The 115,343-nt window shown below is 38.7% G+C and carries 97 protein-coding genes, 3 tRNA genes and 4 pseudogenes (3 of these 104 running past the window's edge); 50 read left to right on the top strand and 54 right to left on the bottom strand.

Annotated elements, in window-relative coordinates; all coding sequences use genetic code 11:
* The 6 genes from AM608_RS02870 to AM608_RS02845 form a co-directional block, all read left to right on the top strand.
* A protein-coding gene (locus AM608_RS02870) for an AGE family epimerase/isomerase (RefSeq protein ID WP_053580699.1) crosses the window boundary here: on the top strand, positions 1-957 show its 3' portion. It extends 213 nt beyond the left edge of the window; only the last 957 of its 1,170 coding nucleotides appear in the window; its start codon lies beyond the left edge, outside the window; its stop codon occupies positions 955-957.
* A 6-nt stretch (positions 958-963) separates the two neighbouring features.
* Entirely contained in the window at positions 964-2,229 is a 1,266-nt protein-coding gene (locus AM608_RS02865; RefSeq protein WP_053580698.1) for a cyclically-permuted mutarotase family protein, read from the top strand.
* Between the two features lie 134 nt (positions 2,230-2,363).
* Positions 2,364-3,596 (top strand): MFS transporter, encoded by a 1,233-nt coding sequence (locus tag AM608_RS02860; protein ID WP_015783040.1) that lies wholly within the window; start codon positions 2,364-2,366, stop codon positions 3,594-3,596.
* A gap of 145 nt (positions 3,597-3,741) precedes the next feature.
* On the top strand, positions 3,742-4,665 hold the full coding sequence (locus tag AM608_RS02855; protein ID WP_053580697.1) for a dihydrodipicolinate synthase family protein: 924 nt from the start codon (positions 3,742-3,744) through the stop codon (positions 4,663-4,665).
* A gap of 69 nt (positions 4,666-4,734) precedes the next feature.
* The gene (locus tag AM608_RS02850) at positions 4,735-8,007 is read left to right on the top strand and encodes a TonB-dependent receptor (RefSeq protein ID WP_053580696.1); all 3,273 of its coding nucleotides are present in this window, start codon (positions 4,735-4,737) and stop codon (positions 8,005-8,007) included.
* A 24-nt stretch (positions 8,008-8,031) separates the two neighbouring features.
* Positions 8,032-9,510: a RagB/SusD family nutrient uptake outer membrane protein gene (locus AM608_RS02845; RefSeq protein ID WP_053580695.1), complete on the top strand. Its 1,479-nt coding sequence runs from the start codon at positions 8,032-8,034 to the stop codon at positions 9,508-9,510.
* A gap of 182 nt (positions 9,511-9,692) precedes the next feature.
* Here the strand turns inward: AM608_RS02845 and AM608_RS02840 are convergent.
* The 6 genes and pseudogenes from AM608_RS02840 to AM608_RS11990 all read right to left on the bottom strand — a co-directional run bounded on the left by AM608_RS02840 (position 9,693) and on the right by AM608_RS11990 (position 15,933).
* Positions 9,693-11,397: pseudogene (locus AM608_RS02840) on the bottom strand (phospho-sugar mutase).
* 93 nt (positions 11,398-11,490) lie between these two features.
* The gene (locus AM608_RS02835; RefSeq protein ID WP_253273504.1) at positions 11,491-12,270 is read right to left on the bottom strand and encodes a carboxypeptidase-like regulatory domain-containing protein; all 780 of its coding nucleotides are present in this window, start codon (positions 12,268-12,270) and stop codon (positions 11,491-11,493) included.
* Positions 12,271-12,320: 50 nt separating this feature from the next.
* Positions 12,321-13,730 (bottom strand): CCA tRNA nucleotidyltransferase, encoded by a 1,410-nt coding sequence (locus AM608_RS02830; protein WP_053580693.1) that lies wholly within the window; start codon positions 13,728-13,730, stop codon positions 12,321-12,323.
* Positions 13,730-14,521, bottom strand: coding sequence for a 3-deoxy-8-phosphooctulonate synthase (gene kdsA / locus AM608_RS02825; protein ID WP_053580692.1), 792 nt, complete (start codon positions 14,519-14,521; stop codon positions 13,730-13,732). The genes AM608_RS02830 and kdsA overlap by 1 nt, the downstream gene beginning before the upstream one ends.
* 94 nt (positions 14,522-14,615) lie before the next feature.
* The gene (locus AM608_RS02820; protein WP_002672351.1) at positions 14,616-15,197 is read right to left on the bottom strand and encodes a MarC family protein; all 582 of its coding nucleotides are present in this window, start codon (positions 15,195-15,197) and stop codon (positions 14,616-14,618) included.
* 514 nt (positions 15,198-15,711) lie between these two features.
* A complete protein-coding gene (locus tag AM608_RS11990) occupies positions 15,712-15,933 on the bottom strand; it encodes a hypothetical protein (protein ID WP_157466232.1) in 222 nt (73 codons plus the stop codon).
* A 296-nt stretch (positions 15,934-16,229) separates the two neighbouring features.
* On the opposite strand from AM608_RS11990, the gene fumC reads away from it, so the two are divergent.
* Positions 16,230-17,627, top strand: a complete 1,398-nt coding sequence (gene fumC, locus AM608_RS02805; RefSeq protein ID WP_015783032.1) for a class II fumarate hydratase — start codon at positions 16,230-16,232, stop codon at positions 17,625-17,627.
* Positions 17,628-17,718: 91 nt separating this feature from the next.
* On the opposite strand, the gene AM608_RS02800 is transcribed toward fumC, so the two are convergent.
* From AM608_RS02800 to AM608_RS02790, 3 genes are all read right to left on the bottom strand, one after another.
* Complete coding sequence (locus AM608_RS02800) at positions 17,719-19,173, bottom strand: aminoacyl-histidine dipeptidase (RefSeq protein WP_053580690.1); 1,455 nt, start codon at positions 19,171-19,173, stop codon at positions 17,719-17,721.
* Between the two features lie 151 nt (positions 19,174-19,324).
* Positions 19,325-21,547, bottom strand: a complete 2,223-nt coding sequence (locus tag AM608_RS02795) for a patatin-like phospholipase family protein (RefSeq protein ID WP_053580689.1) — start codon at positions 21,545-21,547, stop codon at positions 19,325-19,327.
* Between the two features lie 88 nt (positions 21,548-21,635).
* Positions 21,636-22,277, bottom strand: a complete 642-nt coding sequence (locus AM608_RS02790; RefSeq protein ID WP_034556260.1) for an O-methyltransferase — start codon at positions 22,275-22,277, stop codon at positions 21,636-21,638.
* A gap of 464 nt (positions 22,278-22,741) precedes the next feature.
* On the opposite strand from AM608_RS02790, the gene pncA reads away from it, so the two are divergent.
* From pncA to speB, 7 genes are all read left to right on the top strand, one after another.
* Complete coding sequence (gene pncA, locus AM608_RS02785; RefSeq protein WP_053580688.1) at positions 22,742-23,281, top strand: bifunctional nicotinamidase/pyrazinamidase; 540 nt, start codon at positions 22,742-22,744, stop codon at positions 23,279-23,281.
* Between the two features lie 23 nt (positions 23,282-23,304).
* A complete protein-coding gene (locus AM608_RS02780) occupies positions 23,305-24,765 on the top strand; it encodes a M14 family zinc carboxypeptidase (RefSeq protein WP_053580687.1) in 1,461 nt (486 codons plus the stop codon).
* A gap of 18 nt (positions 24,766-24,783) precedes the next feature.
* Positions 24,784-25,608 (top strand): endonuclease/exonuclease/phosphatase family protein, encoded by an 825-nt coding sequence (locus AM608_RS02775; protein ID WP_053580686.1) that lies wholly within the window; start codon positions 24,784-24,786, stop codon positions 25,606-25,608.
* A gap of 15 nt (positions 25,609-25,623) precedes the next feature.
* Positions 25,624-26,814, top strand: coding sequence for a pyridoxal phosphate-dependent aminotransferase (locus tag AM608_RS02770; RefSeq protein ID WP_053580685.1), 1,191 nt, complete (start codon positions 25,624-25,626; stop codon positions 26,812-26,814).
* Between the two features lie 105 nt (positions 26,815-26,919).
* Positions 26,920-27,825, top strand: a complete 906-nt coding sequence (locus tag AM608_RS02765) for a YitT family protein (protein ID WP_002672327.1) — start codon at positions 26,920-26,922, stop codon at positions 27,823-27,825.
* Between the two features lie 56 nt (positions 27,826-27,881).
* On the top strand, positions 27,882-28,256 hold the full coding sequence (locus AM608_RS02760; RefSeq protein ID WP_002672326.1) for a DUF4293 domain-containing protein: 375 nt from the start codon (positions 27,882-27,884) through the stop codon (positions 28,254-28,256).
* Between the two features lie 101 nt (positions 28,257-28,357).
* The gene (gene speB / locus AM608_RS02755) at positions 28,358-29,263 is read left to right on the top strand and encodes an agmatinase (protein WP_053580684.1); all 906 of its coding nucleotides are present in this window, start codon (positions 28,358-28,360) and stop codon (positions 29,261-29,263) included.
* A gap of 57 nt (positions 29,264-29,320) precedes the next feature.
* Here the strand turns inward: speB and idi are convergent, their stop codons facing one another.
* The 3 genes from idi to lgt all read right to left on the bottom strand — a co-directional run bounded on the left by idi (position 29,321) and on the right by lgt (position 31,394).
* The gene (idi, locus tag AM608_RS02750) at positions 29,321-29,839 is read right to left on the bottom strand and encodes an isopentenyl-diphosphate Delta-isomerase (RefSeq protein WP_009419961.1); all 519 of its coding nucleotides are present in this window, start codon (positions 29,837-29,839) and stop codon (positions 29,321-29,323) included.
* A gap of 18 nt (positions 29,840-29,857) precedes the next feature.
* Positions 29,858-30,373, bottom strand: coding sequence for a DUF192 domain-containing protein (locus tag AM608_RS02745; RefSeq protein ID WP_016479480.1), 516 nt, complete (start codon positions 30,371-30,373; stop codon positions 29,858-29,860).
* A 61-nt stretch (positions 30,374-30,434) separates the two neighbouring features.
* Positions 30,435-31,394 (bottom strand): prolipoprotein diacylglyceryl transferase, encoded by a 960-nt coding sequence (gene lgt, locus AM608_RS02740; RefSeq protein WP_002672317.1) that lies wholly within the window; start codon positions 31,392-31,394, stop codon positions 30,435-30,437.
* 637 nt (positions 31,395-32,031) lie between these two features.
* Here lgt and AM608_RS02735 point away from each other — a divergent pair.
* The 5 genes from AM608_RS02735 to AM608_RS02715 all read left to right on the top strand — a co-directional run bounded on the left by AM608_RS02735 (position 32,032) and on the right by AM608_RS02715 (position 38,597).
* Positions 32,032-32,961, top strand: coding sequence for an ABC transporter ATP-binding protein (locus tag AM608_RS02735; RefSeq protein ID WP_048748018.1), 930 nt, complete (start codon positions 32,032-32,034; stop codon positions 32,959-32,961).
* Between the two features lie 193 nt (positions 32,962-33,154).
* Positions 33,155-34,429 (top strand): ABC transporter permease, encoded by a 1,275-nt coding sequence (locus AM608_RS02730; RefSeq protein WP_053580683.1) that lies wholly within the window; start codon positions 33,155-33,157, stop codon positions 34,427-34,429.
* Between the two features lies 1 nt (position 34,430).
* Entirely contained in the window at positions 34,431-36,536 is a 2,106-nt protein-coding gene (ppk1, locus tag AM608_RS02725; protein WP_053580682.1) for a polyphosphate kinase 1, read from the top strand.
* Positions 36,537-38,210 (top strand): 2-succinyl-5-enolpyruvyl-6-hydroxy-3-cyclohexene-1-carboxylic-acid synthase, encoded by a 1,674-nt coding sequence (gene menD, locus AM608_RS02720; protein ID WP_053580681.1) that lies wholly within the window; start codon positions 36,537-36,539, stop codon positions 38,208-38,210.
* Positions 38,211-38,249: 39 nt separating this feature from the next.
* Entirely contained in the window at positions 38,250-38,597 is a 348-nt protein-coding gene (locus AM608_RS02715) for a DUF2853 family protein (protein WP_009419954.1), read from the top strand.
* Between the two features lie 102 nt (positions 38,598-38,699).
* Here the strand turns inward: AM608_RS02715 and priA are convergent, their stop codons facing one another.
* The 8 genes and pseudogenes from priA to AM608_RS11985 form a co-directional block, all read right to left on the bottom strand.
* On the bottom strand, positions 38,700-41,153 hold the full coding sequence (gene priA, locus AM608_RS02710) for a primosomal protein N' (RefSeq protein ID WP_053580680.1): 2,454 nt from the start codon (positions 41,151-41,153) through the stop codon (positions 38,700-38,702).
* Entirely contained in the window at positions 41,153-42,064 is a 912-nt protein-coding gene (locus AM608_RS02705) for a YihY/virulence factor BrkB family protein (protein WP_009411102.1), read from the bottom strand. The genes priA and AM608_RS02705 overlap by 1 nt, the downstream gene beginning before the upstream one ends.
* 218 nt (positions 42,065-42,282) lie before the next feature.
* Positions 42,283-42,948: a uracil-DNA glycosylase gene (gene ung, locus AM608_RS02700; RefSeq protein WP_009417200.1), complete on the bottom strand. Its 666-nt coding sequence runs from the start codon at positions 42,946-42,948 to the stop codon at positions 42,283-42,285.
* Positions 42,949-42,951: 3 nt separating this feature from the next.
* Positions 42,952-43,714: pseudogene (locus AM608_RS02695) on the bottom strand (DUF6261 family protein).
* Between the two features lie 524 nt (positions 43,715-44,238).
* Positions 44,239-46,410 (bottom strand): DNA mismatch repair protein MutS, encoded by a 2,172-nt coding sequence (locus tag AM608_RS02690; RefSeq protein ID WP_053580679.1) that lies wholly within the window; start codon positions 46,408-46,410, stop codon positions 44,239-44,241.
* Positions 46,411-47,007: a lipoprotein signal peptidase gene (locus AM608_RS02685; RefSeq protein WP_053580678.1), complete on the bottom strand. Its 597-nt coding sequence runs from the start codon at positions 47,005-47,007 to the stop codon at positions 46,411-46,413.
* Between the two features lie 84 nt (positions 47,008-47,091).
* A complete protein-coding gene (locus AM608_RS02680) occupies positions 47,092-49,602 on the bottom strand; it encodes a hypothetical protein (RefSeq protein ID WP_053580677.1) in 2,511 nt (836 codons plus the stop codon).
* A gap of 36 nt (positions 49,603-49,638) precedes the next feature.
* Positions 49,639-49,887, bottom strand: coding sequence for a hypothetical protein (locus AM608_RS11985; protein WP_157466230.1), 249 nt, complete (start codon positions 49,885-49,887; stop codon positions 49,639-49,641).
* A gap of 204 nt (positions 49,888-50,091) precedes the next feature.
* On the opposite strand from AM608_RS11985, the gene AM608_RS02670 reads away from it, so the two are divergent.
* Positions 50,092-52,215: a Tex family protein gene (locus AM608_RS02670; protein WP_053580676.1), complete on the top strand. Its 2,124-nt coding sequence runs from the start codon at positions 50,092-50,094 to the stop codon at positions 52,213-52,215.
* 152 nt (positions 52,216-52,367) lie between these two features.
* Here AM608_RS02670 and gltX read toward each other — a convergent pair whose 3' ends face one another.
* From gltX to AM608_RS02655, 3 genes are read right to left on the bottom strand one after another with little or no spacing between them, the layout of a single operon-like run.
* The gene (gene gltX / locus AM608_RS02665) at positions 52,368-53,870 is read right to left on the bottom strand and encodes a glutamate--tRNA ligase (RefSeq protein WP_053580675.1); all 1,503 of its coding nucleotides are present in this window, start codon (positions 53,868-53,870) and stop codon (positions 52,368-52,370) included.
* A gap of 6 nt (positions 53,871-53,876) precedes the next feature.
* Positions 53,877-54,539 (bottom strand): hypothetical protein, encoded by a 663-nt coding sequence (locus AM608_RS02660; protein ID WP_009419941.1) that lies wholly within the window; start codon positions 54,537-54,539, stop codon positions 53,877-53,879.
* Positions 54,540-54,589: 50 nt separating this feature from the next.
* Positions 54,590-54,949 carry a YraN family protein gene (locus AM608_RS02655; protein ID WP_002672262.1) on the bottom strand — a complete coding sequence of 120 codons (360 nt, stop codon included), beginning with the start codon at positions 54,947-54,949 and terminating at the stop codon, positions 54,590-54,592.
* Positions 54,950-55,130: 181 nt separating this feature from the next.
* On the opposite strand from AM608_RS02655, the gene AM608_RS11980 reads away from it, so the two are divergent.
* Complete coding sequence (locus AM608_RS11980) at positions 55,131-55,523, top strand: hypothetical protein (RefSeq protein WP_157466228.1); 393 nt, start codon at positions 55,131-55,133, stop codon at positions 55,521-55,523.
* A gap of 122 nt (positions 55,524-55,645) precedes the next feature.
* Here AM608_RS11980 and gyrA read toward each other — a convergent pair whose 3' ends face one another.
* Positions 55,646-58,171 (bottom strand): DNA gyrase subunit A, encoded by a 2,526-nt coding sequence (gene gyrA / locus AM608_RS02645; protein WP_009411091.1) that lies wholly within the window; start codon positions 58,169-58,171, stop codon positions 55,646-55,648.
* Positions 58,172-58,526: 355 nt separating this feature from the next.
* Here gyrA and AM608_RS02640 point away from each other — a divergent pair, with 355 nt between their 5' ends.
* The 3 genes from AM608_RS02640 (at position 58,527) to nagB (ending at position 63,177) form a co-directional block, all read left to right on the top strand.
* Entirely contained in the window at positions 58,527-59,474 is a 948-nt protein-coding gene (locus AM608_RS02640) for a glycosyltransferase family 2 protein (RefSeq protein WP_053580674.1), read from the top strand.
* Between the two features lie 30 nt (positions 59,475-59,504).
* Entirely contained in the window at positions 59,505-60,983 is a 1,479-nt protein-coding gene (cysS, locus tag AM608_RS02635; protein WP_053580673.1) for a cysteine--tRNA ligase, read from the top strand.
* 250 nt (positions 60,984-61,233) lie between these two features.
* Positions 61,234-63,177 (top strand): glucosamine-6-phosphate deaminase, encoded by a 1,944-nt coding sequence (nagB, locus tag AM608_RS02630; protein ID WP_053580672.1) that lies wholly within the window; start codon positions 61,234-61,236, stop codon positions 63,175-63,177.
* 278 nt (positions 63,178-63,455) lie between these two features.
* Here nagB and gltS read toward each other — a convergent pair whose 3' ends face one another.
* Positions 63,456-64,694 carry a sodium/glutamate symporter gene (gene gltS, locus AM608_RS02625; protein WP_053580671.1) on the bottom strand — a complete coding sequence of 413 codons (1,239 nt, stop codon included), beginning with the start codon at positions 64,692-64,694 and terminating at the stop codon, positions 63,456-63,458.
* Between the two features lie 281 nt (positions 64,695-64,975).
* Here gltS and AM608_RS02620 point away from each other — a divergent pair, with 281 nt between their 5' ends.
* From AM608_RS02620 to AM608_RS02595, 6 genes are all read left to right on the top strand, one after another.
* Positions 64,976-65,938 (top strand): transketolase family protein, encoded by a 963-nt coding sequence (locus AM608_RS02620; RefSeq protein ID WP_053580670.1) that lies wholly within the window; start codon positions 64,976-64,978, stop codon positions 65,936-65,938.
* A gap of 56 nt (positions 65,939-65,994) precedes the next feature.
* A complete protein-coding gene (locus AM608_RS02615; RefSeq protein ID WP_053580669.1) occupies positions 65,995-66,849 on the top strand; it encodes a hypothetical protein in 855 nt (284 codons plus the stop codon).
* Between the two features lie 332 nt (positions 66,850-67,181).
* Positions 67,182-68,627: an SWIM zinc finger family protein gene (locus AM608_RS02610; RefSeq protein WP_053580668.1), complete on the top strand. Its 1,446-nt coding sequence runs from the start codon at positions 67,182-67,184 to the stop codon at positions 68,625-68,627.
* 10 nt (positions 68,628-68,637) lie between these two features.
* On the top strand, positions 68,638-70,464 hold the full coding sequence (locus AM608_RS02605) for a HEAT repeat domain-containing protein (RefSeq protein WP_053580667.1): 1,827 nt from the start codon (positions 68,638-68,640) through the stop codon (positions 70,462-70,464).
* Between the two features lie 50 nt (positions 70,465-70,514).
* The gene (locus tag AM608_RS12295; RefSeq protein WP_053580666.1) at positions 70,515-70,724 is read left to right on the top strand and encodes a hypothetical protein; all 210 of its coding nucleotides are present in this window, start codon (positions 70,515-70,517) and stop codon (positions 70,722-70,724) included.
* Between the two features lie 102 nt (positions 70,725-70,826).
* A complete protein-coding gene (locus tag AM608_RS02595) occupies positions 70,827-72,320 on the top strand; it encodes a sulfatase (protein ID WP_053580665.1) in 1,494 nt (497 codons plus the stop codon).
* Here AM608_RS02595 and AM608_RS02590 read toward each other — a convergent pair.
* The 8 genes and pseudogenes from AM608_RS02590 to AM608_RS11975 form a co-directional block, all read right to left on the bottom strand.
* Positions 72,317-73,945, bottom strand: coding sequence for an AMP-binding protein (locus AM608_RS02590; RefSeq protein ID WP_053580664.1), 1,629 nt, complete (start codon positions 73,943-73,945; stop codon positions 72,317-72,319). The genes AM608_RS02595 and AM608_RS02590 overlap by 4 nt on opposite strands.
* A gap of 26 nt (positions 73,946-73,971) precedes the next feature.
* Positions 73,972-74,646: a tRNA (guanosine(37)-N1)-methyltransferase TrmD gene (trmD, locus tag AM608_RS02585; protein ID WP_053580663.1), complete on the bottom strand. Its 675-nt coding sequence runs from the start codon at positions 74,644-74,646 to the stop codon at positions 73,972-73,974.
* A gap of 4 nt (positions 74,647-74,650) precedes the next feature.
* Positions 74,651-75,289, bottom strand: coding sequence for a hypothetical protein (locus tag AM608_RS02580; protein WP_002672221.1), 639 nt, complete (start codon positions 75,287-75,289; stop codon positions 74,651-74,653).
* Positions 75,290-75,319: 30 nt separating this feature from the next.
* Positions 75,320-75,922: a thioredoxin family protein gene (locus tag AM608_RS02575; protein WP_053580662.1), complete on the bottom strand. Its 603-nt coding sequence runs from the start codon at positions 75,920-75,922 to the stop codon at positions 75,320-75,322.
* A 63-nt stretch (positions 75,923-75,985) separates the two neighbouring features.
* The gene (clpX, locus tag AM608_RS02570; protein WP_002672217.1) at positions 75,986-77,218 is read right to left on the bottom strand and encodes an ATP-dependent Clp protease ATP-binding subunit ClpX; all 1,233 of its coding nucleotides are present in this window, start codon (positions 77,216-77,218) and stop codon (positions 75,986-75,988) included.
* Positions 77,218-77,876 (bottom strand): annotated as a pseudogene (clpP, locus tag AM608_RS02565) (ATP-dependent Clp endopeptidase proteolytic subunit ClpP). The gene clpX and the pseudogene clpP overlap by 1 nt, the downstream one beginning before the upstream one ends.
* Positions 77,877-78,108: 232 nt before the next feature.
* Positions 78,109-79,437 (bottom strand): trigger factor, encoded by a 1,329-nt coding sequence (tig, locus tag AM608_RS02560; RefSeq protein ID WP_009751461.1) that lies wholly within the window; start codon positions 79,435-79,437, stop codon positions 78,109-78,111.
* Between the two features lie 255 nt (positions 79,438-79,692).
* On the bottom strand, positions 79,693-79,854 hold the full coding sequence (locus tag AM608_RS11975; protein WP_157466226.1) for a hypothetical protein: 162 nt from the start codon (positions 79,852-79,854) through the stop codon (positions 79,693-79,695).
* A gap of 284 nt (positions 79,855-80,138) precedes the next feature.
* Here AM608_RS11975 and AM608_RS02555 point away from each other — a divergent pair, with 284 nt between their 5' ends.
* The 6 genes from AM608_RS02555 to AM608_RS02530 all read left to right on the top strand — a co-directional run bounded on the left by AM608_RS02555 (position 80,139) and on the right by AM608_RS02530 (position 83,464).
* Positions 80,139-80,984: an NADAR family protein gene (locus AM608_RS02555; protein ID WP_172672740.1), complete on the top strand. Its 846-nt coding sequence runs from the start codon at positions 80,139-80,141 to the stop codon at positions 80,982-80,984.
* Between the two features lie 103 nt (positions 80,985-81,087).
* Positions 81,088-81,702, top strand: a complete 615-nt coding sequence (gene udk / locus AM608_RS02550; protein WP_002672209.1) for a uridine kinase — start codon at positions 81,088-81,090, stop codon at positions 81,700-81,702.
* The gene (locus AM608_RS02545) at positions 81,702-82,010 is read left to right on the top strand and encodes a septum formation initiator family protein (RefSeq protein ID WP_002672207.1); all 309 of its coding nucleotides are present in this window, start codon (positions 81,702-81,704) and stop codon (positions 82,008-82,010) included. Before udk ends, AM608_RS02545 begins: the two co-directional genes overlap by 1 nt.
* A 31-nt stretch (positions 82,011-82,041) precedes the next feature.
* Positions 82,042-82,359, top strand: a complete 318-nt coding sequence (locus tag AM608_RS02540) for a DUF4298 domain-containing protein (protein WP_002672205.1) — start codon at positions 82,042-82,044, stop codon at positions 82,357-82,359.
* A gap of 50 nt (positions 82,360-82,409) precedes the next feature.
* Entirely contained in the window at positions 82,410-82,826 is a 417-nt protein-coding gene (locus AM608_RS02535) for a PaaI family thioesterase (protein WP_009750555.1), read from the top strand.
* Positions 82,827-82,843: 17 nt separating this feature from the next.
* The gene (locus tag AM608_RS02530; protein ID WP_015782995.1) at positions 82,844-83,464 is read left to right on the top strand and encodes an L-threonylcarbamoyladenylate synthase; all 621 of its coding nucleotides are present in this window, start codon (positions 82,844-82,846) and stop codon (positions 83,462-83,464) included.
* A gap of 30 nt (positions 83,465-83,494) precedes the next feature.
* Here AM608_RS02530 and AM608_RS02525 read toward each other — a convergent pair whose 3' ends face one another.
* Both AM608_RS02525 and AM608_RS02520 read right to left on the bottom strand, forming a co-directional pair.
* Positions 83,495-83,779 (bottom strand): transcriptional regulator, encoded by a 285-nt coding sequence (locus tag AM608_RS02525; RefSeq protein ID WP_009751459.1) that lies wholly within the window; start codon positions 83,777-83,779, stop codon positions 83,495-83,497.
* Positions 83,769-84,368, bottom strand: coding sequence for a hypothetical protein (locus AM608_RS02520; RefSeq protein ID WP_009751456.1), 600 nt, complete (start codon positions 84,366-84,368; stop codon positions 83,769-83,771). The genes AM608_RS02525 and AM608_RS02520 overlap by 11 nt, the downstream gene beginning before the upstream one ends.
* 272 nt (positions 84,369-84,640) lie before the next feature.
* Here AM608_RS02520 and ettA point away from each other — a divergent pair, with 272 nt between their 5' ends.
* The 3 genes from ettA to AM608_RS02505 all read left to right on the top strand — a co-directional run bounded on the left by ettA (position 84,641) and on the right by AM608_RS02505 (position 89,198).
* Entirely contained in the window at positions 84,641-86,332 is a 1,692-nt protein-coding gene (gene ettA / locus AM608_RS02515) for an energy-dependent translational throttle protein EttA (protein WP_053580660.1), read from the top strand.
* Between the two features lie 86 nt (positions 86,333-86,418).
* Entirely contained in the window at positions 86,419-86,997 is a 579-nt protein-coding gene (locus AM608_RS02510) for a flavin reductase family protein (protein ID WP_053580659.1), read from the top strand.
* 137 nt (positions 86,998-87,134) lie between these two features.
* The gene (locus AM608_RS02505; RefSeq protein WP_053580658.1) at positions 87,135-89,198 is read left to right on the top strand and encodes a M13 family metallopeptidase; all 2,064 of its coding nucleotides are present in this window, start codon (positions 87,135-87,137) and stop codon (positions 89,196-89,198) included.
* Here the strand turns inward: AM608_RS02505 and AM608_RS02500 are convergent.
* From AM608_RS02500 to prmA, 3 genes are read right to left on the bottom strand one after another with little or no spacing between them, the layout of a single operon-like run.
* The gene (locus tag AM608_RS02500; protein WP_053580657.1) at positions 89,162-90,661 is read right to left on the bottom strand and encodes an NAD(P)/FAD-dependent oxidoreductase; all 1,500 of its coding nucleotides are present in this window, start codon (positions 90,659-90,661) and stop codon (positions 89,162-89,164) included. The genes AM608_RS02505 and AM608_RS02500 overlap by 37 nt on opposite strands.
* A gap of 3 nt (positions 90,662-90,664) precedes the next feature.
* Entirely contained in the window at positions 90,665-91,351 is a 687-nt protein-coding gene (locus AM608_RS02495) for an SMUG2 DNA glycosylase family protein (RefSeq protein WP_053580656.1), read from the bottom strand.
* The gene (prmA, locus tag AM608_RS02490; RefSeq protein ID WP_053580655.1) at positions 91,351-92,187 is read right to left on the bottom strand and encodes a 50S ribosomal protein L11 methyltransferase; all 837 of its coding nucleotides are present in this window, start codon (positions 92,185-92,187) and stop codon (positions 91,351-91,353) included. The genes AM608_RS02495 and prmA overlap by 1 nt, the downstream gene beginning before the upstream one ends.
* Before the next feature lie 498 nt (positions 92,188-92,685).
* On the opposite strand from prmA, the gene AM608_RS02485 reads away from it, so the two are divergent.
* The 4 genes from AM608_RS02485 to AM608_RS02470 all read left to right on the top strand — a co-directional run bounded on the left by AM608_RS02485 (position 92,686) and on the right by AM608_RS02470 (position 95,849).
* Entirely contained in the window at positions 92,686-93,336 is a 651-nt protein-coding gene (locus tag AM608_RS02485; protein WP_053580654.1) for a phosphatidylserine decarboxylase family protein, read from the top strand.
* A gap of 8 nt (positions 93,337-93,344) precedes the next feature.
* Positions 93,345-94,481 (top strand): CapA family protein, encoded by a 1,137-nt coding sequence (locus AM608_RS02480; RefSeq protein ID WP_053580653.1) that lies wholly within the window; start codon positions 93,345-93,347, stop codon positions 94,479-94,481.
* A gap of 7 nt (positions 94,482-94,488) precedes the next feature.
* Positions 94,489-95,208, top strand: coding sequence for a YebC/PmpR family DNA-binding transcriptional regulator (locus AM608_RS02475; RefSeq protein WP_016479526.1), 720 nt, complete (start codon positions 94,489-94,491; stop codon positions 95,206-95,208).
* A gap of 92 nt (positions 95,209-95,300) precedes the next feature.
* A complete protein-coding gene (locus tag AM608_RS02470) occupies positions 95,301-95,849 on the top strand; it encodes an RsmD family RNA methyltransferase (protein WP_053580652.1) in 549 nt (182 codons plus the stop codon).
* Here the strand turns inward: AM608_RS02470 and AM608_RS02465 are convergent.
* A complete protein-coding gene (locus AM608_RS02465; RefSeq protein WP_053580651.1) occupies positions 95,846-96,535 on the bottom strand; it encodes a DNA alkylation repair protein in 690 nt (229 codons plus the stop codon). The genes AM608_RS02470 and AM608_RS02465 overlap by 4 nt on opposite strands.
* Before the next feature lie 19 nt (positions 96,536-96,554).
* Positions 96,555-97,043, bottom strand: a complete 489-nt coding sequence (locus AM608_RS02460) for a DUF2271 domain-containing protein (RefSeq protein ID WP_053580650.1) — start codon at positions 97,041-97,043, stop codon at positions 96,555-96,557.
* 149 nt (positions 97,044-97,192) lie between these two features.
* On the opposite strand from AM608_RS02460, the gene AM608_RS02455 reads away from it, so the two are divergent.
* The 7 genes from AM608_RS02455 (at position 97,193) to mgtE (ending at position 104,393) form a co-directional block, all read left to right on the top strand.
* Positions 97,193-98,230, top strand: a complete 1,038-nt coding sequence (locus AM608_RS02455; RefSeq protein WP_053580649.1) for a DUF445 domain-containing protein — start codon at positions 97,193-97,195, stop codon at positions 98,228-98,230.
* 85 nt (positions 98,231-98,315) lie between these two features.
* Complete coding sequence (tgt, locus tag AM608_RS02450; RefSeq protein WP_016479530.1) at positions 98,316-99,446, top strand: tRNA guanosine(34) transglycosylase Tgt; 1,131 nt, start codon at positions 98,316-98,318, stop codon at positions 99,444-99,446.
* A 96-nt stretch (positions 99,447-99,542) separates the two neighbouring features.
* Entirely contained in the window at positions 99,543-100,619 is a 1,077-nt protein-coding gene (locus AM608_RS02445) for an LptF/LptG family permease (RefSeq protein WP_053580648.1), read from the top strand.
* Between the two features lie 350 nt (positions 100,620-100,969).
* Positions 100,970-101,623, top strand: a complete 654-nt coding sequence (locus AM608_RS02440; RefSeq protein ID WP_053580647.1) for a hypothetical protein — start codon at positions 100,970-100,972, stop codon at positions 101,621-101,623.
* Between the two features lie 146 nt (positions 101,624-101,769).
* A complete protein-coding gene (locus AM608_RS02435) occupies positions 101,770-102,213 on the top strand; it encodes a hypothetical protein (protein WP_053581820.1) in 444 nt (147 codons plus the stop codon).
* Positions 102,214-102,236: 23 nt separating this feature from the next.
* On the top strand, positions 102,237-103,010 hold the full coding sequence (gene rsmA / locus AM608_RS02430) for a 16S rRNA (adenine(1518)-N(6)/adenine(1519)-N(6))-dimethyltransferase RsmA (RefSeq protein ID WP_053580646.1): 774 nt from the start codon (positions 102,237-102,239) through the stop codon (positions 103,008-103,010).
* A gap of 27 nt (positions 103,011-103,037) precedes the next feature.
* On the top strand, positions 103,038-104,393 hold the full coding sequence (gene mgtE, locus AM608_RS02425; protein WP_009417199.1) for a magnesium transporter: 1,356 nt from the start codon (positions 103,038-103,040) through the stop codon (positions 104,391-104,393).
* Positions 104,394-104,434: 41 nt separating this feature from the next.
* Here mgtE and AM608_RS02420 read toward each other — a convergent pair whose 3' ends face one another.
* Complete coding sequence (locus AM608_RS02420; RefSeq protein WP_053580645.1) at positions 104,435-105,649, bottom strand: folylpolyglutamate synthase/dihydrofolate synthase family protein; 1,215 nt, start codon at positions 105,647-105,649, stop codon at positions 104,435-104,437.
* Between the two features lie 110 nt (positions 105,650-105,759).
* A pseudogene (locus tag AM608_RS12760) lies at positions 105,760-106,586 on the bottom strand (energy transducer TonB).
* Positions 106,587-106,594: 8 nt separating this feature from the next.
* A complete protein-coding gene (locus tag AM608_RS02410) occupies positions 106,595-106,981 on the bottom strand; it encodes a biopolymer transporter ExbD (protein ID WP_002672086.1) in 387 nt (128 codons plus the stop codon).
* A 27-nt stretch (positions 106,982-107,008) separates the two neighbouring features.
* A complete protein-coding gene (locus AM608_RS02405; protein WP_002672085.1) occupies positions 107,009-107,713 on the bottom strand; it encodes a MotA/TolQ/ExbB proton channel family protein in 705 nt (234 codons plus the stop codon).
* Positions 107,714-107,882: 169 nt separating this feature from the next.
* Positions 107,883-107,957 (bottom strand) — tRNA-Val (locus AM608_RS02400).
* Positions 107,958-107,993: 36 nt separating this feature from the next.
* A tRNA-Val gene (locus tag AM608_RS02395) sits at positions 107,994-108,071 on the bottom strand.
* 40 nt (positions 108,072-108,111) lie between these two features.
* Positions 108,112-108,186: transfer RNA gene (locus tag AM608_RS02390), tRNA-Val, on the bottom strand.
* 110 nt (positions 108,187-108,296) lie between these two features.
* Positions 108,297-110,411 carry an ATP-dependent DNA helicase RecG gene (recG, locus tag AM608_RS02385; protein ID WP_053580644.1) on the bottom strand — a complete coding sequence of 705 codons (2,115 nt, stop codon included), beginning with the start codon at positions 110,409-110,411 and terminating at the stop codon, positions 108,297-108,299.
* 45 nt (positions 110,412-110,456) lie between these two features.
* On the bottom strand, positions 110,457-111,506 hold the full coding sequence (locus tag AM608_RS02380; protein WP_053580643.1) for a glutaminyl-peptide cyclotransferase: 1,050 nt from the start codon (positions 111,504-111,506) through the stop codon (positions 110,457-110,459).
* 1 nt (position 111,507) lies between these two features.
* Positions 111,508-113,184 (bottom strand): tRNA pseudouridine(55) synthase TruB, encoded by a 1,677-nt coding sequence (gene truB, locus AM608_RS02375; protein WP_053580642.1) that lies wholly within the window; start codon positions 113,182-113,184, stop codon positions 111,508-111,510.
* 5 nt (positions 113,185-113,189) lie between these two features.
* Positions 113,190-113,840 (bottom strand): epoxyqueuosine reductase QueH, encoded by a 651-nt coding sequence (locus tag AM608_RS02370; protein ID WP_053580641.1) that lies wholly within the window; start codon positions 113,838-113,840, stop codon positions 113,190-113,192.
* A gap of 55 nt (positions 113,841-113,895) precedes the next feature.
* Positions 113,896-114,342 carry a GNAT family N-acetyltransferase gene (locus AM608_RS02365; RefSeq protein WP_053580640.1) on the bottom strand — a complete coding sequence of 149 codons (447 nt, stop codon included), beginning with the start codon at positions 114,340-114,342 and terminating at the stop codon, positions 113,896-113,898.
* Positions 114,343-114,533: 191 nt separating this feature from the next.
* Positions 114,534-115,343 carry the 3' portion of an orotidine-5'-phosphate decarboxylase gene (gene pyrF / locus AM608_RS02360; RefSeq protein ID WP_053580639.1) on the bottom strand. It continues 9 nt past the right edge of the window, so the window shows 810 of its 819 coding nt (coding positions 10-819); its start codon lies off the right edge, out of view; its stop codon occupies positions 114,534-114,536.
* On the bottom strand, positions 115,342-115,343 hold a 2-nt sliver of the coding sequence (locus AM608_RS02355) for a hypothetical protein (RefSeq protein ID WP_002672069.1). The gene runs 238 nt beyond the window's last position; just 2 of its 240 coding nucleotides fall inside the window; its start codon lies beyond the right edge, outside the window; its stop codon straddles the right edge of the window (only 2 of its three bases are visible, at positions 115,342-115,343). Before AM608_RS02355 ends, pyrF begins: the two co-directional genes overlap by 11 nt.

Here is a 115,343-nt window from a genome sequence, read left to right as displayed (position 1 = left end):
CAGGAATGGTTGGACTGTGCTATACAAGGGGCAGAGTTCCTCAAGAAATACGGACACGACGGAAACCTAAACTGGTATTTTTCATTAGACCGACAAGGTAACCCTCTTGTGGAACCTTATAATATTTTCTCTTATACCTTTGCTACGATGGCTTTCGGTCAGTTGAGCATTGCCACAGGCAATCAAGAATATGCCGATATAGCCAAACGCACTTTTGATATTATCCTTTCCAAACAAGATAATCCTAAGGGAAAATGGAACAAAGCCTACCCAGGCACTCGTTCGCTTAAAAACTTTGCCTTGCCTATGATTCTCTGTAATTTGGCATTGGAGATAGAACCCTTATTGGACGAGGCTTTTATCGAGAAAACGATGGATACTTGTATTCACGAAGTAATGGACGTATTTTTACGCCCTGAACTGGGTGGCATCGTAGTAGAAAATGTAAATGCTGACGGTTCGCTATCTGATACTTTTGAAGGTCGTCAGCTTACCCCCGGTCACGCCATTGAGGCAATGTGGTTTATAATGGACTTAGGCAAACGTCTCAATCGTCCTGAGCTCATCGAAAAGGCGGTGCAAACTACTCTAAAAATGATTGACTACGGTTGGGATAAAGAGTATGGCGGTATCTACTACTTTATGGATAGAAAAGGCTGTCCGCCCCAACAATTAGAATGGGATCAGAAACTGTGGTGGGTACATATAGAAACGCTTATCTCGCTGATAAAAGGATATCAACTCACTGGTAATAAAGAGTGCTTGCAGTGGTTTGAGAAAGTGCATCATTACACTTGGGAACATTTTAAAGATTCTAAACATCGCGAATGGTGGGGGTACCTCAACCGCCAAGGCGAAGTGCTCTTAGACCTCAAAGGCGGTAAATGGAAGGGCTGTTTCCACGTACCACGTGGCTTATATCAAGTGTGGAAAACAATTGCAATGATTAATGGTTAATTGTTAATGGTTAATGATAAAAGACAAATAATGAACAGAAAAACTTTGACAAAGTCTAAGCTACTTTGCCAAAGTTTCCTGCCCGTGTGGCTCGCACCTTTGGCAAAGTCTGCACTATTCGTTTTATCTCTAATAATATTGACGGCTTGTACAGAAACCCAAAAAGAACAACCTATGAAAATTAATATTACAACACTTACCACCCAAGGCTTGGAAGGCGATTTGCAGAAAGGCGTTTCGGCTTCTTATGCTGCCCTGCTCAACGGTGAATTATTGGTAGCAGGAGGGTGTAACTTCCCTGATAAACTCGGGTTTGAAGGCGGAAAGAAAGTGTTTTACGATGAAATACTTCATTTCAATAAAACGCAAAACCAATGGCAAACAGTGGGCAAACTTCCTGAAGCAGCGGCGTATGGGGTATCGGTAGCGATTCCTGCTGGCTATCTGTGGATAGGAGGACAGACGGCTACACACTCTTTAGCCAATTGCTATAAGGTGCAGTATTCAAAAGAAAAAGGCATTACGCTTACTTCTTTCCCCTCTTTGCCTGAACCACTCGACAACTTTGCAGGTGCGAGCATAGGTAGCAAGGTGTTTGTAGCGGGAGGTAGTGCTTCGGGAAAGCCCTCTAACAAAGTGTATTATATCGATACTGCTACTGATGAAGAGTGGCATCGCTTGCCTGATTTCCCCGAAGAGCCCAGTGTACAACCTGTATTAGTAGCGATGGAACAAGAGGGTGATACACACTTATTCTTGTTAGGAGGCTTTTTCGGGGGGGATACTACCCGCGTGCCTACTCTCTCTACTGCTGTGTGGAGGTATAGTGTGCAACAACAGCAATGGCAAAAAGTAGCTACACAAGAAAGTCTTGATAAAGTGCCATTTTCGCTCACAGGAGCTACAGCTTTGGCTATTGATAACCGCTATATTGCTTGTTTTGGAGGTGTAAATGCGACACTTTTCTTAAAAACCATCACCGACCTCTATCATATAGGTCGCGATACTACCCTCACTGATGAGACACGCAAGCAGAAAAACTACGATTATATGTCGCATTATATGACACAGCCTATTGAGTACTATCGTTTCAATAAAGAGTGTTATCTGTTCGATACTCACACGCAACAGTGGTCGGTGCTCGATACACAAACTGATTTCGCTCGAGCAGGTGCTACCTTAGTAGGCTCTCCAGTTGAGTTCTACCTCGTGCAAGGAGAACTAAAACCGGGTGTACGTAGCAATAAAACTTTTAAAGTTGTGGTAAAATAGTATATACTTATTTAAGGGAGAGGCAATGTCTCAGAAATCAATCAAAAAAACAAAATCAAACAAACTTTTGTTAATCTGTTAGATTTCCTGACCGTAGGGAGGCTCTTTAACAAACCAATATAACAATTGATACTATGAAAAACAGTAAAATATACCCTTGGATAGTAGTGGCATTGCTATGGGTGGTGGCACTATTGAATTATTTAGATCGACAAATGCTCTCCACGATGCAGGAGTCGATGAAAATGGACATCAAAGAGCTTGCTGTGGGAGAAAACTTTGGTAGGCTGATGGGAGTGTTCCTTCTTATCTACGGATTGATGAGCCCTGTGGCTGGTATTATTGCCGACCGCGTGAACCGCAAGTGGATGATTGTAGGAAGCCTGTTTGTATGGTCGGCAGTAACTTATGGTATGGGTTATGCGACAACCTTTAATCAGGTGTATTGGCTGCGCGCCTTAATGGGACTCAGTGAGGCGCTTTACTTAGCTACTGCTCTTTCTATGATAGCCGATTACCATACTTCAAAAACACGTTCTTTGGCTATAGGTATTCATATGTCGGGGCTTTATGCAGGACAAGCCTTAGGAGGCTTTGGAGCTACTATTGCCTCTAACTATACTTGGCATACTGTGTTTCACTGGTTTGGTATGGTAGGGATAGTGTATGCTTTTTTCTTGGTATTTACTCTCTTTGATATAGAGCGTAAACCACAAGCAACTACACAAACAACGTCAGCACCGAAAAACTCATTGTTGTCGTCGCTTGCTCTTGTGTTTGGCACTTTCTCTTTCTGGATACTCTTGTTCTACTTTATGGCATCGAGTTTTCCAGGCTGGGGAACTAAGAACTGGTTGCCTACGCTCTTTGCTACTAACTTAAATGTACCGATGGCTACTGCAGGACCTATAGCAACAATTTCTATCGCTATATCTTCTTTCTTAGGAGTGCTCATAGGAGGTACATTGTCCGACCGCTGGGTACAGACAAATATCAAAGCGCGCATCTACACTAGTACTATTGGTTTAGGACTTACCATTCCTGCCTTGATACTCATAGGCTTTGGAGAGTCGTATGTAGCAATGATAGGGGCAACTTTGCTTTTTGGTATTGGCTACGGAATGTTCGATACCAACAATATGCCTATCTTATGCCAAATTATTCCACAACAGCAACGCGCTACGGCTTATGGCATTATGAATATGGGAGGCGTATTTTCGGGCTATGCTGTTACCTTAATGCTTGGTACTTCTACCGATGCGGGCAACTTAGGAGCTGATTTTAGCAAACTCTCGGTGATTATCTTAATAGCCATTGTACTGATGTTGTTATTCTTAAAACCTAAGAGAGAATTGTGTGGAGAATAATAATCCCCAACTCCTCCCAAGGAGGAGCTAATTGAAATAGAATTATTAATAAACACTCTCCTTATTATTGCTTTTGAGGTTCCCCTTCCCCTTCCTTTTAGGGAGGGGAAGAAAGGAGAGGGAGAGGAATAAATAACTAAATAAAATGACATTTGAAAAAATTAATGGGCTGATAGTAGCGCCCTTTACACCTTTTGACAAGAAAGGAGAAGTAAATTTAGACCCTATTGATAAATATGCAAAACTCTTGCAAAAAAATGGATTGATAGGCGTATTTATCAACGGTTCGTCAGGTGAAGGCTATATGATGACGGTTGAAGAACGTATGAAGATAGCCGAAAAATGGGTATCAGTAGCTCCCAAAGGCTTCAAAGTGATTGTACACTGTGGGGCTACCTGCATAAAAGATAGCTACAAAATGGCACAACACGCCCAAGAAATTAGAGCTTTCGGTATTGGGGCAATGGCTTCACCTTTCCCCAAAGCGGGTAGGGTAGAGGAGCTGGTGAAATACTGCGAGGAAATAGCTTGTGGAGCGCCTAATCTGCCTTTCTATTTTTACCATATCCCTGTGCTCAATGGGGTGTACCTTCCTATGTTGCCTTTCCTTAAAGCAGCTGACGGACGTATTCCTAACTTAGCGGGTATCAAATACACCTACGAACCACTTTATGAGTACAACCAATGTATGTTGTACAACAATGGTAAATACGATATGCTCTACGGCTTAGACGAGACTATCCTCAATGCTCTTGTAATGGGGGGTGCTCGTGGTGGTATTAGCGGTACTGGTAGCTATATAGGCAAGGTATTGGTAGGTATCATAGATGAATACCACAAAGGCAATATTGCCAAAGCTGCTGAGTTGCAAAACTACGCCCAAGACGTGATAAATGTAATTGCTAAATATCGTGGCAACATAGTGTGCGGTAAGCGTATAATGAAGTTGCTCGGTTTAGACTTAGGTATCAATCGTACGCCTTTCCAAAACATTACTGATGAAGAGGAAGCAGTCATTAAGAAAGAATTGGAAAGCATTGATTTCTTTAACAAATGTAACCAAATGTAGTTTATATAAAATGTAATTAACCTACCACCCCATTGTATTAATAGAATCAATCAGTAAAAATTTAAAGTAATGAAGCAAAAGTATTTATTTAATGTATTCTTCTTGTTGTTTTTTACCACAATAGGTTGGGCGCAAGAGATAATAGTGAAAGGGACGGTTTCTTCTGATGAAATGCCGTTGCCAGGCGCTGCTGTAGTTGTGAAAGGTACCACACACGGTGCCCAGACCGACTTTGAAGGGAACTATACCCTCACTGCAAAGGAGGGTGATATTCTTGTATTTAGCTTTGTAGGGTATACTACCCAAGAGAGAAGAGTAACAGGAGGTGGAAATGTTACACTTAATATTAAGTTAAAAGAAGAGAGCAATACGCTTGATGAAGTGGTGGTGACGGGATATGGAGTGCAAACTCGTAAAACCTTAGCTACTTCAGTTTCTAAATTGAACACAAAAGTATTAGAAAGTGCTCCACGTTCTAATGCGGCTACCGCTCTACAAGGTAGTATTGCAGGACTTAGAGTAACCCAAGTAACAGGGAAACCAGGGACTACCCCCGAAATACAATTGCGTGGTGGTACTGGCTTCGATGGTAGTGGTTCTCCTTTGGTCTTAATAGATGGAGTACCAGGTTCTTTTTACGCCTTAAACTCTGATGATATAGAATCTATGGAGGTCTTAAAAGACGCTGCTTCTACTGCTATTTATGGAGCACGTGCTGCGAATGGAGTTATCTTGATAACTACTAAAAAAGGAAAAACAGGACGTTCTAATATTACCGTCAGAACCAAATATACGATGAATCAGAAACGTGCTTTACCCGATTATCTTGATGCGCGCGACTTTATCTACTGGAATAGACGTGCTATTAAGAATGTACAAGACTACGGAGTACACAATTTCGACCAATTCCTTACTGGTACACACGCTATGTCAACAGGTAATAATACTACTGATTCACCATATACTACAATGGAACTTACCAATGCCAATCGTTATTTGCTTAATAATCCAGAATGGCAAACAATGACAGATCCTTTAGACCCTACTAAAACACTTATTTTTCAAAATAATAATGTAGGAGAACTTATCTATCAATATAGTGATGCTAAAGATTACAGTGTTTCATTTGAAGGAGGTAATGATAAAGGCACTTATTATTTGGGATTAGGATATTTAGATGATACGGGTTTAGTATTAGGGTCTAACTTTAAACGTTATTCTGGTACTTTTAACGGTTCATATAAGATTACTGATGATTTTAAAGTATCTTCTAATGTTCTTTATGCTCAATCTAACAAAGTAGGGTCTTTTAGAGATGCTTTGAGTACTTATGCCAATGAAGATGATTATTTTATTTTCCAACGTTTTGCAGGGCAAGCGCCTACTTCACGTATTTACAATACCAATCCCGATGGCAGTTCTTCTAAAGACTACAATCCTGGTAGTAACTCAGGTTTTGGTAACCCTGCTTACTACAAAGATAAGTTCTTAATGGACAATATAGAACACCGTATTACGGCTTCGGTACAGTTTGATTGGAAATTGCTTAAAAATCTTTCTTTGATGGCACGTGCTAGCCATTTCGCTGTGCATAATACAGATGAAAGGTTTTACAAGGCTTATATGAATAGTGGAGCTTTAGTATCTTCTCGCCAAGCTAAAACGGCTTACGATCGCACTATGAACAATCAGGGTACCCTTACGCTGAACTACAAAAATACTTTTGCTGAAAAGCATAATCTAAGTGTATTATTAGGAGGTGAGTTTTTCAAACAACAACAATTCGCTTCTAATGCAGCTACTGAAGGTTCTCCCACTGACCTTATCCGTACCCTCAATGCAGGAGCTAAAGCAAGTGGAATCCCTTATTCCTACAAACGCGATTATAGTATAGTGTCTGCTTTTGGGCAACTTAATTACGATTATGACGACCGCTACCTTTTAGGACTTACTTTCCGTTATGACGGTACTTCAAAACTACGTGATAATAAATTCGGCTTTTTCCCGGGAGCTTCTATAGGTTGGAATGCTCATAATGAAGAGTTCTTCAAAGAAGGAAAAATTAGCCAAGTAATCAGCAGACTAAAACCACGTGTGAGCTATGGGGTAAACGGAAATATTGATGCTTTGACTATAAGCAATGATTACTATTGGTTGTTAGGAAAATACAGTGTACAATCACCCTATAATGGTAAGAAAGGCTATGTAAATACTTCTGTACCTTTGTATTACTTGAAATGGGAAAAAGCTACTACGTTAAACTTCGGGTTAGACCTTGGACTTTTTAACAATCGTGTGAATTTCTTAGTAGATTATTTCATTCGTGATATCTATGATAAATTGGCAGACCAAAGAATACCTATCTCTACAGGTTTCTCATCTGTGAAAATCAATAATGGTACACTACAAAACAGAGGTATTGAAATTGAGGCGAACTTCAAAGTTATCAATACTGATGATATAAAATGGAATATAGGAGCTAACTTTACCCGTATTCGTAGCTTTGTGAAGAAACTTCCACATAACGGTAATGATAAGAATCGTATAGGAGGACAAGAAATATGGGATCCTTCTGATCCTACCAAAACTATGTATGTAGGTGGTCGTCAAGAAGGAGAACGTGTAGGTGATGACTTAGTAGTAGGTTATCAAGATGAAGGTGTATATCATAACCAAGCAGAATTAGAACCTCATAAAAACAGACAAATTGACTTTTATGCGGGTACTATACCTGCGGCTAATAGAAAACCTATGGTAGGTGATACCCGTTGGAAAGACGTAAATGGTGATGGTATTATCAATAGCCGAGATAGAGTAGTATTGGGTAGGACAACTCCCGATTTTATAGGAGGTTTTACTACCGATTTTACTTATAAAAACATTAATCTCTTTGTAAAAACAGACTATGCGGTGGGACACTTAGTACACAATGGCGTACGAAGTAGAGGTATTTCACAAGTACAGGGTAATATGAACTGGACATCAGAGATAAAAGATACTTGGACACCTGAGAATCCTAATACTGATATTCCACGTTATGACTTTACCGACCCTCGCGGCAACCATAAAGCTGAAACAAAAGCAGGAGAAGAACAATTTACAGCAAGTTCTCGCTACTGGGAGAAAGGAGATTATTTGGCTTTGCGTGAAATTACTCTTAGCTATAATTTGCCAGGATCTTTAGTGAATAATGCTTTTAAAGATATTCGTCTTTTCGTTTCAGGTACTAACTTAGCTTACTTTACTAAGTATTCGGGTTATTCTCCTGAAAAAGGCGGTTGGGATAATGGACGTTTTCCTTTGCCACGTAGCTTTACTTTTGGTATCAATGCTACTTTTTAAATAACTTTTTAAAATAGAACTAAAATGAAAAGAAATATATTATTAGGACTCTCATTGCTATTTTTGGGAGCCTGTGAATTAGAAACACCTCCTGAAAGTGATCTTACTTATACAGGATTTTGGAATAAAGAAGAAGCAGCCAAGTCGGTACACTCAGGCGTATATTCACGTTTTAGATCTTATGGGTATACAATGTGGCTGATGGGGGAACTCCGTTCTGATATATGGGGCGGTAAAGCTATCGAAAATTCACATAATCAAGACCTCTATACTAACGACATTAACATTACTAAGGTCGCATTTAATAATTGGGGAAATTGGTATTCAATGTTGCATTATATCAATGACTTTATTAAAAATGCCCCTCAAACTCCTTTCAGTAATGAAAATGAGAAAAAGAATATGTTGGCACAGATGTATGGGCTTAGAGCCTATATCTATTACACTATGCTAAAAAGTTGGGGAGATGTACCTCTTGTTACAGAACCTTTGCAAAACGTTAATAACTTAACTGCTCTTAAAAAAGCACGTGCTCCTAAAGCAGAAGTATTAGCTTTTATCAAACAAGATATCCAAAGATCGTTAGACTTATTTGAGGGTAATGAGAACTTTTATCGTGATAACGTATATTGGTCAAAACGTGCTACCCTTATTCTTAAAGGAGATGTCTTCTTGTGGTCAGGTAAAGTGTTAGGTGGTGGTGCCACTGAATTTACTGAAGCCAAGAATGCTCTTAGCCAAGTTTCAGGAGCATTAGTGCCCTATGAAAACTTATGGGGTATTGATAACGAAAAAAATACTGAGTTTATTTTTGCCTTAGACTATAAGAAAGATGAAGCTGAACATTTCTATAAAGTAACAACAGCACGTAATACTGATGTTAAGGATAAGTTTGATGATAGTGGTCGTAAAATTTCTTCTTTTCTATATGTAGAAGGAGGTAACTATAATTCTCCTTCTGAAAAAACTTTGCGCCTAATAGATGACGTAAAAGATCAACGCCGTGCTACATTTGTACGTGTTTACTCTGATAATGTAGGACATATTCCTTTTAACACTACTAATTATTTAGGTTCTATATTATCAAAATTCGTAGGAAGAAATAACTCAGGAGATATAGTGAACGAAAATAACGTACCTATTTATCGCTATGCTGATGTATTATTGCTATTGGCAGAGGCTAAAAATAACTTGGGTGAAGACCCTTCTGCTGAGATAAACCAAGTGCGTGCAAGAGCTTATGGTAGCAATTATAACGTAGCTACTCACGGTTATACTAATAGTACTAAGGCTGATAATGCCAAGGCTATTCTTGATGAACGTTACAAAGAGTTCATTGGAGAAGGTAAACGTTGGTGGGATTTACTACGTGCAGGTGATAATTTTGTGTATGATGAAGTAGCTTCAATGACTTCCAATGGTAGAAAAAAGAATATATATTTACCTATTTCTCCAGCTATGATAGCTGATGATAATACACTTGTTCAAACCCCTGGTTATTAATACAATTTATAAAGATAAAGATTTTTAGCTTTATTGAAGATGAAAACGGAGTCTCTTGTAAAAGGGGCTCTGTTTTCTGTTTTACATATTTCTTTCTTCAAAAAAGTACCTCTGCATTCAATTGTTGAATGCAGAGGTACTGTCTATTTGCAGACTCTATATAGAGTATATAGAGTGGTTCACTATTTTAGCTTTAACTCTTCTACTATCTTTTCGATTTTGCTATCCAAAACCTTTTGAGTTGCTTCAAAAGTTTCTACACTGCTCAAAGATGTATTTACACTGAAATAAAACTTAATCTTAGGCTCTGTACCGCTGGGGCGTGCTGCTACACGAGTGCCTTTATCGGTGTGGTAGATAAGCACATTCGATTTAGGAACGTCTATATCTTCTACTTTACCAGTAAGTGGGTGGAAAGCCTTAGACGATTGGTAATCGCAAATCAGCGTTACTTTTTCTCCGTTAATTTCCTTCAACGGATTTTCGCGCAAGTCTTTCATCATCTTAGCAATCTCTTCTGAGCCCGAAATACCTTTTTTCACTAAGGAAATGAGATACTCTTTGTAGAACCCGTATTTGGTATAAGCGTGTAGCAATTCTCTGTAGAAGGAACTGCCTTTAGCTTTGGCAAATGCAGCAATCTCACAAGCCAATAGGGTCGCAGTTACGGCATCTTTATCGCGTACGAAATCACCAACCATATAACCGAAGCTTTCTTCACCACCGCCTATGAAAGTGAGCTTAGGGAAATCTTTTATCATCTTGGCAATCCATTTGAAGCCCGTGAGCCCTTCTTTGTATTCCACTTTGTATGCATCGGCGATAGCTTTTACCATAGGAGTCGAAACGATAGTAGAAGCTACAAACTCGTTGCCTTTAAAGCCTTTTTTGCTTTGTTGTGCCAAGAGAAAGTCGGTCATCATTACCATTGTTTGGTTACCGTTAAGTAGCACCATTTTGCCGTGAAGGTCGCGAACGGCTATACCTATTCGGTCACAATCGGGGTCAGTACCTATTACGATATCAGCTCCTATTTCGTCTGCTTTTTGAGTGCCAACGTAAGAGCTTCGGGCTCTTCGGGGTTAGGTGATTTTACCGTAGGAAAATTGCCATCAGGTACAGCTTGTTCCTCTACGATGTGTACATTGGTAAAGCCTGCGCGTTTGAGCACATCGGGTACCATAGTGATAGACGTTCCGTGCAAAGAAGTAAATACAATTTTTAGCTTGTCTTTCTCAGGAGCATTGAAGTCTCCGTGTTTGATAGATGCTTCGGCAAAAGCATTGTCAAGTTCTTTGTCGATGTAGTGAATAAGACTCTCATCGGCGTTGAATTTGATGTCTTTGAAGTCAAGTGCTTCAATAGCTTTCATAATATCACCGTCTTCGGGCGGTACGGTTTGTCCGCCGTCTTCCCAATACACTTTATAACCGTTGTATTCTGGGGGTTGTGAGAGGCGGTAAGCACGATACCCGCTTGACAGCCTAAGTAGCGTACTGTAAACGAAAGCTCTGGGGTAGGGCGGAGGTCGGAGAAGAGGAATACTTTTATGCCATTAGCAGCAAACACATCGGCTACTATTTTGGCAAACTTCTTAGAGTTATTGCGACAGTCGTGAGCGATAGCCACTTTAATCTCTTGGTTAGGGAAGCATTTTTTGAGGTAGTTGCTCAATCCTTGGGTATTTTTTCCCAAAGTGTATTTGTTGATGCGGTTGGTACCAATTCCCATAATACCGCGCATACCACCAGTACCGAACTCTAAGTTCTTGTGAAAGGCTTCGTTGAGCTCATCGGGATTTCCGTCGATGAGGGCTTGAACCTTGTTGCGGGTTTCTGCATCAAAAGTGTCAGAAAGCCACATTTTTGCTGTTTCAATACTTTTCATAAAATTAATTTTATATAGAGGCTGACTCTTGTTATATATTTTATCAGCGTTGTTTTTCGTTAGCAAAGGTACAAATTAATTATTAAATAACAATTAATTATTAACATTTTTTTTTGTTTCTTCTTTCTGTAAATTAGTTAATTCATTCCACCATTCGTATAACATAAACTCTAATTGCTTGTTGTCTTTTCGCTCTACAAGCCGGTGTGCTTCGGGTTTTTCCATTACATAGAAAGCCAAGGTGCCTATTTCTTCTTCCGTTAGGTGATGTTCATTTTTGAGGTAGTTGCCCATCTCATTTACGATGTAATGTGCCACCCTTAGGTTCTTTTCATTGATAACTTGTTGCTTTATAATCTTTGCCTTTCCGTTCAGGTGGTTGATAATTGCATTGAAGTTAAAACTCACATTTCCTACTAGTAGTTTGTAGAGGGAGAATTTGTCTATTTGAAGAATATCTGTATTAGCGTACTTCCGTTTCTCTTCCCAAGTGCGTTCTTTTGGAGTATGTTGTAAAATACCCAAACTCTGAGCAGTAATCTTAGGTTTTTCAGTAACACTCACTTCTTCTAATGCAATGGTAATATCAGCCATTTTTAAAACAACCAGTCGCTGTAAATCCACTTGTGTAAGGCTGTGGTAAAGTGTTTTCTTGCCTACATACGTAGCTTTTAAGCTCTGTCCTTTGGTAGCGTCTATCGAAAAAGACCCCTCAGCATCGGTAGTAGTATAGTGCTGGTTGTCTATGTTTTGAATATGCACCCCTTCCAAAGGCGCATTGTTGTAGAATACTTTTCCTCTGATACGCGTCATTTCTTGCCCCCTCATCAAAAGCGGACTCATCAGCAATAATATGAAAAACCATAATCTCATTACTAAATTAATCGCCTGTGTGGTTCACACTGCCTGTGTGGCTCGCACCTCTAAATCAACTTCATTTTCTTTGCTTTCTCCATCATAAAGGCTTTGGCAGCCTCGTATTCATTAGGGATTTTCCCCTCTAAAATCGCTTCTTTTATCGCTTCTTTTAGCATTCCTACCGGTTGTGAAGGAGGTAAGTTGAACGTCCGCATTATCTCTTCACCGCTTACCGGAGGTTGGAAATTGCGAATGTGGTCTTTCTCTTCTACTTCCACTACCTTTTGGCGTACTATTTGGAAATTGTCGTGATATTTTTTGAATTTCTTAGGGTTTTTAGTAGTAATATCAGCTTCGCAGAGGGTCATTAGGTCTTCAAACTCCTCTCCAGCATCAAATACCAAACGGCGTACAGCCGAATCAGTAACAATATCATCAGCAATGATAATAGGGCGCGAACTCATCTTTACGATTTTCTGCACGTATTTCATCTTGTCGTTCAGAGGCATTCGCAAACGTTTGAAGAGGTGATATACCATCTTGCTCCCCACAAACTCGTGTCCGTGAAATGTCCAACCTATCTTCTTGTCGAAGCGTTTGGTAGGTGCTTTGCCAATGTCGTGTAAGAGCGCAGCCCAGCGTAACCAGAGGTTATCGGTGTTTTCTGATATATTATCCACCACTTCTAAGGTATGCCAAAAGTTATCTTTATGGCGTTGTCCGTCGTGTTCCTCCACCCCTTGCAAGGCAATGAGTTCTGGGAGGATATAGTGCAACAAGCCCGTTTCGTACAGCAATTTCAGTCCAATAGAAGGTTTAGGCGAAGCGAGTATCTTGTTCAGTTCCTCTACAATACGCTCGTTCGAGATGATTTTTAGCCGTTCCTTATTATCAGTAATAGCTTTTAGCGACTGCTTTTCAATCTTAAAATTCAGTTGGGTAGCAAACCTGATAGCACGCATCATACGCAAAGGGTCGTCTGAATAAGTAATATCAGGGTCTAAGGGGGTGCGAATGAGCTTTCGTTTTAAGTCGCCTAAGCCGTCAAAAGGGTCGATAAGCTCGCCAAAAGTATCTCTGTTCAGAGAGAAAGCCATTGCGTTGATAGTGAAATCCCTACGGTTTTGGTCGTCTTGTAGCGTGCCACTCTCTACATAAGGCTTGCGTGAGTTTGCCTCATAGCTTTCACGGCGCGCCCCTACAAACTCAATATCTAAGCCATCGGCTTTAATCATTGCTGTGCCAAAGTTTTTAAATATCGATACTTTAGGAGCATTAGGCAATCGCTCAGCTACTTTTTCAGCCAACGAAATACCACTACCGATTGATACTACATCGATGTCTTTGGGAAGTTTTTTCTCTAATAAATAATCGCGTACAAAGCCCCCAATCACGTAACTTTCAACCGATATCTCAGCTGAAATATCGCTTATGAGTTTAAAAATAGGATTAGAAAGCGCTTCAGTATAGTTCATTAAAATTCGTTAATTGTTTTGCGAATGGCAACCAAACGCGTTAAAAGACCTTCAAGGAGGTCGAGATGTAGCATATTTGCCCCATCACTTTTGGCATTAGTAGGGTCAAAATGGGTTTCAATAAAAAGTCCGTCGGCATTGTTCACAATAGCAGCGCGGGCAATGGTTTCAATCATATCTGGGCGACCGCCTGTTACCCCACTACTTTGGTTAGGCTGTTGTAGCGAGTGCGTAACGTCCATTACTACAGGAGCAAACTTGCGCATCGTCGGAATTCCTCGAAAATCTACTATCAAGTCTTGATAACCGAACATCGTGCCACGGTCAGTTATCAACGCTTTTTCATTGCCACTATCAAATACTTTTTGCACGGCAAATTGCATACTCTCAGGACTCATAAACTGACCTTTTTTCAAGTTCACTACCTTACCCGTTTCGGCTGCTGCCACCACCAAATCAGTCTGACGCACCAAGAAAGCTGGTATTTGCAGTACATCTACATATTCGGCAGCCATCGCCGCATCGCTCACCTGATGAATATCAGTAACAGTAGGAATATTAAAGGTTTGCCCTACTTTTTGGAGTATTTTTAGTGCTTTTTCATCGCCTATGCCCGTAAACGAATCTACGCGACTCCTATTGGCTTTCTTAAAACTCCCTTTAAAAATGTAGGATATATTCAGTTTATGGGTGATATTCACTATATGTTCAGCAATTTTCATCGCCATATCTTCCCCTTCTATAGCACAAGGTCCCGCTAAGAGAAAGAAATTATCTTCTTTGTTTATCATTTTGTTTAATTGTTAGTTATAATTCTTTGAGGTTAGTAGCTTTTTCGTAATTTTTTTATTTGTCGGTGAGGTTCGTACTGTTATTTGTCATTCATCATTGCCCAAATAACATCGCCCTAATATTAGTAGTAAACAAGTTTACTGCAATCGCTAAAAGTATAACTCCAAAAAGGTTGTGAATTACGGTAATGCCCTGTTTGCCTAAAAACTTCTCTATTTTCTCCGAAGATTTAAGCACTATATACACAATAATCATATTAATGAGGATTGCCACTATAATATTCTCTACATAAAACTTTGCCCTGAGGGAGAGTACAGTAGTGAGTGCCCCTGCTCCTGCCACCATAGGGAAAGCCAAAGGGACAATAGAGGCAGTCTCAGGCGTAGTACCTTTGTAGAGGGTGATACCTAAAATCATCTCTAAGGCGAGAAAAAAGAGAATAAATGCCCCAGCTACAGCAAATGCCTCAACCGTTACTCCAAACAAATTGAGTAATTGCTTGCCTATAAATAAAAACAGAATAAGCAAAATACCGGCTACAATAGCTGTTTTCTCAGATTGTATACGTCCTGCTTTTTTGCGCAGATTAATAATGATAGGCACACTCCCGATAATATCAACTACCGCAAAGAGCACCATAGTAGCAGAGATAATCTCCTTTACATCGAAATTCATAATCTAAAAAATTTGTGCAAAAGTACTAAAATAATTGCGAACGATGAAAAAAAAATCTCCCAATTTGTTAATTAATTGATTTACCAATATTTTAATATAACTAAAAGATTGATTTCACCTACATCATAATACGATAAAAACGCTTTTTTACAATTGTCATAGCCTCATCTTTCCTTCATCATTTGTTCATTTGCCCGTGCGGCTCGCACCGTCTTTTGTTCGTTCATTGTTCGTTATTTCATTATCTGCTCTTGTGGCTCGCACCGTCTTTTGTTTTCCTTAGGCTTGATTCAGTTTCGCTCTATCTTCAAATAAGTCTTGTCTTTCAGACCGATAGTCTTTACCAATTTCTCTTTAAGGCTTGTCCCCCTTCGGGGGTTCGGGGGCTTCTCACTCGTCTTTTCTCTATCTGACCTTGTACCTTGCACCGCTTTTTGTATGAACTTTGCCCAAGTTTCAAACTTGGGCAAAGTTGAAATCCACTAATAACCTTCTTTTTATCTATCTTTTAGCTTTAACTTAGATTTATCCATCGTTCATCTTTTGTTCGTTCTAGACCCACTGTAGACCCACTGTAGACCCACTGTAGACCCACTGTAGACCCACTGTAGATCCACTGTAGACCCACTGTAGACCCACTGTAGACCCACTGTAGACCCACTGAAAAGCCACTTATTGTTCGATTATCCTGTAAGTTTCCTATAAGTTTTGTATATTCCTCTCCTAATTTCATCATTAATTCATTTCACCCCCAAAATGCTCGTCGTGCTACGACTGCTCGTTGTGCTACAACTGTCCGTCGTGCTACAACTGTCCGTCGTGCTACAACTGTCTGTGCGACTCGCACCTGCCCGTACGGCTCGTACCTGCCCGTGTGGCTTGCATCTGTCTGTGCGGCTCGCACTACCTGTCTTTAATAAATAGAATACAGTAATGGTATCAAAAAATCTCAGAAAAATTTTAATATTTAGAAAATACAACGTACCTTTGTAGCGTTTTTAAAAGAAGATTATTTTAACTAATACAAACAAAATGAGTTATAGAATTGAAAAAGACACTTTGGGTGAAGTGAAAGTGCCAGCCGATAAATATTGGGGAGCACAAACAGAGCGTTCACGCAACAACTTTAAAATCGGTGCACCCGCTTCTATGCCGATTGAAATTATCCGTGGTTTTGCTTACCTTAAAAAGGCTGCCGCTTATGCAAACTTCGATTTAGGAGTGCTTTCAGCCGAAAAACGCGATGCTATCGCTCAAGTTTGCGATGAAATTCTCGAAGGCAAACTCAACGACCAATTCCCATTAGTAATTTGGCAAACCGGTTCAGGTACACAATCTAATATGAACGTGAACGAAGTGATTGCCAATCGTGCTCAAGTGTTGGCTGGTAAAAAAATAGGTGAAGGCGACCCCGTACTAAAAGCCAATGACGATGTAAACAAATCGCAATCGTCTAATGATACTTTTCCTACCGGTATGCACATCGCTTGCTATAAAATGGTAGTTGAGAAAACTATTCCTGGTGTTCAGAAACTACGCGATACTCTCGCTGCTAAATCCGAAGCCTTTAAAAATGTAGTAAAAATAGGTCGTACGCACCTTATGGACGCTACACCACTTACTTTGGGACAAGAACTTTCTGGCTACGTATCTCAACTCGACCACGGTTTGCGTGCTCTTAAAAACACATTAGCTCACCTTTCAGAATTAGCCTTAGGAGGTACAGCCGTAGGTACAGGGCTCAATACCCCTAAAGGTTACGACGTGAAAGTAGCTGAATACATTGCTAAATTCACCGGTCTACCTTTTGTAACCGCTCCTAATAAGTTTGAAGCTTTAGCTTCTCACGATGCAATTGTCGAAAGCCACGGAGCTCTTAAACAATTAGCCGTATCGCTCAATAAGATTGCAAACGATATTCGTATGATGGCTTCAGGACCTCGCTCAGGTATAGGCGAAATCATCATTCCTGCTAACGAACCTGGTAGCTCTATTATGCCCGGTAAAGTAAATCCTACTCAATGTGAAGCTATGACAATGGTGGCAGCTCAAGTAATGGGTAATGATGTAGCCATTTCAATAGGAGGTACACAAGGTCATTATGAATTAAATGTATTTAAACCATTGATGGCTTCTAACTTCCTTAAATCAGCTGAGTTGATAGGAGATGTTTGCGTGTCATTTGAAGAACACTGTGCAAGTGGTATTGAACCTAATTACAAACGTATTAAGGAATTAGTAGATAACTCGTTAATGCTTGTTACAGCTCTTAACACTAAGATTGGCTATTATAAAGCAGCCGAAATAGCCCAAACGGCTCACCGCAATGGCACAACCCTTAAAGAAGAAGCTGTGCGTTTAGGCTATGTAACTCCGGAAGACTTCGATAAATGGGTACGCCCTGAAGATATGGTCGGAAGCCTTAAATAAGTAATATAAAAAGTTTATAATATTAAAAAAAAGGGAAAGCTATCAATTAGATAGCTTTCCCTTTTTTATATAAATAAGTATATACTTGTTCTTATTTGTTAGGAATATGTTGCAATATCGCTAGTAAGAACTTCCAAAACTTCTGTACAGAAGCTATATTTACCTTTTCAGCAGGCGAGTGTGCCCCTTTGATAGTAGGACCAAAGCTCACCATTTCCATTTTGGGGTAATGGGTTCCTAAAATGCCACATTCTAAGCCTGCGTGGCAAGCTACTACATTAGGTGTTTCACCGAAGAGCGTTTTGTATTGTGCTTTTACAATCTTCAAGATTTCAGCATCTACTTTGGGCTCCCAACCTGGGTAACTACCGGTGTATTCTACTTCAAATCCAGCTAACTCAAAACTACTGCGAATCGTATCAGCCAAATCATATTTAGAAGTTTCTGAAGCCGAACGAGTGAGGCAGTACACGTTTATTTCGCCGTCTTTAATTTGTACCCTTGCTACGTTATTGCTGGTTTCTACAAGGTCAGCAATCGTCTGACTCATTTTGTACACCCCATTGAAAGCTGCGTAAAGAGCGCGTAATACATCTTCTTGTTCTTCTTCTTCCATTACTTTCTCAGGTACCGCAGTAGGTTCAAGTAATACTGTAAGAGTTGGTTCAGTTACTGAATACTCGTGTTGGAGTGCTTGGGTAAGTGTAGCTACTTCTTTTTTTAAAGCCACTTCGTCGTTTTTATTAATAGTTACCACCGCTACGCTTTCTCTCGGAATAGCATTGCGCAAACCGCCTCCATCTACACTTGCAATATGCAAACCAAATTTCTCAGTACAAGTGAATAATATACGGTTCATCAGTTTGTTGGCATTAGCATAACCCTTATGGATATCTGTACCACTATGTCCGCCGTGCAATCCTTTTATGGTAAGTGTATAGCCTACTGAATTATCAGGCGTATCTACCACGTCGTACTCTCTAAACGCCGATACATCTACACCACCGGCACATCCTATATCAATTTCGTCGTCTTCCTCAGTATCTAAGTTGAGAAGAAAATCACCAGAGAGCAATCCGCCTTTGAGCCCTTTAGCACCCGTCATTCCTGTTTCTTCGTCAATAGTAAAGAGAGCTTCAAGAGCAGGGTGGGGGATATCCTTACTTTGTAAGATAGTCATAATACTCGCAACCCCAATACCATTATCGGCTCCCAAAGTTGTACCATCAGCCCGTACCCAGTCGCCATCTACTAGCATTTTGATACCTTCCGTACTAAAGTCGAACACCGTATCATTGTTCTTTTGGTGTACCATATCGAGGTGTGATTGTAACACTACTGTTTTGCGGTTTTCCATTCCTGCCGTAGCGGGCTTTTTAATGATTACATTGCCCGTTTCGTCTTGGTAGGTATCAAGCCCTAAACTTTTGCCAAAAGCCACCATAAAAGCAATGACTTTCTCTTCTTTTTTTGATGGACGAGGCACGGCATTCAAGCTCGCAAAGTTCGCCCATAACTGTTTTGGTTCTAACTCTTTTATTTTCATTATATTTATTAATTATTAGTTTTTAGTCATCAGTTATCAGTTGTTAGTATTTAGTCGCTACCGCTTTTACCTTTTACTTTTTATTCACATACCCAGCTGTGAGCCCTCGCTGGCTTTACCTTTTATCTTTTACCTTTTACCTTTTACCTAATCAGAACCAGTACCCTATATTAAACAGCCATATCGCTTGTCGTATTTCAGGTGAGTAAGTGCACTTCAGTTCTATAGGACCTAAAAAGCTCTCAATGCTATATCCTATCCCATACCCCGAATAGTCTGGGTATTTCTTCCACTCAAAGCTCTCAAAAAGATTATTGTCTGCTTTAGCAATATTCGCTAATAATAGCAAGTGTTGTTTCTTAAAGGGTTGGATATCTATTACCAATTCTGATTTTAAGTAGTTTTTAGCACCAATGCTCAAAAAATCATAGCCGTAAAAAGGTGAATAGTTCGTAAATACATTCTTGTTATACCCTCCTAAAAAGAAGTCTAATGAGTATACATTAGAGCCTCCTATCGTAACACCGCCTTCTAATCCTACTCGTGCGCTCAATCTTGGCAAGATAGGAAAAGCAAATGATAACTCTGTTTTACCCGTTGTAAATTTGTTAAAATCTGAGTAGTTTGAGGCAAGTGCATAAAAATTGAACTGTGTATTAAAGTACACCCCTCTACTGGGGAAAAAGCTATTGTTAAAGCTGTCGTATTTAAGATAAGAATACAAACTGCCTATATGACTCTTTTCCGAATACGAAGTAGCTGAACTTATTGAATATACTTGCTCAGTATCAAACTGTATTTTACGGTGCTCTACTCCTAAGCCAAATACAAAACCATTACCCGAAAGTGTTTGCAAATACAGCTGATTTACCCAGTCGTAAGCCTCTACGTCCATTCGGTTGAGTTCCGACTGCTCTATTCGGTAGTTAGATAAGCGTTTTGTGTTCAGCTTTCGGTCGAATTGCACAAACTTAGACCGCAATCCATAACTGATGTAAAATCCCTTATCCACAAAATAATCAAACTGATAGCGTATGTTATCTCCCACAATAAGGTCCAGTGAAAGAAAATCACTGCTTTGTAAGAAATAGTTCCGAGTATAGTTCATCAAGAACCCTGTTTTTAGCAGATTGTCATAATGTATTCCAAATTTTAAAAAGGTGCGTTGCGGATTCTCTCTTAAATAAAAGTCTATATGTTCCCCTTCAAATGTGTGCCTAATCTGGTGATTGATAGAATGGAAATTGTTAGTAGCCATCAAGTTGTCGATTCCGTCGTTCAGTTGCTCGAACGAAATCTTACGGTTTAGATATTTCAAGTGTAGTTTACCGCGCAAATAACTACGTGAAAAGTGCTCGTTGTTATGAAAATGGACGTCTTTTAAGTAAAAGGAATCTATCTTTTGTATTCGTTCTCTTTCCTCTGTATGTTTTTGTTGAGCTGCAATCTCACGCAATCTTGGTAGAAAATGTTCCGCTGCTATTTTGCCATTGTTGATGATTGTCTCTCCTTTATCAAACGAAATAACGTTGAATCCCTCTATATTAGGTTTGATGTACACATCGGTCTCTTTTATTTTTTTTGGCATATTATCTATCATTGGGAAGGTAGTAATCTGCGAAAAAATACTCAAAAAAGAGTTAATCTCCTCTCGTTTTGCTAGCGGACTCTGTACATCTACCCCTATGATAATATCCATTCCTTTTTTCTTAACTTCGTCTACGGGATAATTATCGGCAATACCGCCATCGGTAAGCCATTTACCATCTATTTCTACCAAATCGAATAGTGAAGGAAACGAACCGCTTGCTTGTATTGCCTGAGGCAAGAAACCGTTTTCAAGTACTACGCCTTTACCTGTTTCTATATCCGTTGCTACACACAAGAAAGGAATGGGTAACTGCGAAAAATCATAAATTTCATTCACCGGATAGAGTAGTTTCACAAACTCGTTGTAGATGTTTTGTCCTTTTGATACCGCACGAGGCAACCCTACTTTGAAGTTATTGAAAGGTAATGCTACTGCATAACGGTCGTATATATAGCGCTCGTGTAATGATTTAGCACGGCGTGAAGTCTTGTCTTGCAAGAGTTTATCAAAGTCTAACTGACGGAAGATAGAGTCCAACTCATTAGCTGAATAACCCGCCGCATACAAAGCTCCTACCATAGCCCCCATACTCGTACCCCCGATGTAATCGATGCGCACCCCTGCTTCTTCCAACACTTTTAGTACCCCTATATGTGCTAACCCTTTCGCACCTCCACCGCTGAGTACCAATCCCACTTTTAAATCCTTTTTGTGGGTAGTATCTTGCGCACGCAGAAGAGGACTACTAAGTATCAGAAATATGGTTGCTAAGAATATTCTCATCCAGTGAATTGCTTTTTAAAACAGGTACAAAGGTATAAAATAATTAACAAATAACAATATAAAAATGAGGATTAATTTTTTAATCACTCTATTTTACTCTCGATATGGTAATACCGTCCCGTATGGGGAGTAGCACTGTCTCTATACGAGGGTCTTCTTTTAGTTTTTGGTTGTAAGCCATTAAGGCTTGGGTATGTTTATCCGAAGGCTTTACTTCTTGCACTACTTTACCACTCCACAACACATTGTCAGAGAGGATAACACCTCCTGAGTTCATTTTCTCTATCACCAAATCAAAATAATGAGCGTAATTCTGTTTGTCAGCATCTATGAAAACAAGGTCGAAAGTAGTGCTGAGAGTAGGGATAATATCGGTTGCCTTGCCTAAGTGTTGCACAATTTGCGCCCCATAGCCACTTCGGTCAAAAAACTCCCTTTGCAGGTCAGTGAGTTCCTCTTTGATGTCGATAGTATGTAAAACACCATCAACTGCCAACCCTTCTGCCAAACAGAGGGTTGCGTAGCCCGTGTAAGTGCCTATTTCCAAAATAGTTTTAGGCTGTATCAATTTAGAGAGCAAACTGAGGAAACGCCCTTGTAAATGACCACTAATCATTCTCGGTTGCAATACAGTAAGGTGAGTGCGCCTACTGAGTTCTTGCAGTAAAGGAGGTTCGTTGTCAGTATGTTCGCAAGCGTAATTTTCTAAATCTTCTGATAAAAAGTGCATTGGTAAAATATTTTTTTGGCAAAGATAGCAATAATATTCAAAAAAGCTGTACCTTTGCCACAAAAGCCAAGGGTAGAGAAGATTGATAGGAATGTAGAAGAAGCGAGGTAAAGTACTTTTTATTTCCAATATAACAATAACTTTACTATACCTTTTCTTCGTTCATTGTTCGTCTTTTGTTCGTCTTTTGTTCGTCTTTTGTTCGTCTTTTGTTCGTCTTTTGTTCGTCTTTTGTTCGTCTTTTGTTCGTCTTTTGTTCGTTCATTGCTTATTTGCCCTTGTGGCTCGCACCGTCATTTGTTCGTCTTTTCATTATCTGCCTGTCGTGCTACGACTGCCTGTGTGGCTCACACCTGCCCGTGCGGCTCGCACCGTTTATCACATAAGATTTCGTATAAACCCTCCTAACTCACCATTAACCATTAACCATTAATCATTAATCATTAGTTTAGAAAAGAGTTACTATGAAAGCACTTGTAATTATAGATGTTCAAAACGATTTTATGCCTACCGGTACATTACCTGTACCCCAAGGCGACCAAATAATTCCCTTTATCAATGCCGAAATGACACAAGGGTATGACCTTATTGTTGCAACACAAGATTGGCACCCTGCTACTCATAAAAGTTTTGCAAGTCAGCACGCAGGTAAAAAGCCTTTTGAAGTAATACAGCTCGGAGGTATCGACCAAATACTGTGGCCAGACCACTGTGTGCAAGGTACTTTCGGAGCAGAACTGCATAAAGATTTAGATATTCGTCCCATTGCAGCCATCTTTCGCAAAGGAATGAACCCCGAAGTGGATAGCTACAGTGCTTTTTTTGATAATAATAAACAGAACAACACAGGATTACACGGCTTTTTGCAAGCCAAAGGCATTACAGAACTCGTATTTTGTGGCTTAGCAGGTGATTTTTGTGTAGCTTATAGTGCCAATGATGCCAAAGCCTTAGGATATAAGGTAAGTTTGTTCGACAAAGGTATAAGGTCAATCAATTGCTAAAAAATAAATATTAAAAGAATAATATGTTAAAAATAGAAGTGAAATATATTGTGTATATAATATTAGCTGTGGCTTTTGCGGGTTGTGATACACCTTTCTTCTCTCCAAGAGAAAACTACCAAACACCCTTTGAGCAAACTGATGGTACCAAGAGCTCATCATATCAGGAAGTAATAGACTACTACAAAGATTTATCGAAAGAATTTGCATCTATTTCCTTTAAAACAATGGGGCAAACCGATAATGGTCAGCCGTTGCACTTGGTAATCTACAGTCCCGATGCCGAGTTTAATCTTTCCAAGTATCACAAAGATAGAACCATTGTTTTTATTAATAATGCTATTCACGGCAACGAACCTGATGGAGTGGACGCTACTATGTTGCTCTTTCGTAATTTGGCGCAGAATGAAATCAAGCTTTCCAAAAATGTGATAGTAGTAACTATCCCAGTGTACAATATAGGCGGAATGCTCACAGGTAAGAAAAACAGTGAAGCAAACTACAATTTAAACTGCGATTTTGTAAAAGCTGATGTAGAGAATACCTTGTCGTTTGCTAAAATCTTACAAGAAGTACAGCCAGATATCTTTATTGATAACCACGTAACTGATGTAGTTAATGCTCCTTATGTGTTAAGCTATTCTACCTCACAAATTGAGAAGTTAGGTGTTTTTACAGGAGGTTATGTACGTGATGCTTTATTGCCACGTCTCTCTCAGCAGTTAGAAAAAAGGCAACTCCCTTTCCAAAGCGATAGTTTGAAACCCCCTTTTAAGCAATTAACCTTATCCTCACACCCCGATATTCCTCGATATGCCACTGGTTATGTCAGCTTGTGGGACTGTATGAGTATCCGCATCAATACTAATGGGCAGAAACCCTACAAACAACGCGTAGAAGCTAACTATGAGATGATGAAGACCCTTGTAGAAATAGCCGATGCTGACAATCAGTATATCAAGCAAGTAAAAATCAAACAAACAGAGGCTGATAATGCACAAAAAGAATATTCGTTGGAATGGGAAATAGATTCTACTCAATATACAAAAGTAGATGAAAAACCTCTTTACAATCATTTTAAACCCGTGCAGAGAGTTAGTATTCCTCAAAGTTATATCGTTCCTAAAGTATGGCAAAGAGTAATTGACCGCCTAAAAGCTAACGGTGTAGCAATAACAGAAATAGAGAAAGATACGCTGATGAATGTAACATCTTACCGCATTGAGAGTTTTAAAACTTATACCTATCCGTTTGAGGGGCATTATTTGCATCACCAAACACAAGTGAGTCCTCAGAAAGAAAAAGTACAACTTTACAAAGGCGATTATCTTATTGAGGTAGCGCAATCCGCTAAACATTATCTGTTAGAAACCTTAGAACCTCAAGCACCTGATTCTTTCTTTAATTGGAACTTTTTTGATAGTGTTTTAGGGAAAGAAGAAGGTAAAAATGCACCTATTTACCCTATTTACCGAAAAGAATGATTTAAAAGTAACATTATTATGAAACCATTATTATTTATTTTATGTGTCTTGCCTACTTTTTCCATAGCGCAAGACCTAACCGTAATGACTTATAACATTCGTTGCGAAGTTCCTCAAGACGGTGTAAACGCTTGGACTGATGGCAATAGGAAAGAAAAGGTATTTACAGTGCTTACAGAGGCAAACCCCGATATCTTTGGAGTACAAGAAGCCTTACCACACCAACTTAAATTTTTGGAAGAACGTTTCCCTACTTATCAGCGTGAAGGTGTAGGACGTGACGACGGTAAGGAAGCGGGTGAACATTCGGCTATCTTCTTCAAAAAAGGTCGTTTTACCTTGCTCGACAAAGGGAACTTTTGGCTTTCTCAAACTCCTGAGGTGCCTTCCTTAGGCTGGGACGCTACTTGCTGTAACCGCATCTGCTCTTGGGTAAAACTCAAAGATAAAAAGACGATATTTTGGGTGTTCAATCTCCATTTCGACCACGAAGGCAAAGTAGCTCAGGTACAAAGTGCCGACTTGGTATTGCAAAAAATCAAGGAGATTGCTAAAGGCGGGAAAGTCATCTTAATGGGTGATTTCAATCTCCCTACTGAGCACCCTGCCGTACAAAAAATAGCATCTCAGTTGTACGACACCCAGTTATCACCCACTAATAAAACACCTAATATGGGTACTTTCAATGCTTTCAAAACCGATGAACCTTTAAAAGGACATATAGATTTTATCTTTGTTCAGAAGTCTATAAAAGTAAAACAATATAAAATTATAGAAACCCGCATCGATGGTCTCTATCCTTCCGACCATTTACCTGTATGGGTAGAATTACAACTGAAATAAACTTTTTAAAACAGTATGAAACAGTATTTATCTGACCGTATCAACGCTATGGAAGTATCGGCTACCTTAGGAATGGCAGCCAAAACACGTGAACTAAAAGCCGAAGGCAAGGATATTATTGGTCTTAGCTTAGGCGAACCCGATTTCGATATCCCTGATTTTATAAAAGAAGCAGCTATCGAGGCAGTACAACAGAACTATAGCAAATATACTCCTATTGATGGTTATTTGGAATTGAGAGAGGCGATTTGCGAAAAGTTCAGACGCGACAATAACCTTCATTACAAGCCTTCACAAATAGTAGTATCTACGGGAGCTAAACAATGTTTGGCAAATGTAGCCTTGGCGATGCTTAATCCCGGTGACGAGGTGATATTTCCTGCTCCTTATTGGGTGAGCTATAAGGAAATAGCTAAAATGGCAGGAGGCGTTCCCATAGAGGTTCATACAACCATTGAGAGCGACTTCAAGATAACTCCTGCTCAGTTGGAAGTAGCTATTACTCCTAAAACTAAAATGGTATGGTTTAATACCCCTTGTAACCCCAGTGGTTCTATATACAGCAAAGAAGAATTAGAAGCTTTAGCCGTAGTGCTTAGAAAACACCCTAACATCTTTATTCTCTCTGATGAGATTTATGAGTATATCAACTTCACCAATGAGAGAGTAACTAGTGTAGCCGAAATCGACGGACTCTATGAACGTACCATTACTGTAAATGGAATGTCCAAAGCCTTTGCAATGACCGGCTGGCGCATAGGTTATATGGGAGCTCCTGAATGGATTGCTAAAGCCTGTACCAAAGTACAAGGACAAATAACCAGCGGTGCTAATGCCATAGCTCAACGCGCTTCTATCGCTGCCCTGAAAGCACCTAAGGGCAAAATACAATATATGGTAGACGAGTTTAAAAGGCGTAGAGATTTAGTATTAGAACTCCTAAGTGAGATTGACGGATTCAAACTCAACGTCCCCGAAGGTGCCTTTTATGTGTTCCCCGACGTATCGTCTTTCTTTGGCAAAACCCTAAGAGGTCGCAATATCCATAACGCAACCGACTTCTCTTTGTATCTGTTAGAAGAAGCAATGGTAGCTACTGTTACAGGTGAAGCCTTTGGAGATGCTAATTGTATTCGCTTTTCGTATGCCGCTTCCGAGAAAGATTTACGAGAAGCTATAAGACGTATAAAAGAGAGTTTGCAATAATTAAAAACACTTTTTCAGTTTTGGTTTGCACATTCAATTAAAAATAGTACTTTTGCGCCTAAAAAATAAACGACTAAAGAATCATTGTAAAATTAAAGTAGTGTTATGGCAATAGCAGATAGCAAGACTATTAAATACTTAAAGTCTTTTTACATAAAGGATTATCTTATTATCATCTTAGGGCTTATATCATATGCGATAGGAATTACAGGCTTTATAATGCCTAATGGGATAGTAACAGGAGGTTTGGCAGGTATCTGTCTTATCTTGAATTATAAGTTAGGAGCCGACTTGGCTATTACCTATTGGATTATCAACTTTATACTCTTGGTGATAGGCTTTAAAGCAATGAGTAAGCAATTCACCTACCGAACACTCATCTCTATAACTATTCTATCGGGATTGATTTGGGCTGGAAAAGAGTATTTAATGCCTTACTTTATAGAACACCCTCCTTTGAGAGACGACTTCTTAAATGTAATTATGGGAGGATTGCTATGCGGTACGGGTTTAGGATTGGTTTATTCAGCTAACGGAAGTACAGGAGGTACTGATATAATAGGCTTTGTTATCACTAAGTATTACAGCATCAGTATAGCGCGTATTCTTTTGGTGGTGGACGTGTGTATCGTGCTATCGTCTTTCTTCATTTTGGAACGCCAAGACAATTCACTCGAAAAGACTATTTATGGACTTATCCTATTACCTCTGATGTGGCAGATGGTAGAAATTGTTATCAATGGAGCAAGACAGTCGGTGCAGTTGTTTATCTTCTCTAAACACTATGATGAGATAGCGAACCACATCAATAGTGAACTCAAACGCGGTTGTACTATTATCGATGGGGTAGGTTGGTATTCTAAATCCTCACAAAAAATAGTGATTGTAATAGCTCGCCGTACGGAGGCTACTTCTATCTTCCGTTTAGTGCGAACAATAGATCCTGCTGCTTTTGTAACGAAGACCAACGTAATGGGGGTTTATGGTAATGGTTTTGATAAATTAAAGTAAAATATTTTTCAGGTTTTAGAAAAAGTACTATATTTGCACGTTCAAAACAAAAAAGAATGATTCAGAGAATACAAACTATTTATATGCTGTTGGTAGTGATTGTAGCTACCGTAGCCGTCCCGATGCTTTTCAGTATAGATTGGCTTAGGAGTATCTTATTAGGGATAACAGCAATATTGGCTCTATACACCATATTTAAATATAAGAAAAGAAGTGTTCAGCAGTGGCTTAACTGGCTGAACGTCCTTATAAATTTTACTTTACTAGGAATATTTGTATATCGAATGCTAAACTCATCTGGAGAAGGCTTGCTTTCGGAGAAAGGTGTTGGGGTTTTCGTACCCGTGCTTTCTATCGTTTTTTTGTTTTTAGCCAACAAGGCTATCAGACGGGACGAGAAGCTCGTAAAATCAGCAGACCGATTGCGATAGACCTATAATCTTAGTAGTGTTGTGCGTTAAAAAAATCCTAAGTGTTTAAACTTAGGATTTTTTTATTATCTTTGTGCCCTATTTATTAAATAAATCAGATAATGAAAAGAACATATGCAGGTATTCCAACAGAAAATGCAACGCTGGAAAACTCGAAAGTAATGCTGGTAACAGTACCTTATGATGGTACATCTACTTGGGGTAAAGGAGCCGATAAAGGACCTGAATTGTTTTTAGATGCCTCAGAAAATATGGAACTATACGATATTGAAACAGATACCGAACCTTATCTCAACGGAGTGTTTTTAGCAGGTGAAGTAAGCGAAAACAGTTCGCCTGAGGCAATGACACAAGCGGTTTATGAAAAGACCCAAGAACTATTGAAGCACGAAGATAAGCTATTTACTCTTTTTGGTGGGGAACACTCAGTGTCTATTGGTTCTATACGTGCCGTAGGTGAAAAGTATGAAAAACTCACAGTATTGCAACTTGATGCCCACACTGATTTGCGCCCTGAGTATCACGGTTCGACCTCTAATCACGCTTGTGCCGTATTTGAAGCCAACCAAAAACACAAATTGGTACAAGTAGGTATTCGCTCGATGGATGTAGAAGAAAAGCAATATTTACCAAAAGGACGTGTATTTTTCGCTCACGAAATAGCTAAAAATAAAGAGTGGGTTGAAGATGTACTTGACAAGGTATCGGGGAATGTATATATCACGATAGATTTAGACGCTTTCGATCCTGCTATTGCACCTTCAACAGGCACTCCTGAACCAGGAGGATTGCAATGGTACCCTACTCTTAAACTCTTACGTAAAGTGTTTAAAAAATGTAATGTGGTAGCGTTTGACATTGTAGAACTAATGGATAGTCCGCAGGCTAAGCCTACGGCTTTCTTGGCAGCTAAACTTTATTACAAGATGTTAGCTTATTATTTTAAATATAGAAGTAAGAAAAAAGAGAATAAAAGTATAGAAGAGTTTTTTGAGAAGAAGGGATAAATTAATGATTATAAATAACAAAAGAGGCTATTTGAAAAATCAAATAGCCTCTTTTGTTTATCCTTTTAGTACTTGATGTAAGAATTTATCGAAAATAATCTTAAACCATTCAGTATACCGATGCGGGTGCTTAGCAATATCTTCCTTTATCTTTTCTGGAAGTTCCCAACGCCAATCGGCTACTTCTTCAGGGTTGATAGTAGGGGAGGCGTTATAGTATCCTATGAGAATATGGTCGAGTTCGTGCTCTGTAAGCCCGTTATCAAAAGGGGCTTTGTAGATAAAACTCAATATATCGGTAAGTTCTGTAACAAAACCCATTTCTTCTTGTAAGCGACGCTTGCCTGCTTCAATAGTTGTCTCGCCCTGACGTGGGTGACTGCAACAAGTATTCGTCCACAAGTTAGGCGAATGATATTTGCTCGCAGCTCTTTGTTGTAGCATAATCTCCCCTTTATCGTTGAGTATAAATACCGAGAAAGCCCTATGTAATAAGGCTTTTTGGTGTGCTTCAAGCTTCCCCATTAAGCCTATGGGAGTATCGTGTTCGTTCACTAATATTACTTGTTCTTCCATATTTGCAAATAGGAGTACTTATTTTACTTCCATTCTATCGCCTTTTTCAATTCCCCATTTATCGGACAATCCTCCATTGATTTCTAATACATACATAGCAGGTTTCTCTGAGGGTAAAGAGGTTTCGTCGTAAGGGCGAGCGTTTTTAGCTATACTTACCACCTTTTTATCTTTATCTAAATAGATGATATCCAAAGGTATTTCAGTATTTCTCATATAGAAAGAACGGGGAGCTTCTTCTGGAAAAATAAACCACATTCCTTGATGTTCGTCCATTGAAGAGCGGTACATTAGTCCTAAGGCACGCTCCTCATCGTTTTTAGCAAATTCAACTTCAATAGTTTGGATAAGTGAGTCGTTTTTAAAGATAGAGAGTTCACCGTCTCGAGTAAAATCAATATCCTGAGGAGTGATTTCTATTTCTTGCACTCTATTACTCTCATTAGAGAAGAAACGAGGTAAAATAAGGGCAATAGCTGCTAAGGCTACCAATACTAATGCTACAGTTACAAAGTGTTTTCTAAAAAATTGCATTCTAATTATAAAATTTAAATTTTAACTCTAATTAAGTTCTAAAATGTTCACAAAATTAATATTAATACTTACGTGTTTCGATGCGATTTCTGAATAACAAGTAGAAACCTGCTAAGATAAATGGAATACTGAGCCACTGACCAGTAGAGAGCAAGCCGAGAGAGCTTTCGAAACCTCCTTGACTTTCTTTTACAAATTCCACTGCAAAACGAATACTCCACAAGAGGACTAAAAATAGTCCAAAGATGAAGTAAGGTTGGTCTTTTTTGTCAGTTTTCCAATACACGTACCACAATACCCAAAACAAGCAAAAATAGCCAAAGGCTTCGTATAACTGTGCAGGGTGTTGGTAAGGGATAGAAGCTAAAATATCAGCATAACGAGGGTCGTGAGCAATGAGTTTATAAGCAGTTTGAGGGTCAGTTTGTTCAGTAATAGCCATTGCTCGACGGGGAGAGATAGCTCCGCCTTGTACAAATTTCACCCCTAACGGATAAGTATTGCTTACTATTTTGCCGTTGATTTCGGAATTGAAAAAGTTACCAAAGCGCACAAACATACCTCCGATAGTGATAGGAATCACCACACGGTCTAATATCCACGATAGGCTAATATCTTTATACTTACGTACATACAGTATCATTGCGATAATAATACCTACGGCAGCTCCGTGACTTGCTAAACCTGAAAAGCCTGTAAGCTCCCAACCGCCACCGGGTTTCTCTTTAATAGGTAAAAAGATTTCGAGCAAGTGGTCTTTGAAATAATCCCAATTGTAAAATAAGCAATCGCCTAAACGTGCGCCTACTAAGGTAGCTATAGCGGTATAAACGAACAAGGTGTCCAGCTGTTGTACTGTTTTTCCTTCGTTGAGGTATATTTTTTTAGTGAGAAACCACCCCAAGCTAAAAGCCACAATAAACATTAAGCTGTAATAGCGAAGTGAAAAAGTACCTATAAAAGGTAGGTTTAAAGAGGCAAGAATCTCATTAGAATTCCATATAAAATTTAAAGCAATCATTAGTATTTATTTTTGAGATGCAAAAGTACGATTTTTATTTAAAACGGCAAGTTATTTATAAAATTAATACCGAGTTAATGCCAATAATACCAATAATACCAATAATACCAAAGTTGATACTGGAAATGCCAATAATACTAATAATGATTATTGAGTGAATAGAATAGGACAGATTGGAGCTTGGGGTAATGAGCTAAAATGTACTGAGATTTTTCTGTTAAAGAATATTAAATACCGCAGATTTTTTAAATTTATACCACAAGGTCTTATTTTGAACCTCAAAAATACAAAATATTGATAAACAATATATTGGTTTAATTTTTATCTTTTACTTTTGAGCCATCTTAACCGAAGGAAGAGCGAAGGTAAGGCGAACCTAAACCGAAGCTAAGGCGAAGATAAGCCCTTAGTATGCTGTATATCAACTTATAAAAAATACTCTTCTTATTATTGAGAAAAAAGTGTTAAAATGGGGTATATTGCGAGGAAAACGCAAAAAAAACTTTGTAGTATAGAACAACCATTAGCAAAGTTACTGAATACAAACCAATGACAAATATTTGCTTTTGAGTTTGAATTGCTATATCTTTGCACTTTGGAATTAATTGTTAATCATTTATCAGTAACCATTAAATAAATGCTTAGAATAGAAAATATCAGTAAACAATACGGCGACTATACGGCTTTAGACGATGTGTCGTTACATATCCCTAAGGGGAGTATCTTTGGTCTGCTGGGACCTAATGGGGCGGGAAAAACCTCACTGATACGTATTATCAACCAAATTGTATTGCCCGATGCGGGTAAGGTGTTCTTCGACGGAGAGCTGTTACAACCTAAGCATACGGCACAAATAGGCTATTTACCCGAAGAGCGTGGTTTGTACAAAACGATGAAGGTAGGTGAGCAGGCTTTGTATTTAGCACAACTGAAAGGATTGAGCAAGGAAGAAGCTAAGGAGCGACTTAAATTTTGGTTCAACCGCCTTGATATTGGCGATTGGTGGCACAAAAAAGTACAAGAGCTCTCCAAAGGTATGGCACAGAAAATTCAATTTTTGGTAACTGTACTTCACAACCCTAAACTGCTGATATTCGACGAACCTTTTAGCGGTTTCGACCCCATTAATGCCAATATTATCAAGGACGAAATTCTATACTTACGGGAGCAAGGAGCAACGATTATCTTCTCTACTCACCGAATGGAATCGGTTGAAGAATTGTGCGACCATATTGCGCTAATCAATAAATCACATAAGATATTAGATGGTAAGCTCATAGACATTAAGAGGGCTTATAAAAACAACTTGTATGAAGTAGGTTTAAAAGTTGCTGAAGAGCAGAAAACAGCGCTCTTAGCTGAACTTAAAAGCCAATTTGAAGTGAGTGAGACAAATTTTAAAACGCTATATGACGAGTTAAAATTACATATCCAGAAGAAAGAGGGACAAACGGCTAACGATTTGTTGCAATACCTCACTACACGTGCCGAAGTAACGCATTTTGTAGAGTCTATCCCCTCAGTAGATGAGATTTTTATATCGACCATTAATAAATTGAAAGAATAGTATAAGATGTCTGAAAGGTTTTCCGCTATAACGGAGTAAGTGAATAAAGAGAGGGAAGGTTCTTTATTGAATATAGATTTTTAACTTCCTCCGTTCCTCCTCCAAAGGGAGACAGTCCGTAATCAAACCTTCAAAAGGAAGAGCTGTAGCGACGCAAAAGAGACTTTTAGATAGCATAAATTGACAAATTAAGATGAAATACTTAGGAATTATTACTCGAAGAGAGTACTTAAATAAAATACGTAATAGGTCGTTTGTAATAATGACGTTTGTAAGTCCGCTGATAGTGGTTATCTTTGCGCTTGTGATTGGTTTTTTGACCAACGTAAACAATAAGAGCAAGGCTAAGGATATTGTGATTGTAGACGAGAGTGGACTCTATGCCAACACTTTTGAGAATACCGAGACAATTCAGTACGAATATCTCAGCAATGTTTCACTCAAAGATGCCAAAGCCGAAGTGTTAGCAAAAAGCAAATACGGATTGTTGTATATCCCTAATAAAGGCGACCAAAATATTGCTTTTTATAGTGAAGAGTCGCCTTCGTTATCGCTTACCAGTGAGCTTACTAATGCTATGGAGCGGACACTCTTTCAGCATAACCTTACTAAAAAAGGGATTGACAAAAAAGAGATAGATGCCGCTAAAACGCATATAAGCATACAAATGGAGAATTTTACGGGAGAGAAGACCTCGGAGTTGGATAACGTAATGAAAATAACCATTGGAGGCATAGCGGGGTATCTTATTTTTATGTTTATCATCATCTATGGTAATATGATAATGCGCAGTGTGATAGAGGAGAAAACCAATCGCATTGTGGAAATCATTATCTCATCAGTTAAGCCTTTTGAACTAATGTTAGGCAAGATATTGGGTACTTCATTAGCAGGTCTTACGCAGTTTGCGATATGGATAGTTATAGGAGGTGTACTGTTGGCATTAGCACCTTCGTTTTTTGAAGTAAATACCTCTGCACAAGCGGTACAAGGAGTGGGTAACGTGTCGGAAATCAACAATATAGTGGCTGCTTTGTACCATTTCCCTTTTGCGGAAACCTTTGTGGTGTTCCTATTGTTCTTTATAGGAGGTTATCTGTTATACAGTTCGCTTTATGCGATGATTGGCGCAATGGTAGACAACGAAACTGACACACAACAGTTCTTAATGCCTATATTATTACCGCTAATATTAGCCTTTTATGTAGGTATGTTCTCGGTAATTGAAGAGCCTCACGGTACAATTTCGGTAGTGTTTTCATACATACCTCTCACTTCGCCCGTAGTAATGTTGATGCGCATACCGTTTGGGGTAGCGTGGTGGGAAGTACTGATTTCTCTCGTTATTTTGTATCTCACTTTCTTTGCAGTCATTAAATTAGCATCTAAGATATACCGCATTGGTATCTTGATGTACGGCAAAAAAGCTAGCTATAGAGAGGTATGGAAATGGCTCAAAATGAAGTAAAATGAATATAAAAAATCAATATATCAACCGCGAATTGAGTTGGCTAAAATTCAATGCACGCGTACTTCAAGAGGCAGCTGATGAGCGAGTGCCCCTATTGGAGCGTTTGCGTTTTGCGGGTATCTTCTCCAACAACTTAGATGAGTTCTTTAAAGTGCGTTACGCTACTGTAAAACGAGTGGCGATGAACGAAACCTCAGATAAAGAACTGGGGGTACACGCCAAAGAGCTCTTGGAAGAAATTACCAAAGAGGTAATACAGCTACAAGAAGAGAGCTTGAAAATTATTGCCACTATTACCAAGGAATTAGAGAAAGAGCAGATATTTATAGTAGATGAAAAAACGTTATTACCTGAGCACGAAGCCTTTGTAAATACCTATTTCTACGACAAAGTACGCCCCGCCCTCTTTACTATTATCCTTAACGATTTAGAGAAGTTCCCACAACTGAAAGACGATGTGGCGTATTTGGCAGTGAAAATGACCCTAAAAGAAGAAGACGAAAAAGCCTCAGGAGTACAAAAGTTCTTTTCATCACGTGTTTATAAAGAAAAAATACAGTACGCCCTTATTGAGTTGCCTGCTACCCTCGACCGTTTTATAGAGTTGCCTCAAATAGGGGATAAGCATTATATTATTATGCTTGATGATGTGATACGCTTTTGCTTACACAAGATATTTAATATTTTCAATTACGAATCGCTTACGGCAAATATGATTAAAATCACTCGTGATGCCGAGTTGGATATAGACGATGATTTGAGCAAGAGCTTTATCGAGAAACTCTCGACCAGTATAGAAGACAGACGCAAAGGCGAGCCGGTGCGCTTTGTGTACGACAAGATGATAGACAAGGACACCTTGCAATTTTTATTAGAGAAAATGGGTATTATGAAAACCGACAGCGTAATCCCAGGAGGGCGCTACCATAACCGTCGCGACTTTATGAACTTCCCCAGCTTAGGGCGCAAGGATTTGACATATGCCTCTATACAGCCACTACCTGTACAAGGACTCACCTCAGAAGAGAGTTTACTAAAGAAAATTGCCGAAAAAGACTATTTGCAATACACTCCTTACCATACTTTTTCTAACATTATATGGTTTTTGAGGGAAGCTGCCCTTGACCCTAAGGTAAAATCGGTGAAAATAACCATTTATCGTTTGGCAAAGAACTCGCAAGTAGTTAATTCACTTATCAATGCGGTGAAAAATGGCAAACAAGTAACCGTACAGATAGAATTGCAAGCTCGTTTTGATGAAGAATCGAATATACGATATGCTGAACAGCTAAAAGCAGAAGGTGTAAAAGTCATCTTCGGCGTACGCGGACTGAAAGTACACAGTAAAATATGTGTGATTGAACGTAAAGAAGGAAAAGAACTAAAACGTTATGGATTTATCAGCACTGGTAACTTCAATGAAACTACTGCTAAAATCTATACTGATTATACGCTGTTTACTGCCAATCAGGAGATACTCAAGGAAGTGAACAAAGTGTTCAACTTCTTCGATACCAACTACAATGTGCAAAAATTCAAGCATCTAATAGTGTCTCCACACTATACCAAAAAGCAACTCAAACACTTGATAGACGAAGAAATCAAGAATGCTAAGGCAGGCAAAGAGGCGTATATCAAGCTGAAGATGAATAACATTACTAGCTACAAGATGATAGACAAGCTATACGAAGCTAGCCGCGCAGGAGTAAAAATACAAATGATTGTACGTGGTATTTGCTGTTTAGTGCCTGGTATTGAAGGAATGAGTGAGAATATAGAGGTAATAAGTATAGTTGATAAGTTCTTGGAACATCCACGTTTGTTTATCTTTGCCAACGGAGGCAACCCTAAATTGTACATCTCTTCAGCCGACTGGATGACGCGCAATATTTCATTCAGAGTAGAAGTAGGTTGCCCTATTTACGACAAAGCAATACAGCAAGAGTTGATAGACACCTTCGAAATAAGTTGGGCAGACAATGTAAAGGCACGTATAATTAACGAGGCACAGAACAACACCTACCGCCCTCATACTACCCCTCCTTTGCGCTCACAGGTAGCCTTATACGAGTATTATCAGCATAAAAATAAGCGCACCGAATAGATGAAAAGACCTCAAATAAAATTAGCACAATATGTAATAGAAGCTTGCAAAGCCAAACAAGTAAAGCACATTGTTATTTCACCAGGGTCGCGTAATGCTCCTCTGACTATTGGCTTTGCCAACGACCCTTATTTTAGTTGTTACAGTATCGTAGATGAGCGTTGTGCTGCTTTTTTTGCCTTGGGCATTGCTCAGCAATTACACCAACCTGTGGCAGTGGTATGTACATCGGGCTCTGCCTTGCTGAATTACTATCCCGCTTTTTCAGAGGCTTTTTACAGCAATATACCATTGGTGGTCATCTCAGCCGACCGTCCCTCGAGCAAAATAGATATAGGCGATGGGCAAACCATACGTCAGGTGAATGTACTGGGAAACCACAGTGCCTACAATGCCAATCTATCAGATGAAGCACATAGCGATAAAAGCAATTTTTACGAGCTAAACAGGGCACTGAATACAGCTATAGAGGAGCAATTGCCGGTGCACATCAATGTACCTTTTGAAGAACCCTTATACCTCACTACGGAAGAGCACTATCTTTTTAAGAATATAGCTGCAAAACCACAGAACCCTATTATTAATAAAGGAAGAGTCACTGATTTTGTAAAACATTGGAACGATTCAGCTAAAAAAATGGTATTAGTAGGAGTGTTGACACCTAATAGTGTAGAAGCACAATATGTAGAATGGCTTGCTAAAGACCCTTCGGTATTGGTACTGACAGAAACTACATCTAACTTGCACCACTCCCATTTTATTCCTTATATCGATAAATTGCTCACTTATACCGAAAGAGACCCAGCTCTAAAAGAAGCCTTACGACCTGATTTATTACTTACTTTTGGAGGCTTGGTAGTTTCCAAAAAGATAAAACAGTTCTTACGTAGTTATAAACCTACTTATCACTATAATGTAGATTTGCACAAAGGTTATGATTCATATTTCTGTTTAACAGCTCATTTTAAAGCGGATATTAATACTTTTTTGGGGGAGGTAACCCCTAATTTGGTTAATGTTTCTTCTACTTATCAGCAGCAGTGGTTAGAGGTGAAAAACGAGATACAGCAAATACATTTAGAGTATATCAGTCAAACGCCTTTCTCCGATTTTAAAGTGTACAGTGAGGTATTCAGTAATATTCCTAATGATTATATTATACAGATAAGCAATAGTTCTGCAATTAGGTATGCCCAACTGATAAAAGCACACCCTTCTTGGAAGGTGTTTTGCAACCGAGGTACTAGCGGTATCGACGGTAGTATGAGCACTGCTATTGGGGCTGTTGTAGGAAGCGCATCGCCCACAGTGTTCATTACAGGTGATTTGAGTTTCTTTTACGACAGCAATGCTCTTTGGAACAAATATATTCCACAAGATTTTAGAGTGATTCTCGTCAATAATCAAGGTGGAGGAATTTTCAGAATACTACCCGGTGATAAAGCTGACCCTAACTTTGAATACTTCTTTGAGACACCTCATAGGCTTACAGCAGAACATTTTTGTAGAATGTATGGCATTAGCTATCAGTTAGCAACTAATCTATCTGATTTACAGAAAGATTTAAGCAATTTCTTCGAAGTATCAGAGAGACCCAAGCTCTTAGAAATTCATACACCAAGAAAAATAAATGATAAAGTTTTGTTAAAATATTTTGAGGTATTGAAAAAATGACTACCTTTACCGCATTAATAATTTTAAATATAAAAAATTATGAGCAAACGTGATGAATTAATTGCTGTGTACACCCAAGATTTGAAAGAAAAATGTGGTGAAAAGAACCCAGATGTAGCGTTCTTAACAAAAGTAACTGTGGGCTTAGGTCCTTCTATCTACAACGCCGATGCTTCTAAAGTATCAGGCTCTGACCAAGCAGAGTTAGACCGTGTAAAACAAAACTTCCTAATCAAAAAATTAGGTTTGAAAGACGGTCCTGAGTTAGATAAAGCTATTGAAGCTGTGTTAGAAAAATACGGTAAATCAAACAGAAATAAGCACCGTGCAGTTGTTTATTATTTGTTGGCTAAACACTTCAAAAAAGAAAGCGTTTATAACAAATAAAAGATTTTTTAAAAAGAACAAGAGGCTATCCAATTCAGATAGCCTCTTATTTTTTATGTAGATATTTTTGGAAAGAACATTCATATCTCAAATAAATAGTAATTATTCCACCAAATAACTTACCCGAATAGCACGAAAGTTGCTGATAGCTTGAAAACTGTTTTCAATACGCTTGATATGCTCTTTAGTGTGACGTAAAGAGACTTCGGAGGGGTGTACTTTCACCAAAACATCTTTCAGATATTCATTTCTAATACGCGAAATAGGAGGGAATTCAGGACCTAAGACGTCTATCCCTCTTTGAGAAGCAAAAACTTCACGAAGTGTATTAGCAAACCACTCAGCACTTTCATTTACTTGGTTAAAATTACTGTGTTTGAAAGTTATTTTTATCATTTGTACAAAAGGGGGGTATAAAAAGGATTGGCGTTCCTCTATCTGACTTTGATACATTCCTCTGAAATCATTTTGTAATACTTGCTGAATTACGGGGTGCTGTGGGTTATAGGTTTGTATCAATACTTTTCCTTGTTGGGCACTTCTTCCCGCACGCCCTGATACTTGCAATAATAGCTGAAAACTCCTTTCGTAGGCTCGGTAGTCAGGAGAATGAATGAGAGCATCGGCATTCATTACGCCTACTAGACCTATATTTTCAAAATCTAATCCCTTCGTGATCATTTGGGTGCCTACTAATATTTGCGTTTCTTGTTGCTCGAACTTCGATAATATTTTTTCATATCCGTATTTACCATTAGTAGTATCCTGATCCATTCTGTCTATAGCTATTTTCGGGAAAAGCACTTCTAATTCTTTACTAATTTGCTCTGTTCCGAAGCCTTTTGTTCTTAAATCAACACTTCCGCAAGCTATACAGGCTTTGGGCATAGGAATCGCATAACCGCAATAATGGCATCGCAACTGATTACTGCTTTGATGAAAAGTAAGACTTACATCGCAATGCGGACATTGGGGCACCGTGCCACATTGCATACACTGCACGATAGGGGCAAAACCTCTTCTGTTTTGAAAGAGAAGTACCTGTCTCCCTTGCGATAAAGTATTCGTAATTTCCTTTATCAGAATGTCGGAAAAATGCCCGTTCATACGTTTGCGATGGTGCTTATCCTTAATATCGATAAGCTCGATAATAGGAGGAAGGAAATCTGCGTAGCGTTTTGATAAGTATACAAATCCGTACTTTTCAGTCTTCACGTTATGCATACTCTCCAACGAAGGCGTTGCCGAACCCAGCAAAGTTTTAGCTTTGAAAATGTTTGCCAACATAATAGCAGTATCCCGTGCTTGCATTCGAGGAGCTGGTTCAAACTGTCTGTAAGAATTATCGTGCTCCTCATCAATGATTACAAGCCCTAATTGTTTGAAAGGCAAGTAAACTGATGAGCGAACACCTACAACCAATTGCGCTTTGGGATTATTATTTAGTACATTATTCCAAACTTCCACCCGTTCGTTTGTACTATATTTAGAATGATATACTGAGAGGCTCTTGCCAAAGTGATTCTTGAATCGGTTGATAAGATGAACCGTCAAGCCGATTTCAGGAAGAAGATAGAGTACCTGTTTCCCTGCCTTTAAATATTGGTCGATAAGTTCAATGTAAATTTCAGTCTTCCCAGAGGCGGTAACCCCTTGTAAAAGAACTGTGTTTTTAGTCTGAAACTGTTTCTGAATTTGATGAAGAGCTTCTTCTTGTACCTTATTGAGTATCTTTTTTGTCGAAACATCACTATCAGCAAAGCTAACGCGGTCTTTCTGTAAGTAGTATTCTTCAAAAATGCCTTTTTCTATTACTGATTTTAGTACTGTTGTCGATACACTGGCTTCTTCTAATAATTTTTCTGCTTTTAAAGGCAATATTTCTCTGTTGATATAATTAAAATAAGCCATTATCAACTTCTTTTGCTTTTCCGACCGCTTCAAAAATTCTAAGGCTCTTTGCAAGCCTTCTTCGGTTTGATATTCAGAAGATAAACGAATGTATTTGATGAGTTTTGGTACATATTTCTCAAATATTCTTTCGGAAATGCGAGCAGCTCCTTTCTCTACCAAGCTCTTCATCACTTTCAGAGCCTTGTTTTTGGGGATTATCTTGCTCACCTCACTACCTTTGAGGGCTGTTTTGTAATGTAAGGCTTCGTATACCTGCCACTCGTCATCGGTAAAGAGTGTTGAACTTAGTTCTTTTTCTGCAATTTCAATTATTGTTTCACTTTCTAATAAAAAAGCCGATGGCAAGGCTGATTTTAGTACTTCCCCTAAAGTGCACATATAGAAATCGGCTATCCATTGCCAATGTTCTATTTGCTGGGGAGTAACGATAGGCGTTTCATCTAAGATATATTCAATGTCTTTAGTGTCATAAGAAGGCTCAACAGTATGTATATGATGTACTATAGCCGTGTATACTTTGGATTTACCGAATGGAACAGCCACGCGCATTCCCATTTGTAAGAAATGTGCTTCGTCTTCATTAATACGATAGGTAAAAAGTTTAGAAAGCGGAAGCGGCAAAATTACATCTACGAAATACATCAGTCGTGTTTTTTAAGTTTCAGAAGCGAAGCATTTAGTTCAAACCCCAATAACAATATGTTGGCATTTAACCATATATAAAGCAGGAAGATAAGCAATGCCCCGATAGACCCATACAGCTGGTTGTAGCGAGAAAAATTCTCAATATAAATACCGAACAAATAGGTTGTCACGCCGAACAATAACACAGTAAAGAGCGAACCTGCTGAAAAGAACTTACTTTCCCTGCCTTCAACTGTACCGAAGTAAAACAGTAGTCCTGTACCGAAGTAGGTAATCAGTGCGACGAAAACTATTTTCGATATTTTAAGTAGCGTTTCGTAATCGGTAATAAAATTGATTTTATCGAGGTAAGGCACTAAATACACTTCGTAATAAATGAATACAACCACAGCAAATAGAACAAGAAGTGCCAAAATAATTGCTACCATTAGGGCGTAAAGATATTGCTTGATATAGGTGCGTGTGATTTGTCGATGGTACGAATACTCAAACCCTCCAAAAATTGCCATAATACCATTGGTCATTAAGAAAATAGAAAGAAAAAATACCGAAGACAACAAGCCACCACGTTTTTTATCGGCGATATCGAAAAAAATATCCGAAAAGAAATCGTGCGTACCTGGGGGAAGCATATCTTCAATAAAAGCCCAAAAGTCTCCTTGGAAATTTTCGATAGGAATATAAGGGATTAAGTTTAAAATGAACAGCAAAAAAGGAAAGATTGCCAAGAAAAAACTATACGAGATAGCGCTCGCCCGATAGGTGAGTGCGCCTCTAATAATCCCTGCGGTATACAGTTCGAGCAAATCATATAATGAAAAAGCGTTCTTAGCTAAAGGAATACTTTTCAAAAAGCTTACGAATTGCTTGATAATAGGAAGGTTATGTATTCTCTCTTTTAATGTCATCAGTAGTTAGTTTTTTTGGGAAAGCATATTGCTTTTAGTTGATTTTCTTTCTTTTAGTCGCTCTTTTATCGTCCCGATAATCCAATAAGGAATAACCATACATAAAAGGCAGAATAGCCAAAAACCAATTAGGAAAATGACTACAAAAAGGAGAAAACCCAAATATTGCTCAATGCTGAATGATAGATAATAAACGCTCATAACTTTTTCTATCTTAATTACCAGTTTATGGCTTCCTTCCCTACGGATGTAAGATAGGCATTAGCTTTGCTGAAATGTTTGTTGCCAAACCAATAGCCTTTGTTTGCACTCAAAGGAGAGGGGTGCCCTGAGGTAAGAATACAATGTTTTGCCGGGTCGATAAGGCTTGTTTTCTTTTTGGCATAACCACCCCACAACATAAACACTATATTGTTACAATGTGCTGAAACTGCTTTAATAACAGCGTCAGTAAAAGTTTCCCACCCTTTATTTTGGTGGCTACCAGCTTCGTTGGCTCTTACGGTGAGGGTGGCGTTCAGCAGCAAAACTCCTTGCGATGCCCAGCGCTCCAAATTGCCACTGATAGGGTAGGAGGTACCTAAATCTTGTCCTATTTCCCTAAAAATATTGATAAGTGAAGGTGGGTGGGCAATGCCATCGTGTACTGAAAAACACAAACCGTTTGCCTGCCCTTCGCCGTGATAGGGATCTTGCCCGATGATAACTACTTTCACCCTGTCCAGCGGACAATGGTCGAAAGCCGAAAATATTTGCTTTCCTTTGGGATAACAGATATTTTCGGCATATTCTTTTTTTACAAAATCGGTGAGCTGACTGAAATACGGCTTATTAAATTCTTCTTGTAATACCGACTTCCAGCTGGGGTGTATGTTCACTTCCATAGTTTATGGGATAACATTTGTATTTTCTTTGTTTTTAGCAGAAGGGGCATTCGGCTTTCTACGCGCTATCACATCGGCGTAATACTTCCTGCTGTTATTGATGACCTCCAACGTCTTTTTGTAGAACTCATCTTGTTTCACTCCCGATAGAGTTACAATGTAATTTACCATATTGCGGTAATCATCTGAGAGCTCTTTGCGTAGCGGACGTATATGATAGGCTTCTTTTTGCAAGGTTTGGAACGACCTGTGCGAAAAAAGTTCATCAAACGCCTTATTAGATTTTTCCAGCTCACTTACAAACTCCTTAATTTGCAAGGTTTTTACTGCATTTACATAAGGTTCAGCTTTGAGCTGAGTAATGAGGGTTGTAAGGTTGCTGGTTTCTTCCTCATACGTTTCTTTTGAAACATCTTTATAAGGGTCTATAAGCCTTTTTAGCGTTTCAAAAGCCTTTTTCTTATCGTCCGTCTTCGCATATTTATAGGGGCGAATACTCAAACGCAAGGCACGCATATCGGTATCTCTTGCGTGGTCAAGTTCGGCGAGTTTTTTGGTCTCTTCACTAGAACGGATTCTTTCCAATCCCTTTTCATAAGAAGGAATTTTGTTTTTTAACTTTTCAAAGAGCACTTTAAAATCGGCATCTGTTTCCAATTTTAAATCAGTCTTGCCGAAATCTTCAAAAAAATCGCACTAAAAATTGTTTAAACTCGGCATTGTGCAAGCGAGCAAGGTCTAAATTGATTAACTTCTCCTTTTTCATAAGTAGAAAATATTTTTTGAGGTTGTTAAATAATATAGTATTATAAATTAGGAATTATCCTAATAACGATAATCCTCGTTTTTATGCGACAAAATTACGAATTCCTTTTTTTATATCCAAAATTATTTTCAAAGTTTTTTATTGATATATGAAAAACCAATATTAGTATATGGTGTTTGTATTATATTTGATTCAACTTTGCCAAAGATTGAAACTTTGGCAAAGTTAATACTGCAAAAACTACTGAAACAGCTATTTTTTGTATTAAATTAATGTATTTAATTCGTAAAATCCTCCCTGTTTTAACCTCCGAAGAAGAGAAAAATATAAAAAAGTACACTTTTTTGTAACTTTACAAAGTTAAACTACTCAAAAAGTGGCTTGCTATTGATTTTATAAAGTTCGGCAACTCAAAAAGTGACTTTCTATCCATTTTAAAAAGATAAGGAACTTAAAAAGTGATTGTTTTTTGGACAATCACTTTTTTGAAATATTAATAAGGTATCTTTTCAGTAAGTTGAACTTTATCGGATTTTCTGTACGAGCTCCAATTCGTCCAAAGAAACAGAGGTAGTAAACGCCCCGTAATTTACTATGGCTTTGCCTTTTTCAATCTTATCGATACTTCCCACGCTTCGGCTGTCTTTAATGCGGACACGGTCGCCTACTGAAAGGGCGCGTTGTAGCTTTTCTTTTTCGGCGCGTTCTTGGGCAATGCGCTCTTTCTTCTCTTCTTTGCGTTGCTGGCGGATAGTCTCCATTTGCTTATGAACTTCTTCGGTAGTAGTTTTTTTCTCCTCTTTTTGCTTGGTGCGTTCCTCTTTGCTCATTTGTTTGCGCTTGGCATTTTCTATTTCAATGAGTTTGAGAAATTCGGATACCAAAGGGCGACGCTTACCATCGTAGAAATAACGTTCGGCTATCTGGTCTACCTTACTACCTAAGGTAATCATACGTTGGCTTTGGTCATAGAGCTCTTGATAATTTACGAGCTTGCTTTTTACTTTATCATTGAGTTCCTCCAAACGTTTGGCTTCTTCGCGGGCTCTGGTTTCCTCATCTTTCAGGGTTTCAGCAGTTTTTTCCATTTTGGAGCGTTCTTTCTGCAATTTAGCGATAGTGGCATCAAAACGCACTTTTCCTTTCTCTATTTTTTTCTTAGCCCGATTGATAAGGCTAAACGGAATGCCGTTTTTCTGCGCCACTTCAAAAGTGAAAGAGCTTCCCGCTTCGCCTATTATCAGCTTATAGATGGGCTCTAAGGTTTTATCGTTGAAAAGCATATTGGCATTGCTGGCGTGAGGTAATTCATCTGCCAGCATTTTTAAATTGGTGTAATGGGTGGTAATCACCCCAAAAGCCTTTCGGTGGTAGAACTCTTCTAAGAATATTTCAGCCAAAGCACCTCCTAATTCGGGGTCGCTACCTGTCCCGAACTCATCTATCAAAAACAAGGTGCGGTGGTTGCACTTTTTGAGGAAGTAATTCATATTTTTGAGTCGGTAGCTGTATGTGCTAAGGTGGTTTTCAATAGATTGGTTATCGCCGATATCGGTAAGAATGCGTTCAAACAAACACATTTTAGAACGATGATGCACCGGAACGAGCATTCCACTTTGTAACATTAATTGCAATAAGCCAATGGTTTTAAGCGTAATACTCTTTCCGCCCGCATTAGGTCCCGAGATGACGATAATACGATTTTCATCATTCAGTTCTATGGTTTGAGGAAAGGTAGTAACACCTTTTTTGGTATTGCTAAGGTACAGCAAAGGGTGATATGCTTCACGGAGGAATAGTTCGCGTTCCTGAGTGATTTCTGGCAAAAGTGCATTCATTTGGTGAGCGTACTTGGCTTTGGCGCAAATAATATCAACGGCTGTGATGTATCGCTGATAGTCTTTCAGCAGGTCGGCAAACTGACTGATGAAGGCAGTAAGTTCTCTTAATATACGCTGGATTTCCTCTTTTTCGTCATAAAGCAGATTGGAGAGTTCGCGAGAGTAGATTTCGGTTTGTCGCGGTTCTATATACACTATGCTACCCGTTTTTGAGCTCCCCCATACGGTACCCTGTACTTTTCGGCGGTACATCGCTTTCACTGCCAATACGCGGCGGTTTTCTACTACGGTCTCGCGGATATCATCGAGATAGTCGGCAGTGTTATACTCGGCGAGAGCACGGTTGAAACTTTCGTTGAGTTTTCCTTTCAAGGCGCTCAGCTCGCGACGTATATTACCAAGCGTAGGAGAGGCTTCGTTTTTTATCTCGCCGTACTTGTCCAACACTTTATCGATAGCGTTCAGCAGTTCGGTAGTATACTCGATACTATCAGCCATTTCGAAAAGGGTAGGGTATAGCGTTTTGAACTTCTTAAAGAAGAGAATTTGGGTGTTTACAACCTCGCTGATACGATGAATCTTCCTAATACTCGACACTTCTAACAAGGCGTTTTCAATAGATAGAAGTTTAATTTCGGAAGTGATAGATTCGCAATAGTGTGAAGGGATTGTGTTGTTATTATCAAAAGACGATAGGTATTCATTGGTTTGATTCAGTGCCAATAACAGGCTTTCCTGATTGTCGAAAGGTTTGATACGTAAGGCGTATTTCTTGCCGAGTTCAGTAAGGCAAAGGTCAGACAAATGAGAGAGTACAATGGGGAACTCTAAGTCTTCAAGTGTTTTTGTATTCATTTAGTTTTTAGGAAATATCTTTTTGTGATATAAAATCATCAGCCCCACTGCTATACATATTGCAGAGTCAGCCACATTGAACACGGGCTCGAAGAAACGAAAGCGTTCGCCTCCCCAAATGGGTACCCAGCTGGGAAGTGTAGTATTGATAATGGGGAAGTAGAACATATCCACCACTTTGCCGTGCAAGAGGGTTCCGTAAGGATTTTCGGCAAATAGGGTAGCAATGTTACCATAACTATGGTCGAAAATTATGCCGTAAAACACCGAATCGATGATATTGCCCAGTGCTCCTGCCAATATCAAAGAAATGCAAATGATAAGTATCTTAGGTTGTTGCTTTCTCACTGCCGATACCAGCCAATAACCGATACCTATTACCGCTACAATGCGAAAGAGGGTAAGAATGAGTTTGCCGTATTCGCCGGGGATTTTAGTACCCCAAGCTGCACCTTCGTTTTCTACAAAGTATATTTGAAACCAACTGAAAACGGTTACGGCTTCGTTGAGGATAAAGTGTGTTTTGATGTATATTTTGCTCCATTGGTCGATGATAAGTACCAACAGAATAATAAGGAATGCGTGTTTTAATTTCATATTGTTTTTTTGCTAAATGAGGCGCAAAGATACTAAAATAAAAGTGAATGACAAGCCATAAAGCAACAAATACTATAAGCTGACTTAGTTTTCATTCTTTTCTTTCTCCAAGAATTTCTCTTTGTCTTTGCGAATTTGTACCAATCGGTAGTTTTCAGTGGCTATAACAAAAGCAGATAGTTTGTTTTTCTCCAAGAACTCTTTCAAATCAGTAACAATGCTCTGAGCTGAATAAGCATCGCGGATATTATGAACTACCAACCAAGTTTCATCGGCATTATAGAGGTCTTCTGAAAGGGTAAGTACCTCAGAAATTGCCTTTAATTTCTGGGTAAGTTGTTCTTTTATAGTTGTACGTGTCTCAGAAACCGTACCTGTAATAACTACTTTCCATTTCGTAGCCTTATCGTCAGTAACAAAATCTTCGGTTTCTACATCTTTAAGCTCATCTAATAGATTTTTAGCCTCTTCACTTTCAGCAGTGGCAGGATAGTTAGTCGCTATCTGTTGTAACTGCGCTTGGTAAGGAGCAAGCCCCTCTAAACGTGCCGTTGTTTTGGCTTGCAACAGTGCGATAGCAGGAGCTACTGAAGTTTCACGATACTGCGCCCCTTCTGTTTGCAACTGGTGAGCCGTCTCGATAATTTCACCCCGATTGTATTGAGCCATAAGGGTATCAACAAAAACTTGTGCCTGTTTATTGCGCTCTTGTTGTGAGGTTTCGCTTCCTTGCAATAGTTTTGCATAATCGGTATTAGGATAGTTAGCAAGTAGTCGCCCTTTGATGGTTTCAGCTTTGGGGTTATGAGTATCAGTGTAATTCTTTTGGAGCTCATAAAGTGTAACTACTTCTAATTCGGGAGAAGGATTGTTGGCAAGAACACGTTCTAAACGTTGTATAGCCAATTCATTTTCACTGAATTTAGAGCGATAGAGCACGCCCAACTGGTACAAGGCTTTATTTCTATCGATGTTAAGTTGAGCGATTTCGGCTTCGGTCTTAGGAAGTTGAGAAAGATAAGTATCGGGAGTTTCTACTTCTTTTTTAGCTATTTGTTGTGTAGTAGCTGAGACAGTGAGGTTCGCCACAGTAGCATTCCCCATACTCGACCAACGCCAGTTATCCTCCAATTTGCGGTCTCCCCAATATTGTTGAAACTGTTGTTTCCCATAAGCTACACTCATCGGATTGTAGAAATAAAACTTGCCACCCTTTTCAGTAGTAGCATCGGGCATCGTTACCCCCATACCTGTATTGGCAACCTTTTTATTGTGTTGCTTTTGTGTGCGAAGAGCAATTGCTTTCTGTACAGAATCAATATGTTTTTGGTAATACGCACGACGTTCTGTCTCTGGCAAGCGCATAACTTTTAATACGCTATCATTTTTCTTAACGACGTATTCTAACTCAGCAATCTTAGACAAGTTATCTCTTTTTCTGCGAATAAAAAGATGTTCAAAGGTATGTTCAGGGATATAAGTAAGAGTACTATCCAAATGCTGGTAAGCTCCCGTATAGTCTTTTTGGTCAAAAAATAATTCAGAGAGACGTGTATGAGCTTTTGCTTTTAACGGATTGTTATTCTTATTGTTGGAAAGAGAACTACGATAAAAATCGGTAGCCAAACGCTTATCATCGTCTTTTAAAAGTTCGCCGTGAGTGTAGTAAAGCACATCGAGATAGTTTTTGTGCTCATAACGGCGTTCAAGTTTGGTAAGGTAAGCTAAAAAATCAGCTTTTTCTTCAGGGGTAAATGTTTTGTTGCGAGCCTTTCCTGCTTGGGCTTCTACCCATAGCTTACGCGGAATCTTCCAGTTTTGCTTCACAACCTTTTCAAAAGCTACTTCGGCAGAGTCTTTTTGATGCTGTTTTTCATAAAGCTGAGCTGCAATAAAGTAATATCTACCGCGTAAAGCCTTATTACGAGTGTATTTACCAGCATTGTAAAGCGCATCGGCAGCCTCAGGATATTGTTCTTGGTTAATATAAGCCTGTCCTAAGGTAGCATAGGCTTCAGCTCTATCATTTTTGCGTAATTTAGGATTCTCTTTTAAAAATTCAGTGAGTTTTTCTATAGCAATTTTATCTTTACCTAAACGGAGATTAGCTTTTTGTGCCCAAACCGCTGCTTCAGGAATACGCTCGCTCGTTCCGTAGTTCGTAAGCAGGTGATTAAAAGCCTCTAAGGCAGGAAAGAAACGCTCATCGTAATAACGGGCTTGACCGAGTAACATATAAGCGTCGTCAATTTTATAGTTGCGTTGTACTCCTTTAAAAACCATAGAGTGTTTCTGAATGGTTTTAATAGCTTTTTCTTCAGCACGTTGAAAATCAGCATTACCTGTACCATCTAATTGCACTTTTCCTGTCATACCAATAGGCTCTACCGGTAGAATTTCACTAAAATTATCTTGATATTTTTCGCGTAGTTCATTAAGACCTTTGGCATATGCTTCCTCCCCATTAAACAGTACATTATACTTGGTAACAATAGGTTGCATCTGACGGTTATAATAGGTATTAGCATTAGGTGTACAAGCTAAATATAGCAAAAAAACAACTAAAAAACTACTGTATAGTAAAACTCTTTTCATACTTTTTCATAAGTGCTGTTACAGAGTGCGAAAGTACTACTTTTTTTTAAAAGAGCGAAATATTATTTCAAAAAAATAAGTTTTCTCTACCAAAGCACCGCTTTGTATACAGTTTAGATATATTTTTACTCTTGTTATCCTTCGTTCATTGTTCGTCTTTTGTTCGTCCTTTCTTCGTCTTTTGTTTATCTGCCCGTGCGGCTCGCACCGTCTTTTGTTCGTCTTTTGTTCGTCCTTTCTTCGTCTTTTCTTCGTCTTTTGTTTATCTGCCCGTGCGGCTCGCACCGTCTTTTGTTCGTTAATTGTTTATCTGCCTGTCGTGCTACGACCTCGCACCTGGCTGTCGTGCTACGACCTCGCACTGTCATTGATTTAGTATTATTGGCATTATTGGCATTGTGGTATTAAAAGACATTTGCTAATCTGCTAATTCTTCAATATCTTTGCACCTTCAATTTAAAAACACTGTTAAATCGATAACGCATTAGTATGACAAACATTCAATATATAAAAGTCCAAACACAACTACCTGAAAAAGCTATTGAAAACACACTTTCACTATTAACCGAAGGCTGTACTATTCCCTTTATTGCACGCTATCGAAAAGATAGCACTCAGAATTTAGATGAAGTAGCCATTGAGCATATTGCCAAATCCCAAGCTGATTACGACAATATCTGTAAACGCAAAGAAACGATTCTCTCTTCTATTGAAGAACAAGGAAAGCTTACAGACGAATTGCGCAAACGTATTGAGAACTCTTTTGAGCTCAATGAATTAGAAGACCTATACCTGCCTTACAAAAAACGTCGTAAAACCAAAGCCGATGTAGCCAAAGAAAACGGCTTAGAACCTCTTGCAAAACAGATAATGAGTCAGCGTGTAACCGACTTGGAACTATTAGCAGGGCGTTACCTTTCCGACAAAGTGCCTACTGAAGAAGAAGCTTTACAAGGGGCTTCGGATATTATAGCTGAATGGATTAACGAGAATACGTTTATACGTCGCACTCTTCGCCGAATATTTCAGCGCAAAGCAATCATCAGTAGCGAAGTAGTTAAAGGTAAAAACGAAGAGGAAGAAGCTCAGAAATACGCTCAGTATTTCGATTGGGAAGAAGCCCTTAACAAAGCACCCTCTCACCGTGTATTAGCAATGTTGCGTGCCGAAAAAGAAGGATTTGTAAAACTAAAAGTACAAGTAGATAGTGAAGAAACCTTACCTTTTATGGAAGAAAACATCATAAAGAGTAGGGGAGAAGTAGCCGATTTCTTGAAGAAAACGGTAAAAGATAGCTACAAACGCTTATTAGAGCCTTCTATTTCCAACGAAACACTACAAGAGGCAAAAGATAAAGCCGATGCGAAAGCTATCAGTGTGTTTGCCGAGAACCTCTCACAGTTGTTATTAGCGTCTCCTTTGGGTGAAAAGCGCATTTTGGCTATTGATCCAGGATATCGTACAGGTTGTAAGGTAGTGTGTTTAGATGAAAAAGGCGACCTTTTGCATCACGATGTTATCTACCCTCACGCTCCCCAAAATGATATGACTATGGCTACCAAAAAGCTCAGCACAATGGTTTCTCAATACAATATCCAAGCCATTAGTATAGGCAATGGTACTGCTTCTCGTGAAACAGAGTCGTTTGTAAGAAGTATTGCTTTCCCTAAAAAGGTAGAAGTATTTGTGGTGAGTGAAGCAGGAGCATCGGTCTATTCAGCTTCTAAAATAGCTCGCGATGAGTTCCCCGATTACGATGTAACTGTACGTGGGGCAGTATCCATAGGCAGGCGTCTTGCCGACCCATTAGCTGAATTAGTGAAGATAGACCCTAAGAGCATAGGAGTAGGTCAATACCAACACGATGTAAACCAGTCGTTATTGAAAGAGGAGCTCGATGCAACCGTAGTGCGTTGCGTGAATAAGGTAGGGGTAAACCTCAACACAGCAAGCAAATCACTACTCAGTTATGTATCAGGGATAGGAGAGAAGATGGCTGAAAACATAGTAGCTTACCGCTCGGCTAATGGTGCTTTTAGTAAGCGAGAAGACTTAAAAAAGGTACCTCGTTTGGGTGATAAAGTATACCAGCAGGCAGTAGCTTTCTTACGTGTACACAACAGTGAGAACCCGCTCGATAATTCAGCAGTACACCCCGAAGCCTATCCTATCATCAAACAAATGGCGAAGGACACGGGTATCTCAGTTGCACAACTTATAGGTAACAAGCAAGCTATTGCCACTATTGATATTCAAAAGTACAAAACAGATAAGGTGGGTGAACTTTATTTGAAGGACGTATTAAAGGAATTAGAAAAACCAGGGATCGACCCTCGTACTACTGCTAAAGCCTTTGCCTTCGACCCTAATGTAAAAACCTTTGATGATGTACGTATAGGAATGATATTACCTGGTATAGTAAACAATATTACTGCCTTTGGTTGCTTTGTGGATATAGGTGTTAAAGAAAGTGGATTGGTACACATCTCTCAACTGAAAGAAGGTTATGTTTCTGATGTAAATGAAGTAGTTAAACTCCACCAACAAGTGCAAGTAAAAGTTATAGAGAAAGACGAAGTGCGCAAACGCATTTCACTAAGTATGGTGTGGTAATGATTAACAATGGGAACACTCACAATTTGCAGTAGATACAAACGCTATAAAGTACCTCCTCAAACACGGTTCGTATTATCAGAATAAAATAAGCCTGTATGAAAAACTTTTCATACAGGCTTATTTCAAATTGCTATTCTGCTCTATATATGTTACTTTTCTGCTGAAAGAAGTGTGTCTAAACGGCGTAGTGTTTCCTCTTTGCCAATCACTTCTATAATATCGAATACGTGAGGTCCTTTGAGTTCACCTACTAAGGCTAAACGCAACGGAGGCATCACTTGTCCAAAGCCTAAGCTTTTAGTTTCCATATATTGTTTTACTGCTTCTTCTAAAGCTACTGAGGTGAAGTTAGATGTGTTTTTAAGTACCTCACTTACTTCTTTTACGATTTCAGGAGTTTGCTCTTTCCATTGTTTTTTGAGTGCCTTTTCGTCGTACAGAGCAGGAGCTTCAAAAAAGAATTTGCTAAGTTCCCAGAAATCACTTACAAAGGTAGCACGCTCTTTGATGAGACCAACTACTTTCTCTATCGTAGCCATCGGAACTGTAACGCCTCTTTGGGTAAGGTCTTTTTGGAAAAGGATAGCTAATTCTGCATTAGGCTTCATTTGTAGGTATTGGTGGTTGAACCACTTTATCTTTTCAGGGTCAAAGCGAGCACCTGCCTTATGTACTTTTTCCAAATCGAAGAGTTGCACGAGTTGCTCGACAGTGAAGATTTCTTCATCGGTACCAGGATTCCAACCCAAGAGTGCTAAAAAATTGATAAGTGCTTCGGGGAAATACCCTTCTCCACTAAAACCTTTGAGGGTTTCGCCATTCTCTGTCCAATCCATTGGGAAAACAGGGAAGCCTAATTTGATACCGTCACGCTTGCTGAGCTTACCATTACCCACCGGTTTGAGGATAAGAGGTAAGTGTGCAAAAGCAGGGGCTTGCCAACCAAAAGCGCAATAGAGCAAAAGGTGCAATGCCATAGAAGGCAACCACTCTTCACCGCGTATCACGTGAGTGATTTCCATTAAGTGATCGTCTACGATATTTGCCAAGTGGTAAGTAGGCATTCCATCGCTTTTAAAGAGTACTTTATCGTCTAAGGTACTCGTATCAATAGTTACTTCACCACGAATCATATCGTTCATTTTTAGCTGTTCGTTATGTGGCATTTTAAAGCGAATCACATACTCATCGCCACGCTCTAAGCGTTGTTGTACTTCTTCTTTGCTAAGTGAAAGTGAGTTTTGCAAAGCATCACGTGTAGCCCAATTGTATATAAAGGTCTCTCCTTTGGCTTCTGCTTCCTTGCGAGCTGTATCTAATGCCTCAGCAGTATCAAAAGCGTAGTATGCCCAACCGTTATTGATAAGGGTATCGGCGTATTGTTTGTATAACGGTTTGCGTTCACTTTGGCGATAAGGGGCGTGTTTGCCTTCTTTGCCTACTCCCTCGTCGTAAGTAAGACCTAACCAATTGAGGGAATTTATGATGTACTGTTCTGCGCCTTCAACATAGCGATTTTGGTCGGTATCTTCTATGCGAAGTAAAAAATCACCGCCGTGCTTTTTGGCGAACAAATAATTAAATAGGGCGGTACGTACGCCTCCGATATGCAATGCTCCCGTAGGACTGGGAGCAAATCTAACTCTAACCATTTATTTTTATAATAATTTTAAATCTTTAATTACTTTGAAAGCTATATCGATTTGGTTTTCAGGGATTACGATAGTAAATTCGTTGGCGGTAGAAATCACCTCGTTCATATTCACTCCCTCCCAAGCCAAACGTTGGAATATAAAATAATAAATGCCCGATACTGAGACGTTTTCTTCGGGAAGTTTTACACTGATAGCTCCTAAATCGGTGAATTTGTGTAAAATGCGTTCCTTCTTAAAGATATTCTCAACAATAGACTCCATTGAGTTACTGACAATAATATTTGCTTCATTTACCCCACGAGTAGTAGCGTAGAAGATATCTCTATTATTTTTGATTTTATTGAGTAGCTGAGCCTGAGCATTCATAAAGGTCTCAGAGGTTAAGAAAGTATAGTCGGTTAAATTTGAACGAACAATAATATCGCCTATATTCTTCAATACTTTTACAATACGATGAGTAGAGCGAAACTCCATATCTACTGAAAGGCGTTTGAGAGCCATAACAATAGCCCCATTGCGCACTTCACGCTGAGTAGTTTCAGCTTGTATATCCTTACGTATGATACGAGCCAAAGAAGTAAGGTTAATAATCCCTTCTGAAAGAGCGGTTTGTAAGAAAGGTTTTGATTTGATATAGTGCTCGACGGCTGATGCTATTGTTTTCATTTGTATTGGATATTATAAATTTATTAAAAAGTAATTGGGGGCATAAATCATTAAAAAGGATAAAAAGCGTCTTCTATGTAGTTTAAGCTAAATTCTGCATTGTTTTTTACGATGGATATAATATCGAATTGTATTTCTACATCTAAGTCTTTTTTCTTTATATAAAAATCAGTAGCTTTCACTAATAGTTCTATCTTTTGCTGATTTACAAAGCTCTCGGGTTCACCATAAGCACTTGAACTACGTGTTTTTACTTCTGTGATATGCAAAATATTACCTTTTTGCGAAATGATATCAATCTCGGCGTGCCCAAACCTAAAATTGCGTTCTAAAATAGTATGACCTTTTTCAATTAGGAAGTTTACGGCATCTTGTTCTCCTTCATTTCCTAAATCGTTGTGCATTGCCATAATAAGCGTTGGTTTTATAATTTAACGCCAAAAGTACAAAATTTAATATATGTAACAAAAAAATATTAGTTTTTTTTCATTTCTATAAGTTGAGGGGGACTAAGCTATTTGATATCACAATACTAATTATTAGGTAAAAGGTAAAAGGTAAAACAATGCGAGGTCGTAGCACAACAGGTAGATGAACGAACAAAAGACGAACAAAAGACGAACGATGAACGAACAAAAGACGAACAAAAGACGAACAAAGAACGAACAAAGAACGAACAAAGAACGAACAAAGAACGAACAAAGAACGAACAAAGAACGAACAAAGAACGAACAAAGAACGAACAAAGAACGAACAAAGAACGAACAAAGAACGAACAAAGAACGAACAAAGAACGAACAAAGAACGAACAAAGAACGAACAAAGAACGAACAAAGAACGAACAAAGAACGAACAAAGAACGAACAAAGAACGAACAAAGAACGAACAAAGAACGAACAAAGAACGAACAAAGAACGAACAAAGAACGAACAAAGAACGAACAAAGAACGAACAAAGAACGGTGTGAGCCACACGGGCAGATAAAGAAAAGATGAACAGTGGTTAAAGGAATAGCGGAGGTAAGGTGGGTAGATTAGGGTAGAAAAAAAGCCCGTAATACGCAGTATTACAGGCTTTTTTAATTTAATTAATTATGAACACAAATTTTATTCTTGAGTATTTAAAGGTTCATTATCATTAGTAGGAGCTTCTTCAGTGCTCTCATCGTCATCTTCTTTCATTACCTTAGTAACGGCGGCAATAGAGTCTTTACCTTTGATATTGATGAGTTTTACGCCTTGAGTAGCACGTCCTAAAATACGAAGGGTATCGATTGATAAACGAATAGCAATACCTGATTTATTGATAATCATCAAATCTTCACCTTCTAATACGCTTTTAATGGCTACTAACTGACCTGTTTTCTCGGTAATAGAAATGGTTTTTACCCCTTTACCACCACGGTTAGTAATACGATATACGGCTTCGTGTGTTTCGGGGTCATCAATATAGGAACGTTTACCATAACCGTTTTCTGATACTACCAATACAGTCTCTTCGCGTGGGTTTTCAATAGCAATCATACCTACTACCTCATCGTTTTCAGTATCTAAGTCGATACCACGAACCCCTTGCGAATTACGCCCTACGGCACGCACTTTGTCTTCGGCAAAACGAATCGCACGACCTGATTTCACGGCTAACATCAACTGGCTACTGCCTGAGGTAAGTTTTGCTTCGATAAGTTCGTCACCTTCTTTAATAGTGATGGCATTGATACCATTCTGGCGTGGACGAGAGTATTCTTTGAGAAGCGTTTTCTTAACAATACCCTTTTTAGTAGCCATAATGAGGTAATTGTTGCTGATGTAGTCTTCATCTTTGAGGTTTTGTACACTCACGAAAGCCTTAATCTTATCATCGGATTCGATATTGATAAGGTTTTGTATAGCACGACCTTTGGCAGTTTTGCTACCTTCTGGTATTTCGTATACACGCATCCAGAAACACTTACCTTTTTGAGTAAAGAATAATAAATATTGGTGATTAGAACTTACAAAGAGGTGTTCTAAGAAATCTTGGTCGCGTGTGGTAGAGGCTTTTTGTCCTACACCGCCACGGCTTTGGGTCTTATATTCACTAAGCTGAGTGCGTTTGATATAGCCTGCGTGTGAAATGGTAATTACCATTTTATCATCAGGAATCATATCTTCTACACTGAATTCGCCCCCTGCGTATTCAATAGTAGAACGACGCTCATCGCCATACTTCTCTTTTATTTCGAGTAGTTCTTCCTTAATAATTTCGGTACGACGTTCTTTGCGAGCTAAGATATCTTCTAAATCGCGTATTTCAGCCAACTTTTCTTCGTATTCTTCTTTTGTTTGTTGGATAAGAACCTTATTGATACGACGTAGTGCTAACGCCAAGATAGCTTCGGCTTGTACATCGGTAAGGTCGAATTCGGCAATTAAATCTTCTTTAGGTTTATCGTGGAAACGGATAATCTCAATAGCTTTACCCATAGTGTCCTCGGTTGCCATCACCTTCATATACCCTTCTAAAATATGAATACGCTCTTTGGCTTTGCGAAGTTCATAGTCGGTACGCCTATACACTACGTCATAACGGTGTTCTACGAAGTGAAAGATAAGGTCTTTAAGGTTTAACAACTGAGGGCGCCCTTTTACTAAGGCGATGTTATTAACACTAAATGAGGTTTGTAGCTCGGTATGCTTAAAGAGATTGTTGAGCACTACATTAGGCACAGCATCGCGTTTGAGAATATAAACGATACGTATTTTACCACGAGCTGATTCATCGCGTACATCGGTGATACCCTCTAACCTACCTTCTTTTACGAGGTCAGATGTTTTTTTCAAAAGCACAGATGTATCGACTTGATAAGGGACTTCGGTTACTACAATACAATCTTTACCTTTTATTTCTTGAAACTCAGCTTTGGCACGAATGATTACTCGTCCGCGTCCTGTTTTGAAGGCTTCTTTTACGCCTTCATAACCATAGATAATACCTCCCGTAGGAAAATCAGGAGCTTTGATGTATTTAATGAGTTCATCGATTTCAATATCGTTATTGTCGATATAAGCAATAGTTCCATCGATAACTTCATTAAGGTTATGAGGAGCCATATTGGTAGCCATACCTACTGCGATACCTGCTGAACCGTTCACCAATAGGTTAGGGATGCGTGTAGGGAGTACGATAGGCTCTTCACGAGAATCGTCATAAGTAAGTTGGTGGTCAACTGTCTCCTTGTCGATATCTGAGAGCATTTCTTCGGAGAATTTACGCATACGGGCTTCGGTATAACGCATTGCGGCAGGGGGGTCACCACCCATTGAACCGAAGTTACCTTGTCCGTCTACAAGCATATAGCGTAAACTCCAATATTGTGCCATACGCACCATAGTATCGTAAACAGCTGTATCGCCGTGAGGGTGGTATTTACCGAGAACCTCACCCACAATAGCAGCCGACTTTTTATAAGGGCGATTGCTGAGCACTCCCATATCGTACATACCGTAAAGTACACGGCGGTGTACAGGTTTTAAACCATCACGAACATCGGGCAATGCACGTGAAACGATTACCGACATCGAATAATCGATATAGGCAGATTTCATTTCATCGCTGATGTCTACAGGAATCAGTTTTTCTCCTTCTGTCATAATATATTAATAGGTATCTGTTATATAAATTAGCGTGCTAAGATACAACCTTTTTTTATATTGGCAATAAAAAAATGTTTGTTTTTTCATCATTAAACTGTAAGTGTTTGATAGTAAGTGTAAAAATAACTTATAAAAAATTAATAGAAAAGAAGAAAAATAGTGCTATAGATTAAGTAAAAGAGCCTCTGATAGGTGAAAATGCGGTGTTATTATCTATAAAATTGTATTTTAAAGTGATTAACCTTATATCATTCATATAAACAAGTTATATGGTGATAAAAATGAATTTATTTGCTACATTTATTGGTATTCATTATTAATTTATTACTTTTGCACTTCAAATTCTTATAAGATGCAAATATCAATCGTTATACCGCTTCTCAACGAACAAGAATCGCTACCTGAACTTTATCAGTGGCTACACAAAGTACTCACTGAACACCGTTATTCTTATGAAATTATCTTTGTAGACGATGGTAGTACTGATAATTCTTGGCAGGTAATCAAAGAGTTATCGGGTAAAGATACTAATGTACAGGGTATTCGTTTTTTGCGTAATTACGGCAAATCACAAGCACTGCACGCAGGTTTCAAACAAGCACAAGGTGAAGTGGTGATTACTATGGACGCCGACCTGCAAGACAGTCCAGATGAGATTCCTGCTCTTTATAATATGATTACCCAAGAGGGGTATGACCTTGTATCGGGTTGGAAGAAAAAACGTTATGATTCGGTATTGGCAAAAAATCTGCCTTCTAAACTCTTCAACTGGGCAGCGCGCAAAACCTCTGGTCTCACCCTTCACGATTTCAATTGCGGACTTAAAGCCTACAAACAAGAGGTTGTAAAGAATGTTGAAGTATCAGGTGAAATGCATCGCTATATTCCTGTATTGGCAAAGAACGCTGGTTTCAACCGCATTACCGAGAAAGTTGTACAACACCAAGCCCGCAAATACGGTGTGACCAAATTTGGTATGAATAGGTTTATCAATGGTTTTTTAGACCTTATCACCATTAGTTTTCTATCCCATTTCGGTAAACGCCCGATGCACTTCTTTGGAGCATTGGGAGTACTGATGTTCTTTATAGGTTTTTTGTTTTCGGCTTACCTTGGTATTGATAAATTATTTATCAATCCACACGGTCGCCTTATTGCTGATAGACCTCAGTTTTATCTTGCCCTTACCACTATGATCATTGGTACACAACTATTTATTGCAGGTTTTTTGGGAGAAATCATTTTAAAGACTAAAAGTAACGAAGAGAGATACAAAATTAGGGAATTAACAAATCAGTAAATTAGCAAATTAGTAGATAATATAACAGTAATGGAACATCAATTAAAAATATTTAATTCCTTAACAGGAGAAAAAGAAGTGTTTGTACCCTTACACGAAAACAATGTAGGAATGTACGTATGTGGCCCTACTGTATACAGCAATGTGCATTTAGGCAATGTGCGCACCTTTATGTCGTTTGATTTTGTGTATCGTACGCTTAAATTCTTAGGTTACAAAGTGCGCTATGTACGCAATATCACCGATGCAGGTCACCTTACAGATGATGGTGATGTGAACAACGACCGCTTTGTAAAACAATCACGTCTCGAAAAACTCGAACCTATGGAAATTGTACAGAAATACACTGTAGATTTCCACAAAGTATTAGAGATATTTAATTTACTGCCTCCTACTATTGAGCCTACCGCTACAGGGCATATATTGGAGCAAATACAGCTTACCGAAAAACTCTTAAAAGACGGATTTGCTTATGAAAGCAATGGTTCTGTGTACTTCGATGTACTTGAATACAACAAACGCGGACTCAATTATGGGGAGCTCTCTCGACGCAATATAGAAGAGCTCTTTGCCAATACTCGTGATTTAGATGGGCAAGGCGAAAAACGCAATCCTCAGGACTTTGCGCTCTGGAAGAAAGCCTCTCCTGCCCACATTATGCGTTGGGCATCACCTTGGGGCGACGGCTTCCCAGGTTGGCACTTAGAATGTACGGTGATGAGTACCAAATACCTCGGTAACCAATTTGATATTCACGGAGGCGGTATGGACTTAAAGTTCCCGCACCACGAATGCGAAATTGCACAAGGTAAAGCAGGTCACGGCGAAAGTCCCGTACGCTACTGGATGCACGCCAATATGCTCACAATGAATGGGCAACGTATGAGTAAATCTACTGGTAACTATATATTGCCTATGGAACTCATCAGCGGAGAGAATACTTTTTTTGAGAAACCTTTTGCTCCTGCTGTTATTCGCTTTTGCTTTATGCAAGCACACTACCGTAGTGTACTTGACATTTCTAACGAAGCAATGCTCGCTGCCGAAAAAGGCTTTAACAGACTTATGGAAGCGATAAAGATATTGAATGAACTTACTACTGATACAGAGCTCCCAACTTCGCTCCCTATAGCCGAATGGAAACAAAAATGCTACGATGCACTATTAGACGATTTCAATTCACCTATACTCATAGCCCATCTCTTTGAAGCTGTAAAGTGGATATTTCAAGTAAAAAATGATGAAGAGAGAATCTCAGTAACAGAGCTCAAGGAGTTGAAAGAACTGATGAATGCTTTTGTTTTTGATGTATTGGGGTTACAAAGTGAGCAACAAACGGCTAATAACAATGACAAGCTCGACGGGGTGCTCCAGTTGCTTATCAATATGCGAATGGAAGCTCGTGCCAATAAAGATTGGGCGCTTTCTGATAAAATTCGTGATGAACTCCTTGCATTGGGTATTCAGCTCAAAGACGGTAAGGAGGGAACGAGTTATAGTATAAATTAAAAACAACTGTTGCGGTTGAAACAAAGAGCTCAGTAGTACTTAATTCAGAGAATGTAGAAATTCGTCTTTATGGTGATTATTAGGTGTTTAATAATTTGATTTATGAACCAAATTATCTATGCTTTAAGTTCTTAGAATGCTCTATAAAAAGATACTATAAAGAAATGTTAAATTTATTTGTGTAATTTGTAAAAAAGAAATACTTTTGCAGGGTCAAAACTGAAATTATAATAATTATTCATTAACAAAAATGAGAACACATATCAGAAAAGAAGTTTCATCAATTGCTCATCAGCCTGCTGGCTCCGTTGAGGAAACTCGTTTCGAGAAAATCTACAACGTTGTTTTCTCGAACTCAGTAACCGCTTCAATTAGTGTCGCACACGAAATCGCCGACCTTATCAAAAAGAAACAAGCCGAAGGCAAAAAATGCATATTAGGCTTAGCCACTGGCTCCTCTCCAGTAAAAGTTTACGACGAACTCGTGCGTATGCACAAAGAAGAAGGTCTTAGCTTCAAAAACGTAATTACCTTCAACTTAGACGAGTATTATCCAATGGAAAAGCAGGATATTCAAAGTTATTGGTACTTTATGCACGAGCACCTCTTCAACCATATTGATATCCCTAAGGAAAATATCAATATCCCTGACGGAACAGTACCTCACGACGAATTAGAAGCTTATTGTGCTAATTACGACAAAAAAATCGAAGAATGTGGCGGACTCGATTTCCAACTCCTCGGTATCGGTCGTACCGGTCACATCGGCTTCAACGAACCTGGTTCTAACCGCAATTCTGGTACCCGCATCATCACTCTAGACCACATCACTCGTTCCGATGCTGCCGAAACCTTCCACGGTATCGACAATGTGCCTCGTCAAGCCATTACAATGGGTATCCGCACCGTGTTGAAAGCACACCGCATCGTATTGCTCGCTTGGGGTAGCAGTAAAGCCTCTATCGTAGCCAAAGCTGTAGAAGGCGATATCACTGCCGAAGTACCTTCAAGCTACCTCCAACTTCACGAAAACACTACTTTTGTATTAGACGAAGAAGCAGCCGCCGATCTCACTCGTATCAAAACCCCTTGGCTCGTTACCGATGTACAGTGGAACGAAGACCTCAAAGCTAAAGCTATCGTTTGGCTTTGCGAACACCTTAATAAAACAATCCTCAAACTCACCGATTCCGATTACAACGAGTACGGTATGTCCAAACTCTTGGCAGAATCAGGTCCTGCTTACGATTTGAACATCGCTATGTTCAACCGCTTGCAACACACCATTACTGGATGGCCAGGAGGAAAACCTAATGCCGATGATACCAACCGCCCCGAACGTGAACATCCTCATAAAAAACGCGTAATCATCTTCAGTCCTCACCCCGATGACGACGTGATTTCTATGGGAGGTACTTTCGACCGCCTAGTTTCTCAAGGTCACGAAGTACACGTAGCTTACCAAACTTCCGGTAACTTTGCCGTATCTGACCACGAAGCGCTTAAATTCGCCGAAGTATTCAAAGATATAGCCAAAGAAAACAAAACTGAAGTAGCTGTAATCAACGAGATTATTAGCAACATCACCAACAAAAAATCCAACGAAATCGATAGCCTCCTCGTACGCCAACTCAAAGGCAACATCCGTCGCCACGAATCATTGGCTGCTACACGCTACGAAGGAGTTCCTGATAAACACGTACACTTCCTCAACTTGCCTTTCTACGAAACAGGTGGCGTGAAAAAGAACCCTATAGGCGAAGCCGATATCAAAATCATTATGGATTTGATTGAAGAAGTAAAACCTCACCAAATCTATGCTGCAGGTGACCTCGCCGACCCTCACGGAACTCACAAAGTATGTCTCGATGCTATCTTTGCTGCTTTGAAGAATTTGAAACACAAAGATTATATGAAAGACTGCTGGGTATGGTTATACCGCGGTGCTTGGCACGAATGGGATATCCACGAAATAGAAATGGCTGTACCTATGAGCCCAGCACAAGTACTCAAAAAACGTCAAGCCATCTTCTTCCACCAATCTCAAAAAGATGGTGCTATGTTCCAAGGAGACGACTTGCGTGAGTTTTGGCAACGTGCCGAAGCTCGTAACAGCGAAACCGCTCGTCGTTATCGTAATTTAGGCTTCGCCGACTATGCCGCTATCGAGGCTTTCAAACGTTACTTCTTCTAAGAATTTGATAGGTTTTTATAGAAGTAACTTTTCTAAAAAGTTTTAAAAGATTGTTATCAATCTGAAAAATAATGAGGCTATCTGATAAGAGATAGCCTCATTTTATTTGGTGTCTTGCTACGAATTTTGTCCATTATACTTTAAATAACCTTTTGTTAAAATAAATCTTTTAGTTTTTCAGAATCTAATATTTTTCTTTTTGTCTTTGTTCTTTGCTAGTTTATCCTATAAACTTTTGTATAAGCTAATCCTAATTTCACCATAACCATCGGCTATTATCATTGCAACAAACTAATAAAGGTAGTTAAAATAAAAGCATTGATGAAGTCGATAAAGAAAGCCCCTACCATTGGCACTATCAAGAAGGCTTTGTGTGAAGGTCCAAAACGCTCGGTTACCGACTGCATATTGGCGACTGCCGTAGGGGTGGCACCCATACCAAAACCACAGTGTCCTGCTGAGAGTACAGCAGCATCGTAGTTGCTACCCATCAGGCGGAAGGTAACAAAATAGGCATAAGAGCACATCACAAAGGTTTGCACTGCCAAAATAATGAGCATCGGGAGGGCTAAATCAAGCAATTGCCACAGTTTGAGGTTTAAGAGGGCAATGCCTAAAAACAAACTCAGAGAAGCGTTGCCAAACACATCGATAGCGCGGTCGAACATATTTACACTAAAGCCTCTGGTGAGCACATTGCGCAAGAGTACCCCAAAGAACAATGCCCATACAAACTGAGGAATAGTGAATCTCTCAGGGAAGAAGGCAGTTACTGTGGGTGATACCATTATAGCTGAAAACGATAGGCAAGCGGCAAATAGTGCCATAGTTTCTATCGCTGATTTAGAAGTGATGAGGCGTTGTTTAATTGCATTTTCAAAAACTTCTACTACGTTATCGGCTACGGTGTCAGTAGTTTGTTTTTCAGTAATAGGCTTTTTTCCTATATTGTTCACTAACTTGCGTGCTATGGGACCACCAATAAGTCCGCCGAGTACCAATCCGAAGGTAGCCGAAGCCATTCCCAGGTCAGTAGCTCCCTTTATACCGTAGTCGGTTTCTAATATTTTACCCCAAGCACCTGCCGTTCCGTGTCCGCCAGTAAGTGTTATAGAGCCCGTGATGAGTCCCATAACAGGGTTTTGCCCCAAGGCACTTGCTAAGCCCACCCCCACAGAGTTCTGTACTACAATAAAGAGGGCGACCACCCCCAGGAAAATAATCAGCCCTCTACCACCAGCTTTTAGTCGAGAGAAATCGGCACTCAAACCTATGGACGAAAAGAAAAATAGCATAAAAGCATCTTGCAAGCTGTTATTGAACTCTAAGGAAATGCCTGTGGCAGTATACAGCAGATAGATAAATACTGCTGCTAACAATCCGCCCGCTACAGGTTCGGGTATATTGAAGTTTCTTAAAAATTTAATTTTATGCACTAATAGTCGCCCTACGAGTAACACTATTGTAGCGACAATCAGGGTGTAATAAGGGTCGATGATAATGGTTTTCATATCCATAATAAGCGAGATATAGATTTAATGAGGGGCTAAAAGTACAAAAGATTATTTTACTGAAGAAATAAATAAACAAAAAAAAACTGTAAGTAATGAATGTTTACTATCTTTACTCTTAATTTAAAACGATAGCTTGTGATAGAACTAATTAGCTTTCTTCTTATGCTTATAGAGGCGTTTCTGCTATTCATTTATTTTGTTTATGCAGAAATAGAAAGTTTTGTTAGGAAAAAAGATAAAAAGTATTACTTTTGTCGCTCAAAAAGAATAACACTCATTTACCGATGAAAAAATATATTGATACAGGAAAAAAAGACACCCGAAGTGGTTTCGGGGCAGGACTTGCTGAGTTAGGACGTAAGAACCCTAATGTAGTTGCTCTTTGTGCCGATTTGATTGGCTCATTGAAGATGGAAAAATTTATCGAGGAGAACCCTACGTGCTTCTTTCAAATAGGTATTGCTGAGGCAAATATGATGGGTATTGCTGCTGGTCTTGCTATTGGAGGTAAAATACCTTTTACAGGCACCTTTGCAGCTTTCTCTACAGGGCGTGTGTATGACCAAATACGCCAGTCGATAGCTTATTCAAATAAAAACGTAAAAATTTGTGCCTCTCACGCTGGGCTTACTCTCGGAGAAGATGGAGCTACCCATCAAATATTAGAAGATATTGGTTTGATGAAAATGCTTCCTAATATGGTAGTTATCAATCCTTGTGATTACAATCAAACGAAAGCTGCTACTATTGCCATTGCTGATTATGTAGGTCCTGTTTACCTGCGTTTCGGTCGTCCTACGGTAGCAAACTTTACTCCTGAAGACCAAACCTTTGAAATAGGAAAAGGTATTTTGTTAAACGAAGGGAAGGACGTTACTATTATCGCTACAGGGCATTTGGTATGGGAAGCTCTTTTGGCTTGTGAGGAATTGGAGCAAAAAGGTATTTCAGCAGAAGTTATCGATATCCACACTATTAAACCGTTAGATGAAGAGCTTATTCTTACTTCAGTAAAGAAAACTAAAGCAGTAGTAACTTGTGAAGAGCATAATTACTATGGTGGATTAGGTGAGAGCATAGCTCGTGTGCTTACACAGCATTATCCTGCTCCACAGGAATTTGTGGCTGTAAACGACACCTTTGGTGAAAGTGGAACTCCTGCTCAGCTAATGCAAAAGTACGGTTTAGACAAAGAAGGTATCTTGAAAGCAGTTGAGAAAGTACTCAAAAGAAAAACTACCCATTAAGAGAAGATAAAAAACTGCTAATTTATTTGGTAAAATAAATAAAAAGCAAATTGTTTATGATAGATTATTTACAAACCAAGAATCCTTATTTTAATACCTCTGGACTTACTTCATCAGAGGCTAACTATGTATGTGAGCGTATCAAAGAACGGCTCAAACCTATTCAAGACCTTGTTAATACTATTGAAACTCATACTTCAAGTATTGATGGGGAACCTTTGGATAACTTTGAGAAGGTAGAAGATATCGGAGGTAAGCTCACTGAAATAGGGTCGCTATATGCAATCTCAGCTTATTTGCGTACGGCAATTAAGGAAAAGGAAGCCCGATTAGATATGCTAACAAAAAAACTAACCAATATACAACTTGAAGCAGAAGCTGAAGTAAAACCAATTGACTATGAACAGCTCAATCGGCTTAGAGAGGTTACCATAGAGGATTACCTCAAAACTTTATCACTTGAAGAAGTAGTACGATATAAGGAAGCTGAAGCTAAAGCTGCCCACATTGGGAAGTATATTCATAATTTTGATGAAGTACGAGCAAATCTCACAAAGAAAGAACTTATTACCTTAAAACAAGTAGGTGAGCAGGTATTTAAAGTAAAGAATGTACCCTTGTATGACCTCGCTGAGCTACAAGAACTGCAAGAACAGCTATTAGCTCAGCATCGCGAGGTTGAAAGTGAAGTAAACTTTTATAAGGCTCAGTTTCGTACGTTCCAGAATAACGCTCAATTGCAATATGAACAAGAACTTCAAAGGTTGCAACAAGAACGTCAGGAAAAAGTAACTGCTCTGGTAGTAGAAAGAACTGCCGATTTGATGAAAATAAAGGAAACGGTTGCAGGTTTTAGAATCGTAGTGCCTAACAGTTATAAAAGTACTATTGAGTACCTTTTAAAGAAATAGGGTTTGGTGCGGTGTAAAATAGTTGACCTATAACAGATTTACATCATACCAATTTAGAAAGCTACAAAACGGATTTTTCATAAGATAGCAAACACACTCATTGATATTTTGCTCTATACCCAAACAGTTTTTAATAAGGGGAATGTGTGTTACCCCCCGCTGATGTTTATCACATCATAATTAAAACTTTGCTATAGTCTTTGCCTTTGTGAGTATAGAGGTCTTGAACTTAAACATTGCCATCGACTGCGTTCCGTTTTGTAGCTTTCACTTTTATAAAAGGATAATAAGTAGCTTATGTTCCGATAAAACCATATAATTCACAATACAATATGATAGAAGTAACACAACAAAAGATTGAAGAACTCGCTCCTAATGCCGAAGCAGCTAAAAAAGGGCGAGATTTACAAAAGAAGGGAAAATTTACTAATCTAAAAATCAATGCTGAAAAGAACCTCATATGGGGTGAATGTGCAGGAAGTGGTAAAAATCCTTATTATTGCTCAGCTGACTATATAGATAGCCATAACCCAGTGTTTCGTTGCAATTGCCCTAGCCGTCAGTTTCCTTGCAAACACGCTATTGGTTTATTGTATTGCTTTGAGGCAGATAAGAGTCAATTTAGTGAAGGTGAGGTGCCAGAAGATATTACTGCTAAGCGTGAAAAGATAGAGAAAAGACAGGAAAAGAAAACTCAAGAAAAAGAGTCTATCAAAGAGAAAGCTGAGAAACCTAAGAAGGTAAATAGAGCAGCTTTTGTTAAGAAAGTAGACACTCAGCTTATAGGTATTGATACAGCTCAGAAACTTTTGCGCGATATAGTCAGTATAGGACTTTCTTCAATAGATGCAAAATTACGCGCCACCCTTAGAACTCAAATAAAAGAATTGGGCAACTACTATATAGGCGGTATACAAACGGCTTTCAATAACCTACTTTTGTCACTTGAAGAAGTAGAAGAGGAAGAATATACAGAGGTAGTAAATAACTTAAATTATCTTTCTGCTTTACTGAAAAAAGCCTCTGAATATCTAAAAGCCCGCAAAGAAGATCCAGAAGGATTGCCTGAACTATCCTCAGCTATTGAAGAGCAAATAGGCTATGTATGGAAGTTAGTAGAGCTAATGCAATATGGACTTTATGAGGAAAATGCAAGCCTTGTACAGCTTTCGTTTAATAGTTATGACAATGAAGCGCGCAAAGAATATGTAGACGAAGGATTATGGCTTAACCTAACCACAGGCAAGATATTCAAAACGATGAATTATCGTCCTTACAGAGCAGCAAAGTACATCAAGGAAGAGAACACTATGTTTGGTGTTTTACAACTGAAAGACCTATATATTTACCCTGGCGATACCAATCCTCGTATTCGTTGGGAAGCTGACAGTATAACAGAACGCCCTCTACAAAAAACAGACTTTACTACCATTAAGCAATGGGCATCGGCTCAGTTTGCTGATACTATCAAGAGTGTAAAGAACACTATAAAAAATCCACTGATGGACAAGCATCCTGTAGTACTTTTAGCACTGCATAAAGCTTATAGAGTAGGGGAGGATTTGGTTGTAGAAGATGCCAATGGTTTTGCTATCACCTTGAAAGATATAGGAGAAGGGGCTGTATCGCCAACGGGCAATCTGAAAGCTTTTTTGCCCTCCAACGCCGAAGGGCTCACCCTCACAGCAATGATGCATAATGATGTAGCCAGTGGACTTTTGTCTGCTCAACCAATGTCGCTCATTACCCCTGATAAAATTATCCGTTTATTATATTAGCATATTAGATATGAAACCTTTATACGATTTACAACAAGAATTTAACCGCCTGTTTATAGCAGGAAGTAAGTTTGCTAAAAATGACCCTCGCTTGCAGAAGTACATTCCTATACTGAAGAAATTGGGAGAAAAGGCTCCTGTATTTAATAAATTAGCCCAAGAAGTAGAAGCATTGCTACAAGTTGAAAGCCAGCAATCTGCCGAAAAGCTATTAAGTGTTTCCACTTTGCTCTATTCGGTGCTCTATACACAAGGCGTTACTATACAAGCAGAAGCTACCAAAGCCCTACAAGAACCCAATGTATCTATAGCCGATGTGAATACAACCTATTCGTATTTACAACTGAAACCTGTATTGCAAGCTCTTACCCAAAGTAACTCAGGACGTTTAGAAGTACTTAAAGATGCTTTTGAACGTGGTATATTTAAAGATTCTCGTACCTTTGGTTATTTGAGCTATGCCTTGGCTGATAAGTATACTGAACTCGCCGATTATGTACTCCAAACTATTATTCCCACTTGTGGTCAAGCGATGCTCCCTTTCCTGCTATCGGATTTTCGTTTAGAGGATAAGACTGAAAACGTACGCCGTTTGCGATTATTATACCAGCTAAAGTATGCCCAGATGGATAGCCTAACGGATAAGATATTCAGTGAGAGTTTACCTAACCTACAAGCTGAAGCCATTAGCATAATAGCTGAGAGAAAAGATACACAAACAGAAGACTTTATTATGAGTCTTACAGGTGACAAGAATAAGTTGGTACGGGAGGCTTCCTATAAGGCATTAGCAATATTGGGCACACAACGTAGCATCGATAAGTTACTTGCACTTTATGAAACTAATAAAGCAAAAGGAAATGCAAAAGCTTTGGCTGAAGCTATTTCTTTATTAGCAATACCTTCACATTATCAACCTTTTCTTAAAAAGGTATACGAGCAATTTAATATACTACTTTCAATAGAAAAAACAGATAACAATGCAACAGTAACCAATGCTTTTGAACGTTTTGCTATTGATTTGGATATTTTGGAGAATAAGGATTGTAATGAAGTATATGAGTTCTTATCTGAATTATTACAATCTCAGAAATTCAATACTCTTCGGAAGAATCTATTTAAGAACACTTATGACCCCATACCTATGAAAATAGTGGGTATTCTCAATAGCTTTGAAGCTGATAAGGTAGTGGCATTTTATGATAAGCATAAGCAATATCTCACTTTTAACAGTGGTTATAATGATTTGTGGATAAACTTTTTTTGGAGAGCTTTTAATAATGATAATTTTAGTAAGGAACAACTATTTGAAACATTTAGCACTACACTTGGAAAATCACTTGCAACAGGAAGTATGTTAGAAGCATTTAGTGGAACTAATGGTTATTATACTTATACAATTCGTAAATGTTCAGAGGTGAGAGTAGATAGAATAGACCCTCGTTGGATACCTGTGTTTTATTCATTCCTCCGTAGTCTTAAAAAGCTCCATAACAATTATGCATTAAATACTTTTATTATACTTGATGCCTTAGAAAAAGATGGAAAATCATTAGATGAATGGCTTTTGAAAGCACTCTCAGAAACTTTTTCAGAAGACACTATATGGTTGTACCGCCTTATTTTAAAACGAAACTTACCCAATAAGTATGAGCTTGTTTATCACTCATTAGAAAAAATGAAGGCTGGAAATGCTTATTATTTTCTGTATAACCTTTCTGACACAGATTTTTGGAAGCAGTTTCCTAACGAATACGCACAGAAGTTCAGACTTTTGGCTGAGAAGAATAAGTTAAAGATATTTAAAGAAATAGCAGAAGAGATAGAAAGAGGATAACAAAAAGGGTGTGACAAAAGCACAAATGAATCGTTAATGATTAATGGTTAATGATTAGTAGTGAATTAAAAAGATTTTTATACAAAGCTTATAGGATAGACGGTGCGAACCACACGGGCAGGTGCGAGCCGCACAGGCAGATAATGAAAAGACGAACAAAAGACGAACAAAAGACGGTGCGAGCCGCACGGGCAGATAAACAAATGACGGTGCGAGCCGCACGGGCAGACAAACAAATGACGAACAATAAATATATCTAAGATCAACTTAGACCCTATCTAAGATGAAATTTAGTTATTATTTTAGTTATATATAATTTTCTTTAATTGAAAAGTTGTATCTTTGCTAAAACTTTAAATGAAATGAGAACACTCTTTTTACTTGCTTCAACACTCTTTTTTCTCACGGTTGAAGCACAACGCCCTAATATAGTAGTTTTTATAGTAGATGATATGGGATGGGAAGACACTTCTTTGCCTTTTTGGAGTGAACGTGTTCCTAATAACGATATTTATCACACACCTAATATGGAGCGATTGGCTTCGCGAGGGGTGCAGCTTACGCAAGGTTATGCGGCGTCAATTTGTTCGCCCAGCAGAGTGAGTTTACTTACCGGTAGCAATGCGGCACGCCACCGTGTTACTAACTGGACGTTGCACTACAATACCCCTACCGATGTGGAAGATACTGTGCTCACACCACCCGATTGGAATGTGAATGGTATTTCACCCATACTTAATGTACCTCACACTTATTATGCTAAAACGCTTCCTCAGTTATTAAAAGAAGCTGGCTATTACACTATTTGCATAGGAAAAGCACACTTTGGGGCAACTCAAACCTTAGGGACTAATCCGTTGAATTTAGGATTTGAGAAGAATATTGCAGGACACGCAGGAGGAGGACCTGCAAGCTATTCAGGGCTTACTAATTTTGGCAATCGTACTGATGGACAACCTTCGTCGGCTTTTGCGATTCCTGACCTCGAAAAATATTGGGGAAAAGATATTTCGGTAACTGAAGCACTTACGTTAGAAGCACTTGAAACATTAGATAACCGACCTAAAGACCGTCCATTTTTTCTCTACCTCTCACATTATGCAGTGCATATTCCTATTGAGGAAGATAAGCGTTTCAGTGCTAAATATCAGCATTTAAATCCTATTGAAGCCCGTTATGCCTCGATGATAGAAGCTATGGACAAGAGTTTGGGCGATGTGTTGGATTACCTCAAAGCACATCAGTTAGAAAATGATACTTTTATTTTGTTTCTATCGGACAACGGAGGGCTGAGTGCCGTAGGTCGTGGTGGAAAGCCTAATACACATAACTATCCGCTACAAGCAGGTAAAGGCTCGGCTTATGAAGGAGGTGTGCGTATTCCTATGATAGCCTCTTGGCAAGGGCAACTACCCACGAATAAGCGCACGGAGCAACCTGTAATTATAGAAGATGTATTTACGACGCTTTTGGAAGTGGCGAAGATAAGAAACTATAAAGTACCTCAAAAGGTAGATGGGAAAAGTTTTTTGGCGACCTTAAAAGGTAAAAGAGTAGGAGAGGAGCACCGTTACTTTTATTGGCATTGTCCTAACAATTGGTATACAGTAGAAGGCTATGGTTATGGAGCTTCGAGTGCTATAAGGCAAGGCGATTGGAAATTAGTATATATGCACAAAACAGGTGAAAAACAGTTGTTCAATATTAAAGAAGATATAAGCGAAGCTCATAACTTAATTAAGCAGTACCCTCGTAAGACAAAGCAACTCACAAAAAAATTGCGCCATTACCTCAAAGAAGTAAAGGCGCAGATGCCTATGAATAAAGAGACAGGGAAAATAGTTCCCTTACCTTAATCTTCGTCCTCTAAACCGAGTTCTCTCGCTGATATTTCACGCATTTCTACCTTGCGTATTTTACCCGAGATAGTCATCGGGAACTCTTCTACAAATTTCCAATAACGAGGCACTTTATAATGAGCAATACGCCCTTTGCAGAAGTCGTGGAGTTCTTCTTCGGTGAGGGTAACCCCTTCTTTAGGTTTAATCCAAGCCATAACTTCTTCACCGTATTTTTTGCTAGGGACACCAATTACTTGCGCGTCCATTACTCCTTTATAGGTATAGAGGAAGTCTTCTATTTCTTTAGGAGAGATATTCTCACCTCCGCGAATAATTAAATCTTTAATGCGACCTGAGATATGAATATAGCCATCCTCGTCCATCATAGCCAAATCGCCAGAGTGCATCCAGCGTTGTTCGTCTATCACCTGCTGTGTAGCTTGCGGACTGTTCCAATATTTCAACATTACTGAATAGCCACGGGTACATAGCTCACCGTTCTCACCTCGTTTGACGATAGCTTTGGTCTCAGGATTGATAATCTTAATCTCTAAGTGGTCGTGAATAGTTCCTACCGAGTAAATTTGTTTCTCGAAAGGTGCTCCTATTTTAGTTTGTGTAGAGACAGGTGAAGTTTCTGTCATACCGTAACAAATAGTTATTTCGTGCATATTCATTTGCTCTTTTACACGTTTCATAATTTCAGGAGGGCACAAAGCACCTGCCATTACTCCTGTGCGTAAACTTGATAAATCATAAGGTTGTTTGTCTAATACATACAGTTCTGAGATGAACATCGTAGGCACACCATAAAGCGAAGTACATTTTTCTTTCTCTACAGCTTCGAGTGTTTTAGTAGCATCGAAACTGTCATTAGGGATTACCATTGTAGCCCCGTGAACTGTACAAGCGAGATTTCCAATAACCATTCCGAAACAGTGGTAAAAAGGTACAGGAATACACACTCTGTCTTTTTCGGTATAATTCATTCGGATACCGATAAAATAACCGTTATTGAGGATGTTGTGGTGAGAAAGTGTAACACCTTTGGGGTTGCCCGTAGTTCCTGAAGTATATTGTATATTTACGGGGTCATCAAACTGCACTTTCTCTTCAAAAGAAAGTAGTTTCTCGTCGGTAACTTTTTCACCGTGTGCTAAGAAATGTTGCCAGCTCTCTCCCCAATACACTTCTTTACGCAAAGTTTCAGTAAACTCACGCGCATCGTCTATCATTTTTTTATAATTACTACTTTTAAACTGAGGGGCAGCGAAGATATATGATATCCCTGATTGATTGATTACATAAATCAGTTCGCTGGTGCGGTAAGCAGGATTGATATTCACCATTATCGCTCCTATTTTGGCGGTAGCATACTGCAAGAGCGTCCACTCATAGCAATTAGGCGACCAAATACCTACCCTATCGCCTTGTTTCACACCTAAGGCGATAAGCCCTTTGGCTACTGCCGTTACTTGTGCATAAAACTCGGCGTAAGTAACTCGATAGTCCTGGTGTACGGATATAAGCGCTTCCTTATTAGGGTATTTTTCCACTGTTTTACGAAGATTCTGGTCGATAGTCTCCCCTATAAGAGAGATATTGGAAGCTCCGTAAGTGTAAGCTAAGTTTTTATTCATAAGGATTATTTTAAGTTATTCTTTTGTTATTTCAGTAAGTCAGGTCGTTTGGCTTTGGTATGTTCATAAGCCATATTTTCCCGCCATTGTTCTATTTTAGGGGTATTGCCACTGGTAAGGATTTCGGGTACTTTCCAACCCTTGTAGTTGGCAGGACGTGTATAGACTGGTGGAGCCAACAAATTGTCTTGAAACGAATCGGTAAGGGCTGAGGTTTCATCGGAGAGGACACCAGGGATAAGGCGAATAATTGCATCGCAGAGTACAGCAGCTCCTAATTCTCCACCTGAAAGCACATAGTCACCAATGGATATTTCTTTAGTGATAAAGTGGTCGCGTACGCGTTGGTCTACCCCTTTGAAGTGCCCACACAAGATGATAAGATTTTTAGCCAACGACAGTTGGTTAGCCATCTTTTGTTGCAGTGTATCGCCATCAGGGGTGAGGAATATCACCTCGTCATAATCTCTTTCAGTTTTGAGAGCTGAAATACACTTATCGATAGGCTCTATCATCAGCACCATACCTGCCCCCCCCCCAAACTGATAGTCATCTACTTGTCGGTAGGCATTATTGGCATAATCGTGTAGGTTATGGAAATGTACTTCTACTAATTGTTTATCAATCGCACGCTTTATAATGGAGTAGCCAAAAGGACTCTCCATTAGTTCAGGAACAACCGATATAATATCAATACGCATCAGTCTAACGATGTTTGTTTATTTCGTCTTGCAACTGGCGACGCACTTTCTGTTCGCGTTCAATAGCTGCTTTGCGATAGCTCTCGTATTCCTCTTGTAATTCTGATAATTGATGAAGAGATTTTCTTGTAACGATATTTCCGTTAGAGTATTTGTAAATATATAGCACTAATAGAACTCCTAAAGCAATAATAATTCCCCACATAATGGTATTGTATAAGCCTTTGGATAACAAAGCTCCAAACAGATTCATACTATCTTTCTCATTGCGGGTCTGGTCTAAGGTAGTTTGTAAAGAGGCTATATTATCATTTAGTGTCTTAATAGTTTCTTCGTGAGTTTTTACTTTTCCCTTTTCAGCCGCGAGGCGTGATTTTATATTATTCACACTGTCTGCCATACTGCGTTGAAAGCTGGCAAGCTTAACTTTGTCAAACATTTTGTAGTTTTGCCAAGACCCTGCTCTGTCTATCATACGTTGGAACTGTTCGGGTAGGCTGGTAGGCTTTGGTTCTTCAGGTTGTACTTCCACAGTAGTTGAAGCAGTTTTCTGTGAACTAAATGAAGTTGTTGTCGCATCTTGTGCTTTAATTGATACACCAGAAAAGGCACTAAGTGCCATCATTATTATTAGTTTTTTCATATAACTTATATTTTAAATTAATAATTGAGGTTACAATGTTTTCATTATCTTCATAAAATCGTCTACAATGGTGGCTCCTTTGTCCTGGTTGTACCATTTTTGTAGTTCTTCTTTGGATTCAGGGGTGAGTTTACCATTCTTAGTTTTCTCTTCTTCTACCATTTTAGTAGCTACTGACGGACGAGAGCCCCAATGTGCTAACACCTTATCTTCTAAGTCTAAAAACACTACTACAGGAATGGCTTTACCTCCATTGGTAAGAAAAAGATTCATCAGCTCTTCATTCTCATCTCTAAAAACAAGTTTCATAGTGATTTTAGGGTTGAGGGTCGCTATTTTATGTACGACGGGTACAATTTGAGCTGCATCAGCACACCAACTTTCGGTAATCACTAATAAACAAACACTCTTAGGATAGTTTGCAAAGAATTGACCCTTATCTTCAGGTATTTCTATGGTCTTATCTAAACGTTTGTAGCGTTTTTGGTTCAAAGCAGTGTAATATATGCGTTCTTCGGTTTGTTCTTCTCCGCTCGATTTTCCTTCTGTTGCATACTTGTCTATCAGATTGCGATAGGTCTCGTAAGAAACAGCTTTTAGGAGGCTATTGCGAATGATTTGTGTTGTATCCATATTCAATTAATTAACAATTAAAAGGTAAGGCACGAGCTACAAGCTCGCACCTGCTTTTGTAATTTAAGAAGCTATTTGCAAAGCCGATTTGTTGAGTTTTTCCTCAGCGTATTCTTTGGTTATTGTCAGTTCTTTTACGCCTGAATTAGGAAGCTCAAACATCGCATCAGTGAGTATATTCTCGCATAGCGAACGCAAACCACGTGCGCCGAGTTTATATTCTAAGGCTTTCTCAACGATAAAGTCGAGTGCTTCTTCTGTTATATCAAATTTAATGCCATCCATCTCAAAGAGTTTTTTATACTGTTTGATGATAGCGTTCTTAGGTTCGGTAAGAATCATACGTAAAGTGTGTTTATCTAATGGATTCATATAGGTAAGCACCGGCAAACGACCTATAATCTCGGGTATCAAACCGAAGTCTTTTAGGTCTTTTGGTATGATGTATTGCACCAAGTTTTTCCTATCTACTTGTGTATTTTTAGACGAGTTGTAACCCACCGCTTGCATATTCAGGCGTTTAGAAATAACACGCTCAATACCGTCGAAAGCTCCTCCGGCAATAAACAAGATGTGTTCGGTGTTTACTTCTATATACTTCTGATCGGGGTGCTTGCGTCCGCCCTTGGGAGGTACGTTCACCACAGAGCCTTCGAGGAGTTTTAGCAGTGCTTGCTGTACTCCTTCGCCCGATACGTCACGAGTGATAGAGGGATTGTCGCTCTTGCGAGCAATCTTGTCGATTTCGTCTATGAACACGATGCCTCTTTCAGCTTTTTCCACATCGTAGTCAGCAGCTTGTAACAAGCGTGAGAGAATACTCTCCACATCTTCACCTACATAGCCTGCCTCAGTGAGTACTGTAGCGTCTACAATGGCAATAGGCACATTTAGCATCTTAGCAATGGTGCGTGCTACCAAGGTTTTACCTGTACCCGTTTCGCCTACCATTATCACGTTACTCTTTTGTATTTCCACTTCATCGTCGGCATCGGGTTGTTGCAAACGCTTGTAGTGATTGTATACCGCCACTGAGAGTATTTTTTTAGTAAAGTCCTGACCTATTACATACTGGTCGAGGAATTTTTTAATCTCTTGTGGGGTTTTCAGGGTCATATCACCCGATACTACAGGCTTTCCTTTTTGAGCTTTAGTACCGAATGCCTCTTCTATAATGATATTAGCTTGTTCAACGCAATAGTTGCATATATTACCAGCCATACCGCGAATTAGCATCTCGGTTTCGGGTTCTGCACGACCGCAGAATGAACAATATTCTACTTCTTTTTTAGCCATTATTTTCTTTCTAACACTTCGTCTATCATACCATACTCTTTAGCTTCGCGTGCTATCATCCAGTAGTCGCGTTCTGAGTCTTTATACACTTTAGCAAAAGGTTGCTTAGAGTGTTTGGCAATGATTTCGTAGAGTTCGTTTTTGAGTTTCAACATTTCTTTTAGATTTATTTCCATATCGCTGGCTACCCCTTGTGCACCTCCCGAAGGTTGGTGAATCATCACACGAGAGTGTGGCAATGCCGAGCGTTTGCCCTCAGTTCCAGCACATAGCAATACGGCAGCCATCGAAGCAGCAATACCGGTGCAGATAGTAGCCACATCAGGTTTTATAAACTGCATCGTATCGTAAATACCTAAGCCGGCATACACGCTACCCCTGGCGAATTGATATAGATTTGAATATCTTTAGCGCTATCCACACTTTCCAAGAAAAGCAATTGCGCAGTAACAATATTCGCTACTTGGTCGTTTACATCGGTACCCAAGAAGATGATTCTATCCATCATCAAGCGCGAAAATACGTCCATTTGGGCTACATTCAGCTGTCGTTCCTCCATAATGTAAGGGGTCATACTGCCGATAATCTTATCGTAGTAAAGACTATTTACACCGTGCTGTTTAGTAGCATATTTTCTAAATTCGTCTGATAAATTCACTTTTTTAATGATTAATTGTTAATAATTAAAGGTTATCTTTTTAGGAAGTATGGTTAGATAATGATTAACAGACTTCTACAAAATATCAAACTTTGTCTAAGTGTAGCTGTTTTTACCTTTTATCTCTTACCTTTTACCTAAAAAGGGTAGTCCAAAATTGCCAAAGTAAGATACAGAAATGGTATTTATCATTAGCAATTTTGGACTGGTTTTTTATGTTTTTTGTGAAGTTCTATTCAGGGAAAGCTAACTTTACAAATTCATCGAAAGTAACTTTCTTTACATCAGTATTTACATTTTCTTTGTAAAACTCAATGAGTTTCTTAAATACCAATTGTTGCTGAATGCGTTGTACTTCTTCGCGGTTTTGTAATACACGGTCTACAATGCCGTCTACATAACTATCGTCATCGGTAGGCATACCGTATTGAGATAACTGTGCTTTGATATAAGTGCGCGCAAAGTCTTTTAACTCTTCAAATTTAGGGTGCAAGTTATTATCTTCCATTACCTTGCCTTCGATAAGCTGATAACGCAATCCTTTTTCTGAATGCTCGTATTCTTTTTCCGCTTCTTCCTCAGTAAGTTCTTTTTCACCAGCGGTACGCAACCATTTTTTAAGGAAAGCAACAGGGAGGTCAAACTGAGTATTGTCTACCAAATAATCGGTAACGGTGTTTAAAAAATGCTGGTCAGCTTGCTCATTGTATTGTTGTTGAGCACCTTCTCTTATCTTGTTGCGCAATTGCTCTTCGGTGGTAACAGAACCATCAGGGAAGAGCTTATTAAACAATTCTTGGTTTAAAGCAGCTTTTTCGCGTTCATTCACTTCTTCCAGGGTAAAAGTAACTTCTACATCTAAGTGATGAGCTTCGTCGTGCGATACTTTTAGGTAGTGCATTAAGCTGTGTGCATCTTTGAACAATCCTTTGGTTTGCAACTGAAATTGGTCACCTATTTTTTTGCCTACAAACTCTTTGCGAACAGCATTGCTGAGTTCTTCTAAGGTGAAAGTAGCTTGAGAGTCAATACCTTTTTCCTCGTTAAAGAAAGTACCAGTCACTTCAAGACTGTCATCATCTATTACTTCGCCTTTGGCAACGAGTTTACCAAATTGTTTCTGAATGCGTTCTATTTGTTTGTCGATTTGGTCATCAGTAACGGTAATTTCGTAGCGAACGATTCCTTTTTTAGGTTGCAAGTTTACTTCGATAGCAGGAGCCAAGCCTATTTCAAACTCAAAAGTAAAGTCATCAGCATCTAAGTCGATGTCTTTTTTCTCTTTGGGGAGAGGGTTACCTAAAATATTGAGTTTTTCATCGCCTATGTATTTGTACAACGAGTCTTGTAACACTCGGTTTATTTCGTCAAACTTCACAGCTTTGCCATACTGTCTTTTAATCATACCAGCAGGTACGTGACCCTTTCTAAATCCAGGAATAGAAGCAGTTTTTCTGTAATCGTTTAGTACTTTCTCTACTTTATCGGCGTAGTCGTTTTTTTCAATAGCTATCTTAATGACAGCATTCAAAGCATCTACTTGCTCTCTGTTTATATTCATTTTTTAAAAAATATTAATCCAAATTTTTCAGTTTGCAAAAGTAGTACATTTTTTTTATATAGCAAAACTTTATGCTAATTCTTATATTTTAAAAGCATCAATTTTACTTTTTCTTCACCCTAAATTTTTAATCATTTTCATCTCACAATGTTTTTTGCGTCGCTACATTCCTCAAAGAGGAAGTTTGCAACAGCTCAGTATGTGAATAGGGAGAGGTTTCTTTCACCTTATCTTCATTCATTGTTCGTTATTTGTTCATCTGCCCTTGCGACTCGCACCTTCTTTTCTTCGTCTTTTCTTTATCTGCCCGTGCGACTCGCACCGTCTTTTCTTCGTCTTTTCTTTATCTGCCTGTGCGGCTCGCACCGTCATTTGTTCGTCTTTTGTTCGTTCTTTCTTCGTCTTTTGTTCGTTCATTGTTCGTTCATTGTTCGTCTTTTGTTCGTCTTTTGTTCGTTCATTGTTCGTTCATTGTTCGTCTTTTCTTTATCTGCCCGTGTGGCTCGCACCGTCTTTTGTTCGTTATTTCATTATCTGCTCTTGTGGCTCGCACCGTCTTTTTATTACCTGCCCATCGTGCTATGATTGCCTGTCGTGCTACGACTGCCCGTACGATTCGCACTGTGGTATTAACAGCGCATTTGCTAATTATCTAATTATTTACTATCTTTGTCCCATTGTTAATGATTAATTATTCAATTATGGATTATATGACTCCGCAGTGGATTAAATATCCTGAACTTTCTGAATTTACGATGGGCTGGCGTATGGGCTATGGCGAAGAGTACCGTTACCATTTTTGGGATTGGTACGACACGCTTACATCTAAACAGCAGCAAGAGTATCAAAAGCTTTTTCCTTATCCTGTTTTTTGGCATCACAACAATTGGAAAATGATTAATAATGACGGTAAATTATCTCAAGATATTGTTGATAATGAAGAGGATTATTACTTTGGAAGTATTTCCTTTTGGCAACCTAAGGGAATGTGTAAATATTCCAAAGAAACCTTTCTTAACTCTCCTAAAAAACTCAAGTTTCTCTTCTTTTGGAAACCTAATGCCGATGCCATAGATGAATCCTGTTTTTCACAATGGCAACTTTCGTCTTTTAATGTAAATACCGATGAATATTCGTGTACTGAACAGTATATGATGGCTGAAAAAGCTCGTTTGTTTGACGATGAAGAAGTAGAAAAGGAAATAATGAACACCACTGACCCTAAGCTGATAAAGGCTTTAGGCAGAAAAGTACGCAATTTCGACCCTGCCGTATGGGATAAGGTGAAATACAGTATTGTACTTAATGGCAATTACTATAAATTTACCCAAAACCAAGCAATGATGGATTTTCTTTTATCTACGGGTGATAAGATATTAGTAGAAGCCAGTCCGTTAGACACCATTTGGGGTATTGGTTTAGGTAAAGATAACGAAAAAGCGTTCAACATCGCTTCGTGGCGTGGTAAGAATCTCTTGGGGTTTGCCCTAATGGAAGTACGAGATGAACTGGGCAAACTTTATAAGAACGCACACTTGTTGCTGTAGTATGTAAAGACCAATCACTAAAAGAACTTCTCATTGACGATTTTTAAGTTTTACTTTGTCAATTGAGTAGTATTTTATACTTTTGCCCCAAAATACATCAAAGATGCTTATCATAGGAATTACAGGAGGAACAGGTTGTGGTAAAACAACTGTTGTTAATCAAATTATTAAAGAACTCTCAGGCGAGGAAGTTACCGTTATTTCACAAGATTCTTACTATAAAGATTTGAGTTATCTTAGCTTTTCTGACCGTACCAAAATCAATTTCGACCATCCCAACTCTATCGATTTTGATTTACTTAAAGAACATTTATTAGCATTAAGAGAAGGAAAAGATATTCAAAGTCCTACTTATTCATTCGTAGAACACAACCGTACTAACGAAACCATTTTAGTTAAACCTACCAAAGTAGTAATTGTAGAAGGTATTCTTATCTTTGCACACCCCGATATCCGTGAGCTTTTTGATATTAAAATATTTGTACACGCCGATTCTGATGAACGACTTATACGTCGTATCAAACGCGATACAACCGAGAGAGGTCGTGATGTGAATGAAGTACTCAATCGCTATCAAACCACCTTAAAACCTATGCATTTAGAGTTTATTGAACCTGCTAAAGAATTCGCCGATATCATTATTCCTAATAATAAGCGCAATAAAGTAGCTATTGATATCATTAAAACAATAGTGCATAACCGTATATTTCAAAAATAATGAAAAAGTTACTTGAATATCTATCTTTATTGAAGGGCTATAAACTATATCTTGCCATATTATTCTTTTTTATAATATGGATGACTTTCTTTGATGCTAATTCTATATTAACTCACCACGAACTCAATAAAGAAAGAGAAAAACTCAATAAGCAAAAACAGTTCCTTAAAAGGGAGATTGAAAAAGATAAAAAAGAACTTCAATCTCTTTACACCGAAGAAGGTAAAGAGAAGTTAGGACGTGAAATATACTATCTCAAACACGACGACGAAGAAGTGTTTATCATCGAATACGATAGCATTAATTAAAACAATAAACTAACTTTTTTTTGAATTAGCTATGAACAAACGATATGAGAATATTAGCAAGATGAACGACATTCTTGCTAAATTAGAAAATACTCTTACCAAAGCTCAAGAAGTATTGGAAGAATGGAAAGCAATTCAACCTGAGTATGACCAGTTGGTAGCTTATTACGATAGTAAACAGTGGCGCCAAGACTATTTTGATAGTAACGATGGTAAAATACCTGACGAAGTACCGCAATGGGTACTTACACAAGATGCTATTTTTGATGCTATTGGCACTCAGTTTTATTTAGCTGATGAATATCGCACTTTATTAGATAAAATTAAAGCAAAAGAAATGAATCCTTAGGAAATCACCGCTTATACTTTTGTAAACTCTTAAAGTTTTTACCAAATCATATGAATAAAGAAACCTTGCGACAACTGTGGGAAACACTACCGCCTAATAATTTAATGCGTGATTGGCAAATGGAAATTGCTGAAATTACTGAAAGTACTATTACTCTTAGTATGCCAGTTACCGAACGCGTTACTCAGATAGACGGGGTTCTTCACGGGGGGGCTACACTTGCGCTGGCAGAAACTGCAGGGAGTTTAGGAGCTTATTTGCTCTATCGAGAAGAAGGAGAGCAGATACGAGGTATAGAACTAAGTGCTAATCACGTGCGAGCAGGTAGGGTAGGAGATACACTCTATGCTAAGGCAATATGTGTGAATGCAGGTAGAACGCTCCAGTTATGGGAAATAAAAGTAACAAATCAAGACGAAAAGCTTATCTCTTACTGCAAATTTACCACTATAAGAATTAATTACTAACTGTTAATCATTGAAAAATGGCTGAGTTTATAAAACTATATAACGAAAATCCCAATGAAAAAGATATAAATAGGGTAGTAGAAGTCCTTCGTCGTGGAGGATTGATTATTTATCCTACCGACACAGTTTACGGATTGGGCTGTGATATTACTAACACTAAAGCTCTTGAAAAGATTGCACGTATCAAAGGAGTAAAGCTCGAAAAAGCAAACTTCTCTTTTGTGTGTTCTGATTTAAAGAACCTATCAGATTACGTAAAACAAATAGATACAAGTACTTTTAAGTTGTTGAAACGTACTTTACCTGGTCCTTATACTTTCATTATGCAAGGTAATAATAATTTGCCTAAAGATTTTAAGAAGAAAAAAACAGTGGGTATTCGTGTCCCCGATAATTTAATAGCTCGTACAATTGTAGAGAAATTAGGGAATCCTATTGTATCTACCTCTATTTATGATGAAGATGATGTGATAGAATATACCACCGATCCAGAACTTATTTTCGAAAAATGGCAAAACAAAGTAGATTTGGTGATTGACGGCGGTTATGGCGATAATGTAGCTTCCACAGTTATAGACCTTTCAGGAGATGCTCCTAAAGTATTGCGTGAAGGCAAAGGAGACATATCGATTATTTAATATTAGCCGTTAGTGGTTAGAAACTAACGACTAACGGCTAATATAGCTTTTTAGTGCCTCTACATATCGCTCAAAAGCTAAAAGACCTTCTTTGGTGAGCTGAACTTCGGTATTGGGGTAGTTGTCTTTAAAAGATTTTTTAACAGTGATATACCCAGCAGTCTCTAACTTCTGGATTTGCACAGAAATATTACCAGAGGTAGCCTTAGTAACTTCTTTAATACGAGCAAAATCAGCCTTTTCTTCTGAAACCAAAAGTGAGACGATAGCCAAACGAAGCTGTGAGTGCAAAATAGGGTCTAAATCAGCGAACATTACTTCTCTTTTTATATTTGTTATGAAATTGAATGCCAGGCACTAAGAACAATAAGGCTGCTAATACTACGCATAGCAAAGGCAAATAGATTTCATAACTAAAAGGCACAAATATACCTGCATAAATTAACAACAAAGCTACCAACGATGTTGCTATCCAGAGTTTCATTTTCATTTGTAATGCCATTGCTAAAGCTACAAAAGCAAAAGGCAGATAAATGACCAAAATGGCTATTTGAAATTTGCCAAAAGGGCTCAAAGGTACTAAAAAAGCAAAAATTGCATTAATGCCTGCAACTGCCCATATCCAATCTAACCAATCGACGTAGTTTTTCTGTGTAGCAACTTTCTTTTCTTTGTATTTGATAATGAAGTTCACCACAAAGCCAAGAGGCATTAATATCAACCATACAAATCCTGATTGTTTGGGATAATAGTTGGTGATAAGCATCGCAAACTGCAGTACACCTGCAAGCATAATAAGTACACTCCAAAAGATAAGGAAGAAACCGTTCTCTTCGTACTTTTGTTTTCGTTGATTGATGACAGACTGAATGATTTTCAAGCTGTCGGATACTTGTAAGTCCATAATGTTAAAATGTTTAATGTTATAAATTCGCTGCAAATATAAGTTAGTTTATAATATAAACCAAATTTTTAGCAATTATTTTTATAGCATAAGGTATATTTTTTTATTATAAACTTGTAATTCAATTAATTATAGAAGTTTAATTTTACAGTTTACAAGTGCGTGCGAGCCAAAATTTGTTTACTTGGTATTGTTTTTATATTTTTGCACTTGTAATAATAAGAATCTTTAATGATTTCATTTACCATTCATTTTTTACTTTTCACTAAACTATGGCAGACGATAAAAAGATAATCTTTTCAATGAATAAGGTAAGCAAAACCTATTCATCTACTAATAAACAGGTACTCAAAGATATTTACCTAAGTTTCTTCTATGGAGCCAAAATCGGTATTTTAGGGCTTAATGGCTCTGGTAAATCCTCTCTGCTAAAAATTATTGCAGGAATAGATAAAAACTATCAAGGAGAAGTAGTATTTGCTCCTAATTATACCGTAGGCTATCTCGAACAAGAACCTCATCTTGATGATGATAAAACTGTTATTGAAGTAGTACGCGAAGGAGTAGCCGAAACTGTAAAGCTCTTAGAGGAATTCAATCATATCAACGACCTTTTTGGGCTCGAGGAAAACTATTCTGACCCCGATAAGATGCAAAAGCTGATGGATAAGCAAGCCGAGTTACAAGACAAGATAGATGCCTTGAATGCTTGGGAACTCGACAATCAGTTAGAAGTAGCGATGGAAGCCCTCCGTACCCCTGAGCCCGATACGCCTATTAAAGTGCTTTCGGGAGGAGAACGCCGTAGGGTGGCACTCTGCCGTCTACTCTTGCAACAACCCGATATTTTGTTACTCGACGAGCCAACTAACCACCTCGATGCAGAATCGGTATTGTGGTTAGAACAGCATCTGCAACAATATGCAGGTACAGTCATAGCCGTTACCCACGACCGTTATTTTTTAGACAATGTAGCGGGGTGGATATTAGAGCTCGATCGTGGAGAAGGAATTCCTTGGAAGGGCAATTACTCTTCTTGGCTCGAACAAAAAGCTAAACGTTTGGCTCAAGAACAGAAAACTGAAAACAAACGTCAGAAAGTATTGGAGCGTGAGCTCGAATGGGTACGTCAAGGAGCTAAAGGACGTCAAGCCAAACAAAAAGCACGTTTGCAGAATTATGACCGTCTGCTCAATGAAGACCAAAAACAATTAGAAGAAAAGTTAGAAATATATATCCCTAACGGACCTCGTTTAGGAACTAATGTAATAGAAGCACGTCACGTAGCCAAAGCTTTTGGTGATAAACTACTCTATGATGATTTAAACTTTGTGCTTCCTCAAGCAGGAATAGTAGGAGTGATAGGTCCTAATGGAGCAGGTAAATCTACTATCTTCCGTATGATAATGGGTGAAGAACAGCCCGATAGTGGTGAGTTTCTGGTAGGTGATACGGTGAAGATAGCTTATGTAGATCAAACTCACAAACAAATAGACCCTGAGAAGTCTATATGGGAGAACTTCTCTGGTGGGCAAGACCTCATTATGATGGGAGGTAGACAAGTGAACTCTCGTGCTTATCTCAGTAGATTTAACTTTGGAGGTAGCGAACAAAATAAAAAAGTAGCTACTCTTTCAGGAGGAGAACGCAACCGTTTACACTTGGCAATGACTCTTAAAGAAGAGGGTAACGTATTACTGTTAGACGAGCCTACCAACGATTTAGACGTAAATACTCTTCGCGCCTTAGAAGAAGGTTTAGAGAACTTTGCAGGTTGTGCAGTAGTAATTTCACACGACCGTTGGTTTTTAGACCGTATTTGTACTCATATCTTAGCTTTTGAAGGTGACTCACAAGTGTATTTCTTTGAAGGTAGCTTTTCAGAGTATGAAGAGAATAAGAAAAAACGACTTGGCAAAGAAGTAACACCTACTCGTATTAAGTATAAGAAATTAGTACGGTAAGAATAATAAATATGAAAACTTTTTGATAAATATTTATTGTTTTTCCAATTAGATTTTGTACTTTTGTGCCAAAATAAAAAAATAGTATGAAGTCTTTTTTACCAACTATGTTTTATTACGGGTTTCCTGTAGTACTTCTTACTACTACTGATAAAGATGGAAACGCCGATGTAACGCCTATTTCAAGCACCTTTACTTTAGGTGCGAATGCTGTGATAGCGCTTGTAAAACTAAACAAGGCTTATCATAATGTGATGGAAGTGCCCGAGGTAGTTTTTAACCTCCCTACGGCAGCTATGTGGGAAAAAGTAGAGGCAATTGCCCCTTATACCGCTCAAAACCCTGTGCCTCCTCAAAAAATGGGTAAATACACTTATACTGACGACAAGTTTAGTTTTGGAGGATTTACTCAATTACCTTCAGAAAAAGTACGCCCTCCGCGTATTGCCGAATGTCCTATTCAGGCAGAAGCTAAAGTGAAAAACGTGAATGACCGTGATGCTTATGTACTTGTAGAATTGGAATTTGTGCAAGTACACGCTGAAGACCATTTGGTAATGGAAGGTAATAAAATCAATCCATTAGAGTGGGAACCGCTCATCTATAATTTTAAACATTATTACGGATTGGGAGAACACAAAGGTTTGAATTTCAGTATTAAGTAATGGCTTATCTAAGATAAGAAAAAAGAAAGCTTTGCTAAAAACTCTTACAAGGTTTAGCAAAGCTTTTTTTATATTTTTTATTGTTAATTGCTAATTATTTTTTACCTTTGCTTCATTAAACAAAAACATTATACAAGATGATGAGAAAAACAGTAAAAACCGCACTGTTGTTTTCGTCGGCAGCACTCATTGTTGCTTGTGGCGGAAATAACAAAAAATCAGAAAATGCAATGACAGACAAAAATGCTGACAAGGGGCTTTCCCTTGCTGAAATGGACACTACGGTACGTCCGCAAGATGATTTTTACAACTATGTGAACGGCACTTGGGCTAAAACTGCCAAAATACCAGCTGATAAACCTACGTGGGGCTCTTTCCATATCCTACGCGAGAAAACCGATGAGAATTGCTTGCTCATCTTGGATAATCTCCTTAAGGAAAACTTTGCTCAAGGTACTGAAGGTCAGAAAATAAAAGACCTCTACGAATCGTTTATCGATTGGAAAAAGCGCGATGCCGAAGGGCTTAAACCTATTGAAGGTTATTTGAATAAGATTGAGGCTATTAAAAACCTCACAGACCTTCAAAAGTATTTGGAAGAGGTAACTCGCGAGGGCGAAAACCCTATCTGCGCTTGGGGGGTATATGCCGATATGAAGGATTCTAATATGAATACTGTGTATCTCGGCAACTTTAGCATCGGTATGGGGCGCGATTACTATCAAAAAGACAACAAGGAGAATACTGAGGCTTTACAAAAGTATCAAGATTATGTAAAGGCTATCTTCAAAGTGCTTAAAGACGACAAAGCCGCTGAGAAAGCTAAACAAATGGTAGATTTTGAACGCTCGGTAGCCAAACTAATGCTCACCAATGAGGAAGACCGCAATCCTAACCTTAGCTACAACCCTCAAACAATGGCTGAGCTTAGCAAATTAGTGAAGAACCTCAATCTACCTCAGTTTCTTAAAAACGTAGGGGTGAACACTGATAAAGTAGTTGTTTCTGAAATTCGTTTGTACAAACAATACGATAAGTTTATCAACGAAAAGAACTTGCCTCTTATCAAAGATTACCTCAAATATCAATTAGTAGCTGATAATGCGAGCAACCTTACCAAAGAACTCGATGAGCTTTCTTTTAACTTCTACAACAAGGAGTTGCAAGGACAACAAGAACAACGTCCAATGAACAAACGCGCTCTAAGTGTGATCAATGGTATTTTGGGTGAAGCCTTTGGTAAATTGTATGTAGAAAAGTATTTTCCACCTAAAGCTAAAGAAGAAATGGTTACTTTGGTAGATTATCTGAAAAAGAGCTTTGCGCAACACATCAAAGATGTAACTTGGATGTCAGACGCTACTAAGGAAAAGGCTTTGGCTAAACTTAATAAATTTACTGTGAAGGTAGGTTACCCTGATAAGTGGGAAGATTACTCTAAACTAACCATTGAACCGGCTGCTAAAACGGTGTATTTTGCTAACTTGCAACGCGTGAGTGAATGGGCTTACCAAAAGAGTTTGGAAAAAGTAGGCAAGCCTGTAGATAAAACTAAATGGGGTATGTCGCCTCAAACGGTGAATGCGTATTACAATCCGTTGTATAATGAAATCGTTTTCCCTGCGGCTATCTTACAACCTCCTTTCTTCAATTTCGAAGCCGACCCTGCGGTGAACTTCGGTGGTATTGGTGCTGTAATAGGTCACGAAATGACACACGGATTTGACGATAGTGGCGCTGAATTTGACGGCGATGGTAATCTAAAAAATTGGTGGACTCCTGAAGATAAAAAGAACTTTGAGAACGCTACCAAAGCCCTTGCTAAACAATACGACCAATACGAACCCGTAAAAGGTGTATTTGTAAATGGTACTTTCACCAGTGGTGAGAACATAGCTGACCTCGGTGGGGTGAATATCGCTTTTGATGCTTTGCAAATGTACTTAAAAGACAAAGGCAATGTAGGTAAAATAAGCAACTTCACTCAAGAACAACGTTTCTTTATCTCTTGGGGTACCGTATGGCGTACGCTTTCTACTGATAAATACCTTACAAACCAAGTAAAAACTGACCCTCATAGCCCAGGATATTTCCGTTCATTCGGTCCGCTTGTGAATGTAGACGCTTGGTATAAAGCCTTTGATGTAAAAGAAGGTGATAAACTCTATAAAAAACCTGAAGACCGCATCAAAATTTGGTAGGTGAGCACCGCACTGATAGTAACTCCTACTAATCCGTGCATTGCAACACTCTGCCCTGTAACATACAAATTCTTGATGTGAGTTTGTGGCATAAAAACGCTTTCCATTATATGGTTAGCGTTTTTTTTGTAGCCGTACAATGCTCCCGTGGGGTTGCCTATATAATCGCGGTAAGTAAGCGGTGTAGAGGTGTAGTAATGAGCAATAGCACTTTTGAGTGTAGGAAATTGTTGAGCAACTACATCTAATAAATCCATAGCACGCTGACTTTTGAAAACTTCATACTGGTTGCCTCTTGGGTTGCCCTCGGTGTTGGTCGTGAAACTATCTTGCCAGCGTTGCAGTTCATCAGTGTTCATATAGGTGAGGATAGTAACATTATCAGTATACTCCCTGCTGTCCTTTGGTGGATTCATAGAGAGCATATACGAAAGCGGAAAGTTGTTAGTAGGGTAATTAGTAGCGTGGTAGACACTGTTATTATCCTTAAACCAATACACATTATAGGGCAAGTAGCGAAAAGCATTTGGTTTGAGTACCAAATGCAATGAAAAGGCAGCAACCGTAGGTTGTAAGCCCTGCACGCGTTTGCAAAAAGAAGGCTTAAAAGGTGTTTTGCCTGTGATGTTGAGTAGTTGCTTTACATCTATAGCCGAGATGATTTGTTTTGCAACAAACTGCTCTCCTTGTTTGGTGAGTACTGTGTTGATAGTATTCCCTTCACTGTATTCAAAGCCTATGACCTCCCTTTGGTTGAAAAGGTCAGCACCGTATTGGCGCAATTTTTCAATAAGCAAGTTGGTGATTTGGCTACCACCTTGTGTGAGTCGCCAAGCGCTTTCTATATATGAATTGACCGATAGTGCGTGCACGTATAAAGGTGTCTGTTCATCAGCGCCTCCATAGAGAAAGTTAGAGCCTAAGAGTACTGCTTTGAGTCGGTCGTTAGTTGTGATACCGTTGAGGAAGTCTAAGAGTTTTAAGGAAAGCGTATGCACATCGTAATCGGCTACGGCTTGTTTATGGCGGTAGAGTGGAAACTTATCGCAAATAGATTGCATTGTGTGGGCGTACTCTTCTAAGGCTTTCTTCTCATTAGGGAAGTAGGAGAGGAGTTGTTGTACGAAGTTCTCATAACCTTGAGCGTGAGGATACATTACGTTAGGTGTATCGCCAAAACAAATACGGTCGTAGCCGTTTATATCAAGGCGTTCTACCGAAAGATGAGTGGCAATACCTACATCTTTAAAATATTCGTATAACACCTGACCTTCTGCGAGACTTCCTATGTAATGCACTCCTGTATCAAACAGCGTATTATTGCGCACAAAAGTTTGCAGGTTACCCCCATACTGCTCATTTTTCTCCAATATACACACTTTCTTTCCTGCTTTAGCCAAGAGCAAAGCCGAAAAGAGCCCCGAAAGTCCGCTACCTATCACCAAAACATCGTATTGCTTCATTGTCTATATTCCAAAACTCGTCAAAAACTTATCGATATACAGCTGTTTTTCTTTTGATTTATACTGTTGGATAAAGCGAGGATGCTCTAATACTACCATTTCACCAAATAAAGTAGCTTCTTTATTCAATTTTTGTAAGAAAGTAGCGTTCTTTTTGCCTAATACGAACACCTTTTGAGTGTCTACTCCTAAGGCGATATGCTTTTTTAAAGTTTCTATCATATAATCCTTTAATGATTTGAAGAGTGCTTCTTCATCGTAATAATTAGCATTGAGCCATTTGCCGTCCGAGGCTTTTCGCACAATAGCCAAAGGGAAAGGAGAATTGATATAAAAATCATTGTAGAACTTAGTGACTCCACCGTATGCTTTTATCATATCATACATAAAAACCGATGATACTTCGTGTGTATGTGCCGACTTCATTGTAATGCCACACTCGCTTTCTAATCGCTTGGTATCAGTAAAAGGAACGCCTGTAACTCCTGCCCCGTGTCGGCTGGGATTGATGCCTATAATGAATTTCCGCTGACGGTTATCGTTGTAGAATTTGTGATAAAAAGCACGCATTACCTCCATAGTTTCAGGGTTATCCATATAAGGATTCAGCACATCAAAATCCTTAGGCAAGGATTGGTTGTACTCTAAATGTGTGTTGAAGTTGATAATTCTATCGGCAAAAGTATTCATTAGGCTTGTTTTTTGAATTTTACTGCTACCCAGTTGTTGCGTTCTAAGTTCTCGATGTATTGCAAACCGTATGCTTCCGCTTTTTCGCGGATAAGAGGTATATCTTCCTTGTAAAAACCACTGAGCAAGAGAGCGCCTCCTGTTTTGAGAGCTGGTACATACTGTGGTATATCGTTTAAGAGAATATTACGGTTGATATTCGCAATAATAAGGTCGAAGTCTTTTTCATTAGCCAGTGAAGAAGCATCTCCCAACTGTACTTTGATGTGCTTACAACCATTGCGTTCTACGTTTTCTGTGGAGTTCTCTACACACCATTCGTCTACATCAATGGCGAGTACCTCAGTAGCACCGCGTTTGGCTGCCATAATAGCGAGTACGCTTGTGCCACAACCCATATCGAGCACCTTTTTGCCTTTGAGTTCTTCCTTTAAAAGAAATTGCAACATCATATAAGTAGTTTCGTGATGACCAGTACCGAAACTCATCTTAGGGTCGATAACAATTTCATAAGGGGTATGTGCTTCGGGGTGAAAGGTAGCACGTACAGTACACTCATCGTCTACGGTGATAGGCTCGAAGTGTTTTTCCCATTCCTCATTCCAGTTCACCTGTTCAATAGTTTGATATGTGTAAGTAATTTGGAACTCCTCGCTGTGAAGTATCTGTATGTCAGAGAGTATATTAGCATTCCAAAAGGGTTCTTGTATATAAGCCTGCAAACCGGTTTCGGTATCTACAAAGCTCTCGAAGCCTACTTCGGCGAGTTCGGCAACTAATATTTCAGAAGCAACCCCCATAGGGGTAATGGTAAAAGTGTATTCTATGTAATTCATTAAATATAATTGATTATCAGTATTATCTATTAAAGTGGAGTACTGATTAGAAAACTGAGAAAAAAATGTTAAAATATATAAAAACCGTGCATTTTCTTCAAAAAAATTGATTAAAACACTTCTTTATCTTTATTACTATGAAAAATATTAAATATTTATTAATCAGTTAAATAAGAGTTACAGCTACTCTGCCGTTTAGATGGTGTTAGAGCGAAGCTAAGACGAAGGAAAGACGAACCTAAGACGAAGGTAAGCCGAAGCTAACGTCTTATTAAGCTGTATTTCAATTGGTAAAAACTTCAATTTTCGACATTGAGGAAAAAATGTTAAAATTGCCGATATGCCAAAAAAAATGCAATAGTTATTAAAGTTTTAATGTCAGAGGGCAAAAGTAGTAAAAAAATAGGGAAGACCAAGAATTATGGTTGAAAAATATTTATTGTGCGTTGCAATTTGTTAATTCTTTCGTATCTTTGCACCCTAAAATAATTGCATACAATGTTTCACAAGGAAGGTTTTAAGATTATTCTCATTACGCTATTCGCCGTGATAGGTATATCGCTTATAGCGCATTATTTTATTGATATACTGTGGCTTAAAAAGCTTATACAGATAGTAGCTTTTTTATTTTTGATAGCTATATTGCAGTTCTTTAGAAATCCTAAACGCATTACGCCTAAAAATGACCAGCATATTATCGCTCCCGTAGACGGTAAGGTGGTGGTGATAGAAGAAGTGTTTGAGAAAGAATATTTTAAAGATAAACGTTTGCAGGTATCGATTTTTATGTCGCCTGTGAATGTGCACGTAACTCGTTATGCTTTAGGCGGAAAGGTTACTTATAGCGAGTATCACCCGGGAAAGTATTTGGTAGCGTGGCACCCTAAGGCTTCGGAAGAGAATGAACGTACTACCATAGTGGTAGATAACCCTGTGTTCGGTGAAGTGTTATACCGACAAATAGCGGGAGCATTGGCTAAACGCATTGTGAATTATGCCAAAGTGGGAGAAACAGTAGTACAAGGCGAAGATGCTGGATTTATCAAATTTGGGTCGCGTGTAGACGTGTATTTGCCTTTGGGGACGAAAATAAATGTACAACTTAATCAGACCGTAAAAGGAGGAATTGATGTGATTGCCGAAAAATAAAGGATAAGATGCAGAGAATCTTATTGTTAATAGCATTAAGTTTTAGTGGATATGCTACAGCCCAAATAGATAGTTTGGTGCATACTACTGTTGATACCTTACTCGTTCGTACCAAAGATACGCTTACCATAATAGCCGTTGGCGATGTGATGATAGGCTCCGGTTTTCCTGCTGGTTATTTGCCTAAGGACGATGCGATGAACAGTTTTAAATACGTAAAACCCTATCTGAAAGGTGATATTGTGTTCGGAAATTTAGAAGGAGCGATACTCGATAGTGGCGATTCGGAGAAGTGCAAGAGTGGCGATTTGGAGAAGTGCAAGGATACAGAAGAGAGCCCTTGCTATGTTTTCCGTATGCCCAACCGCTATGCGAAAATCATTAAGGAAGCAGGTTTTAACCTGATGAGTACTGCTAATAATCACGCCAATGACTTTGGTGAAAAAGGACGGCGCAATACGGCTAAGATACTCGATAAGGTGGGTATATACCACGCAGGACCAGTAGAAAAAAAGTCGGTTGTATTTGAGAAAGAAGGCATAAAGTACGGTTTTTGTGCTTTTTCACCCAATAGCAATATGCTATCGATAAATAACATAGAACAAGCAACCGATTTGGTAAAGGAATTGCGCCCACAGGCGGATATCCTCATTGTTTCTTTCCACGGAGGCGCTGAAGGTTCTAAAAATACACGCGTACCGAGAGCTGATGAGTTTTTCTTCGGTGAGAATAGGGGGAATGTGTATAAGTTTGCGCACTCGGTAATAGACGCAGGTGCCGATATTGTATTGGGGCACGGGCCTCACGTTACCCGCGCGGTGGAAGTGTACAATAGAAAGTTTATCGCTTATAGTATGGGAAATTTCAATACTTATGGGCATTTTAATCTGCAAGGAGTTAATGGTATTGCTCCTTTGCTTGATATTAAGATTGACTGCAAAGGCAATTTTCTTTATGCCAATGTGATTTCAGTGAAACAGTCGAAAGTGAAAGGATTAAAACTCGATAATGATTGCAAGGTGTTTAACGAGATGAAACGCCTTACTCATCTTGACTTTCCTGAGACACCTTTACACTTTGTGAATAACCAAATTTTGATTAAAACAACAGAACAGACAGATAACAAACTAATAACTAATAACTAAAATAAAAATGGGAAGAGCATTTGAATTTAGAAAAGCCCGTAAATTTAAGCGTTGGGCAGCAATGGCAAAAACATTTACCCGTTTAGGGAAAGACATCGTAATGGCAGTGAAAGAAGGAGGTCCTCACCCTGAGAGTAACTCGCGTTTGCGTGCCGTGATACAGAATGCCAAAGCCGCCAATATGCCTAAAGAAAATATTGAGCGTGCCATCAAAAAAGCAACTGAAAAAGATACTGCAAACTATAAAGAAGTTCTTTTTGAAGGCTATGCTCCTCACGGTATTGCTGTACTCATAGAAACGGCAACCGACAATAACAACCGTACCGTAGCTAATATTCGCAGTTATTTTAACAAGTGTAATGGTACTTTAGGTACATCGGGGTCAGTGGAGTTTATGTTCGACCACACTTGTAACTTCCGTATTAATGGCAATGGGATAGACCCCGAAGAGTTGGAACTCGAAATGATAGACTTCGGAGCAGAAGAAGTGTTCGTAGACGAAGACGGTATCCTCATCTATGCGCCATTTGAGAGCTTTGGAGCTATCCAAAAAGAGTTAGAAAGCCGTAACATAGAAATCTTATCGTCAGGCTTTGAGCGTATTCCACAAGTAACGAAAGAACTTACCCCTGAAGAACAAGCCGATGTGGAGAAACTTCTCGAGAAGATAGAGGAAGATGAGGACGTGCAACAGGTGTACCACACAATGAAAGAAACGGAAGAATAATTAATGAGTTTATCCTTTACCCAAGAAGCTATGAACGAGGTAATGCAGAGTTTAACAGTGAGGGAAACTGTTCAATAAAAAGGTTAATCTTTATGAGAATAATATCAGGGAAGAATAAAGGGAAACAGCTTATAGCACCTAATAAATTGCCAGTTCGCCCTACTACCGATTTTGCGAAGGAAGCTCTTTTTAATATACTCAATAACTATTATTATTTTGAAGAACTTTCTGTACTCGACCTTTTTGCAGGAACAGGAAATATTAGCTATGAGTTTGCCAGTAGAGGTTGCCCCTCAGTATTATCAGTTGATAACCATAACGGTTGTGTGCAATTTATCAATAAAATAGCACGTGAATTAGTCTACCCTATTACAGCACTTAAAGCCGATGTATATGAATATTTAAAACGTACTACTCAGCAGTTTGATGTTATCTTTGCTGACCCTCCGTATGATTTCCCGATTGAAAAGTTTGTTACTATTGCCGATATTGTCTTCAATCAAAACTTACTTACTGAAAATGGAATGCTCATTATTGAACATTCGTCTAAAACAGATTTATCAGAACAGCCATTTTTCTCACAAGCGAAGAAATATGGAGGGAGTGTATTTAGTTTTTTTGAAAGAGAAGAACAAAATTAGAGTTTAAACTGTAACAAATATTTTTTAGTATCTTCGGAAATACGACGGCTTTCTCTTGCTTTTTGTATACTCTTATTTTGAATAAAAGGAGAAAGTGTTTTTGATTCTATGTAAGGGATTGTTGTTTCATATTGTTTTGTTAAAGCAGTGGCAAAGTACCACGCTATCATCATATTTATGTAATATTCATCTGAGGTAATTTTTGCTACCCAGGTTAAGTATTCTTCCTTAAAAAGAGCATCTAAATAATTAGACAATAACACCCCAATTCCGTAACGTACTGTATAGGTTTCTTTGCTTGTAATCCATTGTTTGATGTGTTTTAATGTCTCTTCGGGGTATTTCAAGAAGATTTTAGGGGCAAAAGTATCACACGTAGCCCAATTATCAATATAGGGGAGAAACCGCTCTGTATATTGCATTGCTTTATCAAAATCTTTTAGCTGTTCAATGATAAAACCGTGTAGATTATTCTCCTCATAATAATAATGAGGTAGCTCTTCTAAAAAAGACATTGCCTCAGTGGGGTAATGCTTTACTAATTCTTTAGCCAACGTTCGCATTGCAGGTGTCCTAACCCCTATAATACGAGATTTCTCCACAGTGGGAATCAAATTCGCTGTAAAATCTCTATAAGGAGAGTCTTCTAATGCCCATAACCGGTCTAAAATAATTTCTTTACTCATAATTTCTTTAAGGTGATTGTCAATCGTTAGGCATTAATCTCACATAACGGATATATCCTTTACCTTCAATTTTAGTGTTAAGGTTCTCGGTTTTAAATTCTACTTCAGCATCTTTAGCATAGTAATATTCATCTTCAACAGCAGTCTCAAAACGTATTTTGTAGCCCTTGTTCAGTTTACTATCATCAATTGTAAGTATCTTTACAGCGCGTTCTCCTCCGCTAATGGTAGCTCCCGTAATCCCATCAATTGTCTGGCGTTTACCATAAAACTTCCACCATTGAGTAAGATCGTCGTACCATTCAGGATCATCTCCAAGAATTTGTAGTGTTTGCTCATATTTACCTTCGGGATTGATGAGTGAAACTACTATGTAGGCTCCTTCACCCTTGTAATTGGTGAGTTGTATGAGGCATTTGTATTTTTTAACAGTTGCTTGCTGTACAAATGAAAGAGTAAGTAAAGCAATTATTCCTACGACTAATGTTATTAAAAAGTGCTTTTTCATTTTTTTTATAGTTAAGGGTTAAATACAAATCAGTTAGAATAAACTGATGCAAAGATAGGCAATAATTTCTATCTGACAATTTATATTACTTAACTTTTTTATTTTTCCCACTTTTCTTCGTACCTTTGCGCTTGAAAAACTGATAATTTATGAACAGTTCCAAGCGCCAAAAACTACAACACCACAAGAATATAGCTACGGGGCTCTTTGTTTTGATGCTCATCATTTATATGGCAATGGTGGTATGGCACAAAAAAGCTCCCGAACTCACTTTTATAGGTTATATAAAGGCTTTTTCCGAAGCCGCTATGGTAGGAGCGCTTGCCGATTGGTTTGCAGTAACAGCACTCTTTCACAAACCATTAGGATTAAATATTCCACATACCAACCTCATTGAGGAAAGAAAGAATGACATCGGGGAGAATTTAGGTGATTTCGTCGTGGAGAATTTCCTTAAACCTAAACAGATACGTCCTTACATCACCGATATTAAAGTATCATCATTTATAGTTGAGTGGCTCTCGAAAGAAAGTACTCCTCACCAGATAGAAACTTTTGTAAGAAAAATACCTCTCAATGCAAAAACAAGCGAAGTACTCACCACTTTTTTAGACGAGAATAAACATCAGAAATTCCTTCGAAAAGCTTTTGAAAAGGTAGCTATTTACCTCGCCGAACATCAAGAGCTGGTGCAACACGAAATTGACAGCCAATTTCCTCCTCTTGTACCATCGTTTATTAAAGATACAATTACTCGGAAGGTAAGCAATGGGCTTTATCAGTTAGTTGTAAAAGCATCAGAAGATGAAACACACCCTATCAGGGCTGAAATTACAGCGCAATTATATGAATTTGCTGAAAAACTCAATACTCCTGAGTGGGAACAACATCTTGCAAAGCTATTGCGCACCGCTACGGAGCGCCTCACCGATGAACTCCGCCAAAATGCCCAGCTGCAACACCAAATAGACGCTTGGGTACAGAAAACTGCCTATCAGTTTGTGCTAAAAAACAAAGAGGAAGTGGGGAAACTCATCAGTCATACGGTGGAGAACTGGGAGGGACGCGAATTGAGCGAAAAACTTGAATTGGAAGTAGGTAAAGACCTCCAATTTATCCGTATCAATGGCACTTTGGTAGGCGGATTAGTAGGTTTGGCTATTTACACCTTTACTCAGTTATTCTGAAAGAGATATTAGCCTATTTGCTAACTTTTCTAATTTGCTAATTTGCTAATTCTTCCCTACCTTTGCGCCCGAAAATGTTTCAACTATGGATTTTGAAATACTAAAAACAGACGAACATACTAAAGCACGTGCTGGGAAGATTACTACCAGCCACGGCGTGATTGAAACCCCCATTTTTATGCCTGTGGGAACGGTGGGAAGCGTGAAAGGAGTACACCAACGCGAACTGAAAGACGATATTAATGCCGATATCATCTTGGGAAACACCTATCATCTCTATTTACGACCTCAAACACCCATTTTGGAAAAAGCAGGAGGCTTACATAAGTTTATTAATTGGGATAGAAACATACTTACCGATAGCGGTGGTTATCAAGTATATTCATTGGCTGCCAACCGAAAGATAAAAGAAGAAGGTGTAAAGTTCAAAAGCCATATCGATGGCTCTTTTCACGTTTTTTCACCCGAAAAAGTAATGGAAATAGAGCGCAGTATAGGTGCTGATATTATGATGGCTTTTGATGAATGCACGCCTTATCCTTGTGAATACGGTTATGCAAAACGTTCAATGCATCTCACGCATAGGTGGCTCGATAGATGCATTGCTCACCTCGAAAAAGTACCTCCTAAATACGGTTATCATCAAAGTTTATTTCCGATAGTACAAGGGTCAGTCTATAAAGACCTTCGTACACAGTCTGCCGAATATATTGCAAGTAAAAATGCCGACGGAAACGCTATCGGGGGGCTATCAGTAGGCGAACCCGTAGAACAAATGTATGAAATAACCGAACTTGTATGCGATATTCTCCCCAAAAACAAGCCTCGATACCTTATGGGAGTGGGTACACCCGTTAATATATTGGAAAATATTGCTTTGGGAGTGGATATGATGGATTGTGTAATGCCCACGCGCAATGCTCGCAACGGAATGCTCTTTACTGCAAAAGGAATTATCAATATTAAAAACAAAAAATGGGAAGATGATTTCTCGCCCATAGACCCTGATGGACATACTTACGTAGATACCTATTACACGAAAGCCTATTTACGTCATTTATTCGCTGCTAATGAGTTTTTGGGCAAACAAATCGCTTCAATTCACAATCTTGGTTTCTATTTATGGCTTGTGAGGGAAGCTCGCCGACAAATTGTAGCGGGTACTTTCCTTACGTGGAAGACAAAAATGGTTACTGATATGTCAAATCGTCTTTAAACAAATTAAATTAATTAATATACTTCTGATAAAAACGCTTTTGCGTCGCTAATTCCCCTTTGGAGGGGGATAGGGGGAGGTTTAAAAAACAAAAAAATGAAAATACTCGACTGGTACATCTTAAAACGCTATCTTCTTACCTTTTTTATGATGATAATTCTCTTTATTCCTATCGGAATTATTGTAGATTTATCTGAAAAAGTAGATAAGATGATACAAAAAGGCGCTCCGATGAACGAAATACTGTGGTATTACCTCAGTTTTATCGTTTATTTCGCCAATATATTGTTTCCCATCTTATTATTCCTCTCTATCATCTGGTTTACATCAAAGTTAGCCAATAATACTGAGATAATCGCTATCCAGAGCTCAGGTGTATCGTATATGCGCTTTTTGCGTCCGTATATCGTGGGTGCGAGTACCATTTCGGTGATAGTGTTTTTTATGGGAATGTTTATTGTACCGGCTGCCAGCACTGTGTATAATGATTTTTGGAATAAGTATATACGTTCTTCGAAGGTGGAAAGCGTTTCAGACCTCTACAATCAGTTTTCTGATAACGATTACCTTTATGTAAGCTCGTTTAACTACCAAGACAAACGAGGGTATAACTTTTCAGTAGAACATTTTGATGGTATTAAGATGACGGAAAAGATAAATGCCGAAACGATTCAGTGGATAGACAGCACGAAAACCTATCGGCTTACTAATTACTCCAAAAGAAAGATAGGGGAGGGCGACGATGTGATAGTGAAACGCGACCAGTTAGACACGATATTCAATTTCAAACCCGATGACCTAATGCCGATGGAATATACAGCGGAAAATAAGAACTTGTTTGAGCTAAACAAGTTCATTGAACGCGAAAAGATGAAAGGTTCGCCCAATTTAAATATGTATCTGTTGGTAAAATACCGTCGTTGGGGCGCAATAAGTACTGCCTTTATCCTTACGCTTATCGGCGTGGCTGTTTCATCGGTGAAAAAGCGCGGAGGAATGGGAATCAACTTAATGGTGGGGGTAGTCGTAGGGTTTAGCTTTGTGTTCTTTGACCGTGTGTTTGGAACCCTTGCTCAAACCTCAGGAGGCTTATCACCTTTGATGGCTGTCCTATTGCCTAACCTTATTTTCCTTACCTTAGCCATCTTGTTACTCCGGAAAGTAAGAAACTGATAGAGCATTTTATCTATTTGTAACAACGAAAGAAAGTATTGCAACTGAAAAACGAAAGTAAGTAAACTCAAAAAGTAATAAAGTAATAAGGTAACAAAATTAAGTAATAAGTAAAAAGCGTATTGTAACACTAAAATAAGCCATTGTAACTACAAATGAAAGTAATGTAACAGTTTATCGTCTTATTTTAAATTGATATGAGAAGTTTACAAAGAATACTTTTCTACCAACAAAAACAATAACTTGCACAATGTTATTTGGCAGGATTTTTGCGGTATAAAAATGAATGTAAATCATAATGATTTAACATTTTTCAACTAATTTATAGACCTTTTAAAATATGTAATATTATGAAGGAAAAGAGCACAGAATTAAAAACACTTGAAAACAGGCGTTTGTTATTTACCAATTACAGCGAAATAGCCGAATTGAAAGCTCAGTTAGAGGAATATCAATATAATGAAGAGGCTATGAAAGTAGGTAAAGCGCTTTATGATAAAGCACAAGCCGCTTATAACGATAATTTGGCAAAAACAAGCCAAACGGTAGAGAAAAGAGCCTTGTTTGAAAAGGCTTATAAAGCGATGAGCGACAAATATAAAGAACATCGCAAGGTCGCAAAAGTAGCGTTAAAAGCATCTCCCGAAGCGCTGGTATCATTTGGATTAAAAGGAACGATGTCGCGCGATTATCTGGAAGGTTTAGCCACCACGAAAAAGCTTTACGAGGGCATTAAAACCACTACTACCCAGCGGGCAGCGCTCGACAGGTTCAAACTTACCGAATCCGTCGCCGATGAACAGCTTTCAGCCATTGCGAAAGTGGAAGAACTCCGTGCGCAATACGTGAAATTGCGCGGTATCGACCAACAAGCCACTCAGGATAAGAACAAAGCCTTTGAGGCGATGAACAAATGGGTGAAGGAATTTTACGAAGTAGCTAAGATAGCCCTTTCTGACCGTCCGCAACTACTTGAAAGCATTGGTAAACTCGTAAAGAGTTAGTTGTAACACAATAATATAGACATTTTAGCACAGAAGCCCACCCGCCACCAAAGTTAAGAATTTGTTCTTTTTCTTGTTTATAAATTTTTATTAGATTTTAGGGTGTGGCTTCTGTGTATTTTTTAATTGCACAAAAGAATAATATTATGAAAACAGCTATAGAATTTAAAGAAACACAATTTTCTTATATATTACTGTCTTTTTTAGCTCTTTTTATAGGGATTATAGCTCTTTCAGGCTATCAAAACAAAGGAGGTTGGACAATAATTCTATTATTAGTGGCTATTTTAGTAGCCGTATTCTATAAACTCACTACTGTAATTGATGATTATGGTATCGCAGCTTCATTTGGTATCGGTTTTTTGAGTAGACGAATGAATTTTCAAGAAATGGACGTCTCTACTATTCAACTCATTGATATTCCTTGGTATTATGGCATTGGTATACGGTATACTTCGACAGGTATCATCTATAATACGAAACATAATAAGGCAATCAGGATAGTGTCTAAGGACAGAAAGAAGGTGTTTTTGGTAGGAACTGACCATTATGAGGAAATAAGGTCGATACTTCTGCAAAAGAACAACTAAAAGCCTCATTGAAAGATATATAAATGGAATTAGTAAAAGCAAAAAAGCATTTAGGACAACATTTCTTAAAAGATTTAAACATTGCACAGAAAATAGCTGATACATTATCGCTAAAAAACTATAAAAAAGTAGTAGAAATAGGAGCTGGAATGGGGGTACTTACTCAGTTTTTGCTCAAAAAAGGTGTTGATGTGCACATAGTGGAAATCGATAAAGAATCGGTAGATTATTTGGAGGCAAATTATCCTGCATTAAGAGGAAAAATAATTGCCGATGACTTTTTGAAATATGATGTAGCGGGTTATTTAGCCGAACCATTTGCTATTATAGGTAATTTCCCTTATAATATCTCTACTCAAATCGTTTTTAAACTACTTGAACTGCGAGAATATGTTCCTGAGTTTAGCGGAATGTTTCAGAAAGAGGTTGCCGAACGTATATGCGAGCACGAAGGCAGTAAAACGTATGGAATTTTGTCAGTTTTAGTACAGGCTTTTTATGAAACGAGCTATTTATTCACAGTTTCAGAGAGTGTTTTTAATCCTCCGCCCAAAGTAAAGAGTGGTGTAATACGATTAGTACGAAAAGCTGACTTCCATTTAGATTGTGATGAAGGATTATTCTTTACCGTAGTGAAAACGGCTTTCAATCAACGGCGAAAAACCCTTCGCAACAGCCTAAAACCACTACTTACAGATGAGAATTTAAAACAAGACCCTATATTTGATAAACGTCCTGAGCAATTGTCTTGGCAAGAGTTTGTTTTTATTACTAAAAAAATCAGTAATCAAGTTTGATAGCTAACGATTTGACGTCTTAAAACTATGACAACTTTTAAAATAACAGATGAACTCATTGAGAAAATCCATAAACTCATTGAGGAAAAACAAAATAAAGAACTTACAACTCTCTTAAATGATTTACACTATGCCGATATAGCTGAAATCATTCACGAATTGGATATTGAAGAGGGGGTATACATCATTCGTTTAATTGATGCTGAGAAAACATCAGATGTACTCACAGAATTAGACGATGATTACCGTGAGAATATCTTAAAAAACCTTTCTGCAAAAGAAATTGCCGATGAAATCATCGAGTTGGACACCGATGATGCGGTGGATATCATCTCTGAACTGCCTGAAGATAGAAAAACAGAGGTTATTTCGCATATCTCGGACGTAGAACACGCCAAAGATATCGTAGAATTACTTCGTTATGGCGAAGATACTGCGGGAGGACTAATGGCGAAGGAACTTGTAAAGGTAAATGAGAATTGGAATGTGCTAAAATGCGTAAAAGAAATGCGCGAACAGGCGGCTCACGTTACTCGTGTGCATTCTATTTATGTAGTAGATGATAATGATGTGCTTAAAGGACGACTTTCACTTAAAGATTTGCTTACTACTTCCACACGTTCAGAAGTGAAAGACATTTATATTCCAAAAGTAGACTATGTATACGTTACTGATACTGCCGAAGAAGTAGCTCACATAATGAGTAAGTATGACTTAGAGGCAATTCCCGTAGTTGATGAGATGAAACGCCTTGTGGGACGCATCACTATTGATGATGTGGTGGACGTGATAAAAGAAGAAGCTGAAAAAGACTATCAGTTGGCAGCAGGTATTACCAATGATGTGGAGGCAAGCGATAGTGTATGGAAACTTACCAAAGCGCGCTTGCCTTGGCTACTTATTGGAATGTTTGGAGGATTAGGTGCAGCGAGTATTATCAATGGTTTTCAGGATACGATGATGATTTACCCTATATTATTGATATTTATTCCGCTTATTCAAGCTACTGCAGGAAATGTGGGAGTACAATCATCGGCGATAATAGTACAAGGATTGGCAAATAATTCTATCGACGGCGAACTTATCAAGAGGTTGCTCAAAGAATTTCTATTAGGACTCATCAACGGAGGAACTATTGCAGGAATAGTGATATTAGTAAGCCATTTTGCTTTTCAAGCTGAGTATTTGGTAAGTATTACAGTAGCCATAGCACTCATTACAGTGATTGTAAATGCTGCTGTGATAGGTACTTTTATCCCGATACTTCTGCACAAGCGCGGTATTGACCCAGCGGTTGCTACGGGTCCGTTTATCACTACCAGCAACGATGTTTTAGGTATCTTGATTTACTTTTTTATTGCCAAAATGATATTAGGATTTTAAAACAACCTTCATTTGTTTTTCAGTATCCGCTTTTTGTTATTTTACAACACTTCCGCAACTACGAACGTGCTTCCACCAACAAAGATAAAGTCAGTGGGAAGCGCTTGTGCCTTAGCGGCATTTAAGGCTTCTGCTACTGAAGAATATCTCTCCCCTTGGAGTCCTTTTGCAATGGCAATTTTCTTTAATGTATCTACATTAAGTCCTCTTGCAATAGCAGGACTGCAAAAATAATAGGTAGCTTCTTTTGGGAAAAGCTCTAAAACACTATTTACATCTTTTTCTTTTACAAAACCTACTACAATATGAAGATGTGTATAGGTTTGCTTTTTGAGTTGTTCCATCACATAAGTAAGTCCTCCCACATTATGTCCTGTATCACATACGATAGTAGGGTAGGAGCCAAGGGTTTGCCAACGACCTTTCAGGTTTGTATTGTGCACCACGTGTAAAAGTCCTTGTGCAATATTCTCCGGAGTAATATCCCACCCCTGGTGGATAAGCAATTCGGTAACGGCTATTACTCCTTTGATGTTTTTCTCTTGGTAGGCACCTTGAAGGTCGGTTGTAAGAGAAGTTTCTATGTGATTGGCAAAAATAATAGGAGCATTCATTTCTTTAGCTTTTGCTGTGAAGACGGGAGCTGTTTCCTCTTGATATTCACTGATTACTACAGGCACATTTTCTTTGATAATACCAGCTTTTTCAAAAGCTATTTTAGGTAAAGTATCTCCTAAAATATCAGTATGGTCTTTAGAGATATTGGTAATAAGAGAAACTTCGGGAATGATAATATTAGTGGAGTCAAAACGTCCTCCTAAACCTACTTCTATCACAGCGATATCTACTTTTTCATTCTCGAAATAGCTGAACGCCATTCCTACTGTCATTTCAAAGAATGAGAGGTGATATTCTTCCAAAAAGGGTTTGTTTTTAGCTATAAAACTTACCACATAGTCTTCTGGTATTTCCTTCCCATTAATTTTGATACGTTCTCGGAAGTCTTTGAGGTGTGGAGAAGTGTACAATCCTACCTTATATCCTGCCTCTTGTAGGATAGAAGCGAGCATACTGCTGGAAGACCCCTTTCCGTTAGTGCCTGCGATATGCAAACTTTTGAATTTTGTTTGAGGGTTTCCTAACACTGAAGTAAAGACGAGGATATTATCTAATTTGTTGTTCAAAGCAGTTTTACCTTGTGTTTGAAACATTGGTAAGCGGTTGAACATCCACGAAAGTGTTTCTTGATAATTCAATGTTTAAGATAATTTTTAGTTGTTGTACAATCAAAAATGAGATAATCAGTTATACTATAACCATTATCTCATCCTTGTTAATTATTAATTACCAATTATTAATTGATTTTTTATTCTCCAAGTTTAAAGTTGATAACAATAAAACCTACTTGACGTGCAGGGGCATTATCATCTGCGTTCCAGCGGTGCATAGCAGCTGTTTTTCGAGCAGCTTCCAGCAAACAGTGAGCAGAGTTAGTAGTTCCTTTCACACCAGCAGTAGCTTTTACTACTTTACCACTACGGTCTACTTCTATTTGTACTACCACGCGTCCTTCTTCATTGCAATTTTGAGGTACTTTACCTTGTGAAGCAATAGTACGACCTTTCAGTCCCCAACCTTTGCCAGTGCCATTACCACCTCCTGAGCCATAATAAGAATTAGCGTACTGGCTACCATCTATCTGTCCTTGATAACCAGGTTGGTTGCCATCTCCTTGTCCTGAGGTACCACTACCACCTGCATTGGCAGCTCCCAATATATTTGATAACGCATCCGAAGTTTCCCGTGAAGGTTTAGGAGCAGGTTTGGGACTCTCTTTTGGAGTATCTTTTTTAGGTGTTTCTTTCTTTTTTCTTTCTTTTTCGGTACTTCGGGTACAGAAACTTCTTCGTTGTTATCTTGAGCCAAAAGGTTTTCCTTTACTTCTTGTGAAGTACTCTGTTCTGGTTGTGTTTGAGGAGGCGTTTTAGTTTCTTCCTGTTTAGCAGCACTTGGCGGAGGAGTGCGCTCGCCCATTCCTACCAAATCGACTCCATAAATAACCTCTACACCTTTTTCGGGCGGTGGGTCTAAGTACTTCATTCCTGCAAAAAACAGTATGAAGATTACTAAACACATCACAACCGTAGTGAGTGCTAAGGATTTACGTTTATGTTCTGTATCGAATAAATTCATATACCTTTCTATTTTGGACGAACAGCCAAAATCACCTTAAATTGGTTTTGGTTTGCCACATCCATCACTGTTACCGCATTTTCAATAGGTACACTTTCCTCTACACGCAAAATGATAGTAGGATTTTCCACTCCCTTGAGCGCTGATTTGAGCTCTGTATCGAGATTATCTACTGAAATAGGTTTCTTGTCAAGAAAATAGTTTAAATCTTTATCAATGCTTACTGAAACGTTTTGTGTATTAGTACTTTTACCTTTAGCTTTAGGCAATAACAAATCGAGTGCATTGGGGCTGTTGGCAGTAATCATAAAGAATATTAACAACAGAAACACAATGTCCGTCATAGACGACATACTGAACTCAGGACTTACTTTATTTCTACCTTTTAATTTCATAATTAGATCAGAGTAGTTTTTTAAGACCTATAGAGGTTCGTTTAACAAGTCTAAGAATTCAACAGCATTGGCTTCCATTAGGTGTACCACCTTATCAGTTTTTACTACTAAGTGGTTGTAGCCTACATAAGCAATAATTCCTACTATAAGCCCCGCTACGGTAGTTGCCATCGCGGTGTAGATACCACTTGCTAATGACCCCATCTCTGCCTGACCGCCTGCTGAAGCCATTTCGTGGAATGACATAATCATACCAACAACTGTGCCTAAGAATCCAATCATAGGTCCTGCTCCTGCAATAGTAGCGAGAATAGCCGTATTCTTTTCAAGATTGTATACCTCTAAAGTGCCCGCATTTTCAATAGCTTTATTAATATCTTCAAGAGGTTTACCTATACGAGAAACCCCCTTTTCAATAAGGCGTGCTACAGGAGTATTGGATTGTACACAAAGCATTTTAGCAGCATCTAAGCGCCCAGCTGAGATACAATCACGTATTTTATACATAAAAGTTTTATCCATCTTAGAAGCTGCCTTAATAGCAAAAAGGCGTTCAAAATAGAGAAAAAGAGCTACAGCGAGCATCACAAATAAAATACTAATAATAATGATACTCCCCATACCACCATCTAGAATCAGTTCCATTATAGAAAGGGTTTTCTCTTGTACTGCGACGGGAGCAGTGTCGGTTGCAGTAGTCGCAACGTCTACAGAAGTTTGTAATCCTAACATATTATTTTTGTTTTTCTGTTTAAAAATATCGCAAAAGTAAGAAATAATTATCAATACACAATTATTAATTAATAATTAACAATTTATAAAATTATAAGTGCTTGATAATCATTTGTTGTTTAAATGAATAATTAACAAAAAAAAGCTACTCAGTATTGAGTAGCTTTTGTGGACTCTACTGGATTCGAACCAGTGACCCTCTGCTTGTAAGGCAGATGCTCTGAACCAGCTGAGCTAAGAATCCTTTTTAATTATGAAAACAACAATAAAATCCGAGTTTTGGTGGGTCCTACTGGATTCGAACCAGTGACCCTCTGCTTGTAAGGCAGATGCTCTGAACCAGCTGAGCTAAGAACCCTAAAATTACAATGATAAAAATTTTTTAATTTTAACCTAAGTGGGTCCTACTGGATTCGAACCAGTGACCCTCTGCTTGTAAGGCAGATGCTCTGAACCAGCTGAGCTAAGAACCCTTACGTTTAATTCGGGTGCAAAGGTACTACTTTTTTTTAACTCTCCAAATTTTTTGGTAAAAAAAGTAGAAAAAGATTACAATGTAGTAAGTATCACCTCTTCAGCTCCTTTATGAAATGTATGTCCAGAGGTTCTTATAGCGTTGTAACTGATAGAGCGTGTGGGCTACGCGTTGGTTTTGGGGCAACTCTAAATTAGGGTCGGCTTTCAGTAGATCGATAGCTTGAAAGCGCGCTGCTCTTAGTATATCTTGGTCTTTTACAAGGTCGGCTATTTTTAGAGCGAGCACTCCACTTTGTTGCGTACCCATTAGGTCACCAGGGCCACGCAATTTTAAGTCTACTTCAGCAATTTCAAAACCGTCGTTGGTGCGCACCATCGTTTCCATACGTGTACGAGTATCGTTACTCATTTTGTTGCCCGTAAGTAATATACAATAACTCTGTTCACTACCACGCCCTACACGTCCTCTCAACTGGTGAAGTTGTGAGAGTCCAAAGCGCTCGGCACTCTCAATTACCATTACGGAGGCATTGGGTACATTTACCCCCACTTCTATCACGGTGGTAGCCACCATTATTTGTGTTTCATTACGTAGGAAGCGCTCCATTTCAGCATCTTTTTCAGCTGGTTTGAGTCTACCGTGTACCATAGAAACCTTATATTTTGGCAAAGGGAAGCTTGCCGTGATATAATCATAGCCTTCGGTAAGGTTCTTAAAATCTAACGCTTCCGATTCTTCTATAAGTGGATATACTACATAAGCTTGTCTTCCTTTATCTATCTCTTTTTTAATAAATTCATAAGTCTCTGCACGGTGGTTTTCAAAATGATGTAGAGTTTTAATAGGCTTACGTCCGGGGGGGAGCTCATCTATTATCGAAACATCTAAATCACCATATACACTCATCGCTAAAGTGCGTGGGATAGGGGTGGCGGTCATTACTAAAATATGAGGCGGAATAGTGTTTTTATGCCATAACTTCGAGCGCTGTTCTACCCCAAATCGGTGTTGCTCATCGATAATGGCGAGTCCTAAGTTTCTGAACTGTACTTTGTTTTCCAAAAGAGCGTGAGTGCCTATAAGAATAGAAAGCTCTCCAGACTGTAATTGTTCGTCTAACATTTTGCGTTCTTTAGTTTTTGACGAACCTGTGAGCAGTGCTACAGTTACTCCTGTTTCTTTTAGTAGTTCACTAATATTTTGGTAATGCTGATTGGCGAGAATTTCGGTAGGTGCCATCAAGCAGGCCTGACAACCATTATCTATTGCTAAAAGCATCGTCATTAGGGCTACGATGGTTTTACCAGAGCCTACATCGCCTTGCAACAAGCGGTTCATTTGGGCATTTGAGCCCACATCGGCGCGTATTTCTTTCAATACTCGTTTTTGGGCATCGGTAAGCGGAAAAGGCAAATGATGGTTATAGAAGTTCATAAAAGCATCGCCTACATTCTTGAAAGGTTGTCCTTGGAACTTCTGTTTGTGCAGAAGATTCTTGCGTACCAACTGTACTTGTATGTAGAAAAGCTCTTCAAATTTGAGTCGTACAGAGGCTTTAGTAAGCAAAGTTTGATTTGTAGGGAAGTGGATATTGCGCATTGCCTCCTGCTTGGAGATGAGGTTCATTGAAGTGAGTATGTTATCCGGTAAATTCTCGGCAAAGCTATTGCCTATTTCTTCAAAAACTGTTTGTACTAATTGGCGCATCACTCTATTGGTGATGTTGCGTTTAGCTAATTTTTCGGTAGAGGGATATACGGGCTGAATACTGCTGTGTCCTGCTTTCTTGAATTCGCTGAGCAAGTCCATTTCGGGGTGAGGCATAGAGAAAGTGCCTCCAAAGAAATTCAGTTTGCCAAAAATCACATAAGGTTCGTTGATTTTTAGGGATTCACGCAACCATTTGAGTCCTTTGAACCATACGAGCTCCATAGCGCCGGTATCGTCTACAAAGGTAGCAACAAGACGAGTACCTTTTTGGTGAGCCGACTCTACTGTGCGTAAGTTTACTATCTTGCCTACGAGCTGCACCTCGGCATTATTGTTCTGCAATTCGTTGATTTTGTAAAACTTGGTACGGTCGATATACCTGTTAGGGAACAAGTTCAGTAAATCTTGATACTCATAGATACCGAGCTCTGTTTTCAGGAGTTCAGCCCGCTGATTGCCTACACCACGCAGGTAGTTGATGGGAGTATGTAAGATATTCTCTGGAATCATAAGAGCAAAAGTAATAAAAAAATACAAACATCAAGCTCACGTTATTTAATTCTTGTTTATAAAAACTACCTCAAATATCTTACTCCAATTCTTACCCGTGATGAAGAACGTATTACGCCTAGCGTGATAGGCAATGCCATTAAGAACATCTAAATCAGGAGTTTGTTCTACTTTTTCTTTTAATCCTCGTACATCTACAACGCCTTCTATAGCACCATTATTGGGGTTGATAATCATAATACCATCTTTTAGATAAGTATTGGCATATATTTTTCCGTCTACAAATTCTAATTCGTTAGCATTGGTAAAAATAGATTTATTAGTACATAGTTGTAAACTGTCTACTTCTTCAAAAGTGTTAGGATTGAGTATCCAAATCTTTTCTGAACCATCACTTTTGTAAAGTTTATCACTACCGTTATGACAGAGTCCCCAACCTTCTTTACTTTTATTGTAAGAGAATGTTTTTAACAGTTTTAGCTGAGTATCATATACAAATCCTATATTTTCTCTCCAAGTGAGTTGGATTATTTTATCTCTAAAAACGGTAGCTCCTTCACCAAAATACATTGCTTGTAAAGGTACATTTTTGTACATTTCGCCCGTAAAAGGATTCCATTTGCGTATGGAAGATTCTCGGTATTGCCCTGTGCTTTCTACTAAAGTATCACCTATAAATTCTAAACCTTGAGTATAAGCCTGTTTGTCGTGGGGATATTCATTTAGTATTTTATAAGTATACAATTTAGGAGCTTGTCCTGCCAAAAGTAAAATTTCTTTTCGTACTTTATAAACTTCTCCTTTATCAGTATATACAGTTACTTCTAAAGGCTGTTTACCTAACATTAGGTTTTCAAGTACTATGTTCTCATTAGTAACAACAAGCTCTTGGTGATGAAACTGATAACTAATCTTTACTATTTTACCTTCAAACTTAGGATTCACAACTTTTATCTGTAAAGTTTCTCCTATGTGGTATTCTTTCTTTTTAGGATATAGTTCTATATTGAAAGCGTCTTGCTTAGGTGGATTTACATTTTTGCAAGCTCCTATTAATAAAAAACTTAATATGTAAATTAACTGTTGTAATTTCATTCTATCGTTTACTTTGAAAAATATAAGTAATAGTTCCTGTTTGCTCTTTTTTGCCTGTTACAGCATTAAATCTGGCTCTGCTAGCATATAGTAATGAGTTTTCTATAAGGCAATCATCATTGGTAGTTGAATTCATTTTGTCAAGAGCTGTTCTAATAACTCTTCCTGCTTCATCAACTGTAATAATAATCACTACTTGCCCTTCCTTTTCACAAGTAAATACAGGGTTAGGTATATTTCCTGTCCTGCCAGATAAGGCATATTTTACTAAAGTATTCTTATTTACTTTATTATCAGATGAAATTTTAGTTGTTTTTTGAAGAGTATTATCGTCCGATATTACTAAGTTAGACGACATTTTATTATTACTCACCAATTCTTCTTTAGCACTTTCCATCTCTTTAGAAGCACGTTCTGCCATTATTTCGTCTAAGGTTTTAAAATTCTCAGTATGGCGTAAGTCAGCATCGGCTTGATTAAAGGCATTAGTAGTCAGTTTTGCATTCATAGCTTGAGAAAGATCAGGCGCATCAGTTTGTTCTTCTAATTTTGGAGGTTCATAAGGTAAATCATCGGGAGAGAGAGCCATTTCAATCATTATTTCTTTCTCTCTACTGCTAAGTTGTATCACCATAAGGGTTACTATCGTACCGAAAAGTATCAGTAAGGTAAGCATAATTGCCTTATCAGTATTTGAAAACATCGATAGAAAATAGCGAAACTCATATTTGATTCCTGAGGTCTTTTTTTTCTTTTTTCGAGGAAAAATGGCTTCTATATTAAGGTCGGAAGTATGTCGCTGTTTTTGTTGTTTATTAAGGCGTTCTCGCTCTCGCTCTTCATACACTTCATTAATAGACTTTTTCCTATTGTTTTGTGTGTTCAAAGTAGATTCTTTTCGAGCGAAATGGTCATTAAGAGTTGTTTTATTCTTATCGATAAATCGCTCGAATACAGTAGTGAGAATAATAGGTTTTGTTTGCATTTTTGGAATATGTATGTTTATAAATTCATCAGGCGTTAAGGCATCATTTACCGAGAAATCACCTATCTTAGTACGTCGCAATGCAGATAGATAGCCACCAGACCCTAAGGCTTTACCAAAGTCGTTTGCCAAGGAGCGTATGTAGGTGCCTTTGCTACATACCACCTCAAAGTGCAACTTAGGAAACTGACTTGCATCTATATCGAAACTGTAAATATAGATAGTGCGTTGAGGAACTTCTATTTCTTTTCCGTCGCGGGCAAATTCGTAGAGCCGTTTGCCTTCTTTCTTGATAGCCGAAAATACGGGAGGCGTTTGCGTGAGCTCCCCTATAAACTGCATTCGCACTTGTTCTATCAGTTCAGGAGTGATATGGTCAGTAGGGTAGTGGGCATCTATTTCGGTTTCCTTATCATAGGAAGGAGTAGTAGCCCCTACGGTAATAGTGCCCGTATAAGTTTTTACAGTGTCTTGTATTTCGGTAATCTTCTTGGTAAATTTGCCCGTACAAATCACCAATAAACCAGAGGCAAGCGGGTCTAATGTTCCTGCGTGCCCTATCTTTATCTTCTTGAGCTTATAGTGTTTGAGTATTGCCCATTTGATTTTGTTCACTGCTTGAAACGACGACCATTGCAAGGGCTTATCAATAAGCAAGATACGACCTTCTCTAAGTTCTTCTGGAGTTATCATACTATTCACTTTTCACTTCCGTAGTATTTTTCCCCTATTCGTATTTTCTCTCTTCCGTTGGCTACTCGCCATTTGTTAGCATCGCGCAACGAGAAAGCACAACCGCAGTACTCTTGTTGGTAGAACTTCTCGTTTTTACAGATTTCCATATTGCAGGCAGCACCTCCGTTTTTGCGCCAATTGTAGTCCCAATAGGTAAGTCCTTCGTACTTATTGGCAGCATTTTTGCCTGCCTCATTCACTTGGTTGAGGTCTTTCCAACGAGAGACGCCCAGTGAGGTTGCAATGGTATCGAAACCGTTTTCGTAAGCATATAAAGCCGTACGCTCCATACGCATATCAAAGCACATTGCACAACGGCTACCGCGTTCGGGTTCAAATTCCATACCTTTAGCACGCGTATACCAGTTATCGGTGTCGTATTCGGCATCTACAATAGGTACACCACACTTTTTGGCAAAGCGTATATTTTCCTCTTTGCGAATTTCGTATTCTTTTTGAGGGTGAATATTAGGGTTGTAAAAAAATATAGTAAAGTCGATTCCCGACCCCTGAATAGATAGTATAATTGAACCTGAACAAGGTGCACAACAAGTGTGTAACAACAATTTTTTACCATTGTTAGGCAATACGAGATTCTTGTGGACTAATTCCATAGTATTTTTATTGTTTCCTTATCAGAGGGCAAAAATACAAAGAAATAGTAATATATCAAGATTCTGGTGGGTACATTTGTTTGAGAGCGTTCACATATACCTCTGCACCTTTACGTTTAAAGCCTTCATTTTCATAAAGCTTAATAGCTGCTTCGTTAGTAGGTGAGGTAAAGAGTAATATTTCTCCTAAGCCCAATTCTTTGCCTTTGGCGATAAGAAGTTGAATGAGCTGAGTGCCTATTTTTTTACCACGTGCCATCTCGTCTACCACCACATCTTCTATCCAACCTTTATAGCCCGAAATCACTCTGTAGATACCCATAGAAGCCATTCCGTGTAGGCGACCGTCTTCTATATAACCTACTACATAAGGTGCTTTAGTTTTGTCTTGAAAAAGGTCAGATAGTCGTTGTTGGTAGCGCCTGCTCAACAGTGAAAAAAGTCTGTAAGCGTCATCTTCAATGGTTGGTGTAATGTTGCTTTTATTTAAAAATGTAATCATATTATTTAGTTGTTAGTCATTAGTTTACTAGTTTTTAATCACCATATTCTGCTAAAGTTTTAAACTTGTACAAAGTTGATATACCTATTACTTCTCACACTTGTCATTTTTCTTGCTCCTTTTCATTACTACTCATTTACTACTTATCATTAACCATTAATCATTAATCATTAATCATTAATCATTAATCATTAATAATCATTAAGCATTAATTTCATCTTCTGTTGTAATTCCTTAGCTTTTTCACCTGCTACTTTGGCAAAGTCTTCATCCTTAGAAGCGTAAATAATGCCTCTTGACGAGTTGATAAGCAGTCCGTAGTGGTCGTTCAAACCATACTTACATACCTCTTCCAAGCTACCTCCCTGAGCACCTATTCCTGGTACTAACAGGAAATGTTCAGGTATAATTTTGCGTATTTCCTTTAGGTATTCCGCCTTGGTCGCACCTACTACGTACATCAAGTTTTGGCTGTTTTGCCAAGTGAGTGAGGTACGTAATACCTTTTTGTACAGCTCTTCATTATTGAGTTTTTGCGTTTGGAAGTCGAAAGCCCCTTCATTAGAAGTTAGTGCTAAGAGAATGGTGTGTTTGTTCTCAAAAGCTAAAAAAGGCTCTACCGAATCCCTTCCCATATAGGGGGCTACTGTCACGCTATCGAATTGCATATCTTCAAAGAAAGCTTTGGCATACATACTTGAAGTGTTGCCTATATCCCCGCGTTTGGCATCGACAATAGTGAAAATCTCAGGGTGGTGACGGTTCAAGTAGTCAATCGTCTTTTTTAAGGCGCGCCAACCTTTTTCGCCGTGTGCTTCGTAGAAAGCTGTATTGGGTTTGTAGGCTACCGCAAAAGCGTGGGTAGCCTCTATAATCGCCTTGTTGAACGCGAACAGCGGGTCTTCCTCTTCAAGCAAGTGAGGAGGAATTTTAGTCATATCGGTATCCAAGCCCACACATAACAGCGATTGTTTAGCTTCGATTTGCTGTATGAGTTGCTT

The organism is Capnocytophaga sp. oral taxon 323, assembly GCF_001278825.1.
GTDB lineage: Bacteria > Bacteroidota > Bacteroidia > Flavobacteriales > Flavobacteriaceae > Capnocytophaga > Capnocytophaga ochracea.
This window is presented reverse-complemented; position numbering and strand designations above follow the sequence as displayed.

Coding starts and splice junctions, on each gene's coding strand:
- AM608_RS02865 (WP_053580698.1), top strand. CDS start 964: ATGGTTAATGATAAAAGACAAATAATGAACAGAAAAACTTTGACAAAG.
- AM608_RS02860 (WP_015783040.1), top strand. CDS start 2,364: ATGAAAAACAGTAAAATATACCCTTGGATAGTAGTGGCATTGCTATGG.
- AM608_RS02855 (WP_053580697.1), top strand. CDS start 3,742: ATGACATTTGAAAAAATTAATGGGCTGATAGTAGCGCCCTTTACACCT.
- AM608_RS02850 (WP_053580696.1), top strand. CDS start 4,735: ATGAAGCAAAAGTATTTATTTAATGTATTCTTCTTGTTGTTTTTTACC.
- AM608_RS02845 (WP_053580695.1), top strand. CDS start 8,032: ATGAAAAGAAATATATTATTAGGACTCTCATTGCTATTTTTGGGAGCC.
- AM608_RS02835 (WP_253273504.1), bottom strand. CDS start 12,270: ATGAGATTATGGTTTTTCATATTATTGCTGATGAGTCCGCTTTTGATG.
- AM608_RS02830 (WP_053580693.1), bottom strand. CDS start 13,730: ATGAACTATACTGAAGCGCTTTCTAATCCTATTTTTAAACTCATAAGC.
- kdsA (WP_053580692.1), bottom strand. CDS start 14,521: ATGATAAACAAAGAAGATAATTTCTTTCTCTTAGCGGGACCTTGTGCT.
- AM608_RS02820 (WP_002672351.1), bottom strand. CDS start 15,197: ATGAATTTCGATGTAAAGGAGATTATCTCTGCTACTATGGTGCTCTTT.
- AM608_RS11990 (WP_157466232.1), bottom strand. CDS start 15,933: ATGATGAAATTAGGAGAGGAATATACAAAACTTATAGGAAACTTACAG.
- fumC (WP_015783032.1), top strand. CDS start 16,230: ATGAGTTATAGAATTGAAAAAGACACTTTGGGTGAAGTGAAAGTGCCA.
- AM608_RS02800 (WP_053580690.1), bottom strand. CDS start 19,173: ATGAAAATAAAAGAGTTAGAACCAAAACAGTTATGGGCGAACTTTGCG.
- AM608_RS02795 (WP_053580689.1), bottom strand. CDS start 21,547: ATGAGAATATTCTTAGCAACCATATTTCTGATACTTAGTAGTCCTCTT.
- AM608_RS02790 (WP_034556260.1), bottom strand. CDS start 22,277: ATGCACTTTTTATCAGAAGATTTAGAAAATTACGCTTGCGAACATACT.
- pncA (WP_053580688.1), top strand. CDS start 22,742: ATGAAAGCACTTGTAATTATAGATGTTCAAAACGATTTTATGCCTACC.
- AM608_RS02780 (WP_053580687.1), top strand. CDS start 23,305: ATGTTAAAAATAGAAGTGAAATATATTGTGTATATAATATTAGCTGTG.
- AM608_RS02775 (WP_053580686.1), top strand. CDS start 24,784: ATGAAACCATTATTATTTATTTTATGTGTCTTGCCTACTTTTTCCATA.
- AM608_RS02770 (WP_053580685.1), top strand. CDS start 25,624: ATGAAACAGTATTTATCTGACCGTATCAACGCTATGGAAGTATCGGCT.
- AM608_RS02765 (WP_002672327.1), top strand. CDS start 26,920: ATGGCAATAGCAGATAGCAAGACTATTAAATACTTAAAGTCTTTTTAC.
- AM608_RS02760 (WP_002672326.1), top strand. CDS start 27,882: ATGATTCAGAGAATACAAACTATTTATATGCTGTTGGTAGTGATTGTA.
- speB (WP_053580684.1), top strand. CDS start 28,358: ATGAAAAGAACATATGCAGGTATTCCAACAGAAAATGCAACGCTGGAA.
- idi (WP_009419961.1), bottom strand. CDS start 29,839: ATGGAAGAACAAGTAATATTAGTGAACGAACACGATACTCCCATAGGC.
- AM608_RS02745 (WP_016479480.1), bottom strand. CDS start 30,373: ATGCAATTTTTTAGAAAACACTTTGTAACTGTAGCATTAGTATTGGTA.
- lgt (WP_002672317.1), bottom strand. CDS start 31,394: ATGATTGCTTTAAATTTTATATGGAATTCTAATGAGATTCTTGCCTCT.
- AM608_RS02735 (WP_048748018.1), top strand. CDS start 32,032: ATGCTTAGAATAGAAAATATCAGTAAACAATACGGCGACTATACGGCT.
- AM608_RS02730 (WP_053580683.1), top strand. CDS start 33,155: ATGAAATACTTAGGAATTATTACTCGAAGAGAGTACTTAAATAAAATA.
- ppk1 (WP_053580682.1), top strand. CDS start 34,431: ATGAATATAAAAAATCAATATATCAACCGCGAATTGAGTTGGCTAAAA.
- menD (WP_053580681.1), top strand. CDS start 36,537: ATGAAAAGACCTCAAATAAAATTAGCACAATATGTAATAGAAGCTTGC.
- AM608_RS02715 (WP_009419954.1), top strand. CDS start 38,250: ATGAGCAAACGTGATGAATTAATTGCTGTGTACACCCAAGATTTGAAA.
- priA (WP_053580680.1), bottom strand. CDS start 41,153: ATGTATTTCGTAGATGTAATTTTGCCGCTTCCGCTTTCTAAACTTTTT.
- AM608_RS02705 (WP_009411102.1), bottom strand. CDS start 42,064: ATGACATTAAAAGAGAGAATACATAACCTTCCTATTATCAAGCAATTC.
- ung (WP_009417200.1), bottom strand. CDS start 42,948: ATGGAAGTGAACATACACCCCAGCTGGAAGTCGGTATTACAAGAAGAA.
- AM608_RS02690 (WP_053580679.1), bottom strand. CDS start 46,410: ATGAATACAAAAACACTTGAAGACTTAGAGTTCCCCATTGTACTCTCT.
- AM608_RS02685 (WP_053580678.1), bottom strand. CDS start 47,007: ATGAAATTAAAACACGCATTCCTTATTATTCTGTTGGTACTTATCATC.
- AM608_RS02680 (WP_053580677.1), bottom strand. CDS start 49,602: ATGAAAAGAGTTTTACTATACAGTAGTTTTTTAGTTGTTTTTTTGCTA.
- AM608_RS02670 (WP_053580676.1), top strand. CDS start 50,092: ATGACAAACATTCAATATATAAAAGTCCAAACACAACTACCTGAAAAA.
- gltX (WP_053580675.1), bottom strand. CDS start 53,870: ATGGTTAGAGTTAGATTTGCTCCCAGTCCTACGGGAGCATTGCATATC.
- AM608_RS02660 (WP_009419941.1), bottom strand. CDS start 54,539: ATGAAAACAATAGCATCAGCCGTCGAGCACTATATCAAATCAAAACCT.
- AM608_RS02655 (WP_002672262.1), bottom strand. CDS start 54,949: ATGGCAATGCACAACGATTTAGGAAATGAAGGAGAACAAGATGCCGTA.
- AM608_RS11980 (WP_157466228.1), top strand. CDS start 55,131: ATGAACGAACAAAAGACGAACAAAAGACGAACGATGAACGAACAAAAG.
- gyrA (WP_009411091.1), bottom strand. CDS start 58,171: ATGACAGAAGGAGAAAAACTGATTCCTGTAGACATCAGCGATGAAATG.
- AM608_RS02640 (WP_053580674.1), top strand. CDS start 58,527: ATGCAAATATCAATCGTTATACCGCTTCTCAACGAACAAGAATCGCTA.
- cysS (WP_053580673.1), top strand. CDS start 59,505: ATGGAACATCAATTAAAAATATTTAATTCCTTAACAGGAGAAAAAGAA.
- nagB (WP_053580672.1), top strand. CDS start 61,234: ATGAGAACACATATCAGAAAAGAAGTTTCATCAATTGCTCATCAGCCT.
- gltS (WP_053580671.1), bottom strand. CDS start 64,694: ATGGATATGAAAACCATTATCATCGACCCTTATTACACCCTGATTGTC.
- AM608_RS02620 (WP_053580670.1), top strand. CDS start 64,976: ATGAAAAAATATATTGATACAGGAAAAAAAGACACCCGAAGTGGTTTC.
- AM608_RS02615 (WP_053580669.1), top strand. CDS start 65,995: ATGATAGATTATTTACAAACCAAGAATCCTTATTTTAATACCTCTGGA.
- AM608_RS02610 (WP_053580668.1), top strand. CDS start 67,182: ATGATAGAAGTAACACAACAAAAGATTGAAGAACTCGCTCCTAATGCC.
- AM608_RS02605 (WP_053580667.1), top strand. CDS start 68,638: ATGAAACCTTTATACGATTTACAACAAGAATTTAACCGCCTGTTTATA.
- AM608_RS12295 (WP_053580666.1), top strand. CDS start 70,515: ATGATTAGTAGTGAATTAAAAAGATTTTTATACAAAGCTTATAGGATA.
- AM608_RS02595 (WP_053580665.1), top strand. CDS start 70,827: ATGAGAACACTCTTTTTACTTGCTTCAACACTCTTTTTTCTCACGGTT.
- AM608_RS02590 (WP_053580664.1), bottom strand. CDS start 73,945: ATGAATAAAAACTTAGCTTACACTTACGGAGCTTCCAATATCTCTCTT.
- trmD (WP_053580663.1), bottom strand. CDS start 74,646: ATGCGTATTGATATTATATCGGTTGTTCCTGAACTAATGGAGAGTCCT.
- AM608_RS02580 (WP_002672221.1), bottom strand. CDS start 75,289: ATGAAAAAACTAATAATAATGATGGCACTTAGTGCCTTTTCTGGTGTA.
- AM608_RS02575 (WP_053580662.1), bottom strand. CDS start 75,922: ATGGATACAACACAAATCATTCGCAATAGCCTCCTAAAAGCTGTTTCT.
- clpX (WP_002672217.1), bottom strand. CDS start 77,218: ATGGCTAAAAAAGAAGTAGAATATTGTTCATTCTGCGGTCGTGCAGAA.
- tig (WP_009751461.1), bottom strand. CDS start 79,437: ATGAATATAAACAGAGAGCAAGTAGATGCTTTGAATGCTGTCATTAAG.
- AM608_RS11975 (WP_157466226.1), bottom strand. CDS start 79,854: ATGAACGAACAAAAGACGAAGAAAGAACGAACAAAAGACGAACAAATG.
- AM608_RS02555 (WP_172672740.1), top strand. CDS start 80,139: ATGGATTATATGACTCCGCAGTGGATTAAATATCCTGAACTTTCTGAA.
- udk (WP_002672209.1), top strand. CDS start 81,088: ATGCTTATCATAGGAATTACAGGAGGAACAGGTTGTGGTAAAACAACT.
- AM608_RS02545 (WP_002672207.1), top strand. CDS start 81,702: ATGAAAAAGTTACTTGAATATCTATCTTTATTGAAGGGCTATAAACTA.
- AM608_RS02540 (WP_002672205.1), top strand. CDS start 82,042: ATGAACAAACGATATGAGAATATTAGCAAGATGAACGACATTCTTGCT.
- AM608_RS02535 (WP_009750555.1), top strand. CDS start 82,410: ATGAATAAAGAAACCTTGCGACAACTGTGGGAAACACTACCGCCTAAT.
- AM608_RS02530 (WP_015782995.1), top strand. CDS start 82,844: ATGGCTGAGTTTATAAAACTATATAACGAAAATCCCAATGAAAAAGAT.
- AM608_RS02525 (WP_009751459.1), bottom strand. CDS start 83,779: ATGTTCGCTGATTTAGACCCTATTTTGCACTCACAGCTTCGTTTGGCT.
- AM608_RS02520 (WP_009751456.1), bottom strand. CDS start 84,368: ATGGACTTACAAGTATCCGACAGCTTGAAAATCATTCAGTCTGTCATC.
- ettA (WP_053580660.1), top strand. CDS start 84,641: ATGGCAGACGATAAAAAGATAATCTTTTCAATGAATAAGGTAAGCAAA.
- AM608_RS02510 (WP_053580659.1), top strand. CDS start 86,419: ATGAAGTCTTTTTTACCAACTATGTTTTATTACGGGTTTCCTGTAGTA.
- AM608_RS02505 (WP_053580658.1), top strand. CDS start 87,135: ATGATGAGAAAAACAGTAAAAACCGCACTGTTGTTTTCGTCGGCAGCA.
- AM608_RS02500 (WP_053580657.1), bottom strand. CDS start 90,661: ATGAAGCAATACGATGTTTTGGTGATAGGTAGCGGACTTTCGGGGCTC.
- AM608_RS02495 (WP_053580656.1), bottom strand. CDS start 91,351: ATGAATACTTTTGCCGATAGAATTATCAACTTCAACACACATTTAGAG.
- prmA (WP_053580655.1), bottom strand. CDS start 92,187: ATGAATTACATAGAATACACTTTTACCATTACCCCTATGGGGGTTGCT.
- AM608_RS02485 (WP_053580654.1), top strand. CDS start 92,686: ATGTTTCACAAGGAAGGTTTTAAGATTATTCTCATTACGCTATTCGCC.
- AM608_RS02480 (WP_053580653.1), top strand. CDS start 93,345: ATGCAGAGAATCTTATTGTTAATAGCATTAAGTTTTAGTGGATATGCT.
- AM608_RS02475 (WP_016479526.1), top strand. CDS start 94,489: ATGGGAAGAGCATTTGAATTTAGAAAAGCCCGTAAATTTAAGCGTTGG.
- AM608_RS02470 (WP_053580652.1), top strand. CDS start 95,301: ATGAGAATAATATCAGGGAAGAATAAAGGGAAACAGCTTATAGCACCT.
- AM608_RS02465 (WP_053580651.1), bottom strand. CDS start 96,535: ATGAGTAAAGAAATTATTTTAGACCGGTTATGGGCATTAGAAGACTCT.
- AM608_RS02460 (WP_053580650.1), bottom strand. CDS start 97,043: ATGAAAAAGCACTTTTTAATAACATTAGTCGTAGGAATAATTGCTTTA.
- AM608_RS02455 (WP_053580649.1), top strand. CDS start 97,193: ATGAACAGTTCCAAGCGCCAAAAACTACAACACCACAAGAATATAGCT.
- tgt (WP_016479530.1), top strand. CDS start 98,316: ATGGATTTTGAAATACTAAAAACAGACGAACATACTAAAGCACGTGCT.
- AM608_RS02445 (WP_053580648.1), top strand. CDS start 99,543: ATGAAAATACTCGACTGGTACATCTTAAAACGCTATCTTCTTACCTTT.
- AM608_RS02440 (WP_053580647.1), top strand. CDS start 100,970: ATGAAGGAAAAGAGCACAGAATTAAAAACACTTGAAAACAGGCGTTTG.
- AM608_RS02435 (WP_053581820.1), top strand. CDS start 101,770: ATGAAAACAGCTATAGAATTTAAAGAAACACAATTTTCTTATATATTA.
- rsmA (WP_053580646.1), top strand. CDS start 102,237: ATGGAATTAGTAAAAGCAAAAAAGCATTTAGGACAACATTTCTTAAAA.
- mgtE (WP_009417199.1), top strand. CDS start 103,038: ATGACAACTTTTAAAATAACAGATGAACTCATTGAGAAAATCCATAAA.
- AM608_RS02410 (WP_002672086.1), bottom strand. CDS start 106,981: ATGAAATTAAAAGGTAGAAATAAAGTAAGTCCTGAGTTCAGTATGTCG.
- AM608_RS02405 (WP_002672085.1), bottom strand. CDS start 107,713: ATGTTAGGATTACAAACTTCTGTAGACGTTGCGACTACTGCAACCGAC.
- recG (WP_053580644.1), bottom strand. CDS start 110,411: ATGATTCCAGAGAATATCTTACATACTCCCATCAACTACCTGCGTGGT.
- AM608_RS02380 (WP_053580643.1), bottom strand. CDS start 111,506: ATGAAATTACAACAGTTAATTTACATATTAAGTTTTTTATTAATAGGA.
- truB (WP_053580642.1), bottom strand. CDS start 113,184: ATGATAACTCCAGAAGAACTTAGAGAAGGTCGTATCTTGCTTATTGAT.
- AM608_RS02370 (WP_053580641.1), bottom strand. CDS start 113,840: ATGGAATTAGTCCACAAGAATCTCGTATTGCCTAACAATGGTAAAAAA.
- AM608_RS02365 (WP_053580640.1), bottom strand. CDS start 114,342: ATGATTACATTTTTAAATAAAAGCAACATTACACCAACCATTGAAGAT.